The organism is Amycolatopsis sp. MJM2582 (assembly GCF_000754115.1).
Classification (GTDB): Bacteria; Actinomycetota; Actinomycetes; order Mycobacteriales; family Pseudonocardiaceae; genus Amycolatopsis; species Amycolatopsis japonica.
This window is the reverse complement of the sequence record NZ_JPLW01000002.1, coordinates 1,224,292-1,337,804: the sequence shown is the minus strand read 5'-3', so window position 1 is coordinate 1,337,804 and position 113,513 is coordinate 1,224,292. Positions and strand designations below refer to the sequence as shown.

Here is a 113,513-nt window from a genome sequence, read left to right as displayed (position 1 = left end):
TCGTGGACACCATCAAGCGCCTGGAGGAGACCGGCTCCCCGGTCATCACCGACGGGGAACAGGGCAAGCCGAGCTTCGCCACGTATCCCTTGGCGGGCCTCACTTCGCTGGCGCCGGACGGCGTCGTGATCCCGTTCGCCGACGGGCACACCCGGCAGCTGCCGAGACTCACCGCCGGGCCGTTCCGCTATCAGGCGTACGCCGACGCTTATCTGCGTGAGGCGAAAAAGTATGCGACCAAACCGGTGAAGCAGGCGGTGATCGCGGCTTCGGCGATCAGTCTCGTCTATCCCGGTGAGGAATTGTCGGGATATGACAAAGAACAGTTCATCGCCGACCTGGTGAACGAAGCGGAGGCCGATATCCGCCGCAGTCTCGACGCGGGCGCGAACAGCGTGCAGATCGACTTCACCGAGGGCAGGTTGTCGCTGAAGCTTGATCCGTCGGGCGGCCTGCTCCAGTCCTTTGTGGACCTGAACAACGCGGTGTTGGACCGGTTCTCGGACGAGGAGCGGAAGAAGATCGGCGTGCACACCTGCCCCGGTGGGGACCAGGACTCCGTGCACAGCCTCGACGTCGATTACGCCGGACTGCTGCCGACGCTGTTCCAGCTGAAGGTCGGCAACGTCTACGTCCAGCTCGCCAGTGAGGCGGATCCCGAACGGGCGTTGCGCGTGATCGCCGAGCACGCGGGGCCGGACCAGCGGGTCTTCGTCGGCGTGACCGACCCGATCGACCCGAGGGTCGAAACCGCCGAGGAGGTCCGGGACCGGGTTCTGCAGGCGGCGCGATACCTCCCGCCGGAGCGGCTGGGCACCTGTGACGACTGCGGGTTCTCCCCGTTCGCCGACGACACCTCGACGTCACGGGACATCGCGTTCGCCAAGATCGCCGCCCGCGTCGAAGGGACGCGCCTCGCCGCCGAAGCGCTCTGACGCCGCGTGATGGGCGCCTTCGTCAGTTCTGGACCGCGACCCGGATGCCGAGTCCGACCAGGAAGGTGCCCATCACCGCGTCCATCATGCGCCGGACACGGCCGGAGCTGAAGAACCTCCGCAGCGAACCGACCAGCGTCGCGAGGACGAACGTCCAGACGACGGCCACCGTGGTGGCGAGGACGGCGAGCTGCAGGGTCTGCGCGGTCGAGGCCGAATGCGGGAGGAACTGGGGGATGAGCGCGAGGAAGAACATCGCGACCTTCGGGTTGAGCAGGTTGGTGAGCAGTCCCTGCCGGAACGCCTCCTTGGGCGCGATGACCGGGGCGACCTTGTCCTTGAGTTCGCTGTAGTCGCCGCGGCGTACCGCCAGCCAAGCCTTGACGCCGAGGAAGATCAGGTACGCGGCGCCGATCAGCTTCACCACGGTGAACGCGATCGCCGAAGCGGTGAGGATCGCCGCGACCCCGAGCGCGATCGCGACCACCCAGACGAAGACGCCGAGCGCGATGCCGAGTCCGGCGGAGATGCCTGCCTTACGCCCGCCGAGGATCGCGCTGCGGGTCACCACCAGGAAATCCGGGCCCGGTGCCATCGCGCCGAGCAGGCAGATCAGGACGAACGAGAGTGCGGTGGCCCCGGAGATCATGCTTCGATGCTATCCGGCTCGTCGATGTCCCTGGCCATCACGGCGCCCGGCACGTCCACGCCGTCGGGCGTCGTCACCGTCACCCGTTCGACCTCGGTGAAGCCGAACGCGAGGTACAGCGGGACGCCGGGCAGCGTCGCCGTGAGGGTGAGCGAGCTGAAGCCCTCCGCCTTCGCCGCGAGACGGCAGGACTCGAGGATCGCGCGCCCGAGCCCGCGCCGGGTCCAGTCGGCGCGGACGAACATGGCGCGCACCCGCGCCGGTTCGGTGGCCGGATCGAGGGGGCGGTCGTCGTCCGCCGCGTCACCCGCGCCGGCGTGCGTTCGGTTGCGCCTGCTCCAGCCCCCGCAGGCGACGATCTCGCCGTCGGCCTCGTGGACGAAGTAGGTGCCGTCTTCGATCAACCGCAGATCGAGGCTCGCGATATGTTCGGCCGCGCTCAAGGTCTGCCGCTCGTCGTAGAACCGGGGGAACAACTCCAGCACCGAGGCCCGCATCAGCGCCGAGATGGCGGGCGCGTCGGCGAGGGTGGCCGCCCGTTGTGGTGGCGTGTACGTCGTCATCCCGCGGAAGATAGCCAACGAAGGCGTCGTCGCCTATCGGATAATCCCGTGATGATCACCGACGACGGATGTGAGCTGTGGACCTCGGCGACCGGCCGGGGCGAACCGATCCTGTGCTGTCACGGCGGTCCCGGCCTGTGGGACATGTTCGGCACCCTCGACCTCGGTCCGCGATTCCGGTTGATCCGATGGGATCAGCGCGGTGCCGGGCGTTCGGAAGCGCGCGGCCCGTACACACTCCGACGGATGGTCGCCGACGTCGACGCCGTCCGGGAAGGGCATGGCCTCGACCGTGTCCCGGTGCTCGGGCATTCGTGGGGTGCGCACCTCGCTCTCCTGTACGCGCTCGCGCACCCGGAACGAGTGAGCGCGCTCGTTTACGTGTCGGGGGTCGGCCTCGGGCACGAATGGCACGCGGAGTTCCAGCGGAATTTCGAGCGAGTGCTGGGGGAGGAGCTCCGCGGGGAAGGCCGTGAACGCGCGGTACGGCAATGGGCCGCCGATTTCGTCACCGACGGCGAGCGCCATGCCGAAGCGATGGCGACGCCTTGGTTCCCGGTCAACTACGAGGCGAACGCGGCCTTGAGCGAGGAGATGCGGACGGTGCCGGAGACGGAACTCGTCTCGGCCTGCCGGTCGCTGCGGGTGCCGACGCTGATCGTGGACGGGATGGCGGACAACCGGCCACGGTGGGCCGTCGACTCGCTGGAGCAGGCGCTGCCTTCGGTGACCCGGGTGCGGTTCGACGGGGTCGGGCACGTGCCTTGGCTGGAGGCGCCTGCCGAGTTCCGGGCCGCCGTGACCGATTTCCTCGCAGACCTCGTGAGTGGTAAGGGCGGTTAGAACCGTCCTTACCACTCACGAGACGCGGGCAATTCCCGTCCTGGTCAGGCCTTGGTGATCGGCTGCTGCAGTTCGGTGACCCACTGGTCCCCGTCGTCCGGGCACTCGAGGTAGAACTCCCGCGCCGGGCCGTTCGCGCGGTAGCCGTGCGCGTCGACCCATTTCGCCAGTGCCTGGTAGCTGGAAAGCACGGTCTCCATCGAGCCGCGGTGCAAAATCGTCGCCGCGGTTTCGACCGCGGCGAGGCGGACGGTCGAGAATCCTTCGGTGCCGTCGGTTTCGGCCGAGATCGGGACGGCGGCGTGGATCAGCACCCGCTCGCCGTCGGCGTCGTCTTCGTAGTAGGCGATGAGCGGTCCGGACGGCGTGATCGGGCCGAGTGCGCCGAACAGGTCCTTGTAGAGCCCTTGCACGATAGGCCCGATCTCGTCGTTCACGTATCCGCCCGCCGTCCCGGTGAGCTCGGCGACGCGCACCGCGGGGAGGCTTTTGACGACGACGTCTTCGGAAGGCATGGTTCCCTCGCTTTCGATCGACCGGAGCCTCGCTTCGACGGCCTTGAGCCGCGCCTCGTCGGCCGCGATGGCCGCTTCGAGGTCGGCACGCCGCAGCCGCAGCATTCCGCGCAACTCTTCGACGCCGATCTCCGCGTCGAGGATCTCCTGCACCTGGGTGAGCGTGAAGCCGAGGTCCTTGAGCGCGATCACCCGGTTGAGCCGGGCCAGCTGGTCGCCGGTGTAGGACCGGTAGCCGCTGAACGGGTCGACGTGGGCGGGCCGCAGCAGCCCGATGGCGTCGTAGTGACGCAGCATCCGGACCGACACCCGGCCGTGCTTGGCGAAGTCTCCGATACTGAACATGGTCCTCCCACCAGACAGCCTGACACGGTGTCACAGTCAACGGTCACCGCACGAGCCGGAAGAACGAACGCACCTCCTCGGTGAACACGCCCGGCTGCTCGAACGCCCCGAAGTGGCCGCCCCGGTCCAGTTCGTTCCAGTACCGGATGTCGGTGAACCGGCGTTCGGCCCACCGGCGCGACGGACGCGGGATCTCGCGCGGGAAGACCGAACAGCCCGTCGGCACGGCGATCGTGTCCATAGTGGATTCGGAGAACCAGCCCGACACCTCGGCGAAACTCTCCCAGTACAGGCGGGCGGACGACGCGCCGGTGCCGGTCAGCCAATACAGCGTGATGTCGTCGAGCATCGCGTCCCGGCTCAGCGCGTTCTCCGGATGGCCGTCGCAATCGGTCCACGCCTGGAACTTCTCGACGATCCACGCGCACAACGCCACTGGCGAGTCGGTCAGGGCGTAACCGATCGTCTGCGGCCTCGTCGCCTGCTGGATCGCGTAACCCGAACCGTCCGCCTTGGCGCCCTCGAGGTCGTCGAGCGATTTCCGTTCCGACTCCGTCAGGTCGTCGAACGTCGCCGGATCCGGCGCGGCCAGCGGCGGGGTGAGGTGGATTCCCGCCAGCCGTTCCGGCGCCTTCCGCCCCATGAGCGTGGTGATGCTGGTGCCCCAATCGCCGCCCTGGGCGCCGAAGCGCTCGTAGCCCAGGCCGTCCATGAGGTGGATCCACGCGTCGGCGATGCGCTGGATCGACCAGCCGGCGCGGGCGGGTTTGTCGCTGAAACCGTACCCGGGCAGCGAAGGGACGACGACGTGGAAGGCGTCCGCCGCGTTCCCGCCGTGGGCGACCGGATCGGTGAGCGGGCCGAGCACGTCGAGGAATTCGAAGACCGAACCCGGCCAGCCGTGGGTGAGGATCAGCGGCAGCGCGCCGGGATGCGGGGAGCGGACGTGCAGACAGTGGATGCCGAGTCCGTCGATCTCGGTTCGGAACTGGGGGAACGCGTTGAGCCGGGACTCCGCGGCCCGCCAGTCGTACGTATCGGCCCAGTACGAGCACAGCTCGCGCAGGTACGCGGCGGGAACGCCTTGAGACCAGTCGTCGACGGTCTCGTCCTCGGGCCAGCGGGCGCGACGGAGCCGGTCGCGGAGGTCTTCGAGATCGGCCTCCGGGATCCGGGCTCGGAAGGGCGTGGTGTCCATGTCGGCCGACGCTAACGAGGGGGTCCGACAGTTCGTGGACTTCCGGCGGGACGAGTAACCCCGAACGACCACCTGCCCGCTGCCGGTATACCGCCCGTTGACCTGGACAGGTCAGCGGGCTATTCTCGATATACGAAAGAAAGTTTCCGCAGAGCGAAATTGCAGAGGTTTCGATGGCTGATCTTGCCGGTTCGCGTCACGCACTGCACTACGTGCTGAACCTGTCGCTCGTCTTCACCGAGTTGCCGCTGCTCGACCGTGCGGAGGCGGCGCGCGCCGCGGGCTTCACCGCGGTCGAGTACTGGTGGCCGTTCGAGACGCCGGAGCCGGCCGCCGCCGAGGTCGACGCGTTCGTGGCGTCGGTCGAGCGGGCGGGTGTCGCGGTGACCGGGCTGAACTTCTTTCCCGGCGACATGGCGGGTGGTGATCGTGGCCTGGTCACCTGGCCCGGTCGCGAGGACGAGTTCGCCCGCGGCATCGCCTCCGCGATCGACCTCGGCGAGCGGCTCGGCTGCCGCCGGTTCAACGCGCTCTACGGCAACCGGATCGACGGCGCGGATCCGGCCGCCCAGGACAAGCTCGGCTTGTCGAATCTGGCGCTCGCGTCGGACGCGGCCGCGCGGATCGGCGCGGAGATCGTCCTCGAGCCGTTGTCGGGAGCGGAGAAGTACCCGCTCAAGACCGCGGACGACGTACTGAAGGTGCTCGACGAACTCGGGCGGGACAACGTGAAGCTGCTGGCCGACCTCTACCACCTGGCGGTCAACGGTGACGACCTCGACACGGTCACGACCGTCCACACCGGACGGATCGGCCATGTGCAGATCGCCGATGCCCCAGGGCGCCACCAGCCGGGGACCGGAACGCTGGACATCGAGGGATACCTGGAAAAGCTGCAGACGGCGGGCTACCGCGGGCAGGTCGGCGTGGAGTACAAACCCGACGGGCCGAGCGCGGATTCGCTGTCGTGGCTGCCTTTCGAACGAAGGGGACTGGCATGACCAAGCTGGGATTCATCGGCCTGGGGATCATGGGCGGGCCGATGGCGGGACATCTCGTCGCCGCCGGCCACGAGGTGAGCGGATTCGACACGAACGCCGACGCGCTCGCGAGGCTGGAGGCCGCGGGCGGCCGGGCCGCGAACGGGGTGACCGACGCCGTGGCGGACGCGGAAGTCGTCATCACCATGCTGCCGAACCACCCGCAGGTCGAGGCGGTCGTGCTGGCGGCGGGCGGGGTGCTGGAATCGGCGAAACCGGGCACGCTGCTGATCGACATGAGCACCATCCGCCCGGAGACCTCCATCGAGGTGGCCGAGCGGGCCGGGGAACGCGGGATCCGGGTGCTCGACGCGCCCGTTTCCGGCGGCCAGGCCGGGGCCGAGCAGGCTTCACTGTCCATTATGGTCGGTGGCGAGCGCGACGACTTCGCCGCCGGGCTCCCGATCCTGGAGGCGGTCGGCAAGACGATCGTGCACGTCGGGCCACACGGTGCCGGTCAGGTCGTGAAGGCCGCGAACCAGCTGGTCGTCGGCGGCACGTACGCGCTGATCGCCGAAGCCATCGTGCTGCTCGAAGCCTCGGGCGTGGACGCCGGTGTCGGCCTGGACGTCCTCGCGGGCGGCCTGGCGGGCAGCCGGATCCTCGAACTCAAGCGGAAGTCCATGGTGGCGCGGGAATTCGCGCCGGGCTTCCGGATCGATCTGCACCACAAGGACATGGGCATCGCGCTCGCCGCCGCCAGGCAGGCCGACGTCGCGCTGCCGCTCACCGGGCTGGTCGCCCAGCTCGTCGCCGCCGGACGGGCGATGGGCCACGGCTCGCTCGATCACTCCGCCCTGCTGAAGGTCGTCGAATCGCTGTCCGGCGCGGAAAACAAGGAGTGAGGAATGCCCAGAATCCCCGCCATGCAGGCCGTCGTCGACGTCCTGGTCAGTGAGGGCGTCGACACCGCTTTCGGGTGTCCGGGCGCCGCGATCCTCCCGCTGTACCACGCGATGCAGGACAGCGGCATCGAGCATCTGATCGTGCGCCACGAGGAGGGCGCGACCCATATGGCCGACGGCTGGGCGAGGACCACCGGCAACGTCGGCGTCGCGATCGGCACCTCCGGGCCCGCCGGGACGAACATGATCACCGGCCTCTACACCGCGCAGGCCGACTCGATCCCGATCCTGTGCATCACCGGGCAGGCCGACTCGCGGAAGCTGCACACCGAGGCGTTCCAGGCCGTCGACATCGTCGAGATCGCCAAGCCGGTGACCAAATGGGCGGTTCAGGTCAAGGAAGCGGCCCAGCTGCCGTGGGTGTTCCGGGAGGCGTTCCGCATCGCGCGGTCCGGCCGTCCCGGACCGGTGCTGATCGACCTGCCGATCGACGTCCAGCGGCAGGAGATCGAATGGGACTCCAGCATCGACTCGCCGCTCCCGGTCATCAGGGCGACGCCGTCCCCGGCCAGGGTCGAGCGGGCGCTGGACCTGCTCCTGGCCGCCGAGCGGCCGCTGATCCTCGCGGGCGGCGGCGTCGTGCTCGGCGACGCGAGCGACCGGCTGCGGACCGCGGCGGAACTACTCGGCGTCCCGGTCGGCGTGACGTTGATGGGCAAGGGGAGTTTCCCCGAGGACCACGAACTGTTCGCCGGCATGGCGGGTATCCAGACCTCGCAGCGCTGGGCGAACGCGGCCTTCCTCGAGGCGGATCTGGTGCTGGCGCTCGGTGCGCGGTTCGGTGACCGGCACACCGGTGACCTCGACGTCTACCGGGGGAACCGGAAGTTCATCCACGTCGACATCGAGCCGACCCAGCTGGGCAAGGTGTTCGGACCGGACCTCGGCATCGTGTCGGACACGGGTGCCTTCCTGGACGCGCTGATCGAGGCGGCGTCGAAGCGTTCCCCGGCACGGGATCGCGCGTGGCCGCGGCGCATCGGCGAACTCAGGCAGAGCCTGCCGCGGCGCGAGGACTTCGAGGACACGCCGATCAAGGCGCCCCGGGTGTTCAAGGAGATCAACGAGTTCTACGGCGAGGACGCCTACTTCGTCACCGCGATCGGGCTCTACCAGATCTGGTCAGGGCAGTTCCAGCGCGCGCACAAGCCGCGGCACTACCAGGTGTGCGGCCAGGCCGGCCCGCTCGGCTGGGAGATCCCGGCGGCGATCGGTGTCAAGAAGGCGAAACCGGAGGCCGAGGTCGTCGGCGTCGTCGGGGACTACTCGTTCCAGTTCCTGGTCGAGGAGCTGGCGGTGGCCGCGCAGTACGACGTCGGGTTCGTGCTGATCATGTTGAACAACGAGTACCTCGGGCTCATCCGGCAGGCCGAAACCGGCTACGAGATGAACTTCGAGGTCGACATCCACTACGACAAGATCGGCACGGACAACGTGAAGGTCATGGAGGCCTACGGCTGCTCCGGCACTCGCGTCACCGAGCCGGGCGAGATCCGGGCTTCGCTGGAGTGGGCGCGCAAGGAGGCCGAGCGGACCTCGCGGCCGGTGCTGGTGGAGATCATGATCGAACGCGAAGGGAACGCCGCGATGGGCAAGGCGCTCGACAGCGTCGTCGAGTTCGAGCCGATCGCGGGCTGAACGACGGTGTCCCGGCGGCTCGTCCGCCGGGACACCGTCGTGCGGTCAGGCCTTGCCCTGGTCGTTGCTCAGCCACTTCTCCGGCCGGACACGGACCAGTACGGAGTTGTCGCTGAGCGCGCCGTCGACGTACTTCGTGCCCTCGTCCTCCGGCAGGTAGCGCTGCGCGATCTTCAGCGCCTGCTCCCTGGTCGGCGGCGTGTCGTTCGCGATGACCGGACCCTCGGCCGTCACGTATTTGTACGGCAGCGTCTCCGACTGCGCGACCAGGCTCAGCCTGCCCGCCTTCTTGATCGCCTTGTCCTTGACCGAACCGCCGTCCATCCAGATCAGCAGTTCGCCGCCGGGCTCGTAGTCGTACCAGACCGGCACGGCCAGCGGGGCCCGCCCTTCCCGCTCCACGGCCAGGACCCCGATGTGGACCTCGCTCAGAAAGGCTTCGCGTTCCTCGGCGGTCATGACGAAAGACGACATCCGTGTCTCGCTTCTCTCGTAGGTGGGCTACGAGAAGCGACAACGCGGCCCGACTTCAGGGCATTCCGGGCTACGGACCGGGCCTGGCATCAAGCCGCAGTCGGAAGCCGCGTCACGGGGTCGGCGAGGTGCTGCTGGTCGGGGACGTCTCGCCGGTGTTCCCCGCCGGGGTCGAGGACGGCGCCGCGGAGGACGTGCTGGACGGCGGAGGCGTCGTCGAGGACGGAGGGGTGCTCGAAGGCGGTGTGGAGGAAGGCGGGGTCGACGAGGGAGGCGTCGACGAAGGCGGCGTGCTGGTCGGCTTCGACGGCGAAGAGCTGCTCGGCGGTGTGCTGCTGCTCGGCGGGACGGACGTGCCGGGCAACGGGGTCGGTCCCGGCGTGGTCGTGCCGGGCGGGGGAGTGCCGGGCAGGGTCGGCACCGGGACCTGGCCGTCGGGCGTACCGGCGGCGACGTCCTGGGAGTCCGGCGCGCCGACGGGGACCTGGCTGTCCGGCATCGTCGCGACACCGCCGCGGTACGCGACCGCCCAGCGGATCACGGTGTCCACATAGGACAGCGAGTGGTTGTAGCGGTACACGGCCACGCGCTGGGTCTGCTCCGACGTCAGATCGACCCCGCCGGAGCAGAGGTAGCGGCCCGAGCCGAGCGTCGCGTCGTAGATGTTGTTCGGGTTCGACTCGCCGTCGCCGTTGCCGTCGGAGGCGTAGCCCTTCCACGTGGACGGGATGAACTGCGTCGGGCCGACGGCGCGGTCCCAGACCGTGTCGCCGTCGTACTTGCCGCCGTCGGTGTCCGGGATGGCCGCGAACGGCCCGGCGCCGTTGAGCTGCGGGCCGAGGATCGGCTCCAGCGTGTTGCCCTTGGCGTCCACGTAACCACCGCGCGCGTGATTCGATTCGATCCGGCCGATGCTGGCGATCAGTGCCCAGTCGATGTGGCAGCCGGGCAGTTCCTTCGCGAGGATGTCGGCGGCGTTCTTGTACGCCTTCATCATGCTGGCGGGGATGCCGAGCGCGCCCGACGGCGCGAACGCGCCGCCGATGTTGCCGGAATGCCCGGGGACGGTCAGCGGATCCGGGGTGGGCGGCTCGGGGAGGCTGCCGTCGACGGCGATCTCCGGGACCGTGCCCGCCGGCGGCTGCCAGGCCGCGGCCCGGTTCTGCGGCACGGGCGGCTTCGGCGCGGCGATCGGGGCGTCGGGGCCCGCGGACGCGGTGACTGCGGGCAGCACGGCGAGCGCGCCGCCGGCGAGCGCGAAGGCCGTCCGGTGCCGGGCGGACAACTTGTCCGTCTGTCGAGGGCGGTGCTTCGGCATGTTCTCTCCCGCAAGGTCGACTCCGCGCAAAACTATCCGATAGAGCCGGTTTTCGGGGACGACGCAACGAAAAACCCGCGATCCTGTCGAGTTTTCGTCCTGGCGGCACAAGACCTTCGTAGTGAAGTTGTCAATTTCACGCTGAGTTCACCGAATCGTCAGCAGAATCCGCGGCCGCCGCGTGGAGTGGTCTGAACCGCGTGCAAAGAGGCCTTTGCACAATCTCCTTTGCACGGCTACCTTGGTGTCATGACCGGTCCGCCGCCACCCGAAGAGATCGCCGACGCCGCCGTGCTGAAGGCGGTGATGCACCCGTTGCGCCGCCGCATCATGGAGGCGTTGGGCCGCGGCCCCGCGACGGCGACGAAGCTGGCCAAGGAGCTGGGGGAGAGTTCGGGCGCGACCAGCTATCACCTGCGGGAACTGGCGAAATACGACTTCGTCGACGAGGCGCCGGAGCTCGCGCACGGCAAGGAGCGCTGGTGGCGCGCCCGCCAGCGCGACATCCGCTGGCCGCGGCACAGCGAGCAGAACGACGAGATGCGCGCCGTGTTCGACGAGGCGCAGCGGGCGGCGTTCACCGAAGACCTCGAACAGCTGGCGACCTTCCTAGAGCGTCGCGGTGAGCTGGGCGAATGGGGTGACGCGCTGGTGTTCTCGCGCGGCTCGGTCTACGTGAACCTCGAAGAGCTCAAGGAGTTCTTCGACGAATACCTGGAGCTGTTACGCCGCTATTGGCGGCCGGAGCCGGGCCCGGACGCGCGGAAGGTGCTCGTGCGGTGGACGGCGTTCCCGGACGCGGACGGGGAGGTGCGGGAAGGGAACTGAAAAACCGGTGGGAGAGCGGCCACTCGACCACCGGAATCGCGTCACCACGCCGGACGGCGTGTCTTCACGAACAACTCCACACACAAAGGGGGAGCAGCATGCTGCTCTGGAAGAGAATCGCGGCCATCTGCGCCGCGGCGAGCCTGCTCGCGGCGGGGACCGCGGCGGCCGCGCAACCGCCGGATGGGCGATCCCGGTCGGACGCCACCATCCGCTACACCGAATACGGCATCCCGCATATCGTCGCGAACGACTGGGCGAGCCTGGGCTTCGGACAGGGATTCGCCGCGGCCAAGGACAACATCTGCGCGATCGCGGACGTCGCGGTCACGACGCGGGCCGAGCGTTCCCGCTGGCTGGGGCCGGACGCGCCGCCGACGAGCGGGGTGAGCCAGGCGAGCACGAACCTCGCGAGCGACCTGTACTTCCAAGGTCTCAACGAAAGCGGCGCCGTCGAGCGGCTCCTGTCGGCGCCCGCGCCGCGCGGGCCGTACCGCGAGGTCCGCGAACTGATCCGCGGTTACGTCGAGGGGGTCAACAAGTACCTGCGCACCGGCGAGATCACCGACCCGGCCTGCCGCGGTGCGGGCTGGCTGAAGCCGCTCACCGAACTCGACGTCCACCGGCACGCCCACGCGATCGGCATGATCTTCGGCCAGGGCGGCGTCGCCGACTCGATCACCGCGTCGCTGCCGGGGGCCCCGCCCGCGGGACGCGGTACCGAACAGATGCTCGGGGAGACCGGAATCGGCAGCAACGCGATCTCGATCGGCTCTGCCGCGTCGGCGAACGGACGCGGTGTCTCGCTGGCCAACCCGCATCTGCCGTGGCAGCTGAGCGGGACCAGGCTTTGGCAGTCGCAGGTGACGTTGCCCGGCAAGCTCGACGTCAGCGGTGCGGGCATCCCCGGGATTCCGCTGATGTGGCTGGGGCACAACGAAACCGCGGCCTGGAGCGGAACCGCCACCGACACCACGCGCACGTACACGCTGTTCGAGCTCAAGCTCGTGCCCGGCTCGCCGACGACGTATCTGGTCGACGGGAAGCCCGAGCGGATGCGCCGTTCCGACGTGAGTGTGCTGTCGCGTAAGGCGGACGGCAGCCTGGAGAGAGTCGTGCGTCCACAGTGGACGACGAGGTACGGCCCGGTGACGACCCGGCTCGGGCAGCGCGAGCTACCGTGGACGGCGTCGAGCGCGTTCGCCATCGCGGACGCCAACGCCACGAACCTCGGCATGACGAACTCGATGTTCTCGATCGCCCGCGCCAGGACGGCGGGGGAGATGATCGGCGCGGTCCGTGAGACCCAAGGGTTGCCGTGGATGAACATCCTCGCCACCGACGACCGGGGCCGGGTGGAGTTCAGCCAGATCCACGGGGTTCCGCACGTCACCGACGAGAAGGCCGCGCGCTGCAACACACCGCTGGGCAAGGAACTGTTCGACGCCAACGGGGTCGCGGTGCTCGACGGCTCCAAGACGGCGTGCGCCTGGGGCCGGGACCGGGACGCGCTGCGGCCGGGTACTTTCGGGCCGTCCAGCCTGCCGAGCCTGAGCCGGTCGGACTACGTGGCGAACTCGAACGACAGCTCTTGGCTGGTCAACCCCGCCGAGCCGAAGACCGGTCACCCCAGGATCGTGGGCCCGGTCCGTTACGAGCAGAACATGCGGACGCGCGCCGGTCTCGTCGAGATCGCCGACCAGCTGAAGAAGGGCGGCTTCACGGGGCAAGCGATGCGGGAGCTGATGTTCTCGAACCGGGACCACGCCGCCGAACTCGTGCGGGCCGACGTCGTCGCGATGTGCCGCACGATGCCGGGGCTGGACGACGCTTGCGCGGCGCTGGCGGGCTGGGACGGTCGTTCGGACGCCGGCAGCCGGGGCGCGTTGCTCTTCGACCGGTTCTGGGCCGCGGTGGACCGGATGGGGCCGGAGATCTGGAAGAACCCGTTCGACGTCAAGGATCCGGTCCACACGCCGAACACGCTCGACACGGGGAACGCGGCGATCCGCAAGGCGCTTTCCAACGCCGTTTCGGAGCTGCGGGCGGCGAAGATCCCGCTCGACGCGCCGTACGGTGACAACCACTACGTCGTCCGCGACGGCCGGAAGATCCCGCTGGGCGGCGGAACCGCGGGGCGCGGGGTCTACAACACCGTCGGCGGGCCTTGGGATCCGGCCCGCGGGTACACCGAGTTCACGCACGGCGGGACGTATCTGCACGTCGTGGCGTTCAACGGGACCGGATGCCCGGACACGACGACGTTGATGACCTACTCGCAGTCCGCGAACCCGAAGTCGGCGCATCACAGCGACCAGACGGAGCTGTATTCGCGCAAGCAGTGGGTCACCGAACGGTACTGCGAGAAGGACATCCTCGCGTCGCCGTCGCTCGAGGTGATCCGGGTGAGCAGGCGATGATCGCGGCCATGCTCGCGGCCGTCGTGGCGGTCTCGTCACCGCTGCCTGCGGCGGCTCCGGACGGTGAAGTCTCGTTCACCAGCCACGGGGTCACCCTGAGGGGAACGGTGGTCGCACCGGAGGGTGGCGGTCCGGCGCCGGGCATCGTCATGGTGCACGGGTCCGGCGAACACGACCGGGACGATTACCGTGCCGAGGCGGAAGCCTTCGCCAAGGCGGGAATCGCGACCCTGATCTACGACAAGCGGACCGAGGGCTATTCGCTGTTCGAGCGGGACTACTCGGTCTTGGCCGACGACGCGCTCGCCGCCGTGCAGGCCCTGCGCTCGCGTCCCGGCGTGGATCCGTCCCGCGTCGGGGTGTGGGGCTTGAGCGAAGGGGGCTGGGTCGCGCCCTTGGCTGCGTCGAAGTCGAAGGACGTCGCGTTCGCGGTCACCGTCGGCGCCAACGGGGTCTCGCCCGATCGTCAGCAGGCGTGGGCGCTCGAGACCTATCTACGGCGGGGCGGGGTCACCGGCTCGATGGTGGACATGGTGGCTTCGACGAACATGCGGACCCTCGCGGGTGCGGGCGCCTTCCCGGAGGCCGGGTACGACCCGGTGCCGGTGCTGGAGAAGGTGCGGCAGCCGGTGCTCGGTCTGTGGGGTGAACTGGACCGGCTCACCCCGCCCGGCGAGGCCGTCCGGATCTTCCGGGAAACGCTGGACCGGGCGGGGAACCGGCAGTACACGCTGAAGGTGTTCCCCCAGGCCCAGCACGGGCTCCGGCGGACCACCGACGGTTTCGACAAGCTCGACGGTTTCGCGCCCGGTTACCTCGAACTCGTGGCGAACTGGGTGAACGGGACAAAGGGCGGGCCGTCGGCCGACCCGCCTCCGGTCCAGGCGAGCCAGAGCGTCGCCCTCGCACCGCTCGCCTGGTACGAGGCGCCGTGGGTGCAGATCGGGGTCTGGGCGCTGGCTTTGCTCGCGTTCGCGGTTTATCCGGTGACGGCGTTGTTCCGCCGCAGGGAAGGCGTTCCGCTCGCCGGGCCCGCACGCTGGCTCGCGTCGACCGGGACGCTCGCCACGGCGGGGTTCCTCGCCTATTACATCGCCCTGTCGACGGGGGCAGCGATGGCGCCGGGTCCGGTCCTTTTCGGACGGACGTTGCCCTGGCTCGCATTGCAGCTGATCGCGGTCGGTGTCGTCGCCGCCGGTGCGGTGACCGCGGTTTCGTGGTGGCGCGGCAAGGAACGCGGGGGAGTCCGGGTCGGCCTGCTGCTGGCGGGCGCGGCGTTGTTCGTCCCGTGGGCCGTCCACTGGGGACTGTTGGTGCCGTGAAATGAGCCTGGGTGCCGGGCGGCCACCCGGCACCCAGGCGTACGGAAGCCGCGTCACCACGCCCGAGGGCGTGTCTTCACGAACGGACCTCCGGGTCAGAAGATACTCAGGACTTCGGGGTGACGGCGAACCGGCGCAGTTCCAGTGCCGGGTTCTTGGCGCGTACCTCGGAGATCCGCTCGGCCGAGACCTCGCCGGTCGCCGTCCCCGTGCGTTCGCCGAGCGAGGCGACGACCACGCCCATCGGGTCGACGATCATGCTGTGCCCCGAACCGGCGGGCGCGGCCTGTCCCGCCGCGACGAGGTAGATCGTGTTCTCGATCGCCCTGGCCCGGACCAGCGTGGTCCAGTGGTCCTCCTTGAGCGGTCCGGGCATCCACTCCGCGGGCAGGAGCACCGCGTCCGCGCCGGCGTCGACCAGGCGGCGGGTGACCTCCGGGAACCTGAGGTCGTAGCAGGTCTGGAGACCGAAGGTGATCCCGTCGACCTCCAACGTCTCCGGCGCTTCGATGTCGCCGGGCCGGACCAGCTCCGATTCGCGGAAACCGAAGGCGTCGTAAAGGTGCAGCTTGCGGTAGAGCGCGGCGATGGCCCCGTCGGGACCGGCCGCGACGAGGGTGTTCGAGATCCGCTCGCCGCCGGGGAGCGCCTCGTTGATGCCCGCGACGACGGTGATCTGCCGGTCTTTCGCCAGCCCGCGCAGTTCGGTGACGAACGGGCCGTCGAGTTCTTCGGCCGAGGTCACGAATTCCCGGCTCATCGTCGGTACGGTGAACAACGAGTACTCGGGCAGCACGACCACTCGCGCCCCGCGATCGGCCGCTTCGCCGACGAGGGCGGCGACGCGGGCGAGGTTGGCCTCTTTGTCGTTGCCGGGCGCGAACTGCGCCACCGCGACGTGCACCATGGGACCCCTTCCGATAAGTGGAACTCTTGTATACATGATGGATACTTGGCTGGTCCAGGTGTAGGCTCAGTCGCGGAAAGTGACGGCATAGAGGGGGAACGAGATGACTGTGACCGCCGAAGGGGGCGGCCCGGCGCGTGAGCGGGTCTACACGTGGCTACGCGACGGAATCATCTCGGGTGAGCTGGAAGGCGGCCGCTTCCTCGACGAGATGTGGGTTTCCGGTGTCGTCGGCGTGTCGAGGACGCCGGTGCGCGAGGCGTTCCACCGGCTGGCCGCGGAGCGGTTCATCAGCCTGTTGCCGCGCAAGGGCGCGCAGGTGCGCACCGTCACCGCCAGGGAGCTCGAAGAGGTCTACCAGAGCAGGCGCCTGATCGAAGGGCACGCGATCGCGACGCTCTGCGCGAACCGGGCGGGGGCGCCGGCCGAACTGCCGGAACTCATCGAGGCGATGGCGAACTCCGGCGCCGAACGCGACTGGTTCGCCGTCTCGGGCTTCGACCGCCGCTTCCACCGCGCCATCGTGAACGCCGCGGGCAACACCGTCCTGACCGAGCTGTACGACACCCTGCGTTCGCGGCAACAACGCGTCACGGTCCGCGCGCTTGAGGCGCGGCCGGAACGGCTGACCGTGATCAACGAGGAACACAGGGCGCTCGTCGCCGCCCTGAACGACCACGACGCCAAGGAAGCATCGCGGTTGCTGGAGGAGCATCTGCGCCCGGTGTCCGAAGTGATGTCGGTGCTGCCTCAGGAAGGCTGACCCGGCTGGTCGTGCGTCGAGCAGTGGATCCCGCCGCCGCCCGAGGCGATGGTCGGGATCTTCACCGGCACGATCTCGCGGCCGGGGAAGTGCTCGCGCAAGACCTGCTGGGCACGCTCGTCCGCCTCGGCGTCGCCGAACTTCGGCACGAAGACCGACTTGTTCGCGACGTAGAAGTCGGCATACGAGATCACGCTGTCTTCGCCGTACCCCTCGACCTTGTCCGGATCCGGCTGGACGAGGTCGACCACCTTGAAGGGTTTGCCGTCGGCGTCGGTGGCGCTCGCGAGTACCGACCTCGCCTGATCGGCCGCGCGGGACCACGAATCGGGCGGGGTGCCGGGCGCCGCCTTGTCCAAGAGGACGACGCCGGGCGCGGTGAACCGGGCCAGGCAATCGACGTGCGCGTCGGTGATGTCCTCGCCGCGTACACCGGCGAACCAGATGACCTTCCGGGCGCCGAGCAGTTTCTTCAGTTCGTCTTCGATCTCCTGGCGGGTCCTTCCCTTGTTGCGGTTGTCGTTGACGAGTGAGCTTTCGGTGACCATCAACGTGCCGGCCCCGTCGGTCTCGAACGAGCCGCCCTCGGCGGTGATCCAGGTTTCCGTGCGGGCCAGGCCGTATTTGCCCAGCACGGACCTCGCGACGGCGTTGTCCTTGTCGTGCGGCTTCTGTTTGCCGCCCCAGCCGTTGAAGTTGAAGTCGACCCCGGCGACCTTGCCGCCCTCCTCGACGAACACCGGGACCGTGTCGCGTGCCCACAGGTCGTCGACCGGGATCGGGACGACCTCGACGGTGTCCCCGCAAGCCTGTTGAGCGGCGTCGGCGTGCTCGGGCCGGGCGAGGAGCACCACCGGTTCGTAGTCGGCGATCGCCTTGGCCAGACCGGCGATCTCCTCGCGGACGGCGGGCAGATCCTCCGCCCAGATGGACTTCGACGCGGGCCACGACAGGTAGGTGCGCGCGTGACTCTCCCATTCGGCGCCCAGCCTGCGAGCCGCCGCGGCGGCGGGCTCGGGCGAGCCGGCCGCCGCGGCGGGCGCGGCCGGGTTATCCGAACATCCCGCGCTCCCGACGGCGACCGCGCCGACCGCTGTCAGGGCGCGCAGGATCGTGCGACGGGGAAGGGACGAAGCGAACACTCTGCACTCCTTGGTCGGACCGGTGTGGACACGATAGCATCCTGACTGAAAATTCAGTCAGGATGAAACCGCTAGGGTGATCACCCGTGGTCGAACGTCAGCAGAAGATCTTGGAAGCGGCCGTGCGGGTGATCGCGCGCAGCGGTGTGCGGGGCCTGCGGGTCGAGAAGATCGCGGCCGAGGCCGGGATCTCGACGTCGCTGATCTATTACCACTTCACCAACCGCGCCGGGCTGCTGCGCAAGACGCTGGAATTCGTCAGCGACCGCGCCGCGGCGTACACCGAAGAGGCCGCGGCCGAGGCGGCGGATCCCCGGGCCGAGCTCGAACTCCTGCTGTTCGGGGAACTTCAGGACACGCAGGCGGTGCGGGAGAACAGCACCGCCTGGGGCGAGCTGCGGGCCAGTGCCGTGTTCACCCCGGAGCTGCGCGAACCGCTGGCCGAGTCGACCCGGATCTGGGTGGACGAGGTCGCCGAAGTGATCCGGAGTGTCGACGGCGCCGGTGTCCTGGCCGAAGACGCCGCCGAACGGCTCACCGGCCTGGTCGAAGGGCTCAGCGAGCGATGGCTTTCTGGTTCGATGGAGCTGGACCGGGCGCGGGAGCTCCTGCGGGGCGCGATCGCGCTGGAACTGGACAGGGCGGGGACCTGATGGGACTCGAGAAGATCGTCGGTGTCATGCGTGACAACCTCACCGTCCGGCGTGTCTACGGCGAACCGGTGGAGAAGGACGGCGTCGTGATCATCCCGGCCGCGAGTGTCATCGGCGGTGGCGGCGGCGGGCACGGCAGCGAGCAGGGCAAGGAAGGTGAGGGTGGCGGGTTCATCCTCGCCGCGCGTCCCGTCGGGGCCTACGTGGTCAAGGGCGGTGACGTGCGCTGGGTGCCTTCGGTGGACGTGACCTTCCTCGGCGCGGTGTTCGCGGTCATGGTCGCCGCGATCCACCGGTCATCCCGGCGAGGATCAGCTCGATCCCGGTGAGGAACTGCTCCCGGTCGTCGTGCTCGCGGACCTCGTCGGCGATGGACCGGAGGAAGGGGAACTCGGCGGGGTCGAGGTCTTCCCACGCGTTCGCCGCGGCACGGAGGAATTCGGCGCGGTCCACCCCGGGCCCGAGCACCCGGGAGTTCGCCGCGTTCTGGCCCGCGGCGCCGAAGACGTAGTGCACCAGCGCCGAGGTTGCCGTGAACCAGGTGGTTTCGGGGATGCCCAGCGCGCTGACCCGCTGTCCGATGGCTTCGAAGATTCGCGGCGTCACCGAGCCCCGAGGGCTGCGGGAAAGCTGGAGGGCGAGTTGCGGGGAAAGCCAAGGGTGGCGCTCGATGGCCTCGAACAGACTCAGGCCGATGGCCCGGATCTCGTCCTGGGGTGAGCGTCCGGCGTCGACGGTCAGGGCGGCGGCGATGACGGACGCGGTCGCGGCGTCGAGCAGAGCGCCTTTGTTCGGCACGTGCCAGTAGATCGCCCCGGGACCGGTGGCGAGGCGCTCGGTCAACGTCCGGAAGGTGAGCCCGCGTTCGCCATCCGCGTCGAGCAGTTCGACGGCCGCCTCGACGATGCGCTCGCGGGACAAAGCCTCCGCGCGGGTCCGTGGTGCCATGCCGTTCATCCTGGCAGAGCGCGGATCGGTGACTTTCGGGCTAGTTTCCCCGTATGGCGAAAAGCTCGGCGGTGGAGATCGAGGTCGGCGACCGGACGGTGCGCGTCTCGAACCCGGATCGTGTCTATTTCCCGGCGCGGGGCGAGACGAAGCTCGACCTCGTCGAGTACTACCTCGCGGTCGGCGACGGGATCGTGCGGGCGCTGCGGGAACGGCCGTGCATGCTGCACCGGTTCCCGTCCGGGGTGTCGGGGGACAAGGTCCACCAGAAACGGGTCCCGAACGGTGCCCCCGACTGGCTGCAGACCGTCCGGGTCGACTTCCCGTCCGGCAGGCACGCCTACGAACTGTGCGTCACCCATCCCGCCGACGTGATCTGGGCGGTGCAGATGTCGACCGTGGAGTTCCATCCGTGGAACTCCCGCCGCGCCGACACCGAACGCCCCGACGAGTGGCGGATCGACCTCGACCCCATGCCCGACTGCCCGTTCTCCACCGTGCGGAAGGTCGCCGGCACCGTCCGCGAGATCCTGGACGAACTCGGCATCACCGGCTTCCCGAAGACCTCCGGCGGACACGGCATGCACGTCTACGTCCGGATCGAACCGCGGTGGGGTTTCCAGGAGGTGCGCCGGGCGGCGCTCGCCTTCGCGCACGAGGTCGAGCGGCGGATGCCCGACGAGGTCACCACGACCTGGTGGCGCAAGGACCGTGACCCCTCGAAGCTGTTCGTGGACTACAACCAGAACGCCCGCGACCACACCATCGCGAGCGCGTACTCGGTCCGTGGCGTGCCCGAAGCCGTCGTCTCGACCCCGATCCGCTGGGACGAGGTGGACGACGTTGAACCCCGCGACTTCACGATCGCCACCGTGCCCGCGCGCTTCGCCGAACTCGGCGACCTGCACGCGGGCATCGACGACACGGCGTACTCGCTCGACACCCTGCTCGAATGGGCCGATCGCGACGGCCTCGATACCGAGGGCGAGTGACCCCCTTCTCGCATTTAGAGGACTAAATGCGGGCAGGGGAGAGCATCACTTGCCGACGTAGGCCGCCAGGTGCTCACCGGTGAGCGTCGAAGCGCTCGCGACGAGATCGGACGGCGTGCCCTCGAAGACGATCTTGCCGCCGTCGTGCCCGGCGCCGGGGCCGAGGTCGATGATCCAGTCGGCGTGCGCCATGACCGCCTGGTGGTGCTCGATGACGATCACCGACTTGCCCGCGTCGACGAGCCGGTCCAGCAGGCCGAGCAGGTTCTCGACGTCGGCGAGGTGGAGACCGGTGGTCGGCTCGTCGAGGATGTAGACGCCGCCCTTGTCGCCCATGTGCGTCGCGAGCTTCAGCCGCTGCCGCTCGCCGCCGGAAAGCGTGGTGAGCGGCTGGCCGAGGCTGAGGTAGCCGAGCCCGACGTCGTCGAGCCTGCTGAGGATGGCGTGCGCGGCGGGGATGCGCCCTTCGCCCTCGCCGAAGAACTTCACGGCCTCGGACACCGGCATCTCCAGTGCCTCGCTGATGTTCTTGCCGCCGAAGGTGTACTCCAGCACCGAAGCCTGGAACCGCTTGCCTTCGCATTCCTCGCAGGTGGTCGCGGTGCCCGCCATGATGCCGAGGTCGGTGTAGATGACCCCCGCGCCGTTGCAGGTCGGGCAGGCGCCCTCGGAGTTGGCGCTGAACAGCGCCGGTTTCACGCCGTTGGCCTTGGCGAACGCCTTGCGGATCGGTTCGAGCAGCCCGGTGTAGGTGGCGGGGTTGCTCCGCCGCGAGCCGCGGATGGGGGTCTGATCGACCGAGACCACGCCCTCGTCGGCCGGGATCGATCCGTGGAGCAGGGAGCTCTTGCCGGAGCCCGCGACGCCGGTGACGACGCACAGAACGCCCAGCGGGACGTCGACGTCCACGTTCCGGAGGTTGTGCCGGTCCGCGCCGCGGATCTCCAGTTTGCCGGTGGGCTTGCGGACGCTGTCCTTGAGCGACGCCCGGTCGTCGAGGTGCCTGCCGGTGCTCGTGTCGCTGGCGCGCAGACCGTCGACGGTGCCCTCGAAGCAGATCGTCCCGCCCGCGGTCCCCGCGCCAGGCCCGAGGTCGACGACGTGGTCGGCGATGGCGATGGTCTCCGGCTTGTGCTCGACGACCAGTACCGTGTTGCCCTTGTCCCGCAACTGCTGGAGCAGGTTGTTCATTCGCTGGATGTCGTGCGGGTGCAGCCCGATGGTGGGCTCGTCGAACACGTAGGTGACGTCGGTGAGCGAAGACCCGAGGTGCCGGATCATCTTCGTGCGCTGCGCCTCGCCACCCGAAAGCGTGCCGGAGGGCCGGTCGAGGGAGAGGTAGCCGAGTCCGATGTCGACGAAGGAGTCGAGCGTGTGCTGGAGCTTCTCCAGCAGCGGCGCCACCGACGGCTCCTTGAGCTTGCGGACCCAGTCAGCCAGGTCGCTGATCTGCATCCGGCAGGCGTCGGCGATGTTGATCCGCTTGATCTTCGACGACCGTGCGAGCTCGCTCAGCCTGCTCCCGTCGCATTCCGGGCAGACCGCGAAGGTGACCGCCCGGTCCACGAACGTGCGGATATGCGGCTGCATCGCCTCGCGGTCCTTGGACAGGAACGACTTCTGGATCGTGGGGATCAGCCCCGAATAGGTCAGGTTGATGCCGTCGATCTTGAGTTTGACCGGCTCCTTGTAGAGCAGATCGTCCAGCTGCCGCTTGGTGTACTTCTTGATCGGCTTGTCCGGGTCGAAGAAACCGCAGCCGCGCAGGATGCGGCCGTACCAGCCCTCCATGGAGAAACCGGGGATCGTCAGCGCGCCCTCGTTGAGCGATTTGGTGTCGTCGTACAGGGCGGTGAGGTCGATGTCGTTGACCTTGCCCCGGCCTTCGCACCGGGCGCACATCCCGCCGGTGATGCTGAACTCGCGGCGTTCCTTGGTGGTCCGGCCGCTCTTCTCGACGGTCACGGCACCCGCGCCGGAGATCGAGGCGACGTTGAACGAGAACGCCTGCGGCGAACCGATGTGCGGTTTCCCGATCCGGCTGAAGAGGATGCGGAGCATCGCGTACGCGTCGGTGGCGGTGCCGACCGTGGAACGAGGGTCGGAGCCCATCCGCTGCTGGTCGACGATGATCGCGGTGGTCAGGCCGTCGAGCACGTCGACCTCGGGCCGGGCCAGCGTCGGCATGAAGCCCTGCACGAAGGTGCTGTACGTCTCGTTGATCAGCCGCTGCGACTCGGCCGCGATCGTGTCGAAGACCAGCGAGCTCTTGCCCGATCCGGAGACGCCGGTGAACACCGTCAGCCGTCGCTTCGGCAGCTCGACGGCGACGTTCTTGAGGTTGTTCTCGTTCGCCCCCACGACGCGGATCAGGTCGTGACTGTCGGCGGGGTGTCCCTCGGGCACCTGCGGCCGGGAGGTCTTGCGCATCGTTTCTCCATCCTCATGGGGGCCGCGTGACGTTCCGTCAGCCTCACCGGGCTCGATCTAACCAGCTTCGAGCCGTTCTTCCTCGACGACGATCACGCTAGGTGAGTTCGGGGGACTTCCGCTTCTCGATTCCTGATCCGTCTTCCCGGAGCAGGGGAGCGACGAGCTGCTCGCCCTCGGACCGCGAGCCAGTGCAGCACGGTCAGGCAGCCGAGACCGTGCGCCACCAGCACCGGAGGTTCGGCCGCTTCCGCGAGCGCCTCGTCCAGCCGGGTGACCCGGTCGTGGGCTCGGTATTCAGACGCTCCAGCCCTCGCTCTTGGTCGCCTTCAGGTAGTCCTCGACCGGCGGCCCGACCGGCCTGCCCTCGTACTGCGTCGACAGCACCACCGACGACCTGATCTCGCCGTGCTTGCCCAGCCGTTCGAAGAGGCCTTCGAGGTGTTCGAGCGATACGGCCCGCACCTTCAGCATGGTGCAGCGGTCGCCGCTGAGCCGGTGCAGTTCGACCACCTCGGGGTAGTCCTCCGACTTGCTGGTGCGCAGCAGGCAGCTGCCCAGCGAGCAGCGCATCTCGACGAACGCCTGCAGGCCGTATCCGGCGCGGTGCGCGTCGACCTGGGCGCGATATCCGGTGATGACGCCCGCCTCCTCCAGCCGCCGGACCCGTTCGGCGACGGCGGGTGCCGAGAGGTTCACGCGGCGGCCCAGCTCCTTGAACGAGAGCCGTCCGTCGGCCTGGAGCGTTTCGAGGAGCCGCCAGTCGAGGTCGTCCAGCGCCCTTTCCGATCGTAAGGTCATCGCGCCCGGATTCCTTCCATGATGCGCCTCGCACCCCCGCGAGGCCTTCGTCAGCCTATTCGCCGCGGCGCCGGGAATCCCTAGGTTTGAATCATGAAACCGATGTTCGCGCTCTTCATGGGCGTCGCCTGTCTCAGCACCGCGGTCGTCGGCCTGTCCACCACGGCCGCGCTGATCATGGTCGAGCACGCCGGCGCGGCGTGGAGCGGATTGCCGAGCGCCGTACTGGTACTCGGTTCCGCCGTGGGTTCGCTGTCTTCCGGCACGCTGGTCGCGCGGTTCGGCAGGCGCTTCGTTTTGGTGCTGCTGTACGGCGCGGCGGTGACGGGCGCGCTGATCTCGTTCGCCGGTGTGCTCGGCGGATCCGTGCTCGCGCTGGTGGCGGGGATGCCCCTGATCGGCTTCGGCAACAGCGGGGCGCAGCTCTCCCGGTACACCGCGGCCGACCTGTCGCCCGAGCACCGCAAGGGTTTCGCACTGTCCACAATGGTCTGGGCGGGGACGGTCGGCGCGGTCGCGGGGCCCGCCCTGATCGCGCCCGCCGCGGCGAGGGCGGAAGCCGCCGATCTTCCCGCTTTGTCCGGTCCGATCGCGGCGGGGGCGATCGTGGTGGCCATCGCCGTGGTCGCCGTCGCCACCCTGCCGCGGGGCCTCGCCGCCCCGGAGGAAGGGGTGCCGAAGCAGCAGCGGATGTCCGTGCGGAACCCGGTGGTACTCGGACCGCTCGTGGCGATGGTCGGCGCGCAACTGGCGATGGTGGCGGTGATGACGATGACCCCCGTCCAGTTGCACGAGCACGGCCAAGGTCTCGACGTCGTCGGCTGGGTGCTGAGCGCCCATCTGGTCGGGATGTTCGCGCTGGCGCCGTTGTCCGGCTGGATCGCCGACCGCTGGGGCGGCCGCGCGACCATCTTCGGCGGGATCGGGACGATCACCGTCGCGGCGGTCACCGTGATCGGCGCCCCCGATTCGCATCACGTGGGGATCCCGGTCGCACTCTTCCTGCTGGGCTACGGCTGGAACCTGGTGTTCGTCGGCGGCAGCAGCATGCTCAGCCGCGATCTCCCGGCCGCCCAGCGGACGAGGGCGCAGGGCACGGTCGACGCCTTCGTCTGGGGCACTTCGGCCGGGGCGAGCCTGCTCGCCGGACAGCTGTTCGGCCTGGGTGGCTACGTCCTGGTCGGCGTCGCGGGTGGTCTGTGCGCCCTCGTCCCGCTCGCGGTACTCGCCCGGCGGCCGGTGGTGCGCGAGGCCGGTGAAAAAGCCGGGCTCCGCTGATCTGCGAAACCCCGGCGCAGCCGTCATACTGCTTCACTCCGACGCGAACGAACCCGTGATGACGCAGATCACGTGGGTGACCGATTCGGAGGGTCCTAGGGTGAAAGCACACAAGGTGCGGGAGATCGGGGGTGCACGATGAGCGAGTTCGCGGTGAATCTGCGGGACCGGGTACGGCAGGCGAGGGAGGACGTTCAGATCGCCAAGCAGGCCTCTGACGAGGACCGGGCCTCGGCCGTCGGCGCCGATCTGGCCAACCTGGAGCGACTGGCCGCCGAACACGGGGTCGACCTGCCGGAGCAGGCCTCGGGGGACAACCGGGCGTGACCCGGGTTCCAGGCCGGTGATCGGCCTTTGACACCCTGGGGCGTGTGACCGAAAGCCTGAACCGGATCCGCGCCTTCCTGGCGGATCGTGAGCCGCCGACGCCGTGCCTGGTCGTCGACACCGATCTGGTCGCGGAGCGTGCGGCCGCGGTCTCGGCGGCTTTCCCGGGTGCGCTGATCCGTTACGCGGTCAAGGCGAACCCGGCTCCCGAGGTACTCGACGCGGTGGCGTCGACCGGCGCGGGATTCGACGTGGCGGGGACGGCGGAGATCGAGCTGTGCCTGTCCCGGGGCGCGCGGCCGGCGGAACTGGCGTACGGCAACACGATCAAGAAACCGGCGGACATCGCCTTCGCCTACGCGCGCGGAGTCCGTGAATTCACCACGGACTCCGCCGGTGATCTGGCGAATCTGGCCGAGCACGCGCCCGGTTCGCTGGTCTCGGTCCGCCTGCTCACCGGCGGCCCGGATTCGGTCACGCCGTTCGGCCACAAGTTCGGCTGCGAACCGGCGGTCGCCGCGGCCCTGCTCCGCCAGGCCGTGGATGCCGGGCTGCGCCCGGGAATCGCGTTCCACGTCGGCTCGCAGCAGCCGGATCCGGCTGCCTGGGAGATCGGGATCGCGACCGCGGCCAAGGTCGCCGCGGAGGCGGGTGTCGTACTGGAGCGGCTGAACATCGGAGGCGGTTTCGCCACCGAGCACCGGGAACCCGTGCCGTCGCTGACGGACTACGCGACGGCGATCCACGCCGCCCTCCGCGAGCACCTCCCGGAGCCGGAACTGCTGCTGGAGCCGGGCCGGGTGATCGTCGCCGACGCCGGACTGATCAGGACCGAAGTCGTCCTGGTGACCACTCGCGCCGCCGCCGACGAACGCCGCTGGGTCTATCTCGACGTCGGCAGGTACAACGGAATGGCCGAGTGCGAGAACGAAGCCGTCGCGTATCGGCTGGAGCCCGTCGGCGTCAAGGGACCGCAAGGACCGGTGGTCCTCGCGGGGCCGACCTGCGATGGTGACGACGTGTTGTACCAGCGGACGCCGTGCGCGCTGCCGAGGTCGTTGAAGGCGGGCGACCGGTTGGACATCCCGGGCACCGGGGCGTACACCGCCAGCTATTCTTCCGTCGCTTTCAACGGAATCGAGCCGTTGCGCACCTATTGTGTGGGGAGGTTCGCCGATGCCGGGTGAAGAACCACTCGTCGGCCGGTTCGCCGGCCGCCACGTACTCGCGGAGTTCGAGGGGATCGAGCCGTCGTTGCTCGACGACGCCGTACTCCTCAAGAAGACCCTCGCCGAAGCGGTGACCGAGGCGGGGGCGACGGTCTGCGAGGTCGTGTCGCATTCCTTCGCCCCGCAAGGGGTCACGGTGCTCGCGCTGCTGGCCGAATCCCACGCGTCGGTGCACACCTATCCGGAGATCGGCTCGGTGTTCGTCGACGTGTTCACCTGCGGGGACCGGGCCGATCCGGAACGCGCGGTCGCGTTGCTGGCGAAGATGCTGGGCGCCGGCACCGTCCGGATGTCCACTGTGGAACGAGGAGAGAACTGATGGCGCAGCGAGTGATCGTCGAGCCGATGGGCGCGGGGCTCACCCGGAACTGGGACGTCGAGGAGGTCCTGTTCGAGGGCCGCACCGCCTTCCAGAACGTCCTCATCGGACGGACCGCGCAGGGGATCTCGCTCTTCTGCGACGACGAACGGCAGAGCACCGAGCTCAGCCAGCTCGTCTACCACGAGGCCCTGATGGTGCCGACGCTGCTGCTCGCCGAACGCGTCGAGCGGGTGCTGATCATCGGGTCCAGCGAAGGGGTCGCCTCCCAGCTCGCCGTCGCGGCCGGGGCCGAGGTGGTCGACCACGTCGACATCGACGCCGAAGCGGTGCGTGTCTGCGCCGAACATCTTCCGTACGGCTACACCCTCGACGAGCTCGCCCGCGCCGAACGCGGGGAGGGGAAGATCCGTGTCCACTACCGCGACGGCTGGGAGTTCCTCGCCGAAGCCCGGGAGCGCGGCGACTCCTACGACGTGGTCGTGATCGACCTGCCGGACGAGAACGACGACCCGGCGGCGCAGCACAATCGGTTGTACGGAACCGACTTCCTCGCCCGGTGCACGGCGCTGCTCACCGACGGGGGAGTGGTCGGCTGTCAGGCCGGCTGCCCGACGCTGTGGCGCAACCGGACACTGATCACGTCCTGGCGCCGGTTCACCGAGTCGTTCGGGACCGTGCTCTACTACGGTTCGGACGAGCACGAGTGGGCCTTCCTGACCGGCAGGGCCGACACGATCGCCGACCCCGGCGCCCTCGTCGCGGAAAAGATCGGCAAGGCGGGGATCGGGGAGTCCACTATGGACGAAGACGCGCTGAGGGCGAACACGGTGCCGCCGTTTTCCCTGCGGAGCCACTGAGAGCCCGGCGACCTTCATCCCGTCGAGATCACCGGTCGTCGCTGTGCGTGGCGCTCGGTCACAGGATCCTCCATCTGGTCGTTGCCGGGTGTCGCGGTGCGGGCCAGAATCCCTCTAGTGGGTAGCTGGGACGCGGAAATCGCCGCCAGGGCGGACAGGGAGCCCGCGGTCTGTGCCGCCTTCACGAGTTTGACCGCGAGTGTCACGGAAGACCTCGGACCGGATCGGGTCGTGGACACCTTGTCCAGCGAATGCGCACGGCTGCTGCCGATCGACTCCACCGAGGTCTTCCTGCCCGGCGTGGAACTCGAACGCCATTCCGCGGTCGCGGAGGACGGGCCCGCGCTCGAATCCTTCGAAACCGGGAAGGACATCGCCGTGCACGACCTTTCCGCCGAGGTCTCGCGCTGGCCGGGTTACGTCGCCAGGATGGCAGGGCAAGGCTTCGCCGCGGTTTCCGCGCTTCCGTTGCGGGCGATGGATGAAACCGTCGGTTCGATCGCCTTCCTCAGTGCCGAAACCGTCGTGCTGAGCGCCGAAGACCACCGGCTCGGCCGCGCGCTCGCCGACGTCGCGACGCTGTGTCTCCTGCAGCAGCGGGAATTGCGGCACTACCGGACGCTGTCGGAGCAGTTGCAGAAGGCGCTCGACAGCAGGGTCGTCATCGAGCAGGCGAAGGGTATGCTCGCCGAACGCGCCGGTATCGACCTCGGCACCGCATTCAACCGCATGCGTTCCTTCGCCCGTAGTTCGAACAAGAAGCTGTCGGACGTCGCACGCTGCGTCGTCGAAGGAACACTGGACACCCGGAAACTCCTCCGGTCGCGAAACCGGTGAAATCCGACGGAAAATGCCGGTCGATCGCTGGTAGGGCCGTTGGTCACCGGAACCGATGACTTGTCCCCGTCGATGCGCGACCGAGCGGCCCTAGGGCGCGAGGACGTAATCGGAAAGGCTTCACCCAGACGAAAGGTGCGGTGGAGTCATGGCGTTGTTGGGAAGCCTTCTCGGGAAGAGCCGGTCGGTGCGGCCGAGCCTGCTTCCGTTGCTGGAATTGAGGTCGGCGGTGCTGACGCTGCGGTCCGGTCACGCGCTCGCGCCGACCGGTTCGGGGACGGTCTGCTTCGTCGCGGAGGGACGTCCCGGTGCGGGGACGGAGGCGGAGATCATCGCCGGTCTCGCCGGGGATTCCGCCCGCCGCAACGTGGTCACCCACGACGCGCACGGCAGGACGATCGTCCGCTGCTGGCGGGAGAACGGGGACCTCGGCTGGCTGCTCGACGACCTCGTCGACGTCAACGAGAGGCTGGCGCAGGCCGGGTTCGCGTCGTGGCTGCTGCACACGACGGTCGACTTCGCCGAGCTGCGGGACATGCGTCACCCGCGGCTGACGATGGTGTACCGCCGTGAACGCGGCACCTTCTACCCGTACGCGCCGCGCGGAACCCGCGGCCGGGACAGGGCGATTGAGCTGAAGATCCGCTCGTCGCTGACCCGGATCGTGCCGATGGAGTCCGACATCGGCCGGTGGCGCCCGGTATGACCGACGCAACTCGCGTGCTTGGAGCCGTCACACGCGTGATTGGAGCCGGAACTCGAGAGTTCCGGCTCCAATCACGCGAGTTCCGCCCTCGATCACGCGAATGACGGGTCAGCCGGGGACGCCGCTGAGCCAGCCGCGCAGGCGCTGGACGCGCCGGTCCTGCGGGCTCCATCGCGGGAAGCGGCGCCGCGACCGGGTGGCGAGGGCCGCGCCGTCGAGATGCCGGATCGCGGTCAGGACGTCGTCGAGCAGCGAGCCGTGTGTCTCCGGTTTCGCCACGACCCGCGGCAACCGCTCGAGTTCGGCGGCGAGCGGCACCCGGCGGCCGGAGGCGTGCGTGCCGGGACGGCGGCGGGTCTCGCAGATTCTCGTGGTCACGTCCCGGTCACCCTCTTCCCGTGGTCACGGCCGTCGAATTCGTCCCTTACGACGATGCGGTACCGAAGGCCGTTCCGGTCAGCGCCGAAGGTTGTGCCATCGAGGGCACAAAGACCCCACTCGGTCGCCGGACGGGTACGGCGGGTCACGGGTTGGCGTCGAAAGGACGGCCGGGGCGGCGGCGGTGGGACAATGCGCCGGCGCGCCGATCGCGAATCCGCACGCGGGTGAATACGGCCGTGGGCAGGATTGATTTCCGGGAATCTGCCGGACAATGGTCCGGCGAGACCACGATCGACGGAGAAGGTGCATGCCGAACCCGAACTCCCCGCAGCCCATGCCCCCGGCCGCGGCCCCGATCCGGGTGCTGCTCGTCGAGGACCACAAAATGGTGGCCGAAGCCCTCGGCGCGGCCTTCGAGGAGTTCCCGGAGATCGACCTGGTGGCGTCCGTGGAGTCCCTGGCCCACGGGATGATCGCGGCGGAGGAACACCGGCCCGACATCGTGCTCCTCGATCGGCGGCTCCCGGACGGCGACGGGATCGAGGCGATCGCCGGGCTCCGCGCGGTCTCCCCGTCGAGCCGGGTACTGGTGCTGACCGGCGACGCGAACAGTGCGATCGTCGCCAGGATCCTGGAGGTCGGCGGGGCCGGGCTGCTGCTGAAATCCGGTCTCCTCGACGAGCTGATCACCGCGATCAGGACCATCGCGGCGGGCGACATGGTCATCGACCCGGAATTGCTCAGTGGCGCGCTGGCCATGCTGGGCGGCGGTTCGGGCCGGATCGGCCCGGTGCTGACCCTGCGGGAACGGCAGGTGCTGGGTTTGATCGCCGAAGGCGCCGGGACCGACCGGATCGCCGAAGAACTGCGGCTGGCGCGGAATACCGTGCGGAATCACGTGCAGCGGATCCTGGTGAAGACCGGGACCCATTCGAAACTCGAAGCAGTGGTGCACGCACGGAAGAATGGCCTCCTCGAACGGCCGTAGCGGGAAGACGTATCCGAGTGCCAAGCTGCACTATGGCCATGCTGCCATCGGAACAGACGCCTGATCACCGCAGCGCTGTGCTCTTCGAGTTGTTCATGCACAGCGTGGCCGACTACGCCATTTACCTGCTGGACGCAGACGGGCGGGTGATCAGCTGGAACCCGGGGGCGGAACGGATCAAGGGATACTCCCAGGACGAGATCCTCGGCCGCCATTTCTCCGTTTTCTACACCGAGGCGGACGTCGCAGACGGCAAACCCGCGGCGGAACTGCTGGTCGCCGCGGAGATGGGGAGCCACGAGGACGAGGGCTGGCGTGTCCGCCGTGACGGGTCGCGGTTCTGGGCCAACACCGTGATCACCGCGTTGCGGGACGAACAGGGCGGTCTCGTCGGTTTCGGAAAGGTCACCCGTGATCTCACCGAACGCCGGAAAACACTGGAGGAAAGGACCGAACGGCGACAGGCGTTCGCGCATTTGGTCCGCGCACAGGAAACCGAACGTCGCCGTATCGCGTGGGATGTTCACGACGATTCCATTCAGTCGATGATCGCGGTGAGCATGCGGTTGCAGATGCTCGCCGCACAACGGCGTGATCCGGCTTTGATGCAACTCGACGAAGCGATTCAGGGGGCCATCCGACGATTACGGATCCTCGTCGCCCAATTGCGCCCGCCCGCGCTGAACGACGAAGACCTGATCGCTTCCGTCCGCGACTATCTCGACGAGGTCGTCGCCGGCTGGGGCCTCGACTGCACCCTGCGGCACGATCTCGCCGTCACCCCGCCGCCCGACCTCGTCGTCACCGCCTTCCGGATTCTTCAGGAGGCGCTGGTGAACGTGCGCAAACACGCGAACGCCCGCACTGTCCTGGTCTCGCTGACCGGACAGGACGACGGTCTGCTGGTGGAGGTCGCGGACGACGGCGACGGGCTGAAACCGGACGGCGAGAACCCGCACGGGACCTTGTCGGGCGAGCACATCGGAATGGCGTCGATGCGTGAACGTGCGGAAGCGGCGCAAGGCTGGTTCCGGATCTCCAGCAGGCCGGGCGAAGGTACTTCGGTGACCTTCTGGATTCCGCTGGGCCCTCCCGGACCCGTGCGGACATGAACGAAGGAGGCACTTCGATGCCGGAACCGGGAAGCAAGCGCGGGACGAGAGAAGTGGTCCGGGTGGGCGGGGCGATCGACGACCAAGGCCTGCAGCGGCTGCTGGAGGGGCTGAAAGCCGTTCGCGACGGCGATTTCAGCACCCGACTGCCCCAGGTGGACGACGTACTGATGGACGAGATGGCGGTCGTCTTCAACGGGATGGTCGATCAGCTGGCGCTGTTCACCTCCGAGGTCACCCGGGTCGCGCGCGAGGTGGGGACCGACGGGAAGCTCGGCGGCCAGGCGGCGGTGCCCTCGGTTTCGGGAACGTGGAAGGACCTCACCGATTCGGTGAACGCGATGGCGGGCAACCTCACGGGCCAGGTCCGTGACATCGCCGAGGTCGCGACCGCGGTGGCGAAGGGCGATCTCTCGCAGAAGATCACCGTCGACGTCAAAGGCGAGATGCTCGAACTGAAGAACACGATCAACACGATGGTGGATCAGTTGTCGTCGTTCGCCGACGAGGTCACGCGAGTCGCTCGCGAGGTCGGCAGTGAGGGACGGCTGGGCGGTCAGGCGGAAGTCCCCGGGGTCGCCGGGACGTGGCGGGATCTGACGACGTCGGTGAACTTCATGGCGGGGAACCTGACCGATCAGGTGCGGTCCATCGCCGAGGTCACCACGGCGGTGGCGAAGGGTGATCTCTCGCAGAAGATCACCGTGGACGCGCGGGGCGAGATCCTGGAGTTGAAGAACACGATCAACACGATGGTGGATCAGTTGTCGTCGTTCGCCGACGAGGTCACCCGTGTCGCGCGCGAGGTCGGCACCGAGGGCGCGCTCGGCGGGCAGGCCCAGGTGCCCGGAGTGGCGGGGACGTGGCGGGATCTGACCACGTCGGTGAACTTCATGGCCGGCAACCTCACCGCGCAGGTGCGCTCCATCGCCCAGGTGGCCACGGCGGTGGCGAAGGGTGATCTCTCGCAGAAGATCACCGTGGACGCGAGGGGCGAGATCCTGGAGTTGAAGAACACGATCAACACGATGGTGGATCAGTTGTCGTCGTTCGCCGACGAGGTCACCCGCGTGGCCCGCGAGGTCGGCACCGAAGGACGGCTGGGTGGTCAGGCGGACGTCAAGGGTGTGTCGGGTACCTGGAAGGGACTGACCGAGTCCGTGAACGTCATGGCCGACAACCTCACCGACCAGGTGCGGTCGATCGCTGAAGTCACCACCGCGGTCGCGAAGGGCGATCTCTCGCAGAAGATCCGCGTCGACGCGCGCGGCGAGATCCTGGAGCTCAAGGACACCATCAACACGATGGTCGGCCAGTTGTCGTCGTTCGCCGACGAGGTCACCCGTGTCGCCCGTGAGGTGGGTACGGAGGGGCGGCTGGGTGGTCAGGCGGACGTCAAGGGTGTGTCGGGCACGTGGAAGGGCCTGACCGAGTCGGTCAACGTCATGGCCGACAACCTCACGGATCAGGTGCGCTCCATCGCCCAGGTGGCGACCGCGGTCGCGAGGGGTGACCTGTCCCAGAAGATCACCGTCGAGGCCAAGGGCGAGGTCGCCGCGCTCGCGCAGACGATCAACACGATGGTCGACACGCTGTCGGCCTTCGCGGACGAGGTCACCCGCGTGGCGCGGGAAGTCGGCACTGAGGGCATCCTCGGCGGGCAGGCCAGGGTGCCGAACGTCGCCGGCACCTGGAAAGACCTCACCGACAACGTCAACTCGATGGCGAACAACCTCACCGGCCAGGTCCGCAACATCGCCCAGGTGACCACCGCGGTCGCGCAGGGAGACCTGTCCCGCAAGATCGACGTCGACGCGCGCGGCGAGATCCTGGAGCTCAAGACCACCATCAACACGATGGTCGACCAGCTTTCCGCGTTCGCCGCGGAGGTCACACGCGTCGCCCGTGAGGTCGGCAGCGAAGGACGGCTCGGCGGTCAGGCCGAGGTCGAAGGCGTTTCGGGTACCTGGAAGCGGCTGACGGAGAACGTCAACGAGCTCGCCGGGAACCTGACCCGGCAGGTCCGGGCGATCGCCGAGGTGACCAGCGCGGTGGCGACCGGCGACCTGACGCGGTCGATCTCCGTCGAGGCGCAGGGCGAGGTCGCGGAGCTGAAGGACAACATCAACGCGATGGTCCAGTCGCTGCGCGAGACCACGCGGGCGAACGAGGAACAGGACTGGCTCAACACCAACCTGGCCCGGATCTCGGGCCTCATGCAGGGCCACCGGGACCTGCGGGTGGTGGCCACGCTGATCATGAACGAGCTGACCCCGCTGGTCGGCGCCCAGCACGGCACGTTGTTCCTCACCGAACCGGGGGAGAGCGGCACGCGGCTGCGGCTGATCACCAGCTACGGGCACAGCGAGGCCCCGGACGCGCCCTCGGATTTCGCGATGGGGCAGTCGCTGATCGGGCAGGCCGCGCAGACCAAGAAACCGATCGTGGTCGACCGGACGCCACCGGGGTTCGTGAAGATCTCGTCGAGTCTCGGCTCGGCCCCGCCGGTCACCCTGATCGTGCTGCCGATCGTCTTCGAGGACCAGGTGCTCGGCGTCATCGAACTGGCGTCGTTCGGCGAATTCACCGCCGTCCGCAAGGACTTCCTCGAACAGCTGATGGAGACCATCGGGGTCAACGTCAACACGATCATCGCCAACGCGCGGACCGACTCGCTGCTGGAGGAATCCCAGCGGCTCGCCGAGGAACTGCAGGCCCGCTCCGAGGAGCTGCAAGCGCAGCAGGCGAAACTGCAGGTGTCCAACGCGGAGCTGGAGGAGAAGGCCGAACTGCTCGCCCGGCAGAACCGCGACATCGAGGTGAAGAACTTCGAAATCGAGCAGGCTCGCCAGGAGATCGAGGAACGCGCGCAGCAGCTCGCGCTGGCGTCGAAGTACAAGTCGGAGTTCCTGGCCAACATGTCGCACGAACTCCGGACCCCGTTGACCAGTCTGCTGATCCTCGCCGGGGTGCTCTCGCAGAACTCCACCCAGAACCTGACGCCCAAACAGGTCGAGTTCGCGAAGGTCATCCAATCCGCGGGCACCGACCTGCTGCAGCTGATCAACGACATCCTCGACCTGTCGAAGGTCGAGGCGGGCAAGATGGACATCCACCACGAGCCGTTCCCGCTGCGCCAGCTGCTCGACTACGTCGGCACGACGTTCCGGCCGCTGACCGCCGAGAAGGGGCTCGACTTCCAGGTCACCGTCGAACCCAACGTTCCGGAGCTGCTGTTCACCGACGAGCAGCGGCTGCGGCAGGTGCTGCGGAACCTGCTGTCGAACGCGGTCAAGTTCACCGAAGACGGCAGCGTCGAGCTCCGGGTCAAACTCGTCGACACCATCGTTTCGCCGTCCGGAGGACCCTCGCACGAGTCCCTGGTGGCCTTCAGCGTCACCGACACCGGGATCGGGATCGCCGAGGAGAACCTCGATTCGATCTTCGGCGCCTTCCAGCAGGCCGACGGCACCACCAGCCGCAAGTACGGCGGCACCGGACTCGGCCTGTCGATCAGCCGCGAGGTCGCCTATCTGCTCGGCGGTGAGATCCGGGCGGACAGTGTCCTGGGGACCGGCAGCACGTTCACCCTCTACCTGCCGGTCGCCAGGTTCACCGCACCCGTGAGCCTCGAAGAGTCCACTGTGGACAACTCCGCCGCGGAACGGCGGGTGCTGGTGGTGGAGAGCGAGCAGAACAGTCTGCTGACCCTGCTCGCCCGCGGGGTCGCGGCCGACATCGCGGACAGCCACGGCTCGGTCCAGGTCCGTGCCGTGTCGGACCCGGCGGAGGCGTTCGAGGAACTGAAACGCGACAGCTACCGCTGCGTCGTGCTCGACACCAGCATCCCCGGGACGAGCGCCTTGACGTTCCTCAAACGGCTCGTCGACGGTCCGGATCCGGTCGAAGTCCCGGTGCTGGCGTACGCGACCCGCAAGCTCAGCGCCGCACAGGACCGCTTGCTGCACGGACACGCGCGGGTGCATCCCGTCGAACTCCTGCCTTCGCTGGACATGCTGCGGGAGCGGATCATGTTGCACATCTCGGCCAGCGAACTCGAAGGCATCCTGCCGCTGATGCGCCAGCCCGAGGTGAGTCCGGTGGAGACCGTGCCCGCCTCGGACCAGCCGTCCGATCCGCCCGCCGGGCCGGCGAGGCTCCAGGGACGCAAGGTGCTGCTCGTCGACGACGACGCCCGCAACGTCTACGCCATCTCGGGAATGCTCGAACTGCACGGACTTTCGGTCGTGCACGCGCCCAACGGCCGCAAGGGTATCGAGGAACTGCTGGCCGACGACGGGATCGACCTGATCCTGATGGACGTGATGATGCCGGAGATGGACGGCCACGCGACGACGGCGGCGATCCGCGAGATGCCGAAGTTCGCCGGACTGCCGATCATCACCGTCACCGCGAAGGCGATGGAAGGGGACCGCGAGAAGAGCCTCGCCGCCGGGGCGAGCGACTACGTGACCAAACCCGTGAACGCGGAGGAACTCCTGGCTTGTATGGAACGCTGGCTCACGGACTGAAGTCCTGGCTACTCGGTCCCGTTGGCGCTGTTCGCGCAGATGCGGCGGATGGCCGCGACGATCTCGGTGTTGGGACTGCCCTTCACGAGGTACTCGGTGACGCCCGCGGACGCCATCTGGGCGATGGAGCGGGTGTCGCTGTGCGCGGAGAACGCCATCAACCGCGTATGGGGCACCCGGCGCCGGATCTCCCGCGCCATCCACGCGCCACCACCACCGGGGATCCGGACGTCCAGCACGGCGACCTCGGGGGACAGCAGCTCGGCGAGCGCGACCGCTTCGCCGGCGTCCAGCGCGACGGCGACCACCTCGATGTCCGGCTCGGAGTCCAGGAGGGCGCGCAGGGCGTCGCCGATGACCGGGTTGTCGTCCGCGACGAGCACCCGAAGTCTGGGGAGTGGCGTTCGGTTCATCACCCAGTCCGTGCCCGCGCGGTCTGCGGCGCCGGTGGTGGTCGCGGGCCCCCCGCCGAACATGGCGTGACTCAGCAAGAGATCCGGCGGTCGCCCTCGCTCGGCTGCTCGATGAGCGTCCTGGCGACGTCGTGGATCTTCATGTTGTTGTTGCGGCAGAACGAACGCAGCAGTTCGAACGCGGCGTCGATGTCGATCTGGTAGCGCTCGGCGAGGATACCCTTCGCCTGCTCGATGGGAAGCCGGTGATCCAGCGCGTACTGGAGTTGCTCGGCGCGGGCGCGGTAGAAGCGGATTCGGTTGCGCATCGCCACGAGGTCGTCGGCCGGGTCGGGAGAGCCGGGCGACGGGGTAGGCGAAAGCGTGGTCTCGGACATGAAGCGATCGTCGCAGCGGCGTGACTGCTCCGGGAAGAACAGAACGTCCTGACTCGAATGATGCAAATGAACCTGGTCCGGTCGGCGGCAGCCACTCGAACGGGCGCCGAACAGGGCCCTTTGGCCTGTCGCAGTGACCGGCCGTGCACCGTACGCTCAGCCGAGGAGGGGGAACCGTGGAGGTCGGAATGCTCCGGGTGTTTCTGGTCGACGACCACGAGGTGGTCCGTCGAGGGGTCGCGGACATGCTCGAGGAGGAGGCCGATCTGTGCGTCGTCGGGCAGGCCGCGACCTTTTCCCAAGCGCTGGCGAGGATCCCGGCGCTGCGGCCGGACGTCGCGGTGCTCGACGTGCGGCTGCCGGACGGCAACGGCGTCGAACTCGCGCGGGAACTGAGATCCCGGATGCCGGAACTCAAATGCCTGATGCTCACGTCGTACACCGACGAACAGGCGATGCTTGACGCGATCATGGCGGGCGCGAGCGGGTACGTCATCAAGGACATCCGCGGGATGGACCTGGTGGCGGCGGTCAAGGAGGTCGGCCTCGGCCGGTCGCTGCTGGACGCGAGGGCCGCCGCGACGCTGATGGCGAAGTTCCGCGACGACGCCGCCAAGAAGGGCCCGCTGGCGGGCCTCTCCGATCAGGAACGCACGTTGCTGGAGCTGATCGGCGAGGGGTTGACCAACCGGCAGATCGCCGAACGGATGTTCCTCGCCGAGAAGACCGTGAAGAACTACGTGTCGCGGTTGCTGACGAAACTCGGGATGCAGCGGCGGACCCAGGCGGCGGTGCTGGCGACGGAACTGCGGCGGCAGTGACGCTTTCGAGGCGCGATCCTCGCTCGGCCCCGAATGTCAGGAAAGGGTCGTTCAGGACGAAAAATGTCATGAACGACCCTTTCCTGACATGCGCGAGGTGCGGGATGTCCTGAAAGGGTCGTTCATGACACAGGGCGGGGTCGCGCGGGTCAAGCGGAAATGAGCGTATCGAGCAGCACGTCGTCCAGCGGCCGGCGCGGCGTCCACGGCAGCGGAGAGCCGTAGCCGACCCGCAACAGCACCTGCGGCCACACCCCGCAGCCGAGGATCCGCCGCAGTTCGGCACGGGCCTCGCGGACCATGATCGGCGGCGAGATGAACGACGCGTCGAGTCCCGTGGCGGTCGCGGTGAGCAGCACCCGTTGCAGGGCCTGGCCGGCCTGCAGCCGGTCGAGCCGGTCGTCGGTCAGCGATCCGATCGCCACCACGAGCGGGGCGGGCCGCGGATCACCGGTCGCTTCGCCGAATTCGTCGAGGAGCCAGCTTTCGTCGGCGGGGCTGCCTTCCATCGCGTAGGACGGCACACCGTCGCGGGTGTTCGCGCCCAGCCCGGTCCAGCGGCCGAGTTCGGCGAGGAAGGCGGGGTCGGCGAGTTGCTCCCGGCGGGCGCGGGCGGTGAGGTCGTGCAGGAGACGGCATTGTTCGGCGTCGAGGTTCGGCATCCACGCGTGTTCGAGTTCGGTGGCGTGGCGGAGCGCGGTGAGCGTCGGTTTCGGGACGACGCTGGAAAGGAACGGCCGCCGGTTGGTCCGACGACGGGGGATCGCCCGGGCCAGCCGCACGACCTTCTGATCGGGCATGCGTTCGGCGAGCGGGCGGACGACGGCCAGCAGATCGGGCTCGGCGCGGCTGGGCATCAGGGTCGTCGCCGGATGGAAGCCCAGTGCGTGAATCGCCGTCCGGAGGGTGAACAGGGCGGCGCCGCACGAGAGCACGAGTTCGCGTCCGTCCGGATCCGTGACGGGTAAAATACGGCGCGGATCGGCGTGCACCTCGATCCCGGTGCCGGTGCACCGGAAAAGCCACGGCTGGGTGTTGTGCGTCGACGGGGCCAACATGGCCGACCGGAGCACGGAATTCACCTGTTCGGAGTTCAAACGTCCGACCCTGGTGACTTGTATGGTCATGGTTTCCCCCGCCGCTGCGCCACGGGCAATACGGTTGTCTGATGAGACGGTCCCGCCCGCGGTGCGGGGCCGAAAGAGGAGAAAGTCACCACGGCCGGGAGTCGTCCCGATCTTCGGAGGCGGAGCAGGATGTCGGCTCATGACCGGCTGGGCGGAAGCGACGACCGGATCACCGGCGCGCTGTCCCAGCTGAAGGTTCGTGAGGTGCTGCGGGATCTCCAGGACCGCATCGAACGGCTCATCGGCACCCGCGACAAGATGGACGGCCTGCTCGAAGCGGTGCTCGCGGTCGCGTCGGGGCTGGAGCTGGACACGACGCTGCACCGGATCGTGCAGGCGGCGATCGATCTCGGCGAAGCGACTTACGGCGCGCTCGGGGTGATCGCGGACGACGGTTCGCTCGCCGAATTCGTCTATCACGGTATCGACGGCGAAACGAAGGAACAGATCGGGCATCTCCCGAAAGGCCACGGACTGCTGGGTTTCGTCATCGACGAGGCGAAACCGGTGCGCCTGGCCGACATCTCCCGGCATCCCGCGTCGGTCGGGTTCCCGCCGTGCCATCCGCCGATGCGTTCGTTCCTCGGCGTGCCGATCCGGGTTCGCGACGAGGTGTTCGGGAATCTCTACCTGACCGAGAAACGCGGGGAAAGTTTCACCGACGACGACGAGGTGGTCGTCCAGGCGCTCGCCGCGGCGGCCGGGATAGCGATCGAGAACGCCCACCTGTACGAGCAGACGCGGATCCGCCAGCGGTGGCAGGCGGCCACCAGCGAGGTGACCACGGAACTGCTGGGCGGCACCGACCCCGTCGACGCGCTCAACCTGATCGCCGGCCGGGCGCTCGAACTCACCGGTTCCGATCTCACTTTGCTGGCACTGCCCGGTTCCGGCAGGCTCGACGTCAGCCCGGACGGTGAGGACGAGGCCGACGAGCTGACCATCGCCGTGTGCGCGGGCGCGCGGGCGGCGGAGCTGACCGGGGTGCGGATCAGCGTCGCCACGTCGTTGCCGGGGGCGGTCTACCGCGACCGGACCCCGCGCAGCGTGCCGGAACTGGTACTCGGTCCCGACGGGGAGATCGGCCTCGGCCCGACGCTCGTCGTGCCGCTCCGCGCGCGGGAACGGACGTCCGGGGTGCTGATGGCGGTGCGGAATCCGGGCGCGGTCCCGTTCGAGCTCGCCCAGCTGCCGGTGGTGGCCTCGTTCGCCGACCAGGCCGCGCTCGCGCTCCAGCTGGCCGCGCGGCAGCGCACCGCCAGGGAGCTCGACGTGCTCGCCGACCGCGACCGGATCGCCAGGGATCTGCACGACCACGTCATCCAGCGGCTGTTCGCGGTCGGTCTCGCCATGCAGAGCACCCACCGCCGCGCGGATTCGCCGGAACTGCGGCGGCGGATCGGGGAGAGCATCGACCAGATGCACGAGATCGTGCACGAGATCCGCACGGCGATCTTCGACCTCCACGGCGGCGAGGCGGGTCAGCAGGGGGTGCGGCTGCGGCATCGCCTCTACGACTCGATCACCGAACTGACCGACGACACCCCACTGCATCCGACGGTCAGCCTGTCCGGGCCGCTCGACTCGATCCCGCTCCCGTTCGCCGAACACGCCGAGGCGGTGGTGCGCGAGACGGTCGGCAACGTGGTCCGGCACGCGCGGGCGAGCGGCGTTTCGGTGAGCGTCGCGGTGAAGGACGACGTCCTGCGGATCGTGGTCACCGACGACGGCACCGGGATCGGCGAGTCCGGCGGATTCGGCGGGCTGCGGAATCTTCGTGATCGCGCGGAGAAGGCCGGCGGGACGTTCCGGGCGGAGACGCGCGAAGGGGGCGGAACCAGGATCGACTGGTCCGCCCCCTTGCGCTGACCGGGGTTCAGTTCGTCGACTGCGTGGCGAGGAGCCCGTCGACTTCGACCGAGCGGGCGACGTCGGAGGCGACGGTCTCCAGCAGTTCCGCGGTGAGGTCCGAAAGCGCCCGCGTCACGGCGAGATAGGAACCGATCTGGGACGACGCACCGTTTCTCAGCCCGGCCTCCGCGATTCCGACGCCGACGAACTCGCCGCCGTCCTCGAGACGGAGCAATGCTTCCGCGCGTACCCGGTACGGCTCGTGCTGCAGGGACACGTCGATGGTCCATTTGTCCGTCATCGTGGGCTCCGTTCCGGTCATAGAGACTCTCATCGGGGCCGTCCGTGGCACAGGGTCCTTGGTCCTCGCTCTCCGCTAATCGGGGGCGAAAGTCCTCGGAACTCGTGACCGGCGGCCGCTGCGGTCGCCGGGTACCCCGGCCGATGGTGGATCAACCCCTTTCTTCGGGAGCACACGATGAAGATCCCGTTACCGACCCATGTCGACCAGGCGGTGGCGGCGGCCGTCCGTGCGCCGTCCCCGCTCAACACCCAGCCGTGGCGGTTCGTCGTCGACCGAGGGCGGATCGAAGTGTGGCTCGATCGCGCCAGGGTGCTCCGGATCGCCGACCCGGACGCCCGCGAGGCGCGGCTTTCGTGCGGCGCCGCGTTGTTCAACCTGATCGTTTCGTTGCGGTCCAACGGCAAGACCGTCTCGCTGCGGCTGGTCCCGAAGCCGGAGGAGCCGGACCTGCTCGCCGAACTCGTGATCGGCGGCGACCGGTTTTCGTCGCCGGAGGAACGGAAGCTGGCCGAGGTCGTCTTCCGCCGTCACACGAACCGCCGTCCGTTCGCGGACCGGCCGGTGCCGGTCTGGGCGCGGACGACGTTGCGCGCTGCCGCACTGGTGGAAGGCGGGCTGCTGGAACTGTTCGGCCGCGGCGACCGGGCGAACGCGGTCGCGCGAGTGCTGCACCGGGCCGAGGCCGCGCAGGCCCGCAACGGCGCGTTCCAGGCGGAGGTCGCGCTGTGGACGCGGCGGACGGCCCACGCGCCGGACGGTGTCCAGGCACCGACCAGACCGCCGTCACCGCACGGCATCCCCGCGCAGGAGTCCTTCATCGCCGCCGAACCCGAAGGCGGTGAGCCGGTGCTCGGCGCGGTCCTCACCGCCGGTGGCGGCCCCGCCGCGGATCTGCGGGCGGGAATGGTGCTGCAGCGGGTACTGCTGACCGCGACGGCCGCCGGTCTCGCGACGTCGTTCGTCGGCAGGCCGTTCGAAACCCCGGAGACCCGGGCGGCGATGGACCGGGTCTTCGCCGATCTCGGCCGCCCGCACGCGGTGTTGCGCTTCGGGTACGGCCGCCCGGCTGCGATGACGGCCCGCCGTCCGATCGGTGAAGTGCTGTTCCGGCGGTCCGAGGCGAGCCTCTGATCCCGGGGTCACCTCGCCGACATCCACGTTTCCGATCGCCGCCACCCACCCGTCATCCCGGACGGGTTCGGTCTGGGTATGAAGATCATGCGGAAATCCTTGGTGGCGCTGGCCATCGCCGGCCTATCGGTCGCGGCGTCCGCGCCGGCGGTGGCGGACGCGGACGCAGCCGGGCGCGATCGCGGCTCGATCGTCATCACCGAGCAGGCGTCCAAGCGCATCCTGGTCCTGCCCGCCGACCGGACGTCCTGGCGGGAGAGGAAGGTGAGCTGGGCGTGGGCGCCGAACGCCGCCAACGGGCTGGCGGACCTGGCCGGCTCCTGGAGCAACCCGAGCGACGCGAAGCTCGCCGAACGAGGCGGCGAGAAGTACCTGCTGACGTCGGCGTCGGGTGGTTTCGCGGCCGTCGTGCCGTATCCGGCGGGCGACCGGGCGTACTGGGCCGCGAACGTGGGCGGCCCCGCCAATCCGCACAGCATCGAACTGCTGCCGGACGGGAACGTCGCGGTGGCGGCCAGCACCGGCGGCTGGGTGCGGGTCTACACCGCCTCGCAGGGGCAGCGTTCGACGACCTACGCCGAGTACCGGCTGGTGGGGGCGCACGGTGTGGTGTGGGACGCCGGACGGAACGTGTTGTGGGCCCTGGGCACCGACGCGCTCGTCGCGTTGAGCGTCGGCGGGACGCCCGCCGCTCCGGTGCTCACCGAGCAGCGGTCCGTCCCGGTGCCGACCAAGGGCGGGCACGACCTCCAGCCGGTCCCGAACCGGCCGGATCTGCTGTGGGTGACGACGGAAGCAGGGGTGTACCAGTTCTCGAAGACGGGTGTCGCGTTCACCCAGCGCTACGCGGGCGCTCGCGAGATCGACCGGCCGCATGTGAAGAGCGTTTCGACGAACCCGCGGACCGGCCAGATCGTGACGGCCTCGGTCCAGGAAGGTCACCTGTGCACCTGGTGCACGGACACCGTCCGGCTGGCCTTTCCACGCGCCGAGCTGGCGCTGCACGGCGCGTGGATCTACAAGGCCCGCTGGTGGATCGGTTGAGCTGAACTTCCATGTCGGTACCGGCCGTTCGGGGGGCTGCCCGGCCGGTACCGACACACCAGAGAAGAGGGGCCCTCGCCGCGAGAATGACGCCTCGCCGCGTCTTTCACCTGACCGAGTGAATTGGGTCGTTCGGCGCGCGGCGTTGACCCATTCGGGGTATATGCCTCACCCGAGGAAGGTCCGCAATTCGTCGATGACGGTCCGCGGCTGCTCCTCGGCGACGAAGTGCCCGGAACCGGAGACCTTCCGCACCCGGACGTCGGCCGCCTTCGACGGCAGGACAGCGGCGAGGTAGTCGTAGTTGAACTCCGAGCCCAGCCCCAGCATCGGCGCGGTGATCTTCCCGTACGCCTTCTGATCCTCGATGTCCTGGCCGAATGCCTGGTACCAGCCGTTCCCGGCGCGAATGGCGTCCGGGCGGTCGTACGCGGCGGCGTAGATCGCCCGGTCCCGCCTCCCGATCGAGGCCGGGTCGGCCGCCAGGTGGTCGAACATCCAGTCCACGAGGAACCGCGACCGGCCGGTCAGCAGCTGCTCGGGCAGCGTCGCGACCTGGTTGAAGGCGAACCACCAGACGTTCACCGGTTGCCCGGGCGGGGCCAGCATCGGGAGCTGGTACAGGCTTTCGTCGGGGTGCGAGACGTCCATGAGCGTGACGGTCTTCGTGGCGTCGGCGTGGTTGGCGGCGAAGGCGAACGCGACCATGGCGCCGATGTCGTGCCCGGCGATATGCGCCTGCCGGTGGCCCAGCGCGCGGACGAGCTCGAAGATGTCGCGGGCCATCGTCTTCTTGTCGTACCCGCCCTGCGGCTTGTCCGAACCGCCCATTCCCCGCAGGTCGACGGCGATCACGCGATACCGCTTCGCCAGCTCCGGCATGACCTTGCGGTACTGCCACCAGGTCTCCGGCCAGCCCGGCAGCAGGATCAGCGGCTCACCCCGGCCACCGGCGACGTAATGCAGCCGGACCCCGTTGACCTGGGCGTACTCGCTGCGGAAGCCGCCGGGCAGCGACCGCGCGAGTTCGGCGTCGGTCGCGGCGGGCCGGCTCGCCTCGGCGACGCCACCCGAGGCCACCAGCGCGGCCGCGGCCCCCGCGCCGAGGGTGAGCATGGACCGGCGGTTGAGGAAGGAACGGCTGTTTTCGGTCATGTCCCGATCGTGGCCCGGTCGCGGCGCCCGCCGTGAGTGGTGTTTTCGCCAACCAGGATCAGTTTCAAGACAGCATGGGTTCCGGCACGCCCAGCCTGGTCCCGAACGTCTCCCGATACGACACCGGCGTGACCCCGACCTGGCGGCGGAAATGCGGCCGGAGCGCGGCCGACGAGGAGAACCCGCAGTACCTGGCGATCTCGTCGACCGGGAGATCGGTGGATTCGAGCAACTGCTGTGCCCGGATGACGCGCTGATGCGTGAGCCATGTCCCGGGTGCGGCGCCGGTGATCTCGCGGAACCGGCGGTCGTAGTTGCGCCTGCTCATATGCGCCCGCCTGGCGAGTTCGTCGACCGGGAGCGCGGTGTCCAGCCTGGTCAGCGCCCAGGCCATCGTCTCCGACACCGGGTCGCCCTCGTCGAGTTCCGGCATCGGCGATTCGATGTACTGCGCCTGCCCACCCGGCCGATGCGGCGGAACGACCATGCCCTTCGCCAGCCGGTTCGCCACCTCCGCGCCGCACCAGGAGCGGATCAGGTGCAGGCCGAGGTCCATCCCCGCCGCGCCACCACCCGCGGTCAGGATGTCGCCGTCGTCGATGTAGAGCACCGACTCGTCGAGCCGGACGGCGGGGAACCGGGCCGCGAGCAGCGGCGCCATCGCCCAGTGCGTGGTCGCGGGGCGGCCGTCGAGCAGCCCGGCGGCGGCCAGCACGAAGGCGCCGCTGCACAGTCCGGCGACCCGGGCACCACGGTCGTGCGCCGAGCGGAGAGCCGCCAGCGCCGCTTCCGGTGGATCCTCCATCGGCGACCGCCAGTTGGGGACCAGTACCAAGTCCGCGTCCCGGACCGCGTCGAGATCTTCGGGGACCGGGACGGTCAGGCCGCCGCCTCGCAAGGCGGTGCCGGGTTCACCGCCGACGACCCTGAGGTCGAGGTCGGGTAGCTCCCCGAAGGCCGAAGCCATCTCGAACACCCCGAACGCGAAGGACATCGCGCCGAGCGACGCCCCGTTGAAGACCACCACGGCCAGCCGTCTCATGGGGCGATTGTAGGGAGACCGGACCTGCGGTGGAGCCGGTTTTCGACTGTCCGAAGGGGACGGTAGATTCCTCGCGCACCAGGTTGGCCGGGGGAAGGAACCGTCGATGTCGTATCCGCAGGGACCGCAAGGGCCGCAGTGGCATCCGCAGCAGTACCCCCAGCAGCAGTACCCCCAGCAGCAATATCCCCAGCAGCAATATCCGCAACAGCAGTACCCGCAGCAGGGATACCCGCCGCCGAAGAAGGGCAACGGGCTGCTGATCGGCTTGATCGCCGGAGGTGGCGCGCTCGTCGTGGTCGTCTTCGTGATCCTCGCGTTCGTCGCGCCCGGGTTCCTGCTGAGCGACAGCAAGTCTTCGAGTTCCGCGACGCAGACCCCGCTGCAGCTCGACTGGGGCCCGGTGCTGGCGGGCAAGTTCATGCTCGCGGTGTTCGGTGACGAGCCCGACAAGGCCGCCGAGTCCGCCTGCGCGGATGCCAAGGACAAGGTCCGCCAGGCGGCGAAGGAGTACGGCGACCGCAATGCCTCGCTCCGCGCGAAAGACCCGCGTGCGGTGAGCCCGGACCTGATCCTGGTGACGACGACCGGCACCCTGGATCACAGCGAGCCCTACAACGGGACGATGGAGGTCCGGCGAGAGGCGGGCGACAAGTACTGCATCTCCTCGGTTTCGCCGGTTCCCGCGGGTTGAGTCAGGGGAGCAGACCCGCCCGGCGCGCATGCGTGACGGCCTGCAGCCGCGAGGTCGCGTCGAGTTTGCGCATCGCGTCCCGCAGGTAGCTCTTGACCGTCTCCGCGGTCAGGCCGAGCCGGTGTGCGATCTCGGCGTTCGTCAGCCCGAGCGCGACGAGCGAGACCGTGTCGAGCTCCCGCGGCGCCAGGTGTAGCGCAGGGGAAACGGCGCCCGTGAGGTTCTCGCACACCGCGTCGAGGCGGTCGCGGAGAACACTGTCGTCGAGCTGGCCGGAGAGCGCCCGTAACTCCGCGTAGACCTCACGAAGGCGTTCGCGCGGGGCTGCCTCCTCACGGTGTTCGGCCAGCGGTCGCGCCTCGGCCAGCCGCTGCTCGATCTCGTCCTCGACGGCCAGCGTCTGTTCGAGATCGCGCGCGGCGTGGAGGGCGGCGGTGATCGTCCGGTCGGAAAGGGTCGCCTCGTCGCGCAGGCCGCCGTAGAGCACTGCGCGGACGCGACGGCGTACGACGACCGGGATGGCGACCACCGAGTGGATCCCCTCGTCCCGGACCGGCTCGTCGTAGTCGTGACTGATCGTGGTGGCGCGGTGGTAGTCGTTGGCGACCACCGGCCTCGTCAGCGCGAGCGCCTTGCCGCCGAGACCGCAACCCGCGCGGACGGACAGGCCGTTCAGCGCGGTGCCCCGGTTGCCGAGGAACGCGGTCAGCCGCATCCGCGGTGAGGTGCCGGCGATCCCGGCGAAACCGACCGGCAGGCCGGTGTCCCGGCGCAGGTCCGAGACCGCGCCGAGCAGCTGGGCGTCGTCGACCGGCATCGGCTCACCCTCCTCGGTGATCCCCCTCGATCGGGGGTGGTGGGCGGGTCGGGCCCGCCCGCACGATTTCCGGAACTGTACGCCTTCGCCACGTCCCGGGAGAAACGATGACCGAAGCTCACGTCCGGCGGTTGCTCGAGGTCTACGACGACGAGCGGGCCAGTGCGGCGACGCTGTTGTGCGACCGGCATCCGGCGGAGGCGGTCGCGTTCACCGTGGTCGAGGCGGATCTGACCAGTGTGGACCTCACCTACGGCGAGCTGCGTGAGCAGTCCGAACGCTTCGCCGGGGCGCTGCTCGGTCTAGGTGTCGGACCGGGGGACCGGGTGGCGACGCTGATGGGCAAGTCGGCGGAGCTCGTGGTGGCGCTGCTCGCGATCTGGCGGCTGGGCGCGGTGCACGTCCCGCTGTTCACCGCGTTCGCGCCGCCCGCCATCGCGTTGCGTATCACGGGCAACGGCACGAAGGTCGTCATCGCCGACGCCGGTCAGCGCTCGAAGCTGACGCCGTCCGCCGATCTTCCCGCCGACCCGTCGCGGCGGATCGTGGTGGTCGGAGACGGCGAGGACGGCGACCTGTCGTTCCGCGAGATGCTGGCCGACGCCGCGCCGCTGCCGGGGTCCGCGGAGACCGGTGGGGACGGCGTCTTGGTGGAGCTGTTCACCTCCGGGACCACAGGTACACCCAAAGCCGTCCCGATTCCCCTCCGCGCGCTCGCGGGTTTCCAGGCGTACCAAGACTTCGCGCTCGACGTCCGCGCCGACGACGTCTTCTGGAACGCCGCAGACCCAGGCTGGGCCTACGGTCTGTACTACGCGATCATGACGCCGATGGCGACCGGCAGGCGGAGTCTGTTGCTGCACGCGGGTTTCTCGGCCGAACTGACCTGGGCGGTGCTGGAGAAGTTCGGCGTCACCAACTTCGCCGCCGCGCCGACGGTGTACCGCGCGCTCCGGAACTCGGCCGCCCCGGTGCCGGACGGCCTCCGGCTGCGGCACTGTTCGTCGGCGGGTGAACCGCTGACCCCGGATGTCCTGGAGTGGGCGTCAGCCAAGCTCGGCGTCGGCGTTTACGACCACTATGGACAGACGGAACTCGGCATGGTGGTCGGCAACGCTTGGCATCCGGACCTCCGCTCGGAGGTCAAACCCGGATCGATGGGGCGCGTCCTGCCGGGCTTCACCGTCGAGGTCCTCCGAGAAGACGCCGACGTGATCGCCGAGCCGGGAGAACGCGGACGCGTCGCCCTGGACCTCTCGGCGAGTCCGCTGGTGTGGTTCCGGGGCTACCGCGACGCCCCCGAGCGCACTGCCGCGCGGTTCAGCCCCGACGGACGTTGGTACTACACCGGCGATGTGGCCGCCAAGGACGCCTCCGGTTACCTGACCTTCGCGTCACGGGACGACGACGTCATCCTGATGGCGGGTTACCGCATCGGCCCGTTCGACGTGGAAAGCGTTCTGCAGCAACACTTCGCGGTGGCCGAATGCGCCGTGATCGGTGTCCCGGACGAACTGCGCGGCGAGGTGGTCGTGGCGTACGTGGTGGCGCGAGACGGCGTTTCCGCTGATGCCGGCCTGGTTTCCGAACTGCAGCAGTTGGTGAAGACCCGGTTCGCCGCGCACGCCTACCCGCGTGAGGTGCGCTTCGTGCCGGAGCTGCCCAAGACACCCAGCGGGAAGATCCAGCGCTTCCTCCTGCGGCAGAAGCATTCGAGCTACTGATCGATCGGCCAGGTTTCGTCTCGTAGCAACCGCTTGAGTACCTTCCCGGTCGCGTTCCGGGGCAGCTCCTCGACGAAGTACACGTCCCGCGGGACCGCGAAACGGGCCAGGCGGTGGTGGATGTAGGCGCGGACGTCGTCCGCGCTCATCCGCGCGCCGCGTTTCGGGACGATGTACGCCGCGAATCGTTGCCCGAACTCGCGATCCGGCACACCGATCACGGCGGCCTCGTGGACGCCGGGCAGGGCGACGATGGCCTCCTCCACCGGGCGCGGGGACACGTTCTCCCCACCGGACACGATCATCTCGTCCGCCCGGCCGGTGACGAAGAGCCGGCCGGCGGCGTCTTGATAACCGACGTCGCCGGTCGCCATCAGGTTCTCCGCGCGGGGCACGCTGGCGCCGTCGGTGTAGCCCTCGAACAGCATGTCGTTGCCGACGAAGATCTGTCCCTCCCAGCCCGGCGGGACCCGCTTGTGGTCGTCGTCGAGGATGGCGACGCGGGTGCCGGGCGGGCAGCGGCCGGCGGTGGTCGGCGCGGCGCGCAAGTCCTCGGGGGTGGCGATGCTGGCCCACGAAACCTCTGTGGAGCCGTAGAAGTTGTAGAGCACGTCGCCGAAGGTGTCCATGAACTCGGTGACGATCGTGCCCGGCAGCGCGGATCCGCTGCTGGCGACGATCCGCAGCGAAGACAGGTCGTAGCGGCTGCGGATCCGTTCGGGCAGGTCGAGGATGCGCTGCAACATGATGGGGACGGCGAACAGCACACCGCACCGATGTTCCGCGATGGTCCGCAGGATCTCTTCGGCGTCGAACCGGCGGATCAGCGACAGCGAAGCCCGTACGGCCATCCCGATCTGCATTCCGGCGAGCCCCCAGCTGTGGAACAGCGGCGCGGCCACGACGAAGCGGTCTCCGGAGTGGAGCGGAATCCGGTCGAGCATGGCGGCCGACGTCGACAGTCCCTTCGGCGTCGGCCGTCGTGCGCCTTTCGGGGTGCCCGTGGTGCCCGAGGTGAGGACGACGAGTCTGCCGATCCGGTCCACCGGTTTGAGTTTGGTGGCGGGCACCCCGGCGATGAACTGGTCGATCGTCGGGTAGCCGTTCTCGGTCTCCGGCCAGGTGGACAGCCGGAGGAAATCGCCGGGTATGTCGGCGATGATCCGCGAGAACTCGTCGTCGGCGAGCACCGCGACCGGTTTGTGCAGCCCGATCACGTCCGCGACCGCGCCGGCGGACAGGCCGGTGTTGAGCAGGATCGCGTCCACGCCGAGTTTGCTGCACGCGATCAGCGACTCGACCATCGTCGCGTGATTGCGGCACAGCAAGGCGATCCGGTCACGGGCGCGGACACCGCGGGCCGCCAGCGCGTTCGCGAGCTGATTGCTGCGATCGGCCGTCTGCTTGAACGTCCGGACGTTGCGTTCATCGTGCAGCGCGACTTCATCGGGGACGCGCGCGGCGTTGGCCGAGTAGCCGCCGGCGACGGTGGCGCCCCATTGCGAGAGCGAGGTGAGTTGCCGCGCGATCTTGTCGGGGCGCGCGGCCGCGAGCACCCCGGCCTTGATCAGCGTGCTCGCGGTGTGCAGCGTGGTCGCCTTGGTGTGCGCGGGTTCGTCCTGGGGTGACGCCGCCCGGCCCGAAAGGTGCAGATCGATCCGCCGGGCCGCCGCGCGGACGGTGCGTTTGAAGGACGCGGCGGACACGAGCGGGGAGTGCGGCGCCGGAAGCATCAGCTGCGCGAGGAGTTCCGTGCCACCGTCGGGGGACTGTCGCAGCTCAACCGAGACCCAGATGCCGTCGTTCTCGACGCCGCACCAAACGACGTGCTCGCCCGGCCGCCAGACCCGCGCCTCGATCTCGCCGACGACGAGTGTTCCCGGCCGCGGTTCCAGCCGGACAAGGCATTTCGGGCCGCGCCCGCGTTCGGCGGGGCGCTGGAGCTCGCACCAGCTGATCTCCGCGACGAACCTCGAGTAGGACTCGGGATCGCCGATCACTTCCCAAACCTGGCCGGGGGAATGCCCGAGAATCGAGCTCGCCTGGACCACATCGTCTCGCATGCGATTCGCCTCACCACGCGCGTTCGGGTGTTGACCGGGCCGCTGCCGGCGCCTCCTTCGTCGTTCAAGTTCGGCGAACCTACCAGCAATCGGCCGAACGCAATACTCCGAACGACCGCGGGTTCGCGTCCGCCCAAGGGAACCGTCTCGGACGAGGGTAAGTGTTCGGACGGCGCGACGCCCTCCGCCGACGGTGTTGATCGCGACGTCCGATTCTCGCCAGCCTCAGGCAGGTGAGGCGGCGAAGCTGACGAACGTGACAGTTTCCACGACGGCGGCCGAGGCCGCGCACACCCGTATCGAGCCCGGAATCCTCTACTTCGGCACCCCGGTGGTGCTCCTCTCGACGGTCGACCAGGCCGGTACCGTGAACCTGGCCCCGATGTCGTCGGCGTTCTGGCTCGGCTGGCGGGGCATGCTCGGGCTGGGCGCGAAATCCAAGACCGCGCAGAATCTCATGCGCAACCGTGAATGTGTTCTGAATCTCCCTTCCGACGCGCTGGCGGCCGCCGTCGACCGGCTGGCGCTGACCACCGGATCGGATCCGGTCCCAGCCCGCAAGTACGAGCGCGGCTACCGGCACGAACCGGACAAGTTCGCCCGCGCCGGGCTCACCCCGGTCGCTTCGGAGACGGTCCGGCCGCCGCGTGTCGCGGAATGCCCGGTGACGATGGAGGCCGTCGTCGAGGCCGTGCATCCCCTCGCCGAGGACGATCCGAAACAACGCGGTGGCGTGCTCGTGTTCGAAGTGCGCGTTCAGCGTGTCCACGTCCACGACGACGTGCGGATGCCGGGTACCGAAGACCGGATCGACCCCGACCGGTGGCGGCCGCTGATCATGAGCTTCCAGAAGCTCTACGGCCTCGGCCCGCAGGTCCATCCGTCGACGTTGGCGAAAATCCCGGAGCGGCTCTACCGCGGTCCCGACATCGAGCGGTCGCGAGTGAACGAGAACCGGTTCACCAACGGCAGCCAGCGCTGATAGGACCCGGCCAGCAGTGGCCACGCTTCGCCGGAGAGGCCACGTTCGAGCTTCGGCCGCAGTTCGTGGTCGTTCATCGAGGACACGATCTCGACGGCCTTGTCGCCGGGGTCGGTCCCCTCGATGGAGGCGAACCACCGGACGGCGTCCGGATGTCCGACGTGGACCGCGAGCAGCACCAGCACCGCGCGGAACGGTGCCTCACGGTCACCGTCGGAGAGGAACTCCGCGAGGTCTTCTCCGGCGAACCGTGCGCGCAGCAGGCGATACAGGTTCAAGAGCCGTTTCGCGGCCCGAGGGGACCGGACGAGCGGGGCCAGTGTCGGCAGGAAGTCCAGCTCCTGCGCCGAGATCACCAGCCGAGGAGGTCGTAGGTCTATTGTGGACTGTTCGGGCGACGGTCGCGGTGCTTCCGCGCGAGGACGAGAACCGGTCGCGACCGCAGAGTGGTCACCGGTGGCCTGATCCGTTTCGGCGGGTGCGGGCGCCGGGCTGGAGTCCTGGACCTCGGTGTCGGCGAGCCCGCGCACGAGCCCCGCGAACCCTGGATCGTCCATGGGGGACAACGTGAACGGCACCTGGAAGATCTTTTCGAGGTAGCTCTCGGCGAAGGTTTCCGGATCGTCGCCGAGCATCTCCTCGTAGTGCTGCTCGACGGCCTTCTTGAGCCAGCGGGAGTCGACGCCCACCACGACGACGAACACGGGCAGGGCCAGCAGGAGATGGATGGCTTCGAGGACCTGGACGACGACCTTGGGCGGGCAACGGTCGAGGTCGTCGATGTAGAGAACGGTCCGTTCGATCTTGCCGGAACCGTGCGGGACTTCGGAGAGCATCGTCGCGAACGTTTCGAGATCCTTGCGCAGCAAGGAGACCACGCCCAGATGCTCGACGTAGTCCGAGACCCGGGATTCGGCGAAGGACACGAGGTCCAGCCCTGGCGCTAGTTCGGTGACCGCCTTTTCGAGCCGGTCGGATTCCGCGTCCAGTTCGGCCAGGCGCCGCTCGGTCTCTTCGTCCTCTTCGGACGGGCCGCCGAGTTTGTCGAGCGCCTGGCGGATCCGGTCCGCGCTGGCGCGCATCCGCAGGACGACGGTCAGCGCGGAACTCACCACCGTGAGCCCGCCGAGCACTCCGGAGACCTGTGACCGGCCGACGAGCAAGGTGACCACCAGGACCGTCACCAGTCCGCCGATCAGGACCAGCAGCGGCACCGGATCCTGGCGCAGGCGTCGCCAGAATTCGGCGACGTCGGAACGCAGGCCGCCGGTCTCCTGCGCGAGGCGTTCGAGATCCTCGGCGGTCGGCTGGTCGACGCCGATCCTGGACGCGATCCATGCCTTGTCCGCCTCGGTGAGGCTGTCGAACACCGCGAGGACGTATTCGCGCGGCTTCCGTCGCCTTCGCTTCGCTTGTTTCTGCTGGGCCGTCAGGGTTCTGCGTTCGAGCCGGACCGCGCTGAGCCTGCCGAGCAGGGTCTTCTCGGTCTTGCGGCGTTCGGCGAGCAGATCGGCCTGGCGCTGAAGGTCGTTCTCGGCGCCGCTCGCGGCGAGGTTGTCGAAGATATGCGTGGCGAGGCTGGCGAGGAGGTTCGCTTCGCTGTAGTGCCAGGCGTTGAAGCTGATCTGGCGGACACTCGAACAGTAGGAGGACACGGACTTCCCGTGCGCGCCCGCCTCGGTTTCGGCCGTCCGCGCGGAATCGGCGAGCTCACGGACGCGCAGCTGCATCTGCCGCATAAAGAAGCTTTTGCCCGAACCCCAGCTGCCGAACAGGCCGATCGACAGGGGAGGGGTGATCATCCGAGAGACCACCAAGTCGGCGAGCATGCGCACGTCGGTGCCGATGCCGAGGCGGTCGACGCCGTCTTCGGTGTCGGGCCGGTAGTCGGCGACGTGGGCGGCGAACGGGTCGGGGGACACGATCGGCTTGGGCGGCTGCGTTTCGGCGGGCAGGCCGGCGAGCTGCCCGGCTCTACGGACCGGTGCGGATTCGGGGAACATCTGGTCGGCGACGAGGCGCTCGCCGCCGGAGAGACCTGCGGCGAGCCTCACGATGGTGGGGCGAAGCGGGTCGAGGGCCTCTCGCAGCTCCGGGTTCTCATACCGGTCCTCCCGGATGACCCCGAGCGCCCGGCGGGCGGTGCTGTGCCGAAGCCAGGTAGCCAGGGGGAGCGAGAGACCGGTCTTCACATCCAGCTCGCCGTCCAGCCAGACGACGGCGGCCGCCGCACCCCGCTGGAGAGCGAGGTCGGTGCTCTGCGGCTTGATGATCAGTTCGTAGTCGGGGTACGACGCCAGCAAAGCCTCGTACGCGGTCCGCCGGACCCCCGAGTTGTGCTCGTAGACGATCAGCGTGAACGGGGCGGCCGACAGCGCGGCCCGGACGTCCTGGTCGACATCCCGCGGCAGATATGGGCGCAGCTCCCCGCCGATGGGCGAGTTCTTCAGCAGGATCGCCGGATCGACGTTGCGTACCAGCACCATTCGAGGTCCCCTCCCAAGGCCGAACGGAAGGGCAGTCTAGAGGGCGGATACTCAGCTGTGGGTGAAACTCCGCATCCGTTCGGTCACCACTCGCTACGTTGGATCTCATGACGGGGGAGCGGCTCGACGGCAGGTACGCGAAGCTCTGGGCGGCGAGTACGACGTCCGCGCTGGGCAGTGGTCTCGCGACGGTGGCGGCGCCGCTGCTGATCGCTTCCCGCACGGACGAACCTCTCGTGGTCTCGGGCGGATTCGCGGTGGCGTGGTTGCCTTGGCTGCTCTTCTCGCTGCCGGGCGGGGTGCTGGCCGACAGGGTGGACCGGCGGAAGCTGATGATCACCCTGGACTGGATCCGCGTACCCGCCGTCGCGCTGCTGGCCGTCGCGATCACGGCGGGAAACGTCGGCATCGCCCTGCTGTACTCCGTCCTCTTCGTGATCAACGCGAGCGAGGTCGTGTTCCGGACGGCGAGCGGGGCGATGCTGCCCGCGATCGTCCCGAAGTCGTTGTTGGAACGGGCGAACGGGCGGCTGTACGCCGGGACGACACTGGCCCACGGCATGCTTTCCGGTCCGCTGAGCGGATTCCTGTTCGGCGTCGCGGCTAGCATCCCGTTCTACGTCAACGCCGGCACGTACGCGGTCAGCGCCCTGCTGCTCGGGCTCATCGCCGGTGCCTATCGCTCGCGGCCCGGCGACGAACCCGGCGAGCCCGTGGTGCGTCGCTCGATGCGGGCGGAGGTGGCCGAGGGATTCCGGTGGCTGGCCGGTCAGCGTCTGCTGCGGACCATGGTCGGGCTGATCGGCATGCTGAACCTGACGCTCGTCGCTGCCACGTCCGTGTTGGTGTTGCTGGCGAAGGAGCGGCTCCAGCTGGGTTCCGTCGGCTACGGCCTGCTGTTCACCTGTATGGCGGTGGGCAGGCTGTTCGGCTCGGTCACCGGAGACCGGCTGATCGCGTGGTGCACGCCGACCTGGACGTTGCGGATCGGGCTGCTGATCGAAGCCGCGACCCATCTCGTGCTGGCGACGAGCACGAACGCGCCGGTCGTCGGGGTGACCTTGTTCCTGTTCGGGGTGCACGGCGCGTTGTGGGGCATCGTCGCCAGCTCCCTGCGTCAGCGGCTCACCCCGCCGGACATGCTCGGCCGGGTCGGCAGCACCAGCCTGTTCGTCATCGCGGGCGGCAATTGCGTCGGCGCGTTGCTCGGCGGTGCGGTGGCGTCGAAATTCGGGCTGACGACGCCGTACTGGGCCGGTTTCGTGGTGGCGGTGCTCGTTTCCGCGCTCACCTGGCGGGTGTTCGACCGCGCGGTCGTCTCCGCGGCCTACGCGGAAGAACCCGCGGTCAGCCGTTGATACCGGTGAGAGCGAAGAATTCCTGCCGCGAGCGGGCGTCTTCGCGGAGCGTGCCGAGCAGGGTGGAGGTGACGGTGCTCGACCCGACGGCTTGGACGCCACGCAACGTCATGCAGGAGTGCTCCGCTTCGATCACCACGCCGACGCCGCGGGGTTCGAGCTGCTCTTCGAGCCAGTCGGCGACCTGCTTCGTCAGGCGCTCCTGAACCTGCGGACGGCAGGCGAAATGCTCGACGATCCTCGCCAGTTTGGACAGGCCGAGGATCCGGTCGCCGGGCAGGTAACCCACGTGCGCGACGCCGACGAACGGCAGCAGGTGGTGTTCGCAGACGGACCGGACCGGGATTCCCCTGGCGAGGACGAGTTCGTCGTAACTCTCGTCGTTGGGGAAGGTCGTGAGGTCGAACGGACGCGGGGTGAAGAGTTCGGCGTACGCGCGCGCCATCCGGCCCGGCGTGCCGCGGAGGCTCTCGGAGTCCAGTGAGATGCCCAGTGCGGTGAGGAGATCGGCAGCCGCGGCTTCGGCGGCCGCCAGGTCCGGCCCCGGCCCGGTTTCGTGCACGACGCGCAACGCGGGAGTGGACATTGGGCCTCCTAGGCTGGACACGGTCCCCAGTGGTTATTTAACCAAGACTTTTGGGTGTTTTGCCACCCGCGGGCTCATCGTACATGGTAGATCTCTGCTCCAGAGTGTTCCGTCGGTTGAGATAGGCGATATCGTGGTGTACGTGACAGTGCCCGATCCGGACGGCCTCGACGTCCCCGCCATCGCCGCGGTGGCGGCTCTCGACGACGACCTTCGCCGGGGTATGTACGCCTACGCGCGGCGCGCGCGGCGCCCGGTCACGCGGGACGAGGCGGCGGCCGCGGTGGGGATCTCCCGCAAGCTCGCCGCCTTCCATCTCGACAAACTCGTGGACGCCGGGCTGCTCAGATTCGGCTTCGCGGCGGGCCCGGTGGTGAAGGTGGGACGCAGGCCGAAGGTCTACGAACCCGTCGACGACACCATCCAGGTGCAGCTTCCCGCCCGGCGGCACGAGGTGCTCGCGGGGATCCTCGCCGAAGCCGTGCTCGCCGAAGGGAGCGGTGAGACGGCGAGGGAGGCCGTCCGCCGCGTCGCGGGGGAGCGGGGCTTCGCGGCGGGTGAGGAGGAACGCGCGCGGACGCGGCCCGGCAGGCTCGGCGCCGAGCGCGCGCTCACCGTGGCCGAAGGGATGCTTCGCCGCTATGGCTTCGAGCCGAGCCGGGACAGCCGGACGTGCGTCCGGTTGCGGAACTGCCCGTTCCATCCGCTGGCCGAGAAGGCCCCGGACCTGGTCTGCGGGATCAACCAGGCGTTCTTGGCCGGTTTCCTGGACGGCGTGCGCGCCGGGAACGTGGAAGCGGCCCTCGTTCCCGGCGCCGCCGAGTGCTGTGTGGAGCTACGGCAGGCCGAATAGCCCGGTCAGGAGGCGCCGGCGAGCTGCCGTGTGGCGACGTTGAGCCGGTTCCAGGTGTTGATGGCGGCGATCGAGAGGACCAGGCTGGAGAGCTGCTTCTCGTCGTAGTGACGAGCGGCCTCGTTCCAGACCGCGTCGTCGACCGGGTCGGCCCGGTCCGCGATCCGGGTGAGGGCCTCGGCCAGCGCGAGTGCCGCGCGTTCGGCGTCGGTGTAGTAGGCGGTGTCGCGCCACGCCGCCACGGTGAAGATCCGTTCGTCGGACTCGCCGGCCTTGCGCATTTCCTTGGTGTGCATGTCCAGGCAGCCGCTGCAGCCGTTGATCTGGCTCGCGCGGACGTGCATGAGGTAGTGCGTGGTCTTCGGGACGCCGGTGTCGCCGGCCGATTCCGACAACGCGATCAAGGCTTTCAGGGTGGCGGGGTTCGACAGGGCGGGATTCGGGATGCGGGTTTCCATACCGGTCTGACGGATCCCGAAGCGGGGATGTGACCTACCAGGGCACGGTTTCGCCGTAGAGATCCAAGAACTGCAGACCGGGCGCGCCCGCCTGCGCTTCGAGGACGTCGACGACGGCAGGCATGCTCTCCGCGGCGGTGAGAGGGGCGCCGGAGCCGCCGAGCGGCGTTTGGTTGTGGCCGGGGTGGATGAGGAGTTTGGTGTGCCCGTCCTCGGCGTACCGGGTGGAGTAGCTGCGCATCAACTGGTTGAGCGCGGCCTTGCTGGCCTTGTAGGCCTCGAATCCCGGCCTGGTGTTCAGCGAAATGCTGCCCTGCCTGGACGACATGACCGCGACGGTGCCACCCGGTACGACCAGATCGCGAAGGGCTTCCAGGGTGCGCAGTGGGCGCAACGCGTTGGTGATCATGACTTCGGCGAAGGTCTCGGTGGAGACCTCGGTGATCGGCAGATTCCCGCGGTCGATCGCGGCGTTGACGAAGAGCAGGTCGAGCTTGGTGCCGTCGAGCCGCTCGCGCAGGGCGGCGAGCTGCTCGTCGCTGGTCATCTCCAGTGATTCGACCCGCAGCCGCCCGTCCGAGGCGTCGGCCTTCTCCTGAAGATCTCCTCCGCTCTGGCGCGTGGTGGCGACGACCTGCCAGTCGCGCCGGGTGAGCTCCTCGGCCAGGGCCAGTCCCAGGCCGCGCGAAGCGCCGATGACGAGAGCCCGGCGCTCGGTTGTTCGAGACACGAAAACTCCTTGGTGAAGAGGTTTGTCTAGACGAGACGTTGCGTCTCGACAATAGCGCGGTAGGGTGGCCGCATGCCAGCGGTGAATTCGCAGCCCCGCAGGGCGCGCTCCGGCAACCAGCGCGACGAGGCCGCCCGCCTGGCCGTGCTCCATGCGGCGGACGACCTGCTCGTCGAGCACGGCTTCGCGCGGTTGACCATCGAGGCGATCGCGCGGCAGGCGGGGGTCGCCAAGCAGACGATCTACCGCTGGTGGCCGTCGAAGGTCGAGATCCTGCTCGACACGCTCATCGAGGACAGTGAAAAGCGCTTCGCGGTCCCGGTGGACAAGCCGGCCGATCTCCGCGGCTACTTCCGCGGCTACGCGCGGTTCGTCACCCGCGACCCGGCGGGCAAGGTCCTGCTCGCGCTCATCGCCGAGGCCCAGCACAGCCCCGAAACCGCCAAGAGCCTGCACGACCGCTATCTCGGTCCGCGCCGGGAGCTGGAGCGCGAACTCCTCGCGCGCGGGATCGAGGCGGGGGAGGTCTCGACCGCGCTGGACCTCGACGCCGCGCTCGACGCCGTCGTCGGCCCGATCGTCTACCGGGCGATGACCGGAGCGAGCGTCCCCCGTGCCCTGGTGGACGCCCTGGTCGACGGACTGCTCAAGGCTTAGGCGGCCACCGACGCGCGATCGCGGAGCGAGACCTCTAGCTTGAAGCCCTCCGGCTTGAGGGTCAGCAATTCCTGCACCTTCAGCCGGTAGGACGGGTCGCTCCGCAGGTCGTACCGGCTAAGCAGCATACCGAGCACCAGCGTCGCCTCGTGCAGGGCGAACTGCCGGCCGATGCAGGCGCGCTCGCCGGTGCCGAAGGGCTTGTAGACATGCGCCGGCCGGGCGCGGTTGCGTTCGGGGGAGAAGCGATCCGGGTCGAACGACTCGGGATTGTCTCCCCAGACGGGATCGCGGTGCAGCGCCGGGATGAGGACCAGCGCCCACTGCCCCTTCCGCATCGGGTACTCGCCGCCGACGACGGTGTCCACCTGGGCTTGGCGTGCGAACGCGGGCGCCGTCGGCCAGAGCCGGAGCGCTTCGTCGAGCACTCGCCGGACGTAGCGGAGTTTGGCGACCTCTTCGTAGGACGGATCCGGGTTCTCGCCCCAGACCTTGTCCACTTCGGACCGCGCACGGGCCAGGACGTCCGGGTTGCGGGCGAGGTAGTACAGGGCGAACGACAGCGCGCCCGACGTGGTTTCGTGGCCTGCCACCAGGAAGGTGATGATCTGGTGCCGGATGTTGTCCTCGTCCAGTGCCGCGCCGGTGCTCGGTTGCGTGGTGTTCAGCATGAGCCCGAGCAGGTCTTCGGTGCTCGGATCGTTCCGGCGTGCCTCGATCACGTCGGCGACGACGGAGTGCAGGAACGCGAGGTCGGCTTCGTTGCGCTGGTTCGCTTTCCGGCTCAGGAGCGGGCCGATGACCGGCGGCTGGATGGCCGTCCGCTGCGCGTGCCGCAGCGTGCGGACCATCGCGGCGACGAACGGATGCGGTTCGGCGCGTTCGAACGACGAGAAGCTGTAGCCGAAACCCGTCCGGCCGATGGTCTCCAGCGTCAGCTTGGTCATGTCGTCCGCGACGTCGACTTCGCCGCCCCTGTCCCACGTGTCCAGCAGTTCGCGGGTGATCGCCAGCATCGTGGGGTGGTAGCGCTGCATGGCGTTGCGGCTGAACGCGGGCGCGAGGATCTCGTGCGCACGCCGCCAGTTCGGCTCCTCGTTGTGCGCGGTGAACAGCCCGTCGCCGCCGAGCGGACGGAGGTTCGAGATCGCGGGTGTGACGTGCTTCGCGAACCGCTTCTCGTCGGAAAGGTCGGCGACCATCTCAGCGCCGTGCACGAACACGATGCTCCGGCCGAACACCTTGCGCTCGAAGACCGGGCCCAGCTCGGCCGCGTGCCGCATCGAGTCCTGCACCGGCGTCTTCGGCGAGACGCCGAGCACGTCGCCGATCAGCGGGATCCGTCGCGGGGGATGGGGGAGAGCGGTGGCCATCGAGCCCCTCCAGGGTGAGCGCTGTTGAACCGGCATCCAATAGCGAGCGTGGCCTGTTACTGAACCCGTGTCAAGTAAGTACGATGCCCGGATGGCGCCGAGTACTTCCGGGAAGCCCCGCAGCAGGCTGTCCACCGCCGAGCGGCGGGAACAGCTGCTGCGGATCGGTGCCCGCCTGTTCGCGGAGCGGCCGTACGACGACGTGTGGATCGAGCAGGTCGCGGACATCGCCGAGGTGTCCCGAGGGCTGCTGTACCACTACTTCCCGACCAAACGGGACTTCGTCACCGAGGTCATCAGGGCACAGGGCGAGCGGCTGCTCGAGATGACCAAGTCCGATCCCACACTGCCGGTCGAGGAGCAGCTGACGGCCGGCCTCGACGCGTACCTCCGTTATGTCGAAGCCAACGAGGACGGGTACCGGGCACTGCATTCGGGCACGTCCATCGCCGTCGACGGCGTCCGCGAGGTCCTGGACAACAACTTCGCCGAACAGGGCCGCCGCATCCTCGAAGTGCTGTGCCCGGAGAGCGAGCCGCCGGAGGCCCTGCGTGTGCTCGTGCGCGGCTGGCTGGCCTTCGTCGTGGCGGTCTGCCTCGACTGGCTCAAGTACCGGAGGCTGAGCCGGGACGAGGTCCGGGATCTGTGCGCGAAGGCGTTGCTCGACCTCGTCGACCTGCCAACATGACCTCGGCGCGTTCCTCGATCAGCCTCATCCGCGCGAGCCGCTCGCCGTCGTCGTTGTGCGCCGCGGATTTGGTGACCTGTCCGGGCCACTTCCGGTAGAACATGCCGCACGTGGCGATGAAGTAGCCGTCCGAGCAGGCGTTGGCGGCGAGGATCAGCCCGGTGTCCTCCGATGCGGGCAGCGCCATCCAGCCGCCCAGGTCCAGCAGCAGTTCGCGGCGGATGCACAAGGTCCCGGCCACCACCGAAGACACGTAGCCGTTGCGCTGCCAGTGCCGCAGGATCGCGCCGCGCTCGATCGGCCCCTCGTCGGGGTCGCTGTCGAAGCCGGCCGTGGTCCCGTCCGGGAAGAGGTCGAGGACCCGGCAAGTGGTCCAGCCGATCGCGGGATCCGCGAGCGCGGCGATGTCCCGCGAGAGCGCGCCGGGGGTGAGGAGGTCGTCCGCGTCGAGGGCTTTGATCAGCTCCCCGGAGGCGCGGGAGAGGGCCATCATCCGCGCGACCCCGGGACCACCTCGGCGGCCCGAGCCGGGCAGCACTCGCGCGTCCGCAGGGAGGGCGCCGTCGAGCAGGCCGGTCTCGCCGTCCTCCTGTACCAGCCATTCCCAGCTCCAGCCGGGCGGGAGTTCCTGCGCGACGAGGGATTCGTACGCCTCGGTCAAGAACGGCAGACTCGGCGGGTGGACCGGCGTGATCACGCTGATGGTCGGCATGATCAGCCCGGGCGCCGAGCGGTGATCAGGAGATGCTCCTCCGGCGGGGTCCCCGGCTCGTCCGCGGTGAAGATCTCCGAGTGGGTGCCGGTGACCTCCAGCCCGGCCGCCTCGACCCGCCGGACGAGGTCGTCCGGCGCGAAACTGGTCTCGAGAAAGGTGCGGCCGAAGAATTCCGCCGGCACGTCTTCGGCGTCCCGCGGCACGGTGACCAGCGCGAAAAGGCCACCCGGCACCAGCCAGCGCGCGATGTCGGCGAGCACGGCTTCGGTGTCCTTGCGTGGCATCTGGAGGAACGGGAAGAAAGCGCAGACCGCTTCCCAGGTCTCGGGCGGCGAGGCCCATTCGCGCACGTCGGCGTGGACGAAGGTGGCGGCCGGAACCTGCTCGCGCGCGATGTCGATCATCACCGACGACACGTCGAGCCCGGTCACCCGGTGGCCCGCGGCGGACAGCTCCTCGGCGACCGGCTTGCCGGTACCGCTGCCGATGTCGAGCACCCTCGACGACGGCGGCAGGGTGTCCAGCAGATGCCGCACCGCCTTGTCGACCGCCGGAGCCCGCCCGAAGACGTCTTCGTAGTCGGACCCGATGGCGTCGAACAGCTCCGCCGCGGTGACGGGTCGGTCCATTGCGCAACTCCCCGGATCGAGTGGATCTCCCTCGGGCGAATCTACCGTTCCGCCGTCTCGCGTTCTCGACGGAAGTGGCTGTTTAGACTGGGGCGGACGGAGTTCCTGGGGTTTGGGGTACAGATGAGCGTGTCGAGTGACGAGTTCCACCGGATGCTGAAGACGCTCGCCGACGTCGAGCGCTCCGACGCGAAGGAGTGGGAGTCGTTCAGCGTGCGCGGGAAGCGGTTCGGCTACTACTGGCCGCGGACCCAGACCGTCGGACTGAAGCAGACCCTCTCGGAACAGGAAGCCCTCGTGGCCGAGCGACCCGACGTCTTCGAGGTGCAGTTCACCGCCGGGGGATTCGGCTGGGTGGTGGTCTACCTCGACGGGATCGAAGCCGACGAGCTCACCGAATTGGTCTACGAGGCGTGGCGGCTTTCCGCGCCCGAGGAACTCGTCGCCCAGGTTCCGCCGCCGTGCTGAGCGTTAGCGCATTCGTGTGTTGACGCGCGTCACTCTTTTCTTGGGGAACGTTTTCGGGGGACGTGGCGTTGTAGAGGGTGTCGGTACGGATGGTGCCCCCGGGCCTCACCCTTCGCCTTCATGGAATACCGGTTCGGCCGGAGCCATGTCGTGCCTTTCGCCGAGAGGCGGCCCACCGTATCGGCCTTTGCTCCCGCTTCCGCTCGCAGGTAACCCCCAGGCCTTCGCTGAGCGGGAGCGGGTCTTTTTATTCCGTCCGTCGACGTGGGTCACTCTTTTTCGTGTAGACGCGGGTCACATCGATTCGGGCTCGCCGCCGGGGAACATTTCCGGTGGTGATGCGTTGTAGAGAGTGTCGGTACGGATGGTGCCCCCGGGCCTCACCCTTCGCCTTCGCGGAATACCGGTTCGGCCGGAGCCGCGTCGAGCCACTCGCCGAGAGGCGGCCCCCGTACCGGCCACAAACTCCCGCTTCCTGCTCGCAGGAACCCCCAGCCTTCGCTGAGCGGAAGCGGGACCTTTTCTTTCGCATTTAGCCGACTAAATGCGAAAGAGGCGCCCCGAAGCACCGGATCAGGACTCCACCAGAGCTCCATCGGCCAACCGAACCCGCCGATCCACCTTGATCTCCTTCAGGAACCGCTCATCGTGGCTCACCACCACGAAAGCCCCCTGATAAGCACCCAGCGCACTCTCCAGCTGCCCGACGCTGACCAGGTCCAGATTGTTCGTCGGCTCGTCCAGTAGAAGCAGTTGCGGCGCGGGCTCGGCGAACAGGACGCATGCCAGGGTCGCTCGAAGGCGCTCGCCGCCGGAGAGAACTCCGACGGGAAGCTGGCTTCGCGCGCCTCGGAACAGAAAGCGGGCGAGGAGGGTCATTCGCTGCGACTCGGGGAGGCTCGGGGCGAACGTCGCGAAGTTCTCGGCGATGGTTCGGTCGAGGTCCAGGAGATCGAGCCGTTGCGACAGGTACGCGATCCGGCCCTCCGCCCGCTTCAGCACGCCGCTGTCCGGCGTGAGGTCGCCGTTGAGCACCCGCAGGAGCGTCGACTTCCCCGTGCCGTTCCCGCCGGTCAGCGCGATCCGTTCGGGGCCGCGGATCGTCAGGTCGACGCCGTCGCCCGCGAAGACGTTCCGGTCGCCGTAGCGGACCTGGATGTGCTCGCCGTGGAACATCGTGCGTCCGGCGGGGACGTTGGTGCCCGGCAGGATCAGGGCGATCTTCTGATCGTCGCGAAGTGAGCGTTCGGCCTCGTCGAGGCGGTTCTTCGCGTCGCTGACGCGGGCCGCGTGCGTCTCGTTCGCCTTGCCGGCCGACTCCTGGGCGTTGCGTTTCATGGTGCCGGCGAAGATCTTCGGCAGACCGGCGTTGCCGAGGTTGCGGGCCGCGTTGCCCGCACGCCGCGCCGCCCGTTCGCGCGCCTGCTGCATCTCCCGCTTCTCGCGTTTGACCTCTTGCTCGGCGCTGCGGACGTTGCGTTCGGCGACCTCCTGTTCGGCCTTGACCGCCGCTTCGTACTGGGTGAAATTCCCGCCGTGGTACCGGAGATCGCCGCGGTCGAGTTCGGCGATCCGGTCCATCCGATCGAGTAGTTCGCGGTCGTGACTCACCAGCAGCAGGCAGCCGGACCAGTCCTCGAGGACGCCGTAGAGCTTGCGGCGCGCGTCGAGGTCGAGGTTGTTGGTCGGTTCGTCCAGCAGCAGGATGTCCGGCCGTTTCAGCAACTGCGCGGCGAGGCCGAGGGAGATGATCTGCCCGCCGCTCAACGTCCGCAGGCTCCGGTCCAGCGAGATGCCGTCGAGGCCGAGCCGGTCGAGCTGCGCGCGGGTGCGCTCCTCGATGTCCCAGTCGTTCCCGATGGTGGTGAAGTGCTCGTCGCTCGCATCACCGGACTCGATGGCGCTCAGCGCCGCGAGCTGCGGGGCGATGCCCAGTACCTCGGCCACGTTGAGGTCGGCGGTGAGCGGCAGCGACTGCGGCAGGTAGCCGAGGACACCCTGCGCGGAGACGGACCCGGACACCGGCCGCAGTTCGCCGGCGATCAGTTTCAGCAGCGTGCTCTTGCCCGCCCCGTTCGGCGCGACCAGGCCGGTGCGGCCTCCGGGCACGGTGAAGGAAAGGTCGTCGAAGACCGGGGTGTCGTCTGGCCAGGCGAACGACAGGGCGGACACGACGACGAAGGCGTCTGACATGGAAATGACCTCGTGAAAGACAGCGGGCGCCGCAAGGCGGCACCGCGATGGACGTGGCTGTGAAGGGACGACAAAGTGGCCACGTCGGCGTCAACGCCGGTGGCCTGCCAACTCCGGCTCACCCGGAGATGTCGTCTTCACCTGCCACGTCTGGTCTCCCTGTTTCTCGATCAGGTCCGCTCCACGATAACAAGACCCGCCGGGACGCGGCCACCGCAATCCCGGCGGGGTGACGGCGACGCCGTCAGCTCAGTCCGTTCCGGCTGATCGTTCGGGCGTACCAGAGCGCACTCCGCTTCGGTGTCCGCCGCTGGGTCGCGTAGTCGACGTGCACCAGGCCGAACCGTTTGGCGTATCCCTCGGCCCACTCGAAGTTGTCGAGCAGCGACCAGTAGAAGTAGCCGCGCAGGTCGACGCCCGCCTCGATCGCCTCGTACGCGGCGCGCAGATGCGAGTCGAGGAAGGCGATCCTGTCGGTGTCCGCGATGTCCCCGCCGATCAGCGCGTCGGGATACGATGCGCCGTTTTCGGTGATGTACAACGGGATCGGCCGATAGTCGCGGTGCACCTGAAGCAGGCATTCGGTGAGCCGCGACGGCTGGACCTCCCAGCCCGAGTCGGTGCGTGGCGCCGTCTCGTCGGGGACGAAATGGACGTCGGGGGAGCCGAGCCAGTCGGCGCCCGCCGGTTCGCTGCCGGGCAGGGGAGTGCCCGCGACCTGGTAGCCGCGGTAGTAGTTGATGCCCAGCCAATCGATCGGCGCGGCGATGGTCGCGAGATCACCGTCCCGCACGAGCTCCTCGATGCCGAGCGGCGCCAGGTCGGCCCGCAGATCCGCCGGATAGGAGCCACGAAGCACCGGATCCAGGAACAGCCGGTTCTGCAGGCCGTCGATCCGGCGCGCGGCCTCGACGTCCACAGTGGACGAAGGGTCGGCCGCCGACACCGGATACAGGTTCAGTGTCACGCCCGACGACGCGGCGGGCGCGTGCCGCCGCAGGACGTCCATCGCGAGCCCGTGCCCCAGCAGCAGATGGTGCGCGGCCGCGACGGCGGCGCGGGGCTCCTGCCTGCCGGGCGCGTGGATCCCGCGCGCGTAGCCCAGCATCGCGGCGCACCACGGCTCGTTCAGCGTGGACCAGCGCGGCACACGGTCGCCCAGATGCGCGACGACCGTTTCGGCGTATTCGGCGAACCGGAAGGCGGTCTCGCGTGCCGCCCAGCCGCCCTGGTCCTCCAAGGACTGGGGGAGATCCCAGTGATACAGCGTCGCCCAGGGCTCCACTCCGGCTTCGAGCAGCTTGTCGACGAGCCGGTCGTAGAACGCGAGCCCCCGGGGATTCGGCGCGCCGCCGTCGGGCCGGATCCGCGGCCACGACAGGGAAAACCGGTACGCGCCGAGCCCGAGCCGCCGCATCAGGTCGACGTCCTCGGCGTAGCGCCGGTAATGATCGGCGCCCGGTTCACCGGTGTCTCCGCCGACGACGGCGCCGGGACGGCGGGCGAAGACGTCCCAGATCGAGTCCGTCCGGCCGTCGGCGGTCGTCGCCCCTTCGACCTGGAAGGCCGCGGTGGCGGCGCCCCACACGAATCCGGGCGGGAACAGCAGTGCGGTCTTCGCCCGGACACTGTCGGGATGAGCGGACATGGTCACCCTTTCACGGCACCTTGCATGATCCCGGCCACGATCTGGCGGCCGAGGAGGAGGAAGACGATGAGGATCGGAATGGTGGCCAGGGTGGTTCCGGCCAGCACCAGCGAATAGTCGACGTAGTAGCCGCTCTGCAGCTTCTCCAGTGCCAGCTGGACGGTGGGGTTTCCGGCGTCCAGCACCACGAGCGGCCACAGGAAGTCGTTCCACGACGTCATGAACGTGAACATCGCCAGGATCGCCGCCGCCGGGCGGACCGCGGGCAGGCAGACGTTCCAGAAGATCCGGATCATGCTGCAGCCGTCGACCCGCGCCGCCTCGATCAGTTCGTACGGCACCGCGTCCAGCGTGTACTGCCGCATCCAGAAGACCCCGAACGCGGTCACCAGGTTCGGCACGATCACCGACTGCAACCCGCCCGCCCAGCCGAACTCCGACATGGCCATGAACAGCGGGATGATGCCGAGCTGGGTCGGCACGGCGAGGGTGATGACGATGAACACGAACAGCCCGTTCCGGCCGCGGAACCGCAGTTTGGCGAACGCGAACCCGGCGAGCGCCGAGAACAGCACCGTGGTGAGGGTGACCGTGCCGGACACGATCAGGCTGTTCCCGAGTGCCTTCCAGAACGGCACCGTGTCGAAGACCCTCGCCGCGTTGGCGAAGAAGTTCCCGCCCGGCAGGAAGGGCGGCACCCGTTCGGTGAGCATCCCGCTGTCCCGGCTGGCCACCAGGAACGACCAGTAGAACGGGAAAAGCGAGCCCAGCACGAAGATCGTGAGTACGACATAGGTCGTCCGGCGCGGTTTGCCCAGCGCCGAGACGCCACGCTTGAGTCCATTGTGGATCGTGGTCATTTCTTCTTCACCGCCGTGAGCCTGCCGGTGAGGAAGAAGTTCACCAGCGCGATCAGCACGATGATCACGAACAGCACCCACGCGATCGCCGAGGCATAGCCGAGTTCGTAGTTCTCGAAGGCCGTTTGGTAGAGGTACAACGTCACGGTCTGGAACTGGTTGGACGAGCCGCCGTTGTTCGAGCCCGGCATGGCGTCGAACAGCTTGGGTTCGGTGAAGATCTGCAGGCCGCCGATCGTCGAAGTGATCGTGACGAAGATCAGCGTCGGCTTCAGCAAGGGCAGCGTGATGCTGAAGAACCGGCGTGCGGTCCCCGCACCGTCGATGAGGGCGGCCTCGTGCAGTTCCTTCGGGACGGCCTGCATCGCCGCCAGGACGATGAGCGCGTTGTACCCGGTCCAGCGCCAGTTCACCATGATCGCGATCGCGACATGGCTGCTGAACCGGCCGGCCTGCCAGTCGACCGGGTCCAGCCCGATCGTCTGCAGCAGACCGTTGACCAGCCCGTACTTCGGCCCGAACAGGTTCGCGAAGATGATGCCGAGTGCCACCAGGCTGGCGGCGTACGGGAGCAGGACGCCGACGCGCCAGCCGGTCGCCCCGCGGATCCTGGCGCTGAGCAGCGCCGCCAGGAGCACCGCGATGATCAGCTGCGGAACGCTGGAGAGCAGGAAGATGCTGACGGTGTTCTCGAGCGCGTTCCAGAACTGCGTGTCGGCGAAGAGTTCCTTGAAGTTGTCCAGCCCGATGAAGGTGGGATCGTCATCGCCCGCTTCCCAGCTGAACAGGGACACGTACGCCGTGTAGAGCAGCGGGAACAGCCCGACGATCCCGAACACCACGAAGAACGGGGCGATGTAGAGGTACGGCGAGACCTTGACGTCCCACCGGCTCAGCCGATGGCGGAGGGTGGGCCGGGGCTGCGTGCGCGCCCCGGCCTTCGTCTCGTCCGGCGCGATCTTGTCGACGACGGTCATCGGTCAGCGCGTGATCTTCTTCGCGGCGTCGAGCAGTTGCGTCCAGCCCTCGGCCGCGGACTTGCCCTGTTCGACGGCCTGCAGCGCCGGGCTCGACGCGTTCTCCTGGATCTGGCCGTCGCCGGGGCCCTTGTACTGCGGCTTCGCGACCTTCTTGGCCTGCTCGGCGAACAGCTGCCCGATCTTGGCGCCACCGAAGTAGGCGTCGGTCTCGCTCACCAGTGCCGGGTCCTCCAAAGCCTTGACCTGGCTGGGGAAGGTGCCCTTCGCCTTGAACGCCTTGATCTGCTGCTCGGGCGCGGTCAGCCAGGCGGCGAGTTCGGCTGCCTCCTTCGGGTGCTTCGACTGCGTGGGCACGGTGAGGTACGAACCGCCCCAGTTCCCGCCGCCACCGGGGAAGGCCGCGGTGACCGCCCACTTGCCGGCGTTCTCCGGGCCGGAGTGCTCCTCGATCACGCCGAGCATCCAGGCAGGGCAGACCTTCGTGGCGAAGGCGCCCTGCTTGAATCCGGAGTTCCACTCGTTGCTGAACGCGGTCAGTTTCGCCGACTGTCCTTTCGCGACGGCGCCGGTGACCTTGGCCCAGGCGTCCTTGATGCCCTGATTGGATTCGACCGCGAGCTTGTCGTCACTGCCGATGTAGCCGGTCGGGAGCTGGTTGACCATCGCGTTGAAGTTCTGCGCGGCGGAGTCGAACCACGCCTTCCCGCCGGACTTGGCGACGTACTGCTCGCCCGCCGCGAAGTAGCTGTCCCAGGTCGCGAACAGCGGTTTGACCGCTTCGGGGTCGGACGGCATCCCCGCCGCTTCGAGCATGTCCTTGCGGTAGCACATGGCCAGCGGGCCGATATCCGTCCCGTAGCCGATGACCTTGCCGTCCTTGGTCTTCGCCGCGTCGTACTTCCAGCCGAGCCAGCGGTCGGGTGACGCCTCCGCCGGGCCGATCTTGGTCAGGTCGTTGAACTTCGAGCCCTTGTCGAGGACGTTCGACAGATGCCCTTCCTCGACGGCGGTGACGTCGGCGAGGCCGGACCCGGCGGCCAGTTTCGTGATCAGGTCCTGGTGGTACGGCCCGCCCTGGCCGGTCTTGCGGTGGGTGATCTTGATGTTCGGGTGCAGCCGCTCGTACTCGGGGATGAGCTCCTCGTAGCCGAACTCGGTGAACGTCGCCAGTGACAGCTCGACCTTCGCGTTCGGGTCGGACGCGGCGGGCGCCCCGCCGTCGTCACCGCCGCACGCCGCCAGTCCGAACGTCGTCATCGTGATACCCAGTGCCAGCACCAGGCCGTTCCGGATGCTTCTCACGTCAATGCCCCTTGCAGGTGGGTGGGAAGAAAATGGGAGCGCTCCCAGGATGCGCCGAGTCTGTCGCCAAGGTTTGGCCGTGTCAATAGCTTGTAATGAGAGTGTTTCCGGCAGGGGAGCGCTCTCAGTGCGATGACCCGCCGGACACTAAGCTGTCGGTGTCCGGATGGAGCTGAAGAGTGAAGGTGGCGCTGGTGGGGCCTCGACCAGGGGAAGACGGCAGGCCGACGCTGGAAGACGTCGCCGCGTCCGCCGGGGTCAGCCGGTCGACGGCGTCCCGTGCGCTGAACGACGACGGCTACGTCAGCGCGCGCTCCCGCGAGAAGGTCCAGGCCGCGGCCCGCGAACTCGGGTACTCCCCGAACCAGGCGGCGAGATCCCTGGTCACCAAGCGGACCGGCGCGGTCGCGGTCGTGCTGTCGGAGCCGGAGGCGCGGCTGCTCGACGACCCGTACCGCACCGCGGTCATGCGCGCGGGCTATCGCGAGCTCGCCGACATCGGCTGCCAGATGGTCTTGATCTTCAGCGACACCCGCGAAGACCTCGACCGCACGGTCCGGTTCCTCGACGGCGGGCACGTCGACGGCGTGCTCGTGTTCGCGCCGCATCGCACGGATCCGCTGCCCAAGGCGTTGCGGCAGTTGAGGATCCCGGTGGTGTACGGCGGGCAGGCCGCCGGGCTCAAACGCGGGGTCCACGTCGTCGACTTCGACAACGAGGGCGGCGCGAAGCTCGCCGTCGCGCATCTGGTCGAGGCCGGCCACCGGCGGATCGCCACGATCGCGGGCCCGCAGGACCAGAGCGCGGCGATCGACCGGCTTTCCGGTTGGCGCAAGACCCTTCTCGACGCAGGGCTCGACCCCGCGGATCTGATGGAGGAGGGCGACTTCACCCTGACCGGTGGGGCGAAGGCGATGTCGAACCTGCTCGCCCGGCGCCCCGATCTCGACGCCGTCTTCGTAGCCAGCGACATGATGGCACTCGGCGCGCTCCGTACGTTGCATTCGGCCGGACGGCGGATTCCCTCGGACGTCGCCGTCGTCAGCTTCGACGACAACGCCACCCTCGCGCCGGAGATGGACCCGCCGCTGACGTCGGTGCACCAGGATCCTCGGGAACAGGTCCACGCGATGGTGGAGACCCTGCTCGCGGTGATGGACGACCGGGATCTCAAGCCCCGCCAGCGGATCTTGCCGGTCTCGCTCACCCGTCGCGCCTCCAGCTGAGCCGGGGGTGGTCGTGAGTGGCGTTTCGGGTTCTAACCCGAATTGCCACTCACGAGGCTCCTTGTGCGGAGCCGGCCGTGTCGCGTGACTGGACGGACGACACGCGTGATCCGACGGACGACACGCGTGACTGGTTGGACGACATGGCGAGTCGTCCCTCTGGACACATGTGTCGTCCCGCCAGTCACGCGTGTCGTCCATCCGCGCACGGCGGCAGGTGCCGAAGGCGACCTCGGCATGCCAACCCTGGCTCAGGGAACCGGTCCGTGACCCGACTGTGACTCGGGGAGCGCTTGACCCGGCTCGTGTTATCGCTAACACTTGCGGCACTCGTCACACGGTACCGGGATTGGGAGACAGGCGATGGCGCGCGAAACCACCGAGAGCAAGCAGGCCAGTCTCACCGACGTGGCCGCGCTCGCGGGTGTTTCGCATATGACGGTCTCGCGGGTCATCAACGGCACCGGCCCGGTCCGCGCCGAGACGCGGGTCCGCGTCAACGCGGCGATCGAGCAGCTGGACTACCGGCCGAACTCGGTCGCCCGCGCGCTGGTCACCGGCCGTTCGGGCACGCTCGGCGTGGTCGCGCTGGAGGCCAACCTCTACGGTCCGGCCAGCACGTTGAGCGGCATCGAGCACGCCGCCCGCGAGGCCGGCTACGCGACGACCATAACCAGCATCAGCCGTCCGGGCCGGTCGTCCATCACCGACGCCGTGGAGCGCCTTCGTCGCCAGGCCGTCGAGGGCATCGTCGTGATCGCGCCGCACGTCACCGCGGCCCGCGCGCTGGAGGCGGCGCCGAACGACGTACCGCTCGTCGCGGTCGGTGGCGGCGAGAAGGCGCCGGTCCCGGTGATCTCGGTCGACCAGTTCGACGGCGCGCGCCGCGCCACCGAACACCTTCTCGGCCTCGGACACGAGACCGTCTGGCATGTGGCCGGACCCGAGGATTGGCTGGAGGCGCTGGACCGCGAACGCGGCTGGCGCGAGACCCTGCAACGGCACGGCGCGCCGATCCCGCCCGTCATCCGCGGTGACTGGAGTGCGCGCTCCGGGTACGCGGCGGGGCGATCCCTCGTCGGGGAAAAGGGCCTGGACGCGGTGTTCGTGGCCAACGACCAGATGGCCCTCGGCTTCCTTCGCGCCTGCACCGAGGCGGGCGTGAACGTGCCGGGGGAGATGCGGATCGTCGGCTTCGACGACGTTCCCGAGGCGGCGTACTACACGCCGCCGCTGACGACGGTGCGCCAGGACTTCGTCGAAGTCGGCAGGCGCACGTTCGACCTGCTCCGCCGCCGGATGAACGGCGGTGAGGACCGAGATCGCGACCTGGTGGTCCCCGAACTGATCGTGCGGGAGAGCACCGGTCTTTCGTAGCTCCGAGAGCAGTCCCTGCGGCTCAAGGCGCGAATGTTAACGCTAACTCAACTGATCAGTGCGGATCTAGGAGTCGATGTGGCAAGAAAACCGTGGACGGCGATCGTGGCCGGAGTGGCCGGGCTGCTCCTGCTCTCCGCTTGTGGCGGTGGCGGCGGGACGGGTGGCGGCGGCGCGCTCACCCTCGGATTCGCCCAGGTGGGCGCGGAAAGCGGCTGGCGCACAGCGAACACGAAGTCGATCCAGGAGTCCGCGAAGGCGGCCGGGATCGAACTGAAGTTCTCCGACGCGCAGCAGAAGCAGGAGAACCAGATCGCCGCGATCCGGTCCTACATCCAGCAGAAGGTCAAGGTGATCGCCTTCTCGCCGGTCGTGGAATCCGGCTGGGACACCGTGCTCAAGGAGGCGAAGACGGCGAACATCCCGGTGATCCTCACCGACCGGGCCGTCGACTCGGCGGACAAGTCGCTGTACAAGACCTTCCTCGGCTCGGACTTCGTCGCCGAGGGCAAGAAGGCGGGCGAGTGGCTGGCCAAGGAGTTCGGCTCGGCGGCGGGCGACGTCAGCATCGTGGAACTGCAGGGCACCACCGGTTCCGCGCCGGCGAACGACCGCAAGAAGGGCTTCGCCGACGTCATCGCGTCGAACCCGAAGTTCAAGGTCGTCGCGTCGCAGACCGGTGAGTTCACCCGGGCGAAGGGCAAGGAGGTCATGGAGGCCTTCCTGAAGTCCCAGCCCAAGATCGACGTGCTGTACGCGCACAACGACGACATGGCCCTCGGTGCCATCGAAGCGATCGAGGCGGCGGGCAAGGTGCCCGGCAAGGACATCAAGATCGTCTCGGTCGACGGCGTCCGCGACGCCCTGCAGGCGCTGGCCGACGGCAAGATCAACCACGTCGTCGAATGCAACCCGTTGCTCGGCCCGCAGCTGATGGATCTGGTGAAGAAGGTCGCCGCCGGAGAGCAGGTTCCGCCGCGCATCGAGACCACCGAGACCGAGTTCGACCAGGCCGCGGCCAAGGCCGCGCTGCCGCAACGCCAGTACTGAGCCGATGACGGAAACCCCTGCGATGCTGCGGATGAGCCATATCCGGAAGGAATTCCCCGGCGTGGTCGCCCTCGACGACGTCTCCTTCCGGATGTTCCCCGGTGAGGTGCACGCCCTGATGGGCGAGAACGGTGCCGGCAAGTCCACTTTGATCAAGGTGCTCACCGGCGTCTACGGGGTGGACGCGGGCACCATCGAACTCGACGGCGCCCGGGTCGCGTTCAGCGGCCCGGGTGAGGCACAGCGCTCCGGCGTGAGCACCGTCTACCAGGAAGTGAACCTCTGCCCGAACCTGTCGGTGGCGGAGAACATCTGCCTCGGCAAGGAGCCGCGACGGCGCGGCCGCATCGACTGGCGCGAGACACGCCGCCGGGCGGCCGCGCTGCTGGCCAGGCTGGACGTCGAAGTGGACGTCTCGGCCGAGCTGGGCGGCTGCTCGATCGCGGTGCAGCAACTGGTCGCGATCGCCAGGGCGCTCGACGTCGAGGCGCGGGTGCTCGTGCTCGACGAGCCGACGTCCAGTTTGGACGCCGGCGAGGTCGAGCAACTGCTGAACGTGGTGCGTTCGCTGCGGGACCAGGGGATGGCGATCCTGTTCGTCTCGCATTTCATCGAACAGGTCTTCGCCGTCGCGGACCGGATGACCGTGCTGCGCAACGGGAAGCTGATCGGGGAGTACCGCACCGAGGAGATCACCCCGGTCGACCTGGTGACCAGGATGATCGGCAAGGAACTCGCGGCGCTCGAAGACATCGAGGACGCGGGGCACAGCCGGTCGGACGTCGCCGATGCGCCCGTCTTCCTCGAAGCGGGCGATGTCGGCCGCAAGGGCGGTGTCGCGCCGTTCTCGCTCGACATCCGGTCCGGCGAGGTCGTCGGGCTCGCCGGGCTGCTCGGTTCGGGCCGCACCGAACTGGCGCGGCTGCTGTTCGGCGCCGATCACGCGGACAGCGGTACGGTGCGGATCGACGGCGAGCCGGTGTCGCTGAAGACACCGCGGACCGGTCTCGACCACCGCATCGCGTTCTGCTCGGAGAACCGCAAGACCGAAGGCCTCGTCGAGGAACTGACCGTGCGCGAGAACATCGTGCTCGCGCTGCAGGCCTCGCGTGGTTGGGCCCGGCCGATCCCTCGACGGCGGCAGGACGAGATCGCCGAGCGCTACATCAAGGCGCTCGACATCCGGCCGGCCAACGCCGAGGCGAAGGTCGGCGACCTGAGCGGCGGCAACCAGCAGAAGGTGTTGCTCGCGCGGTGGCTGATCACCGAACCGCGGCTGCTGATCCTCGACGAGCCGACGCGCGGGATCGACATCGGTGCCAAAACGGAGATCCAGCGACTGGTCGCGCGGCTTTCGGGCGAGGGGATGGCCGTGGTGTTCATCTCCGCCGAACTCGAGGAAGTGCTCCGGCTGAGCCACCGGGTCGTCGTGCTGCGCGACCGCGCGGTGGTCGCCGTGCTGGACAACGAAACGCTGACCGCGGACCAGGTGATGGCGACGATGGCCGAAGGAGTCGCACGATGACCAAACATCGGTTGTTCTGGCCGTTCGTCGCGCTGCTGGCGCTGCTGCTCGGCGACCTCATCGCGCATCCGGCGTTCTTCGCGATCGAATTCCGCGACGGGCATCTGTACGGGAACCTGATCGACATCCTCAAGAACGGCGCCCCGCTGATCCTCATCGCGATCGGCATGACGCTGGTGGTGGCGACGCGGGGGATCGACCTCTCCGTCGGCGCGGTCGTCGCGATCAGCGGCGCGCTCGCGTGCCTGCACCTGAGTGGACTCGGCGATCAGAACAGTGTCGGCGGGACGCTCGCGGCGGTCGGGATGGCGCTGGGGCTCGCCCTCGTGCTCGGTCTGTGGAACGGCTGGCTCGTGGCGGTGCTCGGCATCCAGCCGATCATCGCGACGCTGATCCTGATGGTCGCCGGCCGCGGCATCGCCCAGCTGATCACCGGCGGCCAGATCATCACCGTCAACTCGCATCCGTACGAGTGGATCGGCAGCGGGTTCACCTTCGGCCTGCCCAGCGCGATCCTCATCGCGCTGGCGGTGTTCGCCATCGCCGCCGTGCTGGTCCGCCGGTCGGCGCTGGGGCTGCTGGTCGAATCGGTGGGCGGCAACCCGGAGGCGGGCAGGCTCGCCGGGCTCCGGTCGGCGCGGCTGATCTGGCTCACCTACGTCTTCTGCGCGCTCTGCGCCGGTATCGCCGGCCTGATGATCAGCGCGAACGTGCACAGCGCCGACGGCAACAACGCCGGGCAGTTCATCGAACTGGACGCGATCCTCGCCGTCGTCATCGGCGGGACGCAGCTGACCGGTGGCCGGTTCTCGCTCACCGGCTCGGTGATCGGCGCGCTGCTCATCCAGACGTTGACGACGACGGTCTACGCGCTCGGCATCGCGCCGCAGGCGATCATGCTGTTCAAGGCCGTGGTCGTGCTGGCGGTCTGCCTGCTGCAGTCGCCGGTGTTCCGCAGGAAGCTCGCCCGGCGGCGGAAAACGGCCCCGCCGTCGCCCGCCGTCCTGCCGGAGAAGGTGGAGGCCGGGGTATGACGACACTCGACCGCATCAAGGGTTATCGGCCGCGGCAACGGCATCTGCCGATCCTGGCGACGATGGCGATGCTCATCGGCGCCTACGTCTACGGGGCTTCGAGCTACACGACGTTCGGCTCCGGGCAGGTCGTGCTCGACCTGTTCATCAACAACGCCTTCCTGCTGGTCGTCGCCGTCGGGATGACGTTCGTGATCCTCACCGGCGGGATCGACCTGTCGGTGGGCTCGGTGGTGGCACTGTCCACTGTGGTCTCGGCGGACCTGCTGCAGAACCAGGGCTGGCCGGTGCTCGCGGTGATCCCGGCGGTGCTGGCGATCGGCGCGGCGCTCGGCTTCGGTATGGGCGTGCTGGTCCAGGTGTTCGAGATCCAGCCGTTCATCGCCACGCTGATCGGGATGTTCTTCGCCAGGGGGCTCTGCTACACGATCAGCACCCAGGCGTACTCGATCGACGATCCGACGGTCGCGAGTCTCGCGCAGACGCAGATCCCGCTCGGCGGGGAACTGCACATCTCGATCGGTGTGGTGGTCGCGCTCGTGGTGGTCGCCGCGGCGGCGTACGTCCTGTACGGAACGAGGTTCGGGCGGACGGTGTACGCGATCGGCGGGAACCCGAAGTCCGCGCTGCTGATGGGCCTGAACGTCGGCCGTACGCGGATCACGGTCTACACGCTCAGCGGGTTCTGCTCGGCGCTCGGCGGACTGCTCCTGGTGCTGTACAAGTCCTCCGGCGATCCGCTCAACGGTGTCGGGCTGGAGCTCACCGCGATCGCGGCCGTCGTCATCGGCGGCACGCTGCTCACCGGCGGCTCCGGCTACGTCCTCGGGACGGTGCTCGGGATCATGGTGCTGGGCATCATCCAGACCCTGATCACCTTCGACGGCACCTTGAACTCCTGGTGGACCTCGATCATCACCGGTGCGCTGCTGTTCGCCTTCATCGTGCTGCAACGCCTCGTCGGGAGACGGGCCACGTAAGACGGAACACGCGTGATCAAGGCCGTGACTCGCGTGATTGGAGCCGGACCGGCTTGAAACACGCGAGTTACGGCTCCAAACACGGGTGATCGCGGTTTTCGACCAGAAATGTGAACGCTAACAGTTGGAGAAGAAGTGAGTACAAGGGAGCCGCTGGTCGTCGGCGTCGACTTCGGGACGCTGTCCGGCCGGGCCGTCGTGGTCCGCGTCCGCGACGGCGCGGAACTGGGCAGCGCGGTTTCGGAGTACCGGCACGGCGTGATCGACCGGATCCTGCCGCGGACCGGCCACGGGCTGCCGCCGGACTGGGCGCTCCAGATGCCGTCGGACTACGTCGACGTCCTCCGCACCGCCGTGCCGGAGGCCGTCCGTGCCGCCGGGGCGGATCCCGCCGACGTGATCGGCATCGGTACCGATTTCACCGCGTGCACCATGGTGCCGACGACGGCCGACGGCACGCCGCTGTGCGAATTGCCCGAGTTCGCCGACGATCCGCACGCTTACGTGAAGCTGTGGCGTCACCATTCCGCCCAGCCGCAGGCCGACCGGATCAACGCGCTGGCGCGGAAGCGCGGTGAATCTTGGCTGCCGCGCTATGGCGGGCTGATCTCTTCCGAGTGGGAGTTCGCCAAGGCACTGGAGGTCTACGAAGAGGCGCCCGAGGTCTACGCCCGGATGCGCCACTGGGTCGAACTCGCCGACTGGATCGTCTGGCAGCTCACCGGAACCTACGTCCGCAACGCCTGCACCGCCGGCTACAAGGGCATCCTGCAGGACGGCCGCTACCCGAGCACGGAGTTCCTGGAGGAGCTGGCTCCCGGCTTCGGGTCCTTTGTGGACGACAAGCTCGTGCATCCGCTGGGAGCCCTCGGTGCCAAGGCGGGGAGCCTGAGCGCTCAAGCGGCGGAATGGACCGGGTTGCCCGAGGGGATCGCGGTCGCGGTCGGCAACGTCGACGCGCACGTCACCGCCCCCGCCGTCCAGGCGGTCGAGCCGGGACAGATGGTCGCGATCATGGGCACCTCCACCTGCCACGTGATGAACGGCGCCGAACTGCGCGAGGTACCGGGCATGTGCGGCGTCGTCGACGGCGGGATCGTGTCCGGGAAATGGGGCTACGAGGCCGGCCAGAGCGGCGTCGGCGACATCTTCGCGTGGTTCGTCGAACACGGCACGCCCGCGTCCTATGTGGACGACGCCAGGGAAGCGGGGATCTCCGTCCACGAACTGCTCACGCGGCTCGCTTCGGTGCAGGAGATCGGCGAGCACGGACTGGTCGCGCTCGACTGGCACAGCGGGAACCGGTCGGTACTGGTCGACCACGAACTGTCCGGCGTCGTCGTCGGCCAGACCCTCGCGACGCGGCCCGAGGACACCTACCGCGCGCTCCTGGAGGCGACGGCGTTCGGGACCAGGACGATCATCGAGACCTTCGAACGCGCCGGGGTGCCGGTCACCGAACTGATCGTCGCCGGTGGCCTGGTCAAGAACCCGCTCCTGATGCAGATCTACGCCGACGTCACGAACTTGCCGCTTTCCGTCGCCGGCTCGGCCCAGAGTCCCGCGCTGGGCTCGGCGATCCACGCCGCCGTCGCCGCCGGGGCACACGCCGACGTCCCGGCCGCCGCGCTGGCGATGGGCTCGGTCCGCCGGGCGGTCCACCGGCCGATCGCCGAAAACGTCAAGGCCTACAACGACCTCTACGCCGAGTACGCCACGTTGCACGACTACTTCGGCCGTGGGGCCAACGACGTCATGCACCGGCTCGCCGCCCGGCGCCGTTCCGTCCGGAAAGGACCGCACCGATGAGCCTCGCCGTGGAGATCACGGACACCTTCGAAGAGCTGCGCGACACCGTCGCCCGCTTGCACAGCGAGCTGACCCGCTACGAGCTGGTCATCTGGACCGCGGGCAACGTGTCGGCGCGGGTCCCCGGACACGACCTGATGGTGATCAAGCCGTCCGGGGTGTCCTACGACGAGCTGAGTGCCGACACGATGGTCGTCACCGACCTGTACGGCGAGGTCGTCCACGGCGACCTCGCGCCGTCCTCGGACACGGCGGCACACGCCTACGTCTACCGGCACATGCCGGAGGTCGGCGGGGTCGTGCACACGCATTCGACGTACGCGACCGCGTGGGCCGCGGTCGGGGAACCCATCCCGTGCGTGCTCACGATGATCGCGGACGAGTTCGGCGGCGAGATCCCGGTCGGGCCGTTCGCGATGATCGGTGACGACTCGATCGGCCGGGGCATCGTCGAGACGCTGCGGTCCAGCCGGTCGCCCGCGGTGCTGATGCGCAACCACGGCCCGTTCACTGTCGGCCGCACCGCACGCGACGCGGTCAAGGCCGCCGTCATGGTCGAGGACGTCGCGAAGACCGTCCACCTCGCTTCCGCGCTGGGCAGGCCGAAACCACTGTCCGAACAGGACGTGGACCGGCTCCACGCGCGCTACCAGAACGTCTACGGCCAGCAGGGAGAGAAGTGAGCACACAACGCAAGACCGAGGTCTGGTTCCTCACCGGGAGCCAGGCGCTGTACGGCGAGGAGACCCTCGAACAGGTCGCGGGCCAGTCGTTGCAGATCCAGCGGATGCTGGCCGACACCGGCCGGATCTCGGCCGAGATCGTCGCGAAGCCGGTGCTGACGGAACCGTCGGCGATCCGGCGCGTGATGCTGGAGGCGAACGCGGACGACGCGTGTGTCGGGGTGATCGCCTGGATGCACACGTTCTCGCCGGCGAAGATGTGGATCACCGGCCTTGACGCGCTGCGGAAACCCTTGCTGCATCTGCACACCCAGCTCAACGAGGCGCTGCCGTGGCAGTCCATCGACATGGACTTCATGAACCTGAACCAGGCCGCGCACGGCGACCGCGAGTTCGGCTACATCCAGACCCGGCTCGGGGTCCCGCGCAAGACCATCGCCGGGCACGCCGCGGATCCGTCGGTCGCCGACCGGATCGACGCCTGGGTCCGCGCGGCGGTCGGGCGCCAGACCATCGGCTCGCTCAAGCTCGCGCGGTTCGGCGACAACATGCGCGACGTCGCGGTCACCGACGGGGACAAGGTCGAGGCGGAGCTGAAGTTCGGCGTCTCGGTGAACACCTACGGCGTCAATGAACTCGTCGCCCTGGTCGACGCGGTGCCCGACACCGAGGTCGACACTCTCGTCGACGAGTACGCCGAGACGTACGCGCTCGCGCCGGAACTCGCCAAGACCGGGGAGCGACACGAATCGCTGCGTTACGGGGCCCGGATCGAGCAAGGGCTTCGCACGTTCCTGACGAGCGGCGGTTTCGGCGCGTTCACCACGAACTTCGAGGATCTCGGCGGACTGCGGCAGCTCCCCGGTCTCGCCGTGCAGCGGCTGATGGCCGACGGCTACGGCTTCGGCGGCGAGGGCGACTGGAAGACGTCCGCGCTGCTGACCGCGGTGAAGGCGATGGGCCGCGACTCCGAGCGCGGGACGTCCTTCATGGAGGACTACACCTACCACTTCGGCCCCGGCGAACCGAAGATCCTCGGCGCGCACATGCTCGAGGTCTGCCCGAGCATCGCCGCCGCGAAGCCTTCGTGCGAGATCCACCCGCTCGGCATCGGCGGCCGCGAGGATCCCGTCCGGCTGGTCTTCGACGCCGCCGCCGGCGACGCGGTCGTGATCGGCCTCGCCGACCTCGGCGACCGGTTCCGCTTGGTGGCCAACGAGGTCGAGGTCGTCGCGCCGGATGAACCGCTGCCGAACCTGCCGGTGGCGCGCGCGGTGTGGAAGCCGGCGCCGTCGCTGGCGACGTCCGCCGAGGCCTGGATCACCGCGGGCGGGCCGCACCACACGGTGCTCACCCAGGCCGTCGGCGCCGAAACGATCCGGGATTTCGCCACCATGCTCGACGTCGAACTGCTGGTGATCGACCAGGCCACGACGCCCGCCGCGATCGCCGACCGGATGCGCTGGAACCAGGCCTACTACCGGCTCGCACAAGGATTCTGATCGGTCCCCACCGGAGAGAAGGAACAATGAAGTTCACGAAACTGGCCACACTGGCCGTGGCGGTCGGCCTCGGTGCCGCGCTCACGGCCTGCGGTTCGAGTGAGAAGACCGTCGATCAGCAGGCGGCCGCGGGAGGCGCGGCCGGCGGCCTCGTCGGCGTCACCATGCCGACCAAATCGTCGGAGCGCTGGATCCACGACGGCGACAACATCAAGGCGGCGCTGGAGAAGCTGGGCTACCAGGTCGACCTGCAGTACGCCGAGGACGACATCCCCACCCAGGTGAACCAGATCGAGAACCAGATCACCAAGGGCGCGAAACTGCTCGTGATCGCCTCGATCGACGGCACCGCGATCACCACCCAGCTGCAGGAGGCCGCGGACAAGAAGATCCCGGTCGTCGCCTACGACCGGCTGATCCGCAACACGCCGAACGTCGACTACTACGCGACCTTCGACAACTTCAAGGTCGGCGTGCAGCAGGCGACGTCGCTGCTCACCGGTCTCAAGGTGCTCAAAGAGGACGGTTCTCCCGGCGAGGGCAAGGGCCCGTTCAGCATCGAGCTCTTCGCGGGTTCTCCGGACGACAACAACGCGACGTTCTTCTTCAACGGCGCCATGTCCGTGCTGAAGCCGTACCTCGAAAACGGGACTTTGGTCGTCAAGAGCGGCCAGACCGCGTTCAACGTCGCGGCGATCCTGCGCTGGCAGGCGGCGACCGCGCAGCGGCGGATGGAAGACCTGCTGACCAAGACCTACAGCTCCGGCGACAAGGTGCAGGGCGTGCTCTCGCCGTACGACGGGCTCTCCATCGGGATCCTGTCGGCGCTCAAGAGCAACGGCTACGGAACGCCCGGCCAGCCGTATCCGGTGGTCACCGGCCAGGACGCCGAGGTCGCGTCGGTGAAATCGATCATCGCGAACGAGCAGTACTCGACGATCTTCAAGGACACCCGCAAGCTCGCCGAGACCACGGTCAAGATGGCCGACGCGGTGCTCAAGGGCGGCAAGGCCGAGACCAACAACACGACGGACTACAACAACGGGCAGAAGGTCGTCCCGGCGTTCCTGCTGGAGTCGGTGATCCTCAACAAGGGCAACTACCAGAAGGAACTCATCGACTCGGGCTACTACAAAGCGGAACAGCTGAGGTAGCGACGTGACCGACGAAATCCTTCGGATGCGGGGGATCACCAAGACCTTCCCCGGGGTCAAGGCGCTGCAGGACGTCAACCTGTCGGTGCGCCGGGGAGAGATCCACGCGATCTGCGGCGAGAACGGCGCGGGCAAATCCACGCTGATGAAGGTGCTCTCGGGCGTCTACGCGCACGGCTCGTACGACGGTGAGATCGTCTTCGACGGCGAGCCGTGCGCGTTCTCCGCGATCCGCGACAGCGAACGCCGCGGCATCGTGATCATCCACCAGGAACTCGCGCTGTGCCAGCAACTGTCCATCGCGGAGAACATCTTCCTCGGCAACGAGAAGGCCCGCGGCGGGCTGATCGACTGGAACCGGACCAACGCCGAGGCGGGCGAGCTGCTGCGGCGCGTCGGCCTGCGGGAGAACCCGGTGACGTCGGTGCTGGACATCGGCGTCGGCAAGCAACAGCTGGTGGAGATCGCCAAGGCACTGTCCAAAGAGGTCAAACTGCTGATCTTGGACGAGCCGACGGCGGCGCTGAACGACGACGATTCGGCGCATCTGCTCGACCTGCTGCGCGGCCTGCGCGAGGACGGCGTCACCTGCGTCTTGATCTCGCACAAGCTCAACGAGATCGCCGCGATCGCCGACTCGATCACCATCCTGCGCGACGGCAGGACGATCGAGACGCTGGACGCGGGCACGGTGACCGAAGACCGGATCATCGCCGGGATGGTCGGGCGGAAACTCGAGAACCGGTTCCCGCCGAGGGAACCGCGGATCGGCGACGAGGTCCTCCGGATCGAGGACTGGACCGTGCACAGCCCGACGCAACACGGCAGGGTCGTCGTGGACGGCGCGAGCCTGACGTTGCGGCGCGGCGAGATCGTCGGGCTGGCCGGCCTGATGGGCGCCGGGCGCACCGAACTCGCGATGAGCGTGTTCGGCCGTTCGTACGGCAAGGACATCTCCGGCCGCCTGATCAAGGACGGCAAGGAGATCGAGGTGCGCACGGTCGGCGACGCCGTCGCGAACGGGATCGCCTACGCCACCGAGGACCGCAAACGCTACGGGCTGAACCTTATCGAGGACATCCAGCGCAACGTCTCCGGTGCGGCGCTGGGCAAACTCGCGCGCCGCGGCTGGGTGGACGAGAACGAAGAACACCGTGTCGCCGAAGAATTTCGCAAGAGCATGAACATCAAGGCACCGGACGTGCGCAGCGTGACCGGCACGCTTTCCGGCGGCAACCAGCAGAAGGTCGTGCTGTCCAAATGGATCCTCACCGATCCGGACGTGCTGATCCTCGACGAGCCGACCCGCGGCATCGACGTCGGCGCGAAGTACGAGATCTACACGATCGTCAACCGGCTCGCCGAGGAGGGGAAGGCCGTGCTGGTCATCTCGTCCGAGCTGCCGGAACTGCTCGGGCTGTGCGACCGGATCTACACGTTGTCGGCGGGCCGGATCACCGGTGAGGTCGACCGGGCCGAGGCCACCCAAGAGGTCCTCATGCGGGCGATGACCAGGGAACAGGAGTAAGACATGAGCACCGCCTCCGCCGACACCATCACCGGTGCCGGTGACCAGCAGGGAGCCGCGCCGGCCAGGGCGCCGCGCCGGATCTCGTTCAACCCGCGCGAAAGCGGCATCTACGTGGCGTTCGCGCTGATCGTCGTGTTGTTCTCGATCCTCACCGGCGGCGCGCTGCTGGAACCGCAGAACATCTCGAACCTGATCGTGCAGAACTCGTACGTGCTGATCCTCGCGATCGGCATGATCCTGATCATCATCGCCGGGCACATCGACCTGTCGGTTGGCTCCGTGGTGGCGCTGACCGGCGCGATCTCGGCCGTGCTGATGGTGAACCTCGGCGTGGCGTGGCCGATCGCGCTGCTCATCACGCTGGCCGTCGGCGCGGTGATCGGGGCGTGGCAGGGGTATTGGGTCGCCTACTTCGGCATTCCAGCGTTCATCGTGACGCTGGCCGGGATGCTGATCTTCCGGGCCTTGACGCTCACCGTGCTCGGCAACCAGGGCATCGGCCCGTTCCCGGACGAGGTGCGCACGCTGGCGAACGGGTTCACCGGCGGCTATCTCGGCAACATCGGGCTCGGCCCGCTCGGCGGTGCCGACGTGGTCAGCCTGCTCGTGGGTGCCCTGGCCATCGCGGGAGCGATCGTTTCGCGGTGGCGCAAGCGGACGGCCCGGCTGAACTACCTGCAAGAGGTCGACCCGCTGCCGATGTTCCTGCTGAAGATCGCCGCGGCGGCCGCCGTCGTGCTGTTCGTGGTGGTCCAGCTGGCGCGGTACAAGAACCTGCCTTGGGTGCTGATCCTGCTTTCGGTACTGGTGATCGGCTACTCGCTGGTGACGACGCGGGCCGTGTTCGGCCGCCACATCTACGCCATCGGCGGGAACCTGCAGGCGGCGACGCTTTCCGGCGTGAAGGTCAAAAGCGTGACGTTCTGGATCTTCGTCAACATGGGCGTGCTCTCCGCGCTCGCCGGGATCATCGTGGCCGGACGGCTCAACCAGGCCGGGCCGACCGCGGGCAACATGTTCGAACTCGACGCGATCGCCGCGGCGTTCATCGGCGGCGCCGCGGTGCAGGGCGGGGTCGGCAAGGTGGTCGGCGCGATCACCGGCGGGCTCATCATGGGCGTGATCAACAACGGCATGTCCCTGATCGGCGCGCCGACCGAGAGCGTGAACCTGGTGAAGGGGTTCGTGCTGCTCGCCGCCGTCGCCTACGACATCTGGACCAAACGGCGGGCCCGTACCGCCGCCTGATGGTCGTGAGTGGCGTTTCGGGTTCTAACCCGAAACGCCACTCACGACCAACTCGACCGACTCCTCACCCTCGGCTCTCCTCGCAACGTCGCGAAAGGAAGTGCTGTGCGCAGCAGATCAGTCCGGCTCGGTGTGCTGTCCCTGACCATCGCCGCCGGTGTCCTCGTGCCCGTCCAGACCGCTTCGGGCCAGACACCGACGACCGACTACAGCCTCGCCGTGGACGCGGCGGGACGCGGTGCCACGATCGACCGTTCGATGTACGGCGTCTTCTTCGAGGACATCAACCGCGCCGCGGACGGCGGGCTGTACGCGGAACTCGTGCAGAACCGCTCCTTCGAATACGACAAGGCCGACAACGCGTCGTACACCCCGCTGACCTCGTGGGCGCCCACGGCGCTCGACGGGGGAACAGGCACGGCGACGGTGGCCGACGACGACCGGCGGCTCAACGAACGGAACCGGCGCTATCTCAAGCTCGAACTCACCCGTGGCGAGTTCGGCGTCGCGAATTCGGGCTACAACTCGGGGATCCGGGTCGAGAGAGGCAAGCAGTACGACTTCTCGGTGTTCGCCCGGACGGATCGCGCGGCGGGCACCCCGCTCACGGTGGCCGTCACCGATCCGGCGGGGAAGGCGCTCGCCGATCCGCTGCGGGTCCAGGTCCGCGGCGACGGCTGGGTGCGCTACACCGGCACCGTCCGGGCGCGGGAGTCGAGCGCGCTGGGCAGGCTCGCGCTCACCGCGTCCGGCGGTGGCACGCTGCGGCTGGACATGGTGTCGCTCTTCCCGCGCGACACCTACAAGAACCGCCCCAACGGCATGCGGGCCGACCTCGCGGGGAAGATCGCCGCGCTCAAGCCCGGTTTCGTCCGCTTCCCCGGCGGCTGCCTGGTCAACACCGGCAGCCACCAGGGTTACGAGGCGCCGAACTGGGAGCGGAAGCGCTCGTACCAGTGGAAGGACACGATCGGCCCGGTCGAGCAACGGGCCACGAACGCGAACTTCTGGGGTTACAACCAGTCCTACGGCATCGGCTACTACGAATACTTCCAGTTCTCCGAGGACATCGGAGCGATGCCGTTGCCGGTGGTGCCGGCGCTGGTCACCGGCTGCGGGCAGAACAAGGTGACCGACGATCCGGCGCTGCTGCGGCGGCATGTCCAGGACACCCTCGACCTGATCGAGTTCGCCAACGGCCCGGTCACCTCGACGTGGGGCAGGAAGCGGGCCGAGATGGGACATCCGGCGCCGTTCAACCTGACGCATGTCGGCGTCGGCAACGAGGAGAACCTGCCCGACGAGTTCTTCGCCCGGTTCACCGAGTTCCGCAAGGCGATCGCGGCGAAGTACCCGGGGATCACCGTGATCAGCAATTCGGGACCGGACGACACCGGCACGACGTTCGACCGGCTGTGGGACCTGAACCGGAACGCGAAGGTCTCGATGGTCGACGAGCATTACTACAACAGTCCACAATGGTTCTTGCAGAACAACCAGCGGTACGACGCCTACGACCGCAACGGCCCGAAGGTGTTCCTCGGCGAGTACGCGTCGCTGGACAACAAGTTCGGCAACGCGCTGGCCGAGGCAGCGTACATGACCGGGCTGGAACGCAACGCCGACGTCGTCAAGCTCGCGTCATACGCGCCACTGCTGGCGAACACCGACTACGTGCAGTGGAAGCCGGACATGATCTGGTTCGACAACCAGCGCTCGTGGGCCTCGGCCAGCTACGAGACGCAGAAGCTGTTCATGACCAACGTCGGTGATCACGTGGTCCCGAGCAGGGCGTCGGCCACGCCTGCCACGGTCGCTCCCATCTCGGGCGCGATCGGACTCTCCACCTGGGCGACGAGTGCGGCGTACGACGACGTCAAGGTCACCTCGGCCGACGGCGCACAGCTGTTCGCGGACGACTTCTCCGGCGACGACTCGCGCTGGTCGAAGGCGGCCGGGCGGGGATCGTGGGCGGTGTCGAACGGGGCCTACGTCCAGTCGGATCAGGCGGCCGAGAACACCCTCGTGACCGCGGGCGATCCCTCGTGGAGCAACTACGACTTCTCCGTGAAGGCGACCAAGACGGGTGGCAAGGAAGGCTTCCTGGTCGCGTTCGGCGTCAAGGACACCGGCGACAACTACTGGTGGAACCTCGGCGGCTGGAACAACACCGTCTCGGCCGTGGAGAAGACCGAAGGCGGCGGCAAGCAGACCCTCATCCAGAACGACACGAAGATCGAGACCGGCAGGCAGTACGACCTGCGGGTCGAGGTCAGGGGCCGTCAGGTGACGCTCTTCCTCGACGGGCAGAAGTGGGGCTCGTTCACCGACGACAAGGTCGCCGAGCCGTTCCGCCAGGTCGTCACCCGCGACGTCAAGACCGGGGAACTGGTGGTCAAAGTGGTCAACGCGCAGGCTTCCGCGGCCCGGACCCGCGTCGACCTCGGCTCTCGCGTCCAGCCTGGCGCGACCGCCCGCGTGACGACGTTGCAGGGCTCGCCGGACGACGTCAACACCGCCTTCACCACGCCGATCGCGCCGCGCGAATCGCGGTTCTCCGGCGTCTCGAACGCCTTCACGTACACCTTCCCGCCGAACTCCGTGACCTTCCTGCGGTTCCCGGCCCGAGTGAGGGGATGACCATGACCATCGACCGTCGTGACCTGTTCAAAGCGGGAGGCGGACTGCTGGCCGCCACCGCCGTCGGAAGCCTGGCACCGGGCACGGCCCAAGCCGCCGAAGCCGCTCCCGTGCCGCTGACCACCCGGAACCCGTTGGTCGAGCAGCGGGCCGATCCGTTCATCACCCGGCCGGTGAACGGGATGTACTACCTGACCGGTTCGGTGCCCGAGTACGACCGCATCGTCGTCCGCGGCGCCGCCACGCTCGACGGCCTGGCCACCGCCAGGGAGACGACGATCTGGCGCCGTCCGTCGTCCGGGAAGATGGGCGGCCACATCTGGGCGCCGGAACTGCACCGGATCGACGGGCGCTGGTACGTCTACTTCGCCGCAGGCGACTCCGACGACGTGTTCCGCATCAGGACGTACGTGCTGGAGTCCACTTCGGACGATCCGCGGGCGGGCACCTGGGTGCTGCGCGGACAGATGGTGACGAAGTGGGACACCTTCACCCTGGACTCGACGACGTTCGAGCATCGCGGCAAGCGGTACTTCGCCTGGGCGCAGAGCGAACCGGGGATCGCGACCAACAGCAATCTGTACCTCGCCGAGATGGCGTCACCGCTAGCGCTCAAGGGTGACCCCGTCCGGCTCGCGGTGCCGACGCTGCCCTGGGAGATCCAGGGGTTCAAGGTCAACGAAGGGCCGGCGGTGCTCGTCCGCAACGGGCGGGTGTTCATGACCTACTCGGCCAGTGCCACCGACGCCCGTTACTGCATGGGGCTGCTCACCGCCGACGAACGTTCGGATCTGCTGGACCCGCGCTCGTGGACGAAGTCACCGCAGCCGGTGTTCACCACGAACGAGGCGACCCGGCAGTACGGTCCAGGGCACAACTCGTTCACCGTCGCCGAGGACGGCTCGGACGTCCTCGTGTACCACGCCCGCGACTACCGCGACATCACCGGCGACCCGCTGTACGACCCGAATCGGCACACCCGGGTGCAACGGCTGTACTGGAACGACGACGGGACGCCGAGTTTCGGTGTGCCGGTCGGCAAAGGCGGCCCGTGCGTACGACTGTCCCCGTTGGACGATCCCGCGTTGTACGTGCGGCATTACGAGTACCGGCTGACCGCCGACGGCAATGTTCGAGAGCTGGCCGATTCGCAGTTCCGCATCGTCGCTGGGTTCCGCGGCGCGGGCACCGTCGCCCTGCAGTCGGTGAACTTCCCGGACCGGTACGTCCGGGTGGTGGACGCGACGACCGTGCGGATCGATCCGTACGACGAAAGCGACGCCTACGGCCGGGCGGCGAGTTTCACCCAGGTGCCGGGGCTTTCCGACCGGCTGGCGGTGTCGTTCCGCCTCCCGGGTGAACCTGCCACCTATTTGGCCCACGACAAGGGAAGGATCTTGGTCTTCCGTCCGGGTGCCACGGTGCGGGATCGTCAACGGGTCAGCTTCCGGCTCGGCTGAACTCCCTGGGAGGTTGAACGCAGTGCTGCGAACACGCCCCATCGTCCTGGTCCTGGCGATGCTCGCCGGGACCCTCGTCGCGACCGGCTCTCCGGCGGCCGCCGACGTCCAGTCCTATCTCGACGATCCACGAAAAGTCTCCGAAGGACAGGAGCCACCGCACGCCCACCTTCGTCCGTACGCGGACGTTTCCTCCGCCGCCCGCCACGACGAACGCAGTCCCTACACGATGTCGCTCGACGGCAAATGGCGGATCGCCATGGCGGACAACCCCTCTCAGGTGCCGAAGGGTTTCCACGACGACGGATACGACGCGTCGCGCTGGCGTGAGGTGTCCGTGCCGCACACCTGGCAGACGGACGGTCTGGACCACCCGATCTTCCGCAACATCGCCACCGAGATCCAGCCCGACGACCCGCCGCGCGTTCCCCGTGACGTGAATCCGACCGGCGCCTACGTCCGCGATTTCACCCTGCCCGCCCAGTGGGCGGAACGCGAGACCTTCCTGCGCTTCGAGGGGGTCACGTCGGCGTACTTCGTCTGGGTGAACGGGACGTACATCGGCTACGACCAGGGCGGCTACACGCCGGCGGAATTCGACATCTCGTCCGCGCTGCGGCCGGGGCCGAACCGGATCGCCGTGCAGGTGCACCGCTGGAGTGCCGGCGCCTACCTGGAGGATGTCGACCAGTGGCGGTACTCGGGCATCTTCCGCTCGGTGAACCTGTATTCGACACCGGGCACGTTCGTCCAGGACGTCGGGCTGACGACCGACCTCGACGCGACCTACACCGACGCCACCCTCAAGGCCGCGGTCGAGGTCGCCACCAAACCCGGTGGAACCGCGGGCAAGCACCGGGTCGGGCTCAGCCTGCGTGACGCGGCGGGCAAGGAGGTCGGGACCACGAGCGGGGAGGTCGACGCGGGCGGCAAGACCACGTTGAGCCTGCCCGTCCGCAACCCGGCGAAGTGGACGGACGAGACGCCGAACCTGTACACGGCCGTCCTCACGCTGACCGCGCCCGACGGCCGCGTCACACACATCACCAGTGAGACGACCGGGTTCCGCGAGATCGAGATCCGCGACAAGCAGCTGCTGGTCAACGGGAAGAGGGTGCTGTTCAAAGGCGTCAACCGCGCCGAGACCGACCCCGACCACGGCAGGCACGTGCCCCGGCGCGCACAGGAACGCGACGTCGCGCTGATGAAACAGCTCAACGTCAACGCGGTCCGCACGTCGCACTACCCGTCGGATCCCTATTTCTACGAACTGGCCGACCGGCACGGGCTCTGGATCGACGACGAGATCGACATCGAGACCCACAACCACGAGAACTGCGCCAGGTATTGCCAGGCGAACGACCCGGCCTGGCGGGACGCCTTCTTCGACCGCATGATCGGCATGGTCGAACGGGACAAGAACCATCCGAGCGTCTTCCTGTGGGACACCGGTAACGAGGCCGGTCTCGGCGCGCACCACTTCGCGCTGGCGGAATGGCTGGACGCGAACGAGCCGACCCGGCCGATCTACCACCAGTCGAACAGCCCGGACGGCGACGCGCCGTTCGCCGACGTCTGGGGGCCGCGGTATCCGTCGCCGGAGAAGTTCGCCGAGCAGGCGAAGAACACCACCAAACCGCTGATCTTCGGCGAGTACGCGCACGCGATGGGCAACAGTCTCGGCAACTTCCGCGAGTTCTGGGACACCATCCGGGCGAATCCGCAGACCCAGGGCGGGTTCATCTGGGACTGGGCGGAGCAGAACATCCGGCAGCCGATCCGGCTCACGCCCGATTCGTCGGGCAACGCCATCTCCGCGCATCTCAGCGGAAAGCCGGAGCTGGTCGAAGGTCATCGAGGCAAGGCGCTGGCGTTGTCGGGCCTTGACGACTTCGTCGAGGTCTACCGCGACCGGAAACTCGACATCACCGGGAAGGCGCTCACGCTCGACGCCTGGGTGAAACCGGGGAAGTGGACCGGTGACTTCCGCATCCTCGGCAAGGGCGACCACCAGTACGCGCTGAAGATGAAGACGGAAGACACACTGGAGTTCTTCATCCACAGTGGAACGTGGCAGGCGGTGCAGGCGAAGGTGCCCGCCGACTTCTACGGGAACTGGCACCGGGTGAGCGGTACGTACGATGGCACGGCCCTGCGGCTGTACCTCGACGGCAAGGAGATCGGGAGCAAACCGTTCACCGGCGCGATCGACTCGTCCTCGGCGGAGGTCAACATCGGCCGCGACTTCGAGACGTCGTGGAACGACCCGTCGACCATCGGCTGGATGGGCCGCGGAGCCGTCGACGACGTCCGCATCTACGACAAGCCGTTGTCCGCCGCGGAGTTGTCCGGCACGGCTCCCGCGGACGGGGCCGTGCTGGCGCTGGACTTCGACACTGTCACGGAACGGGGGAGTCACCTGTCGTACGGCTCCAGTCTGTCCGGTGTGGACGGTCTGATCGGGTCGGACCGTTCGGTGCAGCCGGAAACCGCGCAGATGGCCTGGGCGCATCAGCCGCTGCGGTTCGCCTACTCGGGCGGCACGGTCTCGGTGACCAACGAGCGGCAGTTCAAGGGCACCGACGAGCTGAACCTGCGGTGGCGGATCCAGGAAGGCTCGCGGGTCGTCGCGCACGGGGAACAGCCGTTGCGGGTCGCCGCGGCATCGACCGGAAAGGTCGCCGTTCCGGTGCCGCCGAATCCCGCGGACCGCGAACGGTTCCTCATCGTCGAAGCGGTGACGACCCAAGGCGAGCCGATGCTGGCGCAAGGACATGTCCTGGCGCACGATCAGTTCTCCCTGGGCGGCAAGCGGGTTCCCGGCCTCGACAGGACGCCGCTCGACGGGAAGTCCGTTGGAGTCGTCGAGGACGGTGCTTCGGTGACGGCGTCGGCGGCAGGCGTCACGTATCGGGTCGACAAGGCCGGCGGCACGCTGACGTCCATCCGGTATCAGGGCAAGGAACTGCTGAGCGGCGGGCCGAAGCTCGACGCGTGGCGGGCACCGATCAGCAACGAGACCTTCGCCTGGGGCAGGGCCGAAGGCGAGGACTGGCGCAAGGCCGGGCTCGATCGGCTGAAGACCACGGTCACGGGCGTCCGGGTCGAGCAGGACGGCTCGCGCGGCGTTCGGGTGATCGTCGACAGCCGGGTCGCGGCGCCGGACGTCGCCGGGGCGTGGTTCGACCAGACGATGACCTACGCTGTCGACCGGACCGGGACGCTGAGCCTCGGCAATCGGGTGATTCCGCAGGGGAGTGTGCGCACTCTGCCGTATCTGCCGCGGATCGGTGTCTCGCTGGCGGTGCCGGACCGATATGACCGGTTCGCCTGGTACGGACGGAAAGCCGAGAGCTACGTCGACCGCAAGGACGGGACCCCGATCGGCGTGCAGTCGAGCACGGTGGACGAACAGTACGTCGAGTACCACCGGCCGCAGGACCACGGCAATCACACCGACAGCCGGTGGGCGTTGCTCACCGACGGCCGGACCGGTGGCCTGCTGGTCGGGGGCGCGAACGACGTCAGCGTGACCCCGTTCGACGATCTCGACCGGGCGGCGTACCCGTTCCAGTTGCAGCGCAACAAGGGCTGGTTCACGCTCCACGCCAGTCACGCGGTGACCGGGGTCGGGGACACGCCCAATCCGGTGCGCGAACGCAGCCAGGTCCAGCCGGACAGCACGTACGAGTACACGCTGTCGTTGCGTCCGTTGACGTCGCAGGAGGCGCGGGCGGGGCTGCCGACCGGCGGCTGACTCGGCGGGCCTCGTAAATGGGTGGTGAAGGCCTCCTTGCCTACTCTGAAGGTAGGGAAGGAGGCCTTCACGGCTGCCCGGCTAACGGAACAACTTGTAATTGAGGACGATGTAGCCGGAATTCGCGGCGATCTTGACATCGTTCACGCTGAGCCATCCAACCGTTCCCTGGGATGTCCTCAGACAATGTTGACCACCGGCGAATATCACCTCGGGTCCGGGGACCGGTCCCTTTCCCTCCGAAACGATCTTCGGGCACTGCGTCGCGGCTTCCTGCTCGGTTCCGTAGTAATAGAACAGGCCTGATCGATTGGAGGACAGATTGCTTCCGTCGAAGTGGAGGTCCATGTCGCCATTGGGGCCTGTCGCGGATGCCGCGGTGGCGCCGGGCTTGTCGAGGTCGACCGCCGTATCCGCGTCGAGTTTCACCTGCTCTGGGACGGCTTCGGCGGGTTTGTTCTCCTGGTGCTGTGTGCCGGTGGCACTCTGCGACGACGGCGTGGACGGCGTGCTCCGGTCGTCGGCGCCTTTCGCCGGCTGCGCACTGGTGTTGATGAGTGCCACGAGCACCGCGCTCACCAGGCCCACCACCGCGGTTATGAGGGCCGCCAGAATTACTCCACGTCGGCTGACAAATGCCGCGGTCACCGCCGGATCCGAAGTTTTGACATTTCCCGGCCGGTTGGTTTTCTTCCGGTCGCGATCATTGTTCGTCAAGTGGTCTCCCCTGCCAAAAGATGCTGAAGGAGGCTACAACAAGATCAAGGACCAACCGGTGTCGAGACACGTACGGGCGGCCGCTGTCCGGGTGATGTCAGGCATGGGTCGGACTCTTCGCCCTTGCAGCCGCTAGTCTTGATCTTCGACTGCGAGGGAGACTGAATTCATGGCGGAATGGGCCGATCTGGTCGCGTTCGTACGACACGAATATCGGGTGGTGAAGGACGAACCGGACGAAATTCGCATCCGATTGTCCTACGGTGACGACGACTACGAAGAGCGGGCCCAAACCGTGGTCATCGCGCGGGAGATCTTCGACCGTCGCGAGGACTGGGTGCAGATCGCGACGCCTTTCGCCCGGGTCGACGAGGTCGACCTGGCGACCGTGCTGACCGAGATCGGCAACACCATCGTCGTCGGGGGATTGGTGGTCATGGGAGAGCATCTGGTGCTGCGCCATTCCCTGCCGCTGGTGAATCTCGACATCAACGAGTTCACCGACCCGCTCGAACTCGTCGCGGGTTCGGCGGAGCTGCTGGAGCAGCAGTTCACCGGACGCGACGACTACTGATCCCCGGGATCTCCTCGAAGGAGGTCACGCGTTCGCATTCCTCTTCGGAGAGCTTGTCGATGGCTGCCCGGTACGCCTGCGCTTGAGCCGTGCCGGGCAGCTGTCCGCCGAGGAGAAGCGGAAGCCCGAGCTCGAAACCACAGCGGGCCCGTGTCCCGTGGCGGTGCCGGGCGCGGGCGACCGCGGTGGCGACGCGGAGCCCGTGCTCGGTGCCCGGCGGTGTCGCGGGACGGTCGGTTTCGATGGCCGCGAACCGGAATCCGTCGGCCTGGTCGCATTTGTCGCAGCCGACGGGCCCCGAGCCGAGACGGCTGCCGCAGTCGGTGCAGGTCAGCCTGTCGTAAGCGGCGTCAACGACCCGCCACTCGAACAGGGAAGTGTCGACGACCACCGATTCGGCGAGGTCGGTTTCCTCCGTGGTCCCAGCGGAGACACCGTATTCCGCGAGGAACAGCCGCCAGCGGTCTTCGATGCCCGCCTCGACGGCCGCCAAGGCCTCGGCGGGGCGCCCGCCGCGTGGAAGAGCGGTCATGGACAGGATTCTATTTCGCGCGGATGAGGGTGTCCGCGTCGATGCAGAGGCGACCGTCGTGCGGGACGACCGTCAGCTCATGCGTTTCCGTGGGGGAAGGGCGGCCGTCGCGATAATGCAGGGTGATCCGGACCCGGACGGTGGTCGCGGAGGTGGCCGACGCACTGTGCACGTCCACCGCGCTGATCCTGCCCCAATGGGCTTCGTAATCGCTCTGACCGCGGCGCTGGAGGTTCGGGCCGATCAACGGCCAGCCGGCCCGGGTGTCGGGCATCAGGCGGTAATAGGCGGTGACGAACTGGGCGATGTCCTCGTTCGTCGCGGGCTGGGGCACGGTGGACGTCGTACTGGTCGTGGTGCTGGTCGTCGGGCTCGGGGCGATCACGGCGGGAATCGGTGTCCCGGCCGTCTGGAACGACCCCGCGAAATGGACGCCCACGAAAATGGCCGCCAGCAACGAACCCGAGACCCCGAGGATCAGGAACACCAGCCAGGCGTTGACCTGTGAGTGCCGCACGTTGTAGACGTTCGTCGTTCCGGTGGTGCTCGGACTGGCGCCGTCACGGCGGACGAGTACCTGCGAGATACCGCTGATCAGCCCGGTCGCGAGGGTGAACGCGACCACCAGGCCCCAGGCCAGGAAGTTGGTCTTGAGGTCGGTCGCGAAATTGATCGCGGTGCCGAGGGCGGCCGCGATGCAGGCGCCGAGCAAGGACCAGAACCATGTCGAACCCGCCCGGTTCAAGATCTTCTCCTCTGCCGAAGCCGTCGGCTTACAACTCGTGAGGCGGCGAGGCCTTGTTACGACAGGCGTCATCCGTGGCCCTATCGTGATCGGCTTAGGCGGTTTGGGGGAGCGAATGACATCTTCGCGCTGGGGTGGTCTCGCGGCTCTGCTGGCGGGATTCTTCGTGCTCCTGCTGGACACGACGATCGTCGCCGTGGCGAGCCCGAGCATCCAAGCCGACCTCGGCGGGGATGTCGCCGCGTTGTTCTGGGTGACGGCGGGCTACCTGCTCGCGTTCTCGGTCCCGTTGCTGGTGGCCGGCAGGCTCGGCGATCTCTTCGACCCCAAGCGGGTCTACCTCGTCGGCATGGGAGGCTTCGCCGTCGCCTCCGCGCTGTGCGGGATCGCGCCGTCGATCGGCTGGCTCATCGCCTTCCGGATCCTGCAAGGCCTGGCCGCGGCCGCGATGTCGCCTCAACCGCTCACGCTGATCCGTCGGCTCTTCGCCGACGATGAGCGAGGTCGCGCTTTCGGTATCTGGGGCTCGGTGGCGGCGGCCGCCACCCTGCTCGGTCCGGTGCTGGGCGGACTGCTGACCGCGAGCTTGGATTGGCGCTGGATCTTCTGGGTGAACGTGCCGCTCTGCGCCGTGGCCGTCGTCATGGGTGTTCGCCTGATTCCGGGAAGCCGGGGAGGCACCGCCCGTTTCGACCTGCTCGGCGCCGCGCTGAGTACGGCCGGCCTGAGCCTTCTCGTCTGGGCGCTGCTGTCGTGGAGCCCGCTCTCGCCGCCTGCCGCCGCCCTTGCCGTCGTGCTGTTGGCTGGCTTTTGGTTCCAAGAACGCAGACAAGGCGCGGACGCGCTCGCGCCTTTGCGCCTCTATCGTTCGTCCGGGTACTTGTCCGCGAGCCTCGCGATGGCATCGCTCGGCGCGACCGTGCTCGCGATGGCGCTTCCCACAATGCTGTACATCCAGGAAATGCGAGGCTTCGGCCCGATCGAGGCGGCGCTGGTCCTCGCACCGGACGCCGTCGTCGCGATCCTGCTGTCGCCACCGGCCGGCCGCTGGGTCGACCGGGTGGGCGGGCGCCGACCGGCGATCCTCGGCATGAGCCTGCTCGCGACGAGCCTGCTGCTCATTGGGCTAGTGGTGGTGCTGAACCTGAATCCGTGGTGGATCTCCGTGGGCGCCGCGCTGCTCGGTGCCGCCAACGCGATGGCGTGGTCGCCGCTTTCCGCCATCGCGATGGCGTCCGTCGATCCGGAGGCTGCGGGTGGCGCTTCGGGTCTGTTCAACACGGTGAGGCAGGTGGGTGCGGTGGGCGGGGTCGCGGTGACCGGGGCGATTCTGGCTGGGTTGGATTCTCGGCCGGGGTTGGGTTTTGGTGTTGTGTTCGGGTTCGTGGGGGTTGTTGCTGTGAGTGGGGTTGTGGCGGCGTTTCGGTTGCCGGGGGTTGTGCGGGTCGAGGTTGGTTGATTCGGTTTCTGTTGGGTTTTGCAGGGGCTTAACCAAATCACTCTTCAGTGTTGTTTGGGCGTTTTGTTGGTTGCTTAAAATTACGAACACAAGTTCGATTTTTCGGGTATTATGGAGGGGTGCCCGAGACCTTCCTTCCCGAACTGCCGCAAGAACTGTGGCGCGCCGGCAAGCTGGAGCTTGCCCATGGCGTGCAGCAGTCGTTGCAGGTGATCCGGATAGCGACCGCCTGTCTAGGGCGGTTCCTGGCGGAGATCGAGTCTCGTGGCGTCAAAGACTTGTATGGGCACGGGAGTACGGCGAGCTGGTTCGCCGAAATCGCGGGACTATCACGCGGCGAAGCGGGCCCGATCGTCAAGCGGGCCATCGCGTTGAATCCCACCCGGGCTCTGGATGGCACGGAGGTTCCGCCTGTCGCTCCCGCCACTGCCGCGGTGGCGGCTCAGGGGTTGGTCGGGGATGAGCGGATCGATCAGATCCTGGAGATCTTGAAGAACCTTCCCGTCGATATTTCGGCTGAGGAGCGGGCGGGTGCGGAGCAGATCCTGGCGAACCTTGCTCCGAGTGCTGGTCCTCGGCAGCTCGCCAAGGCTGAGGCGAGCCTGCAGGGCTTGCTGAACCCTGACGGCAAGGAACCCAAGGATCCCGAGCCGAAGGAACCGCGCCGCGAGATCACCCTGGAACGCCGCAAAGACGGCTTCTGGAAACTCACCGGCCTCCTCGACGACGAGACCGGTGCCCGCACCGCCGCCGCGCTGGATGCCCATGCCCAGCCGCGGCCGGTGGACGAGTTCGGGCAGGCGGATCTGCGGATGAAGTGCGAGCGCATGGGAGACGCCTGGGCCGAACTGCTCGACCTGGCGATCGCGTGCCCCGACCAACCGGGCACCAGCGGCTACCGGACCTTGGTGCACGTCACCATCGGACTCGAGGAACTGAAGTCCGGCCTCGGCACCGCCTGCCTCGACTTCGTCGGAACCATGACCGCCCGCGAAGCCCGGCTAGCCGCTTGCGATTGCCTGATGGTGCCGGTGGTCATGGGGGCCTCAGGTGAACCTCTGGATATGGGACGCTTGAGACGGTTCGTCACTCCAGGGCAGAGACGTGCACTCAACATCCGAGACGGCGGCTGCGCCTTCCCCGGCTGCCACCGGAAACCCAAGAACTGCCACGCCCACCACATTCATCACTGGGCGGACGGCGGGCCGACCGATCTTCGGAACCTGGTCCTGTTGTGCGGGTTCCATCATCGCCTGATTCACCACGGCGATTGGGAAGTACGGATGGCCGCCGATGGGTTACCGGAGTTCATCCCACCCCAATACCGGGACCCGCTTCGAAAACCTCGGCGCAACACCCTGCACCACGTCTGACCACCGAGGAGCCCGCCAGCCACCCAGGCGACGGGCCCCTCGGCATGCCCGCAGTCGGTGACTGTGTGGATTTCGGGACATCTGACGTCCCAAAATCCACACAGTCCATCGCCACGGCGGCGAAGACCTCCAGCTTCAGGAAGAACTACCACCACGCGACCGACTTCGTCTTCCCGGGACGTCATCGAGGGGCCGCCAAGCCCGAGCAGGCACTTGAGCGAGTTCGGCCTCGAATGCACGGACGAATGTTCAGAACCCGAGACCCATTCCGCAGTTCCAGCCACCGTCAGGTTGCTGGTGTTCCGAGAACTACGAGGCGAGTGGGGCGACGTTGGCGCCGAGCCACAGGCCGTTCGCGAGGGGCCACGCGTTGATGCGGCAGCCGACCTCGCCACCCCAGTACGGGGAGATCGTCGCACTCCCACCGGCTGTTCTCAGCGATGAGTTCGGCGGACCCCCGCAGCGCGCCAGCGTCCATACCCTATTCCCGCAAACGCGCCGCCGCACACTCGGGGCCTGGTGGGCGAGTCGAGCATGCCTATGACCTCAGGCCTGATGCCGCCGCGCGAGTGCCTCCGAACCTTGGGCCAGCAGCGTGACGTCAGCCCCGACCAGGACGAACGAGGCACCGGCGTCGAGGTAGCGCTGCGCCTGCGCCGGGTCGAACGCGTTGACGCCGACCGGCTTTCCCCGAGCAAGAACGGCCTCGAACGTGCGCAAGACGGCCGCGGTGACATCGGGGTGCGTCTGCTTCCCGAGCAGGCCCATCGAGGCGGCCAGATCGGACGGTCCGACGAACACCCCGTCGACGCCGTCGACCGCGGCGATCTCGGCGGCGGCCGCGACCCCCGTCGTCGACTCGATCTGGACGAACAGTGACGTGAACTCCTCGGCCTTCGCGAGGTAGTCGTCGACCCGGTTCCAGCGCGCGGACCGGGAGAGGGCGCTGCCGACACCGCGAACGCCTCGCGGCGGATAGCGGACGGCCCGCACGACGGCTTCCGCCTCCTCGGCGCTGTCGACCATGGGCACCAACAGATTCTGGGCGCCCAGGTCGAGGAGCTGCTTCAGCGCGACCGCGTCGCCGGACGGAGCACGCACCACCGGCGTGATCGGATACGCGGCGATCGTCTGCAGCAACGACTGCACGGTCTCCAGTCCGGCGGGGGAGTGCTCGGTGTCGACGAGCAGCCAGTCGAGCCCGGAGCCCGCGCAGATCTCGGCGACGACCGGACTGCCCGACGTGACCCACATGCCGATCCGCGGCCGCTCGCCCAACCGATCCCGGAACGGCGGGTCTAGACGAAGCGGCATGTGATCGCCCCCAGATCCCGGTAATCGGCGGTCACGGTGTCGCCGGGGTGCACCCACATCGGCCGTGTGAAGGACCCGGCCAGCACGATGTCGCCCGGATCGAGCTTGTCACCGTGTTGAGCGAGTTTGTTCGCCAGCCAGGCGACACCGTTCGCGGGGTGGTTCAGCACCGCGGCGGCGACACCGGATTCCTCGATGGTCTCGTTGCGGTACAGCAGCGCCGAAACCCACCGCAGATCGACGGCGCCCACGGCGACCGGGTTGCCGCCGTAGACCATGCCGCCCATGGCCGCGTTGTCGCTGATCGTGTCCACGATGGTCCGGCCGGCCATCTCGATGCGCGACGACAGGATCTCCAGCGCGGGCACCACGTACTCGGTCGCCCGCAGCACGTCGAACACCGTGGTGTCCGGTCCGGCGAGGGAGTCACGGAGCACGAAGGCCAGTTCGACCTCGATGCGCACGTTCGAGAACCGGCTGTGTTCGATCACGGAACCGTTCTCGAACACCATGTCCGCGAAAATGGCGCCGTAGTCGGGTTCGGTGATTCCGGTCGCGGCCTGCATGACCTTCGACGTCAGCCCGATCTTGCGGCCGACCGGACGACGACCCGCCGCGATGCCCCGCCGCCGCCATTCGTTCTGCACGGCGTACGAGTCCTCGACGGTCATGTCCGGATAGCGCGCCGTCAGCAGCGGGATCGTCTCCCGTGCCTCCTCCGCGGCCGCCAGTTCGTCGGCGATCGCGGTGATCGTTTCCTGTTCGAGCATCTCTCCCGCCTCAGAGCTGGTTGCCGAGTTTGTACTCGCCCTGTTTCCACGCCGGCAGTTCGCCTTCGTCGTCACCCTTTCGCGTGTACGAGAAGCCGTCGGCGCCGATGGTGACCTCCAGCTCGCTGTCATCGGTCCGCGCGACGACCGGCTGCGGCTTGCCGTCGAGGTCGAGCACCAGCGAGGCGTCGGTGTACCAGGACGGGACCACCGGCGTGCCCCACCAGTCGCGGCGCTGGTTGTCGTGCACGTCCCAGGTGACGACCGGGTTGTCCGGGTCGCCGGTGTAGTAGTCCTGCGTGTAGATCTCGACGCGGTGCCCGTCGGGGTCACGAAGGTACAGGTAGAACGCGTTCGACACGCCGTGCCTGCCCGGTCCGCGTTCGATGTGGTCCGACATCCGCAGCGAACCGAGTTTGTCGCAAATGGACAGGATGTTGTGCTTCTCGTGCGTGGCGAAGGCGACGTGGTGCATCCGCGGCCCGTCTCCGCCGGTCATCGCGGTGTCGTGCACGGTGGGCTTGCGGCGCATCCAGGCCGCGTAGGTCGTGCCCTGATCGTCCTGGATGTCTTCGGTGACCCGGAAGTTGAGGTCTTCCATGTGCTTCACCGCGAGCGGGACGTCCGGCGTGACCTGGTTGAAGTGGTCGAGCCGCACCAGCGCACCCGGCAGGTGCAGGTCGTAGCGCCAGCCGAGGCGCTCCACGTGCTGGACGTCGTGGAAGAACTCGATGGGGAAGCCGAGCGGGTCTTGGACGCGCACCGAGTCGCCGATGCCCTTGGTGTAGCCGTCCGCGCGGCGTTCGACCCGGCAGCCCAGTTCCGTGTAGAACGCGACTGCCTTGTCCAGGTCCTCGGGCGACCGCACCCGGTACGAGAAGGCCGCGACCGCCGCGACCGGTCCCTGGCGCAGCACGAGGTTGTGGTGGATGAACTCGTCGATCGTGCGGAGGCTGACCGTCGTCTCGTCTTCTTCGGTCACCGTCAGACCGAGGACATCGGCGTAGAACGCGCGCGAGCGCGCCAGATCAGTGACGACGAGTTCCATGTACGCGCAGCGCAGGACGTCCGGCGGCGGCGATTTCGGGGTGGGGATCGGCTTCATTGCGTCATCCTTTGTGGACAGTGGAGGTGGGCTCAGCCCTTGCCGAAGGCGGGGTTGTGCACCTCGCCGAGATTGATGTGCACCGCCTGCTGGTCGGTGTAGAAGTCGATCGAGCGGTAGCCGCCCTCGTGCCCCAGCCCGGACGCCTTCACCCCGCCGAAGGGTGTGCGGAGATCGCGGACGTTGTTCGAGTTGAGCCACACCATGCCCGCCTCGACGGACTGCGCGAAGTTGTGCGCCCGCTTGAGGTCGTTGGTCCAGACGTAGGCCGCGAGCCCGTACTTCGTGTTGTTCGCGAGTTCGAGCGCCTCTTCCTCGCTGTCGAACGGCGTGATCGCGACGACCGGGCCGAAGATCTCCTCCTGGAAGATCCGGGCGTCCGGTTTGACGTCGGCGAACACCGTCGGCGCCACGTAGTTCCCGGTCGGGAAGCCGTCCGGACGGCCGCCGCCGGCGACCAGCCTGCCCTCGGTCTTGCCGATCTCGATGTACTTCATGACCTTGTCGTAGTGCTCGGGGTGCACCAGGGCACCGACTTCGGTCTTGGGGTCGCTCGGGTCGCCGACCACGACGCGTTTGGCCTGCGCGGCGTAGCGCTCGACGAACTCGTCGTAGATCGCGCGCTCGACCAGGATGCGGCTGCCCGCGGTGCAGCGTTCGCCGTTGAGCGAGAACACGCCGAAGATCGTCGCGTCGATCGCGGTCTCCAGATCGGCGTCGGCGAAGACGATGGCGGGCGACTTGCCGCCCAGTTCCATCGACAGTCCTTTGAGGAACGGCGCCGCGTTGCCGAAGATCAGGCTGCCGGTGCCGCTCTCGCCGGTGAACGAGATCAGCGGGACGTCCGGATGCTTCACCAGCGCGTCACCGGCGTCCTCACCGAAGCCGTTGACGAGGTTGAAGACCCCCGCCGGCAGTCCGGCCTCCTCGAAGATCTCCGCCCACAGCGACGCGGAAAGCGGCGTGAACTCCGCGGGTTTGAGCACGACGGTGTTGCCGGTCGCCAGCGCGGGCGCGAGTTTCCACGACTCCAGCATGAACGGCGTGTTCCACGGCGTGATCAGCCCGGCGACACCGATCGGCTTGCGGTTGACGTAGTTCACCTGGCGGCCGGGCACCTTGTAGGTGTCGTCGGCCTGCGCGACGATCAGGTCGGCGAAGAACCGGAAGTTCTCCGCGGCCCGCCGTGCCTGGCCCAGCGCCTGCGAAATCGGCAAGCCGGAGTCGAAACTCTCCAGCGCCGCCAGCCGCTTGTCCCGCGACTCGACGAGATCGGCGATGCGGTTGAGCACCCGCGAGCGCTCGCGCGGCAGCAGCTTCGGCCAGGGGCCCTCGGTGAACGCCTTTCGCGCGGCGGCGACGGCGCGGTCGATGTCGGCCTTCTTGCCCGCGGCGGCCTGGACGTAGACCTCGTTGGTGACGGGGTCGATCACGTCGAAGACGGCGCCGTCGGCCGAATCGACGAGTTCGCCGCCGATGTAGTGCCGGATCCGCTCCGGGACACCGTCCGGGATCGGCCGGGGAGTCGTGCTGGTCAAGATTCCTCCTCAGTCAGCGCTTGGCGCGCTCTCGAGCGTCCAAAAAGGCCTGCATGGTGGCCCAGCGGTGATTGCGCGCGGCGAATTCGATGTCGAGCGGGTCGGCTTTCGCGGAGATCAGCCGGAGGATCTCTTCGTGCTCCTCGACCGACCGGTGAGCGCGGTCGGGGACGAACGCGAACGTGGAGTCGCGCAGCCCGGACAGCCGGGTCCAGCCCTGGTGCACGAGGTCGAGGATCTGCGGGTTGGGGCAGCATTCGAAGAGCAGCGAGTGGAACTGCTGGTTCAGCGCGGTGAATTCATGCGCGTCGAAATGGTCCAGCAGCGCGATCATGCGCTCGTTCACCCGCCGCGCCCGCGCGATGTTCTCTTCGGACAGCTGCGGCGCGGACAGCGCGGTGGCGACGCCTTCGACGACGCCGAGCGTCTGCATCGCGTGGACGTACTCGTTCTGGTCCACCATCGCCACACGCGCGCCGACGTTGCGTTCGAAGGTCACCAGCCGTTCGGCCTCCAGCCGCCGGATCGCCTCGCGCACCGGGACGACGCTCATGTCGAGCGCGCCGGCGATCTCGGCGAGCACCAGCCGGTAGCCGGGTCCGTACTCGTGCCGGGCGATCCGCTCACGCAGCCACTCGTAGGCGAGTTCGGATTTGCTGGTCGTCTTCACTGCTTCTTCTGCCATGCCTCATACCTTTCCCGCCACAACGGGTTCAGCGGGAAGAGCCCCTCGATCGGGCGGCCCTGTCCGACCTGCTCGGCGATCCAGGAGTCTTCGTCCTCCTGGACGAGCGCCGCGTCGGCGATCTCTTCGGCCAGCGACGGCGGGATGACCACCACGCCGTCGTCGTCGCCGACGATGATGTCCCCGGGCAGGACGGTCGCCCCGCCGCAGGCGACCGCGACGTCGGTGTCCCACGGCACGTGTTTGCGCCCGAGTACCGCCGGATGCGCGCCCTGGGAGAACACCGGCAGCCCGGTCGCGGCGACGGCTTCGAAGTCGCGGACCCCGCCGTCGGTGATCACGCCGGCGGCGCCGAGGTACCGCGCCCGCAACGCCAGGATGTCGCCGAGCGTGCCGGAACCCTTGTCACCGCGGGCTTCGATGACGATCACCTCGCCGACGCCGACCGAGTCGAAGAGCCGCTTTTGGGCGTTGTAGCCGCCACCGTGGGTTTTGAAGAGGTCCTCGCGGTTCGGGACGAAACGCAGGGTCCGTGCCGTGCCGACGACCTTCGACCCAGGCAGATTCGGGCGCACACCGTCGATCGCGACGTTGTTCAGCCCTCGCTTGCGCAGCTGGGCGGACAGACCCGCGACGGGCGCACGCAGCAACTTGGCGCGCAGTTCCTCGCTCAGCGCGGGAGCGTCCTCCTCGACAGGTGTTTCGACGGGCGTGCCCCAGGCTTCGGCGCGCTGCTTGTCGTCGACCTCGGGCAGGCTGCCGATGTCCGAAAAGGACCGGATGCCTTGGGAAACGGTGGTGTGGAGCCGTCCGCTGCTCAGCGAGGTGCCGGGAACGTCCACTTCGACCACGACGACGTCGCCGGGGGAGACCACGGTCGAGCCGGCCGGGGTTCCGGTGAGGATGACGTCGCCCGGTTCGAGCGTGAAGTGCTGGGAGAGATCGGAAACGAACTGCCGCAAGGGGAACAGCAGCCCGGCGGTGGTGTCCTCCTGCACCAGGTCGCCGTTCACCCAGGTGCGGACGCGCAGCGACGACGGGTCGACGTCGCGCGCGTCGATGAGGCCGGGGCCGAGTGGGGTGTAGCCGTCGCCGCCCTTGGACCGGACGTTGGAGCCCTTGTCCGCGGCGCGCAGGTCGTAGAGACCGAAGTCGTTCGCGGCGGTCACCGCGGCGACGTGGTTCCACGCCTGGTCCGGTTTGACCCAGCGGGCCGTGGTGCCGATGACCAGCGCGATCTCGCCTTCGAAGGCCAGCAGTTCGGTGCCCGCCGGGCGTTCGACCGTGCCGCCGGACGTGCCGATCGAGCTCGACGGCTTGAAGAAGTACGACGGGTTCGCCGGACGCCGTCCACGCTGCTCCGCGCGGGAGGCGTAACTGAGATGGACGGCGATGATCTTGCCCGGCCGGGTCTCCAACGGACCGGACGGCGATGTTGCCTCGTAAGTGCCCATGTTCCCCTGAATCCTCGACCCTTGCTTCGTATCTAATAACGTATATGATTCCGTGCCACAGTGGCAAGGTGGCCGACGACAAAGGAGTCCACGTGTCGAACCCAGCCCAGGATGAACGCCTATCCGGCCGGACCGCCCCACCCTCCTCCGACCGGCGCCGGGTCGCCTTCGCGACCGTCGTCGGTACCACCGTCGAGTGGTACGACTTCTTCGTTTACGCGTCCGCGGCCGGTCTCGTCTTCGGCAAACTGTTCTTCTCCGGCCTCGGGGCGAACAGCACGCTCGTTTCCTTCGCCACCGTGGGCGTGAGCTTCCTGTTCCGTCCGCTCGGCGCGTTCCTCGCCGGGCATTTCGGCGACAAGTACGGCCGCCGCGTGGTCCTGGTGCTCACCCTGATCCTGATGGGCGCCGCGACCACGCTGATCGGGGTGCTCCCGACGTTCGACCAGATCGGGGTCCTCGCGCCGGTACTGCTGATCCTGCTGCGGATCCTGCAGGGGATTTCGGCGGGCGGGGAATGGGGTGGCGCCGTCCTGATGGCGGTCGAACACGCGCCGTCGAAGCGACGAGGGCTCTTCGGCGCCTCACCGCAGATCGGCGTCCCGCTCGGGCTGCTGCTGGCGTCCGGTGTGCTGGCGCTGACCAGCCTGCTCGTCCCCGGGCAGGCGTTCCTCGACTGGGGCTGGCGGATCCCGTTCCTGCTCAGCGTCGGGCTGATCCTGGTCGGTCACTACGTGCGGCGCCGAGTCGAGGAGAGCCCGGTCTTCCGCGAGATCGCCGAACGCCGTGAGCGGACCCGGACGCCGATCATCCAGCTGTTCCGCAAACACGCCGTGCTCGTCGTGGTGGCCGCGCTGGTGTTCGCGGGCAACAACGCGGTCGGCTACATGACCACCGGCGGCTACATCCAGAACTACGCGACCAACCCGAAGGGCCCGATCGGGCTCGACCGCGGCCCGGTGCTCTGGGCGGTGACGGCGTCCGCGGCGACCTGGCTGATCTCGACGTGGGCGGCGGGCGCGGTCTCCGACCGCATCGGCAGGCGCCGCACCTACGTCGTCGGGTGGATCGCCCAGCTCGCCGGTATCGCGGTGCTGTTCCCCTTGGTGGACACCGGGAACATCGCCCTGCTGGCGCTGGGGTTGATCATCCTCAGCGTCGGGCTCGGGTTCACCTACGGTCAGCAGGCGGCGTTCTACGCGGAGCTGTTCCCCGCCTCGATCCGGTTCTCCGGCGTGTCGATCTCGTATGCGCTGGGCGCGATCCTCGGTGGCGCGTTCGCGCCGACGATCGCCACGGCACTGGTAGACGCGACCGGTACTTCGGTGTCCGTCGCCGTCTATCTGGGCGGGATGACCGTCGTCGGTCTCATCGCCACGTTGTTGTTGCGTGACCGGTCGGGAATCCCGCTCGGGCCCGACCACGAAGCCGAGCAGGCGGTCAGCCCGCTCCGCTTCGCCAAGTGATCCCGCCGTCCGTGACGCTCACCCGCCGAGAGCGTCACGGACGGCCTTCGCCGCCGCCTTGAGCCGCTCCGCGAGCTCGGCGGGGGTTCGTGTGCTGGACAGGTAGACGACCGCGAGCGCGGCCGGAGCGTGCCCGCGCAGGGGGAGTGGCACGGCCACCGAGCTGAGGTTCTCGATCACCTCGCCGTGGCTGTCCGCGTAGCCGCGGTCGGCGACTTCCCGGACATCGGCCGGCCGGTCCTCTTCCGGAAGCTGCGACAGGATCGCGCGCCCCGGGGCGCCCGCGGTGAACGGATGCCTGGAACCCGGGCGCTGCGCGACGGACGCGACGGCGTGCCGGGGTTCCACGCTGACCAGGGTCACGCATTCCTCACGGTCCATCACCGCGACGAAACACGTCATGCCGAGTTCGTTCGCGACCGCGGTCAGCTCGGGCAGCGCCGCGGCCTGCAGATCGTGTTTGATCCCCGCCGCCAGCGCGGCCAACCGCGCGCCGAGTTCGTATTTCCCGGCGGGTTCCCGCGTGAGAAGCCCGTGCTCTTCGAGGGTGCGGATGAGCCGGTACGCGATCGACCGGTGCACCTCCAGTCGTTCGGCGATCCGGTCGACGCTGAGCGGTTCTTGGGCGTCGGCAAGGACTTCGAGGACGCGGATGCCGCGGCTGAGTGTCTGGGACGTGCTCGCGGTCTTGCGGGAGTCCGAAACCATCGTATACGATCCATTTCGATAGTTGAACTGGCTGTTCGATTATAGAACAGGAATCGGACGATGATGTCACGCAAAACCAGTTTTCCGCCGGGATCGAGCCTCTATCGCCCGCCCGCGCAGTTCTTCCGAGGCTGTCTGGGCCGGTTCGCGACGGGTGTCGCGGTGGTGACCTTCGACGCCGCGACGAAACGACACGGTCTGACGGTGAACTCCTTCACCGCGGTCTCGATGGATCCGCCGCTCGTCCTCGTTTCGATCCAGCGCACCGTGAAAAGCCACGATCTGCTCAAGGACCGCCCGTTCGCGGTCAACGTCCTCGGCGCCGAGCAGGAGGCGCTCGCGATGAACTTCGCCGGCCGTCCGACTCCGGAAGGCGCGCCGACGTGGGTCGAGGGCGGGCACGCGCCGAGGCTCGGCGGCGTCCTGAGCTGGTTCGACTGCACGCCGTGGGCCACCTACGACGGTGGTGACCACACCTTGTTCCTCGGTGAGGTGCGGGAGTTCGACTACCGCTCCGGTGACGCGCTCGGTTTCGTCGACGGGCGGTTCTCGACGATCCACGAATCCGCGCAAGGTCACGAATCCCTGTTCTGACAACGACGTCCACCCGAGAAGGAGCACGACATGGGAGCCCGTACCGGACAGCAGTACCTCGACAAGCTCAACGCGATGATGCCGGAGCTGTACGTCGACGGCGAGAAGGTGACCGCCAAGGTCGCCGAGCATCCGGCGTTCCGCAACAACGCGCTGACCTACGCGAAGCTGTTCGACCTCCAGCACGATCCGGCGCACCGTGACGTCCTGACCTACGCATCGCCGACCACGGGGGAGCGGGTCGGCATGTCGTTCCTGGTGCCGCGCAGCGAGGAAGACCTCAAGCGCCGCCGTGCCGCCTTCTCCGTCTGGGCCGAATACTCCAACGGTTTCCTGGGCCGCACCGGCGACTACATGAACTCGTCGCTCACCGCCCTCTCGACGGCGAAGAAGTTCTTCTCGCAGGCCGATCCCGTCTACGGCGAGCGCATCGAGAAGTACTACGAGATGGCGCGCGAGAACGACTTGCTCGCGACGCACACCTTGATCCCGCCGCAGGTCAACCGATCGGTTTCGGGCAGCCAGCAGGGTGGCGGGAACTTGTCGGCGAAGGTGGTGGAGGAACGGGAGGACGGCATCGTCGTCCGCGGTGCCCGGATGCTCGCCACGATCGCGCCGATCGCCGACGAACTCCTGGTCTTCCCCTCGACCGTCCTGCGCGGAACCCCCGAGGACGCCCCGTATTCCTACGCTTTCGCCGTCCCGAACGACGCGCCGGGGCTGAAGTACTTCTGCCGCGCCGGGCTCGACCACGGCCGCTCGACCTTCGATGAACCGCTCGCCTCCCGGTTCGAGGAGATGGACGCGGTCGTGGTGTTCGACGACGTCTTCGTCCCGAACGAGCGGGTCTTCCTGCTGGGGCACCCGGAACTGTGCAACGCCTGGTACTCAGAGACCGGCGCCGGCGCGCTCATGACCCACCAGGTCGTCACGCGCACGCTGGCCAAGACGGAGTTCTACCTCGGACTCGCCAGCGAGATCGCCGCCGCGATCGGCATCGGCGGCTTCCAGCACATCCAGCAGGACCTCTCGGAGCTGATCTCCTACGTCGAGATCGAGAAGGCCGTGCTGCGCGCGGCCGAGGCCGACGGGAAGCTCAGCGAGGACGGCGTCTTCCTGCCCAAGTGGGAAGTCCTCAACGCCGCTCGGAACTGGTACCCCACGAAGGTCTCGCCGCGGCTGACCGAGATCATCCGCAAATTCTCCGCGTCCGGCCTCATGGCGCTGCCGGGCGAGGCGGACTTCGAAGCGGAGGGCCGTCCCGACATCGACACCTACCTCCAGTCGGCCACCCTGCCTGCCAAGGACCGCGCGCGGCTGTTCAAGCTGGCCTTCGACGCGTCGGTCTCGAGCTTCGCCGGACGGGAATCGCTGTACGAGTACTTCTTCTTCGGCGACCCGGTGCGGATGGCCGGAGCGCAGGTGAACGCGTACCCGAGGGAGGCGCTGCAGGAACGGGTCCGGGAACTCTTGGCACGCGAAGGCCGGTGAGTGCGGATTTCGCCGAAATCGCCGTGAATTCGAACGGATAGCGACAGTCGGAAAGCGTCCGTCATCCATCGGGTGACGGACGCTTTTTCACGTCGTGCGGCGGACGAGTATGTATCGACCATGATGTGTCCTGCTTTTGTCCAAATTCCCGTCATCACGAATCCGTGAGCCGGTTACGACGTTCGAGTTAATCTCCGCATCGACCATTCAAGTCCGCCATGACCGTGCGCAAAAATCCAGGTGCTCTGCTCGGCGAAGGCCAGGACGAAGCGAGGCGGCGGGGGAGACATGATCGAAACCATGCAGTGCGCGGGCGCGGACTTCTGCGAAGAGCTTTCGGGTTCGGATGACACTTCCTTCACCCGTTTCTACGAGGGCGACCCACCGTCCCGGCTAATACATTCAACAGAAAACTTGACGCTGCTGGCCGATATGTCGCCGCTCGTACTCGGACATCTCCTTCTCCTGCCGTCGAACCATCACTTGTCGTTCGCGCAGGTGCTTTCGCGTCACCAGGACGAGGTGTGCGGCCTCGTCGACGACTTCGTGCCGCTGTACCGCGAGACCTTCGGCGAGCCACTGATCCTCGAACACGGGTCGAGCGCCGGACAGGAGAGCCACGCGTGCATCACGCACGCGCATCTGCACTTTCTCCCCGTCGACGGCGACGCCGTGGACGATCTCCTGATCGGAGACGGCCTGTTCCATCGGGATCTGGATTCACTCGGGGAACTCGCGCTCGCCCCGTGGCCGTCTTCCGCCTATTTTCTTCGCGTGTACCGGGAGAAAGTGCGGGTATACCTGCCGACCGGCGCGCAGAAAAGGCAGTATCTCCGCTCGATCGTCGGCGCCGTACTGGCGATCGAGGATCCGGAATGGGACTACGCGGTGGTGATGCGGAAAAGGGATCTTCGCGAGACCCTGCGAATGGTGGATTACTGGCCTGGGAAACTTCGTGGCGACGATCTGGAGCTGTCCTGTGGTGAGTGAGAAATTCTCGGACGAACCGACGAGACTGGCCACGACGATCGTGCCGTTGTTCGCCGGGCAGGCGCGCGAGTTCGTCCCGGTTTCGTCCCCGGACGGCGGCCGGGTGGAACTGACCGCGGGCGCCGACGCCCAAGACGACTGCGCGGTGTTCCGGCTGGCCGGGCAGCACGACCTCGTGGTGGGGACCGATTACGTCCGCGGCCCCAAGTTCAGGCTCTACGAGATGGGGCATCTGGACGAATACGACCTGGGGTACTACCTGGTCGCCGCGAATCTGAGCGACATCGCGGCGATGGGCGCGAAGCCGATCGGGCTGCTTTCCGTCGTGCGGTATCCGGCCGAAATGGACGACGCGCTGTTCGGTCTCGTCATGCGCGGTATCCGGGACGCGTGCGCCGCGTCCGGCTGTCTCAACGTGGGTGGCGACATCGGCGGCGCGGAACGCCTGATCCTCTCGGCGTCGGCGCTGGGGGTGTGCCCGGCGGGCCGGGCGCTGCTGCGATCCGGCGCGAAACCCGGCGACGTCGTCTGCCTCACGGCGCCGACCGGACCCGCCGCAGCGGCGATGGCGTATCTGCGTTCCGGTGCCCCGGACCTGGTCATCGACAGCCTGGTGCCGTCGCTGCTTTCCGCATGGAAGCGTCCGGTGGCCAGAGTGGACGAGGGACTCGCGCTCGGCGCCAGCGGGATGGTCACGAGTTGTCTGGACACCTCGGACGGGCTGAAGGCCGCTTTGCTGAGCATCGCCGAGTCGAGCGGGGTCGGGATCGACGTCGACGAGCGGTCCGTCCCCGTGCCCAAGGCGGTGGCCGCGGTGGCCGCACACGTGGGCGTGGAGCCGTTGAGCCTGGTCATGGGCGACTCGGTCGACTTCGAACTCGTCTTCACCGTGCCGTCCGCCAGGGTGGACGACCTCGCCGAAGCGGTGAGTTTCCACCGGATCGGTGTCGTCACCGAGCGGCCCGAGGTCGTCTTGACCGGATGCGACGGCGAACGGGCGGACCTGCCGGGCGAGGCATGGCGCCACCAGCGTGACGGAAAGGCATGAGCCGGAAGACGGCCAAGTTCGCGGACAAGGCGATTCTGCTGTCGGCGACGCTCTTCCTCGCGGGCAAGGCGTACAACGTACCGACGAAGGCCTTCTGGGACGACCTTCTGAACGACCGCTCGTACCTGCTGCTGGTCGCTCTCGTCACAGCCGGGATTTTCGGGGCGTTCGCACCGTTCGAGAGCTGGCAACGACGGGCCTTCGTGGACCGGAACGTCATGATGCGCAGGCGCGTGTTGTCCACGTTCGGCAGATTGCTCGAGATCAGCGCGAAGATCGATCCTCCACTCGACACCGGCGATCTGGCACTCCACGTGTGGCGGAAGACGCGCACGCTGAGGCATCCGATCCACGGTGTGCTGAAACGACTTTCCTCCTATCGGATGTCATCCTTTCCGGCGACGCGGAGTTTCGCCCCGGTGCGGGGTATCGGCGCGGTGGGACTCTGCTGGCAGCACGATCGTGAAGTGACATTCGACGTCGCACCGTTGGCGGCCCGCCTCACCGACGAGGCGAAGTTCGACGACCACGTGGCACGCTTCGGTGCGGAATCGGTGATGAACCTGACGTGGGAGGCGTTCCAGGCTCTCAAGCATCGGACCGCGCTGTTCGTCACGCCGATCAGAAGCGGGCGCAACAAGTTCGTCGGCTGCGTGAGCGTCGACGCCGGCCGCGGCTACGAGGTGCTCGACCGGAGGGAACTGCTGGAGGAGATGACCAATCTCGGGATGGCCATCGGTCGCGAGGATTTCGAATGCACCTGAACGACACGAACCTGCGCGGCTTGGTGTCGAGTACTCGACGAGCCTACGACGAGTGTGCCGAGGTGTACGTCCGGTCCACCGGCACGCTCGACCTGTTTCCCGGCCTCGACCAAGAACTGGACCGCTTCTTCGATGCCCTGCCCGGAAGCTCGGTGCTGGACCTCGGCTGCGGTGGGGGCCGGGACGCCGAATACCTGATCGGACGCGGCGCGAGCGTGGTGGCGGCCGACCTCAGCGAGGAGTTGCTCCGGTACACCCGATGTCGTTGTGCGGTGGCCGGCACGGTGCTCTGCGATCTCATGGCCTTACCGCTGGCAGCCGGAGTGTTCGACGGCGTCTGGGCTTGTGCCAGCGTCGTGCACTTGCCGAGCGAGACGCATCCGCACGTCTTCTCCGAAATCCATCGCGTGCTCGCGCCCGGCGGTGTCACGGCGATCAGCCTCAAGGAAGGGAACGGCGAAGGATGGGCGCGAAGCGTCCGAATGCCGTCCCCGAGGTGGTTTTCGTTGCGCAGCCCCGAAGCCGTGACGGAGGAATTGGCCGCCGTCGGGTTCGTCTCGGCCCAGGTGTGGCCGAGCGGACGCGGCAGCTGGTTCGTGGTGGAGGCGAGGAAAGGGCTATCGGCCGAGCCACTCGTCGGGATTGGTCCCCGGTAGTACATGACGGATACCGCCTCGCGGATCCGCCACATCGCCCTCGTACCGTGGGATCAGGTGGATGTGCAGGTGGTCGATCGTCCGGCCCGCCGCTTGCCCTTCGTTCACACCGATGGTGTAGCCGTCCGGCTGGAACTGGTCCTGGATCCGGCGCCATGCCCGCTTGATCAGCGCGTAGACTTCGGCGTGCTCGCTCGCCGTGAGCGAGAAGTAGGACTCGACGTGTCTTTTCGGGACGACCTCGACATGCCCCTTGGCGGCCGGGAAGTTGTCCCACCGCACATAGATCTCGTTTCCGGTGAACAGTACGTCATTCACCGAGGTGTCATCGAAATGACAAAAGAGGCAATCGGTGTTCGCCGGTTCGGCTTCGTTTTCCTTCGCCATCGCCGGTCTCATAACCGATACTCCTCGTCATTGATCGATCACCTGAAGTCATACCCATGGTCAACTTAGCTTCGTCGCAGACAAAGCAGAAGCGTACTCGCACTAACGGTTGATCTCTAAGCCTCTGTCTCGACACGCCGAAGTCATCAGCCGTAGTACCTGCTCGACGGTGAGCTCGGTGGTGTCGATTCTGATGGCGTCCTCGGCGGGGACCAACGGCGACGTCGTCCGGAACATATCGGCCTCGTCGCGGCGGATCATGTCGTCGAGAACGTGTTCGAAGGACGCCGCCCGCTCTTGCCGTACTCGCCGCATCGCCCGCACTTCGGGTTTGGCGGTCAAGTAGAACTTCACGGTCGCGGCCGGAAAGATGGTGGTGCCGATGTCCCGGCCTTCGATGACGCATCGTGGCTGTGCGCCGGCCCAAAGCCTGATGAGGC

103 protein-coding genes and 1 pseudogene (2 of these 104 only partly in view) are annotated in these 113,513 nt (G+C 68.2%); 59 read left to right on the top strand and 45 right to left on the bottom strand.

Annotation, left to right across the window (positions count from 1 at the left end):
* Positions 1–935, top strand: the 3' portion of a protein-coding gene (locus ED92_RS16400) for a cobalamin-independent methionine synthase II family protein (RefSeq protein WP_037338863.1). 124 nt of this gene lie to the left of the window's left edge; 935 of the gene's 1,059 nt are visible here — the last part of the coding sequence; its start codon lies off the left edge, out of view; its stop codon occupies positions 933–935.
* A 22-nt stretch (positions 936–957) separates the two neighbouring features.
* Here the strand turns inward: ED92_RS16400 and ED92_RS16395 are convergent, their stop codons facing one another.
* Positions 958–1,584, bottom strand: coding sequence for a LysE family translocator (locus tag ED92_RS16395; RefSeq protein WP_037338861.1), 627 nt, complete (start codon positions 1,582–1,584; stop codon positions 958–960).
* Positions 1,581–2,147: a GNAT family N-acetyltransferase gene (locus ED92_RS16390; protein WP_037338858.1), complete on the bottom strand. Its 567-nt coding sequence runs from the start codon at positions 2,145–2,147 to the stop codon at positions 1,581–1,583. The genes ED92_RS16395 and ED92_RS16390 overlap by 4 nt, the downstream gene beginning before the upstream one ends.
* A gap of 51 nt (positions 2,148–2,198) precedes the next feature.
* Between ED92_RS16390 and ED92_RS16385 the strand changes: the two genes are divergently transcribed.
* Entirely contained in the window at positions 2,199–2,990 is a 792-nt protein-coding gene (locus tag ED92_RS16385) for an alpha/beta fold hydrolase (protein WP_037338855.1), read from the top strand.
* A 44-nt stretch (positions 2,991–3,034) separates the two neighbouring features.
* Here the strand turns inward: ED92_RS16385 and ED92_RS16380 are convergent, their stop codons facing one another.
* Together ED92_RS16380 and ED92_RS16375 are read right to left on the bottom strand one after the other, a co-directional pair.
* Complete coding sequence (locus tag ED92_RS16380; RefSeq protein WP_037338852.1) at positions 3,035–3,850, bottom strand: MerR family transcriptional regulator; 816 nt, start codon at positions 3,848–3,850, stop codon at positions 3,035–3,037.
* Between the two features lie 43 nt (positions 3,851–3,893).
* A complete protein-coding gene (locus ED92_RS16375; RefSeq protein ID WP_037338849.1) occupies positions 3,894–5,048 on the bottom strand; it encodes an epoxide hydrolase family protein in 1,155 nt (384 codons plus the stop codon).
* Between the two features lie 173 nt (positions 5,049–5,221).
* Here ED92_RS16375 and ED92_RS16370 point away from each other — a divergent pair, with 173 nt between their 5' ends.
* Genes ED92_RS16370 through gcl form a run of 3 tightly spaced genes read left to right on the top strand, consistent with a single transcriptional unit; the run spans position 5,222 to position 8,631 of the window.
* A complete protein-coding gene (locus tag ED92_RS16370; RefSeq protein WP_037338845.1) occupies positions 5,222–6,049 on the top strand; it encodes a hydroxypyruvate isomerase family protein in 828 nt (275 codons plus the stop codon).
* Positions 6,046–6,933 (top strand): 2-hydroxy-3-oxopropionate reductase, encoded by an 888-nt coding sequence (locus tag ED92_RS16365; RefSeq protein ID WP_037338843.1) that lies wholly within the window; start codon positions 6,046–6,048, stop codon positions 6,931–6,933. The genes ED92_RS16370 and ED92_RS16365 overlap by 4 nt, the downstream gene beginning before the upstream one ends.
* A 3-nt stretch (positions 6,934–6,936) precedes the next feature.
* On the top strand, positions 6,937–8,631 hold the full coding sequence (gcl, locus tag ED92_RS16360) for a glyoxylate carboligase (protein ID WP_081975811.1): 1,695 nt from the start codon (positions 6,937–6,939) through the stop codon (positions 8,629–8,631).
* Between the two features lie 45 nt (positions 8,632–8,676).
* Here the strand turns inward: gcl and ED92_RS16355 are convergent, their stop codons facing one another.
* Together ED92_RS16355 and ED92_RS16350 are read right to left on the bottom strand one after the other, a co-directional pair.
* Complete coding sequence (locus tag ED92_RS16355; RefSeq protein ID WP_037338837.1) at positions 8,677–9,105, bottom strand: pyridoxamine 5'-phosphate oxidase family protein; 429 nt, start codon at positions 9,103–9,105, stop codon at positions 8,677–8,679.
* 112 nt (positions 9,106–9,217) lie between these two features.
* On the bottom strand, positions 9,218–10,423 hold the full coding sequence (locus ED92_RS16350; RefSeq protein ID WP_037338834.1) for a lytic transglycosylase domain-containing protein: 1,206 nt from the start codon (positions 10,421–10,423) through the stop codon (positions 9,218–9,220).
* Between the two features lie 249 nt (positions 10,424–10,672).
* Here ED92_RS16350 and ED92_RS16345 point away from each other — a divergent pair, with 249 nt between their 5' ends.
* The 3 genes from ED92_RS16345 to ED92_RS16335 all read left to right on the top strand — a co-directional run bounded on the left by ED92_RS16345 (position 10,673) and on the right by ED92_RS16335 (position 14,993).
* Positions 10,673–11,251 carry a helix-turn-helix transcriptional regulator gene (locus tag ED92_RS16345; RefSeq protein ID WP_037338831.1) on the top strand — a complete coding sequence of 193 codons (579 nt, stop codon included), beginning with the start codon at positions 10,673–10,675 and terminating at the stop codon, positions 11,249–11,251.
* A gap of 98 nt (positions 11,252–11,349) precedes the next feature.
* Positions 11,350–13,671 carry a penicillin acylase family protein gene (locus ED92_RS16340; protein WP_037338828.1) on the top strand — a complete coding sequence of 774 codons (2,322 nt, stop codon included), beginning with the start codon at positions 11,350–11,352 and terminating at the stop codon, positions 13,669–13,671.
* Positions 13,668–14,993, top strand: coding sequence for a S9 family peptidase (locus ED92_RS16335; RefSeq protein WP_152610935.1), 1,326 nt, complete (start codon positions 13,668–13,670; stop codon positions 14,991–14,993). Before ED92_RS16340 ends, ED92_RS16335 begins: the two co-directional genes overlap by 4 nt.
* 106 nt (positions 14,994–15,099) lie before the next feature.
* Here ED92_RS16335 and ED92_RS16330 read toward each other — a convergent pair whose 3' ends face one another.
* Positions 15,100–15,900 carry a carbon-nitrogen hydrolase family protein gene (locus tag ED92_RS16330; protein ID WP_037338825.1) on the bottom strand — a complete coding sequence of 267 codons (801 nt, stop codon included), beginning with the start codon at positions 15,898–15,900 and terminating at the stop codon, positions 15,100–15,102.
* 103 nt (positions 15,901–16,003) lie between these two features.
* On the opposite strand from ED92_RS16330, the gene ED92_RS16325 reads away from it, so the two are divergent.
* A complete protein-coding gene (locus ED92_RS16325; RefSeq protein WP_198941635.1) occupies positions 16,004–16,663 on the top strand; it encodes a GntR family transcriptional regulator in 660 nt (219 codons plus the stop codon).
* On the opposite strand, the gene ED92_RS16320 is transcribed toward ED92_RS16325, so the two are convergent.
* On the bottom strand, positions 16,651–17,805 hold the full coding sequence (locus tag ED92_RS16320; protein WP_037338819.1) for an agmatine/peptidylarginine deiminase: 1,155 nt from the start codon (positions 17,803–17,805) through the stop codon (positions 16,651–16,653). The two genes, ED92_RS16325 and ED92_RS16320, sit on opposite strands and share 13 nt — an antisense overlap.
* A gap of 86 nt (positions 17,806–17,891) precedes the next feature.
* On the opposite strand from ED92_RS16320, the gene ED92_RS16315 reads away from it, so the two are divergent.
* Positions 17,892–18,458 carry a TetR/AcrR family transcriptional regulator gene (locus ED92_RS16315; protein WP_037338817.1) on the top strand — a complete coding sequence of 189 codons (567 nt, stop codon included), beginning with the start codon at positions 17,892–17,894 and terminating at the stop codon, positions 18,456–18,458.
* Positions 18,458–18,787 (top strand): sporulation protein, encoded by a 330-nt coding sequence (locus ED92_RS16310; RefSeq protein ID WP_037338814.1) that lies wholly within the window; start codon positions 18,458–18,460, stop codon positions 18,785–18,787. The genes ED92_RS16315 and ED92_RS16310 overlap by 1 nt, the downstream gene beginning before the upstream one ends.
* Here the strand turns inward: ED92_RS16310 and ED92_RS16305 are convergent.
* The gene (locus tag ED92_RS16305) at positions 18,732–19,406 is read right to left on the bottom strand and encodes a TetR/AcrR family transcriptional regulator (RefSeq protein ID WP_037338812.1); all 675 of its coding nucleotides are present in this window, start codon (positions 19,404–19,406) and stop codon (positions 18,732–18,734) included. The two genes, ED92_RS16310 and ED92_RS16305, sit on opposite strands and share 56 nt — an antisense overlap.
* Before the next feature lie 53 nt (positions 19,407–19,459).
* On the opposite strand from ED92_RS16305, the gene ligD reads away from it, so the two are divergent.
* Positions 19,460–20,398: a non-homologous end-joining DNA ligase gene (gene ligD / locus ED92_RS16300; protein ID WP_200882709.1), complete on the top strand. Its 939-nt coding sequence runs from the start codon at positions 19,460–19,462 to the stop codon at positions 20,396–20,398.
* 45 nt (positions 20,399–20,443) lie between these two features.
* On the opposite strand, the gene ED92_RS16295 is transcribed toward ligD, so the two are convergent.
* The 3 genes and pseudogenes from ED92_RS16295 to ED92_RS16290 form a co-directional block, all read right to left on the bottom strand.
* Positions 20,444–22,828: an excinuclease ABC subunit UvrA gene (locus tag ED92_RS16295; RefSeq protein WP_037338809.1), complete on the bottom strand. Its 2,385-nt coding sequence runs from the start codon at positions 22,826–22,828 to the stop codon at positions 20,444–20,446.
* A gap of 92 nt (positions 22,829–22,920) precedes the next feature.
* Positions 22,921–23,106, bottom strand: a pseudogene (locus tag ED92_RS43790) (alpha/beta hydrolase); the annotation flags it as partial.
* A gap of 19 nt (positions 23,107–23,125) precedes the next feature.
* The gene (locus tag ED92_RS16290) at positions 23,126–23,629 is read right to left on the bottom strand and encodes an Lrp/AsnC family transcriptional regulator (protein ID WP_037338807.1); all 504 of its coding nucleotides are present in this window, start codon (positions 23,627–23,629) and stop codon (positions 23,126–23,128) included.
* A 93-nt stretch (positions 23,630–23,722) separates the two neighbouring features.
* On the opposite strand from ED92_RS16290, the gene ED92_RS16285 reads away from it, so the two are divergent.
* The 7 genes from ED92_RS16285 to ED92_RS16255 all read left to right on the top strand — a co-directional run bounded on the left by ED92_RS16285 (position 23,723) and on the right by ED92_RS16255 (position 29,185).
* Complete coding sequence (locus ED92_RS16285) at positions 23,723–24,907, top strand: MFS transporter (protein WP_037338804.1); 1,185 nt, start codon at positions 23,723–23,725, stop codon at positions 24,905–24,907.
* A 138-nt stretch (positions 24,908–25,045) separates the two neighbouring features.
* On the top strand, positions 25,046–25,234 hold the full coding sequence (locus ED92_RS16280) for a hypothetical protein (protein WP_037338802.1): 189 nt from the start codon (positions 25,046–25,048) through the stop codon (positions 25,232–25,234).
* 44 nt (positions 25,235–25,278) lie between these two features.
* Positions 25,279–26,421 carry a type III PLP-dependent enzyme gene (locus ED92_RS16275; RefSeq protein ID WP_037338798.1) on the top strand — a complete coding sequence of 381 codons (1,143 nt, stop codon included), beginning with the start codon at positions 25,279–25,281 and terminating at the stop codon, positions 26,419–26,421.
* Entirely contained in the window at positions 26,411–26,782 is a 372-nt protein-coding gene (speD, locus tag ED92_RS16270) for an adenosylmethionine decarboxylase (RefSeq protein WP_016334696.1), read from the top strand. Before ED92_RS16275 ends, speD begins: the two co-directional genes overlap by 11 nt.
* Positions 26,782–27,642 (top strand): spermidine synthase, encoded by an 861-nt coding sequence (locus ED92_RS16265; protein WP_037338795.1) that lies wholly within the window; start codon positions 26,782–26,784, stop codon positions 27,640–27,642. Before speD ends, ED92_RS16265 begins: the two co-directional genes overlap by 1 nt.
* Positions 27,643–27,759: 117 nt before the next feature.
* Positions 27,760–28,479 (top strand): GAF and ANTAR domain-containing protein, encoded by a 720-nt coding sequence (locus ED92_RS16260; RefSeq protein WP_235213293.1) that lies wholly within the window; start codon positions 27,760–27,762, stop codon positions 28,477–28,479.
* A gap of 148 nt (positions 28,480–28,627) precedes the next feature.
* A complete protein-coding gene (locus ED92_RS16255; RefSeq protein ID WP_037338790.1) occupies positions 28,628–29,185 on the top strand; it encodes a hypothetical protein in 558 nt (185 codons plus the stop codon).
* Between the two features lie 108 nt (positions 29,186–29,293).
* Here ED92_RS16255 and ED92_RS16250 read toward each other — a convergent pair whose 3' ends face one another.
* The gene (locus tag ED92_RS16250) at positions 29,294–29,563 is read right to left on the bottom strand and encodes a hypothetical protein (protein ID WP_037338787.1); all 270 of its coding nucleotides are present in this window, start codon (positions 29,561–29,563) and stop codon (positions 29,294–29,296) included.
* Positions 29,564–29,873: 310 nt separating this feature from the next.
* Here ED92_RS16250 and ED92_RS16245 point away from each other — a divergent pair, with 310 nt between their 5' ends.
* The 3 genes from ED92_RS16245 to ED92_RS16235 are packed head-to-tail and all read left to right on the top strand — an operon-like array spanning position 29,874 to position 36,198.
* A complete protein-coding gene (locus ED92_RS16245; RefSeq protein WP_037338785.1) occupies positions 29,874–30,554 on the top strand; it encodes a response regulator transcription factor in 681 nt (226 codons plus the stop codon).
* Between the two features lie 32 nt (positions 30,555–30,586).
* Positions 30,587–31,666: a PAS domain-containing sensor histidine kinase gene (locus ED92_RS16240; RefSeq protein WP_037338782.1), complete on the top strand. Its 1,080-nt coding sequence runs from the start codon at positions 30,587–30,589 to the stop codon at positions 31,664–31,666.
* A gap of 17 nt (positions 31,667–31,683) precedes the next feature.
* Positions 31,684–36,198, top strand: a complete 4,515-nt coding sequence (locus ED92_RS16235) for a HAMP domain-containing protein (RefSeq protein ID WP_037340137.1) — start codon at positions 31,684–31,686, stop codon at positions 36,196–36,198.
* Positions 36,199–36,206: 8 nt separating this feature from the next.
* Here the strand turns inward: ED92_RS16235 and ED92_RS16230 are convergent, their stop codons facing one another.
* Positions 36,207–36,581 (bottom strand): response regulator transcription factor, encoded by a 375-nt coding sequence (locus ED92_RS16230; protein ID WP_037340135.1) that lies wholly within the window; start codon positions 36,579–36,581, stop codon positions 36,207–36,209.
* A 101-nt stretch (positions 36,582–36,682) separates the two neighbouring features.
* Positions 36,683–36,988, bottom strand: a complete 306-nt coding sequence (locus ED92_RS16225; protein ID WP_037338780.1) for an ANTAR domain-containing protein — start codon at positions 36,986–36,988, stop codon at positions 36,683–36,685.
* Positions 36,989–37,176: 188 nt separating this feature from the next.
* On the opposite strand from ED92_RS16225, the gene ED92_RS16220 reads away from it, so the two are divergent.
* Positions 37,177–37,809 carry a response regulator transcription factor gene (locus tag ED92_RS16220; RefSeq protein WP_037340132.1) on the top strand — a complete coding sequence of 211 codons (633 nt, stop codon included), beginning with the start codon at positions 37,177–37,179 and terminating at the stop codon, positions 37,807–37,809.
* Positions 37,810–37,958: 149 nt separating this feature from the next.
* Here the strand turns inward: ED92_RS16220 and ED92_RS16215 are convergent, their stop codons facing one another.
* Positions 37,959–38,936, bottom strand: a complete 978-nt coding sequence (locus tag ED92_RS16215) for a nitroreductase family protein (protein WP_081975807.1) — start codon at positions 38,934–38,936, stop codon at positions 37,959–37,961.
* Between the two features lie 129 nt (positions 38,937–39,065).
* Here ED92_RS16215 and ED92_RS16210 point away from each other — a divergent pair, with 129 nt between their 5' ends.
* Positions 39,066–40,805: a GAF domain-containing sensor histidine kinase gene (locus tag ED92_RS16210; RefSeq protein WP_037338778.1), complete on the top strand. Its 1,740-nt coding sequence runs from the start codon at positions 39,066–39,068 to the stop codon at positions 40,803–40,805.
* Between the two features lie 7 nt (positions 40,806–40,812).
* On the opposite strand, the gene ED92_RS16205 is transcribed toward ED92_RS16210, so the two are convergent.
* Positions 40,813–41,088: a dsRBD fold-containing protein gene (locus ED92_RS16205; RefSeq protein ID WP_235213291.1), complete on the bottom strand. Its 276-nt coding sequence runs from the start codon at positions 41,086–41,088 to the stop codon at positions 40,813–40,815.
* Between the two features lie 177 nt (positions 41,089–41,265).
* Between ED92_RS16205 and ED92_RS16200 the strand changes: the two genes are divergently transcribed.
* Both ED92_RS16200 and ED92_RS16195 read left to right on the top strand, forming a co-directional pair.
* Complete coding sequence (locus ED92_RS16200) at positions 41,266–42,222, top strand: hypothetical protein (RefSeq protein WP_037338774.1); 957 nt, start codon at positions 41,266–41,268, stop codon at positions 42,220–42,222.
* A gap of 78 nt (positions 42,223–42,300) precedes the next feature.
* Positions 42,301–43,266, top strand: a complete 966-nt coding sequence (locus ED92_RS16195; protein ID WP_037338771.1) for a DUF6528 family protein — start codon at positions 42,301–42,303, stop codon at positions 43,264–43,266.
* 168 nt (positions 43,267–43,434) lie between these two features.
* Here ED92_RS16195 and ED92_RS16190 read toward each other — a convergent pair whose 3' ends face one another.
* Together ED92_RS16190 and ED92_RS16185 are read right to left on the bottom strand one after the other, a co-directional pair.
* Entirely contained in the window at positions 43,435–44,421 is a 987-nt protein-coding gene (locus ED92_RS16190) for an alpha/beta fold hydrolase (RefSeq protein ID WP_037338768.1), read from the bottom strand.
* Between the two features lie 64 nt (positions 44,422–44,485).
* Positions 44,486–45,463: a GlxA family transcriptional regulator gene (locus ED92_RS16185; RefSeq protein ID WP_037338763.1), complete on the bottom strand. Its 978-nt coding sequence runs from the start codon at positions 45,461–45,463 to the stop codon at positions 44,486–44,488.
* A 106-nt stretch (positions 45,464–45,569) separates the two neighbouring features.
* Between ED92_RS16185 and ED92_RS16180 the strand changes: the two genes are divergently transcribed.
* Complete coding sequence (locus tag ED92_RS16180; protein WP_037338761.1) at positions 45,570–46,157, top strand: hypothetical protein; 588 nt, start codon at positions 45,570–45,572, stop codon at positions 46,155–46,157.
* 1 nt (position 46,158) lies between these two features.
* On the opposite strand, the gene ED92_RS16175 is transcribed toward ED92_RS16180, so the two are convergent.
* On the bottom strand, positions 46,159–46,974 hold the full coding sequence (locus ED92_RS16175) for a helix-turn-helix transcriptional regulator (RefSeq protein WP_037338758.1): 816 nt from the start codon (positions 46,972–46,974) through the stop codon (positions 46,159–46,161).
* Positions 46,975–47,081: 107 nt separating this feature from the next.
* Between ED92_RS16175 and ED92_RS16170 the strand changes: the two genes are divergently transcribed.
* A complete protein-coding gene (locus tag ED92_RS16170; protein ID WP_037338755.1) occupies positions 47,082–48,698 on the top strand; it encodes an AMP-binding protein in 1,617 nt (538 codons plus the stop codon).
* Here ED92_RS16170 and ED92_RS16165 read toward each other — a convergent pair.
* On the bottom strand, positions 48,692–50,761 hold the full coding sequence (locus tag ED92_RS16165) for an AMP-binding protein (RefSeq protein WP_037338752.1): 2,070 nt from the start codon (positions 50,759–50,761) through the stop codon (positions 48,692–48,694). The two genes, ED92_RS16170 and ED92_RS16165, sit on opposite strands and share 7 nt — an antisense overlap.
* Before the next feature lie 256 nt (positions 50,762–51,017).
* On the opposite strand from ED92_RS16165, the gene ED92_RS16160 reads away from it, so the two are divergent.
* Positions 51,018–51,743 carry a flavin reductase family protein gene (locus ED92_RS16160; protein WP_037340128.1) on the top strand — a complete coding sequence of 242 codons (726 nt, stop codon included), beginning with the start codon at positions 51,018–51,020 and terminating at the stop codon, positions 51,741–51,743.
* Here ED92_RS16160 and ED92_RS16155 read toward each other — a convergent pair.
* Positions 51,674–54,229: a P-loop NTPase fold protein gene (locus ED92_RS16155; RefSeq protein WP_037338749.1), complete on the bottom strand. Its 2,556-nt coding sequence runs from the start codon at positions 54,227–54,229 to the stop codon at positions 51,674–51,676. The two genes, ED92_RS16160 and ED92_RS16155, sit on opposite strands and share 70 nt — an antisense overlap.
* 107 nt (positions 54,230–54,336) lie before the next feature.
* Here ED92_RS16155 and ED92_RS16150 point away from each other — a divergent pair, with 107 nt between their 5' ends.
* The gene (locus ED92_RS16150; RefSeq protein ID WP_037338746.1) at positions 54,337–55,587 is read left to right on the top strand and encodes an MFS transporter; all 1,251 of its coding nucleotides are present in this window, start codon (positions 54,337–54,339) and stop codon (positions 55,585–55,587) included.
* Here ED92_RS16150 and folE read toward each other — a convergent pair.
* A complete protein-coding gene (gene folE / locus ED92_RS16145; RefSeq protein WP_037338743.1) occupies positions 55,577–56,173 on the bottom strand; it encodes a GTP cyclohydrolase I FolE in 597 nt (198 codons plus the stop codon). The two genes, ED92_RS16150 and folE, sit on opposite strands and share 11 nt — an antisense overlap.
* Positions 56,174–56,309: 136 nt before the next feature.
* On the opposite strand from folE, the gene ED92_RS16140 reads away from it, so the two are divergent.
* Positions 56,310–57,026 (top strand): metalloregulator ArsR/SmtB family transcription factor, encoded by a 717-nt coding sequence (locus ED92_RS16140; RefSeq protein ID WP_081975806.1) that lies wholly within the window; start codon positions 56,310–56,312, stop codon positions 57,024–57,026.
* A 5-nt stretch (positions 57,027–57,031) separates the two neighbouring features.
* On the opposite strand, the gene ED92_RS16135 is transcribed toward ED92_RS16140, so the two are convergent.
* Together ED92_RS16135 and ED92_RS16130 are read right to left on the bottom strand one after the other, a co-directional pair.
* Positions 57,032–57,484: a carboxymuconolactone decarboxylase family protein gene (locus ED92_RS16135; protein WP_037338741.1), complete on the bottom strand. Its 453-nt coding sequence runs from the start codon at positions 57,482–57,484 to the stop codon at positions 57,032–57,034.
* Between the two features lie 34 nt (positions 57,485–57,518).
* Entirely contained in the window at positions 57,519–58,214 is a 696-nt protein-coding gene (locus ED92_RS16130) for an SDR family NAD(P)-dependent oxidoreductase (RefSeq protein ID WP_037338738.1), read from the bottom strand.
* A gap of 72 nt (positions 58,215–58,286) precedes the next feature.
* Here ED92_RS16130 and ED92_RS16125 point away from each other — a divergent pair, with 72 nt between their 5' ends.
* A complete protein-coding gene (locus ED92_RS16125; protein ID WP_037338736.1) occupies positions 58,287–58,871 on the top strand; it encodes a TetR/AcrR family transcriptional regulator in 585 nt (194 codons plus the stop codon).
* On the opposite strand, the gene ED92_RS16120 is transcribed toward ED92_RS16125, so the two are convergent.
* Positions 58,868–60,244: a cytochrome P450 gene (locus tag ED92_RS16120; RefSeq protein WP_037338734.1), complete on the bottom strand. Its 1,377-nt coding sequence runs from the start codon at positions 60,242–60,244 to the stop codon at positions 58,868–58,870. The genes ED92_RS16125 and ED92_RS16120 overlap by 4 nt on opposite strands.
* Before the next feature lie 91 nt (positions 60,245–60,335).
* On the opposite strand from ED92_RS16120, the gene ED92_RS16115 reads away from it, so the two are divergent.
* Positions 60,336–60,932: a TetR/AcrR family transcriptional regulator gene (locus ED92_RS16115; RefSeq protein ID WP_037338730.1), complete on the top strand. Its 597-nt coding sequence runs from the start codon at positions 60,336–60,338 to the stop codon at positions 60,930–60,932.
* Here ED92_RS16115 and ED92_RS16110 read toward each other — a convergent pair.
* Both ED92_RS16110 and ED92_RS16105 read right to left on the bottom strand, forming a co-directional pair.
* Positions 60,850–61,644, bottom strand: coding sequence for a glycosyltransferase (locus ED92_RS16110; RefSeq protein WP_037338728.1), 795 nt, complete (start codon positions 61,642–61,644; stop codon positions 60,850–60,852). The genes ED92_RS16115 and ED92_RS16110 overlap by 83 nt on opposite strands.
* Before the next feature lie 2 nt (positions 61,645–61,646).
* The gene (locus tag ED92_RS16105; RefSeq protein ID WP_037338725.1) at positions 61,647–62,276 is read right to left on the bottom strand and encodes a class I SAM-dependent methyltransferase; all 630 of its coding nucleotides are present in this window, start codon (positions 62,274–62,276) and stop codon (positions 61,647–61,649) included.
* 123 nt (positions 62,277–62,399) lie between these two features.
* On the opposite strand from ED92_RS16105, the gene ED92_RS16100 reads away from it, so the two are divergent.
* Complete coding sequence (locus ED92_RS16100; protein ID WP_037338722.1) at positions 62,400–62,744, top strand: MmcQ/YjbR family DNA-binding protein; 345 nt, start codon at positions 62,400–62,402, stop codon at positions 62,742–62,744.
* Between the two features lie 573 nt (positions 62,745–63,317).
* Here the strand turns inward: ED92_RS16100 and abc-f are convergent.
* From abc-f to ED92_RS16075, 5 genes are all read right to left on the bottom strand, one after another.
* Positions 63,318–64,937, bottom strand: a complete 1,620-nt coding sequence (abc-f, locus tag ED92_RS16095) for a ribosomal protection-like ABC-F family protein (protein ID WP_037338718.1) — start codon at positions 64,935–64,937, stop codon at positions 63,318–63,320.
* A gap of 244 nt (positions 64,938–65,181) precedes the next feature.
* Complete coding sequence (locus tag ED92_RS16090) at positions 65,182–66,591, bottom strand: GH1 family beta-glucosidase (protein ID WP_037338715.1); 1,410 nt, start codon at positions 66,589–66,591, stop codon at positions 65,182–65,184.
* On the bottom strand, positions 66,588–67,445 hold the full coding sequence (locus ED92_RS16085) for a carbohydrate ABC transporter permease (protein ID WP_037338712.1): 858 nt from the start codon (positions 67,443–67,445) through the stop codon (positions 66,588–66,590). Before ED92_RS16085 ends, ED92_RS16090 begins: the two co-directional genes overlap by 4 nt.
* Complete coding sequence (locus tag ED92_RS16080; protein ID WP_037338709.1) at positions 67,442–68,422, bottom strand: carbohydrate ABC transporter permease; 981 nt, start codon at positions 68,420–68,422, stop codon at positions 67,442–67,444. Before ED92_RS16080 ends, ED92_RS16085 begins: the two co-directional genes overlap by 4 nt.
* Before the next feature lie 3 nt (positions 68,423–68,425).
* Positions 68,426–69,727 carry an ABC transporter substrate-binding protein gene (locus tag ED92_RS16075; protein WP_037338706.1) on the bottom strand — a complete coding sequence of 434 codons (1,302 nt, stop codon included), beginning with the start codon at positions 69,725–69,727 and terminating at the stop codon, positions 68,426–68,428.
* Positions 69,728–69,906: 179 nt separating this feature from the next.
* On the opposite strand from ED92_RS16075, the gene ED92_RS16070 reads away from it, so the two are divergent.
* The 15 genes from ED92_RS16070 to ED92_RS16000 all read left to right on the top strand — a co-directional run bounded on the left by ED92_RS16070 (position 69,907) and on the right by ED92_RS16000 (position 92,703).
* Entirely contained in the window at positions 69,907–70,953 is a 1,047-nt protein-coding gene (locus ED92_RS16070; protein WP_037338704.1) for a LacI family DNA-binding transcriptional regulator, read from the top strand.
* A 363-nt stretch (positions 70,954–71,316) separates the two neighbouring features.
* Positions 71,317–72,330, top strand: a complete 1,014-nt coding sequence (locus ED92_RS16065; RefSeq protein ID WP_037338703.1) for a LacI family DNA-binding transcriptional regulator — start codon at positions 71,317–71,319, stop codon at positions 72,328–72,330.
* A 78-nt stretch (positions 72,331–72,408) separates the two neighbouring features.
* Entirely contained in the window at positions 72,409–73,380 is a 972-nt protein-coding gene (locus tag ED92_RS16060; protein WP_037338701.1) for an ABC transporter substrate-binding protein, read from the top strand.
* A gap of 22 nt (positions 73,381–73,402) precedes the next feature.
* Positions 73,403–74,905: a sugar ABC transporter ATP-binding protein gene (locus ED92_RS16055; protein WP_037338700.1), complete on the top strand. Its 1,503-nt coding sequence runs from the start codon at positions 73,403–73,405 to the stop codon at positions 74,903–74,905.
* Complete coding sequence (locus tag ED92_RS16050) at positions 74,902–75,939, top strand: ABC transporter permease (RefSeq protein WP_037338698.1); 1,038 nt, start codon at positions 74,902–74,904, stop codon at positions 75,937–75,939. Before ED92_RS16055 ends, ED92_RS16050 begins: the two co-directional genes overlap by 4 nt.
* Positions 75,936–76,919 carry a galactofuranose ABC transporter, permease protein YjfF gene (gene yjfF, locus ED92_RS16045; protein WP_037338697.1) on the top strand — a complete coding sequence of 328 codons (984 nt, stop codon included), beginning with the start codon at positions 75,936–75,938 and terminating at the stop codon, positions 76,917–76,919. The genes ED92_RS16050 and yjfF overlap by 4 nt, the downstream gene beginning before the upstream one ends.
* 135 nt (positions 76,920–77,054) lie before the next feature.
* Complete coding sequence (gene araB / locus ED92_RS16040) at positions 77,055–78,728, top strand: ribulokinase (protein ID WP_037338695.1); 1,674 nt, start codon at positions 77,055–77,057, stop codon at positions 78,726–78,728.
* Positions 78,725–79,411 (top strand): L-ribulose-5-phosphate 4-epimerase, encoded by a 687-nt coding sequence (locus ED92_RS16035; protein WP_037338692.1) that lies wholly within the window; start codon positions 78,725–78,727, stop codon positions 79,409–79,411. The genes araB and ED92_RS16035 overlap by 4 nt, the downstream gene beginning before the upstream one ends.
* Positions 79,408–80,913: an L-arabinose isomerase gene (gene araA / locus ED92_RS16030; RefSeq protein ID WP_037338689.1), complete on the top strand. Its 1,506-nt coding sequence runs from the start codon at positions 79,408–79,410 to the stop codon at positions 80,911–80,913. Before ED92_RS16035 ends, araA begins: the two co-directional genes overlap by 4 nt.
* Before the next feature lie 26 nt (positions 80,914–80,939).
* The gene (chvE, locus tag ED92_RS16025; RefSeq protein ID WP_037338687.1) at positions 80,940–82,067 is read left to right on the top strand and encodes a multiple monosaccharide ABC transporter substrate-binding protein; all 1,128 of its coding nucleotides are present in this window, start codon (positions 80,940–80,942) and stop codon (positions 82,065–82,067) included.
* A 4-nt stretch (positions 82,068–82,071) separates the two neighbouring features.
* Complete coding sequence (gene mmsA, locus ED92_RS16020; protein ID WP_200882708.1) at positions 82,072–83,595, top strand: multiple monosaccharide ABC transporter ATP-binding protein; 1,524 nt, start codon at positions 82,072–82,074, stop codon at positions 83,593–83,595.
* Positions 83,596–83,598: 3 nt separating this feature from the next.
* Positions 83,599–84,846, top strand: a complete 1,248-nt coding sequence (gene mmsB, locus ED92_RS16015) for a multiple monosaccharide ABC transporter permease (RefSeq protein WP_037338685.1) — start codon at positions 83,599–83,601, stop codon at positions 84,844–84,846.
* A 105-nt stretch (positions 84,847–84,951) separates the two neighbouring features.
* Positions 84,952–87,486, top strand: a complete 2,535-nt coding sequence (locus ED92_RS16010; protein WP_037338683.1) for an alpha-L-arabinofuranosidase C-terminal domain-containing protein — start codon at positions 84,952–84,954, stop codon at positions 87,484–87,486.
* 2 nt (positions 87,487–87,488) lie between these two features.
* Positions 87,489–88,946, top strand: a complete 1,458-nt coding sequence (locus ED92_RS16005) for a family 43 glycosylhydrolase (RefSeq protein ID WP_235213290.1) — start codon at positions 87,489–87,491, stop codon at positions 88,944–88,946.
* Between the two features lie 22 nt (positions 88,947–88,968).
* On the top strand, positions 88,969–92,703 hold the full coding sequence (locus ED92_RS16000; protein ID WP_037338679.1) for a glycoside hydrolase family 2 TIM barrel-domain containing protein: 3,735 nt from the start codon (positions 88,969–88,971) through the stop codon (positions 92,701–92,703).
* An 81-nt stretch (positions 92,704–92,784) separates the two neighbouring features.
* On the opposite strand, the gene ED92_RS15995 is transcribed toward ED92_RS16000, so the two are convergent.
* Complete coding sequence (locus tag ED92_RS15995) at positions 92,785–93,420, bottom strand: hypothetical protein (protein WP_235213289.1); 636 nt, start codon at positions 93,418–93,420, stop codon at positions 92,785–92,787.
* A 169-nt stretch (positions 93,421–93,589) separates the two neighbouring features.
* On the opposite strand from ED92_RS15995, the gene ED92_RS15990 reads away from it, so the two are divergent.
* Positions 93,590–93,994 carry a hypothetical protein gene (locus tag ED92_RS15990; protein ID WP_037338675.1) on the top strand — a complete coding sequence of 135 codons (405 nt, stop codon included), beginning with the start codon at positions 93,590–93,592 and terminating at the stop codon, positions 93,992–93,994.
* Here the strand turns inward: ED92_RS15990 and ED92_RS15985 are convergent.
* Positions 93,972–94,526: a hypothetical protein gene (locus ED92_RS15985; RefSeq protein ID WP_037338673.1), complete on the bottom strand. Its 555-nt coding sequence runs from the start codon at positions 94,524–94,526 to the stop codon at positions 93,972–93,974. The two genes, ED92_RS15990 and ED92_RS15985, sit on opposite strands and share 23 nt — an antisense overlap.
* Before the next feature lie 10 nt (positions 94,527–94,536).
* Entirely contained in the window at positions 94,537–95,271 is a 735-nt protein-coding gene (locus ED92_RS15980) for a hypothetical protein (protein WP_037338671.1), read from the bottom strand.
* A gap of 115 nt (positions 95,272–95,386) precedes the next feature.
* Between ED92_RS15980 and ED92_RS15975 the strand changes: the two genes are divergently transcribed.
* Together ED92_RS15975 and ED92_RS15970 are read left to right on the top strand one after the other, a co-directional pair.
* Positions 95,387–96,730, top strand: coding sequence for an MFS transporter (locus ED92_RS15975; protein ID WP_037340120.1), 1,344 nt, complete (start codon positions 95,387–95,389; stop codon positions 96,728–96,730).
* A 119-nt stretch (positions 96,731–96,849) separates the two neighbouring features.
* Positions 96,850–98,103: an HNH endonuclease signature motif containing protein gene (locus ED92_RS15970; RefSeq protein ID WP_037338669.1), complete on the top strand. Its 1,254-nt coding sequence runs from the start codon at positions 96,850–96,852 to the stop codon at positions 98,101–98,103.
* A 546-nt stretch (positions 98,104–98,649) separates the two neighbouring features.
* Here ED92_RS15970 and ED92_RS15965 read toward each other — a convergent pair.
* Genes ED92_RS15965 through ED92_RS15940 form a run of 6 tightly spaced genes read right to left on the bottom strand, consistent with a single transcriptional unit; the run spans position 98,650 to position 104,969 of the window.
* Positions 98,650–99,417 carry an HpcH/HpaI aldolase/citrate lyase family protein gene (locus ED92_RS15965; RefSeq protein ID WP_037338667.1) on the bottom strand — a complete coding sequence of 256 codons (768 nt, stop codon included), beginning with the start codon at positions 99,415–99,417 and terminating at the stop codon, positions 98,650–98,652.
* Positions 99,402–100,187: a 2-oxo-hept-4-ene-1,7-dioate hydratase gene (gene hpaH, locus ED92_RS15960; RefSeq protein WP_037338665.1), complete on the bottom strand. Its 786-nt coding sequence runs from the start codon at positions 100,185–100,187 to the stop codon at positions 99,402–99,404. The genes ED92_RS15965 and hpaH overlap by 16 nt, the downstream gene beginning before the upstream one ends.
* A 10-nt stretch (positions 100,188–100,197) precedes the next feature.
* Positions 100,198–101,292 (bottom strand): 3,4-dihydroxyphenylacetate 2,3-dioxygenase, encoded by a 1,095-nt coding sequence (gene hpaD / locus ED92_RS15955; RefSeq protein ID WP_037338663.1) that lies wholly within the window; start codon positions 101,290–101,292, stop codon positions 100,198–100,200.
* Between the two features lie 32 nt (positions 101,293–101,324).
* Positions 101,325–102,830, bottom strand: a complete 1,506-nt coding sequence (hpaE, locus tag ED92_RS15950) for a 5-carboxymethyl-2-hydroxymuconate semialdehyde dehydrogenase (protein ID WP_037338660.1) — start codon at positions 102,828–102,830, stop codon at positions 101,325–101,327.
* A gap of 13 nt (positions 102,831–102,843) precedes the next feature.
* Positions 102,844–103,515, bottom strand: a complete 672-nt coding sequence (locus ED92_RS15945; protein ID WP_037338657.1) for a GntR family transcriptional regulator — start codon at positions 103,513–103,515, stop codon at positions 102,844–102,846.
* Positions 103,497–104,969, bottom strand: a complete 1,473-nt coding sequence (locus tag ED92_RS15940; protein ID WP_037338653.1) for a fumarylacetoacetate hydrolase family protein — start codon at positions 104,967–104,969, stop codon at positions 103,497–103,499. Before ED92_RS15940 ends, ED92_RS15945 begins: the two co-directional genes overlap by 19 nt.
* 92 nt (positions 104,970–105,061) lie before the next feature.
* On the opposite strand from ED92_RS15940, the gene ED92_RS15935 reads away from it, so the two are divergent.
* The gene (locus tag ED92_RS15935) at positions 105,062–106,435 is read left to right on the top strand and encodes an MFS transporter (RefSeq protein ID WP_037338649.1); all 1,374 of its coding nucleotides are present in this window, start codon (positions 105,062–105,064) and stop codon (positions 106,433–106,435) included.
* An 18-nt stretch (positions 106,436–106,453) separates the two neighbouring features.
* Here ED92_RS15935 and ED92_RS15930 read toward each other — a convergent pair whose 3' ends face one another.
* Entirely contained in the window at positions 106,454–107,143 is a 690-nt protein-coding gene (locus ED92_RS15930; protein WP_037338646.1) for an IclR family transcriptional regulator, read from the bottom strand.
* A 60-nt stretch (positions 107,144–107,203) separates the two neighbouring features.
* On the opposite strand from ED92_RS15930, the gene ED92_RS15925 reads away from it, so the two are divergent.
* The 6 genes from ED92_RS15925 to ED92_RS41370 all read left to right on the top strand — a co-directional run bounded on the left by ED92_RS15925 (position 107,204) and on the right by ED92_RS41370 (position 112,686).
* Positions 107,204–107,737, top strand: coding sequence for a flavin reductase family protein (locus tag ED92_RS15925; RefSeq protein ID WP_037338641.1), 534 nt, complete (start codon positions 107,204–107,206; stop codon positions 107,735–107,737).
* 30 nt (positions 107,738–107,767) lie between these two features.
* Positions 107,768–109,228: a 4-hydroxyphenylacetate 3-monooxygenase, oxygenase component gene (gene hpaB / locus ED92_RS15920; RefSeq protein ID WP_037338637.1), complete on the top strand. Its 1,461-nt coding sequence runs from the start codon at positions 107,768–107,770 to the stop codon at positions 109,226–109,228.
* Positions 109,229–109,516: 288 nt separating this feature from the next.
* Positions 109,517–110,218 (top strand): HIT domain-containing protein, encoded by a 702-nt coding sequence (locus tag ED92_RS15915; RefSeq protein ID WP_037338636.1) that lies wholly within the window; start codon positions 109,517–109,519, stop codon positions 110,216–110,218.
* On the top strand, positions 110,211–111,266 hold the full coding sequence (gene thiL, locus ED92_RS15910; protein WP_235213287.1) for a thiamine-phosphate kinase: 1,056 nt from the start codon (positions 110,211–110,213) through the stop codon (positions 111,264–111,266). The genes ED92_RS15915 and thiL overlap by 8 nt, the downstream gene beginning before the upstream one ends.
* Positions 111,263–112,030 (top strand): hypothetical protein, encoded by a 768-nt coding sequence (locus tag ED92_RS15905; protein ID WP_037338629.1) that lies wholly within the window; start codon positions 111,263–111,265, stop codon positions 112,028–112,030. The genes thiL and ED92_RS15905 overlap by 4 nt, the downstream gene beginning before the upstream one ends.
* Complete coding sequence (locus ED92_RS41370; protein ID WP_052120595.1) at positions 112,021–112,686, top strand: class I SAM-dependent methyltransferase; 666 nt, start codon at positions 112,021–112,023, stop codon at positions 112,684–112,686. The genes ED92_RS15905 and ED92_RS41370 overlap by 10 nt, the downstream gene beginning before the upstream one ends.
* Here ED92_RS41370 and ED92_RS15895 read toward each other — a convergent pair.
* Entirely contained in the window at positions 112,648–113,073 is a 426-nt protein-coding gene (locus ED92_RS15895) for an HIT family protein (RefSeq protein ID WP_255355333.1), read from the bottom strand. The genes ED92_RS41370 and ED92_RS15895 overlap by 39 nt on opposite strands.
* Before the next feature lie 102 nt (positions 113,074–113,175).
* Positions 113,176–113,513: the 3' portion of a (d)CMP kinase gene (gene cmk, locus ED92_RS15890; protein ID WP_037338623.1), read on the bottom strand. The gene runs 337 nt beyond the window's last position; only the last 338 of its 675 coding nucleotides appear in the window; its start codon lies beyond the right edge, outside the window; the stop codon is at positions 113,176–113,178.

Excerpts from the sequence above, each read along its gene's own strand:
- ED92_RS16210 (WP_037338778.1), top strand. The coding sequence starts at position 39,066 with ATGTCGGCTCATGACCGGCTGGGCGGAAGCGACGACCGGATCACCGGC.
- ED92_RS16340 (WP_037338828.1), top strand. The coding sequence starts at position 11,350 with ATGCTGCTCTGGAAGAGAATCGCGGCCATCTGCGCCGCGGCGAGCCTG.
- hpaD (WP_037338663.1), bottom strand. The coding sequence starts at position 101,292 with ATGAAGCCGATCCCCACCCCGAAATCGCCGCCGCCGGACGTCCTGCGC.
- ED92_RS16220 (WP_037340132.1), top strand. The coding sequence starts at position 37,177 with ATGCTCCGGGTGTTTCTGGTCGACGACCACGAGGTGGTCCGTCGAGGG.
- ED92_RS16150 (WP_037338746.1), top strand. The coding sequence starts at position 54,337 with ATGACGGGGGAGCGGCTCGACGGCAGGTACGCGAAGCTCTGGGCGGCG.
- ED92_RS16385 (WP_037338855.1), top strand. The coding sequence starts at position 2,199 with ATGATCACCGACGACGGATGTGAGCTGTGGACCTCGGCGACCGGCCGG.
- ED92_RS16050 (WP_037338698.1), top strand. The coding sequence starts at position 74,902 with ATGACCAAACATCGGTTGTTCTGGCCGTTCGTCGCGCTGCTGGCGCTG.
- ED92_RS15895 (WP_255355333.1), bottom strand. The coding sequence starts at position 113,073 with ATGGCGAAGGAAAACGAAGCCGAACCGGCGAACACCGATTGCCTCTTT.
- ED92_RS16205 (WP_235213291.1), bottom strand. The coding sequence starts at position 41,088 with ATGACGGACAAATGGACCATCGACGTGTCCCTGCAGCACGAGCCGTAC.
- ED92_RS16195 (WP_037338771.1), top strand. The coding sequence starts at position 42,301 with ATGAAGATCATGCGGAAATCCTTGGTGGCGCTGGCCATCGCCGGCCTA.
- ED92_RS16365 (WP_037338843.1), top strand. The coding sequence starts at position 6,046 with ATGACCAAGCTGGGATTCATCGGCCTGGGGATCATGGGCGGGCCGATG.
- ED92_RS16335 (WP_152610935.1), top strand. The coding sequence starts at position 13,668 with ATGATCGCGGCCATGCTCGCGGCCGTCGTGGCGGTCTCGTCACCGCTG.
- ED92_RS16035 (WP_037338692.1), top strand. The coding sequence starts at position 78,725 with ATGAGCCTCGCCGTGGAGATCACGGACACCTTCGAAGAGCTGCGCGAC.
- ED92_RS15915 (WP_037338636.1), top strand. The coding sequence starts at position 109,517 with ATGATCGAAACCATGCAGTGCGCGGGCGCGGACTTCTGCGAAGAGCTT.
- ED92_RS16120 (WP_037338734.1), bottom strand. The coding sequence starts at position 60,244 with ATGGCCACCGCTCTCCCCCATCCCCCGCGACGGATCCCGCTGATCGGC.
- ED92_RS41370 (WP_052120595.1), top strand. The coding sequence starts at position 112,021 with ATGCACCTGAACGACACGAACCTGCGCGGCTTGGTGTCGAGTACTCGA.
- ED92_RS16395 (WP_037338861.1), bottom strand. The coding sequence starts at position 1,584 with ATGATCTCCGGGGCCACCGCACTCTCGTTCGTCCTGATCTGCCTGCTC.
- ED92_RS16325 (WP_198941635.1), top strand. The coding sequence starts at position 16,004 with ATGACTGTGACCGCCGAAGGGGGCGGCCCGGCGCGTGAGCGGGTCTAC.
- ED92_RS16255 (WP_037338790.1), top strand. The coding sequence starts at position 28,628 with ATGGCGTTGTTGGGAAGCCTTCTCGGGAAGAGCCGGTCGGTGCGGCCG.
- abc-f (WP_037338718.1), bottom strand. The coding sequence starts at position 64,937 with ATGTCAGACGCCTTCGTCGTCGTGTCCGCCCTGTCGTTCGCCTGGCCA.
- ED92_RS16065 (WP_037338703.1), top strand. The coding sequence starts at position 71,317 with ATGGCGCGCGAAACCACCGAGAGCAAGCAGGCCAGTCTCACCGACGTG.
- ED92_RS16370 (WP_037338845.1), top strand. The coding sequence starts at position 5,222 with ATGGCTGATCTTGCCGGTTCGCGTCACGCACTGCACTACGTGCTGAAC.
- ED92_RS16295 (WP_037338809.1), bottom strand. The coding sequence starts at position 22,828 with ATGCGCAAGACCTCCCGGCCGCAGGTGCCCGAGGGACACCCCGCCGAC.
- ED92_RS16265 (WP_037338795.1), top strand. The coding sequence starts at position 26,782 with ATGGCGCAGCGAGTGATCGTCGAGCCGATGGGCGCGGGGCTCACCCGG.
- ED92_RS16105 (WP_037338725.1), bottom strand. The coding sequence starts at position 62,276 with ATGGACCGACCCGTCACCGCGGCGGAGCTGTTCGACGCCATCGGGTCC.
- gcl (WP_081975811.1), top strand. The coding sequence starts at position 6,937 with ATGCCCAGAATCCCCGCCATGCAGGCCGTCGTCGACGTCCTGGTCAGT.
- folE (WP_037338743.1), bottom strand. The coding sequence starts at position 56,173 with ATGTCCACTCCCGCGTTGCGCGTCGTGCACGAAACCGGGCCGGGGCCG.
- ED92_RS15965 (WP_037338667.1), bottom strand. The coding sequence starts at position 99,417 with ATGCCGCTTCGTCTAGACCCGCCGTTCCGGGATCGGTTGGGCGAGCGG.
- yjfF (WP_037338697.1), top strand. The coding sequence starts at position 75,936 with ATGACGACACTCGACCGCATCAAGGGTTATCGGCCGCGGCAACGGCAT.
- ED92_RS16175 (WP_037338758.1), bottom strand. The coding sequence starts at position 46,974 with ATGCCGGTCGACGACGCCCAGCTGCTCGGCGCGGTCTCGGACCTGCGC.
- ED92_RS16380 (WP_037338852.1), bottom strand. The coding sequence starts at position 3,850 with ATGTTCAGTATCGGAGACTTCGCCAAGCACGGCCGGGTGTCGGTCCGG.
- chvE (WP_037338687.1), top strand. The coding sequence starts at position 80,940 with ATGAAGTTCACGAAACTGGCCACACTGGCCGTGGCGGTCGGCCTCGGT.
- ED92_RS16290 (WP_037338807.1), bottom strand. The coding sequence starts at position 23,629 with ATGACCTTACGATCGGAAAGGGCGCTGGACGACCTCGACTGGCGGCTC.
- ED92_RS16080 (WP_037338709.1), bottom strand. The coding sequence starts at position 68,422 with ATGACCGTCGTCGACAAGATCGCGCCGGACGAGACGAAGGCCGGGGCG.
- ED92_RS16235 (WP_037340137.1), top strand. The coding sequence starts at position 31,684 with ATGCCGGAACCGGGAAGCAAGCGCGGGACGAGAGAAGTGGTCCGGGTG.
- ED92_RS16055 (WP_037338700.1), top strand. The coding sequence starts at position 73,403 with ATGCTGCGGATGAGCCATATCCGGAAGGAATTCCCCGGCGTGGTCGCC.
- mmsB (WP_037338685.1), top strand. The coding sequence starts at position 83,599 with ATGAGCACCGCCTCCGCCGACACCATCACCGGTGCCGGTGACCAGCAG.
- ED92_RS16240 (WP_037338782.1), top strand. The coding sequence starts at position 30,587 with ATGGCCATGCTGCCATCGGAACAGACGCCTGATCACCGCAGCGCTGTG.
- ED92_RS16285 (WP_037338804.1), top strand. The coding sequence starts at position 23,723 with ATGAAACCGATGTTCGCGCTCTTCATGGGCGTCGCCTGTCTCAGCACC.
- ED92_RS16390 (WP_037338858.1), bottom strand. The coding sequence starts at position 2,147 with ATGACGACGTACACGCCACCACAACGGGCGGCCACCCTCGCCGACGCG.
- ED92_RS16330 (WP_037338825.1), bottom strand. The coding sequence starts at position 15,900 with ATGGTGCACGTCGCGGTGGCGCAGTTCGCGCCCGGCAACGACAAAGAG.
- ED92_RS16135 (WP_037338741.1), bottom strand. The coding sequence starts at position 57,484 with ATGGAAACCCGCATCCCGAATCCCGCCCTGTCGAACCCCGCCACCCTG.
- ED92_RS16185 (WP_037338763.1), bottom strand. The coding sequence starts at position 45,463 with ATGAGACGGCTGGCCGTGGTGGTCTTCAACGGGGCGTCGCTCGGCGCG.
- ED92_RS15925 (WP_037338641.1), top strand. The coding sequence starts at position 107,204 with ATGATGTCACGCAAAACCAGTTTTCCGCCGGGATCGAGCCTCTATCGC.
- ED92_RS15945 (WP_037338657.1), bottom strand. The coding sequence starts at position 103,515 with ATGGCAGAAGAAGCAGTGAAGACGACCAGCAAATCCGAACTCGCCTAC.
- hpaH (WP_037338665.1), bottom strand. The coding sequence starts at position 100,187 with ATGCTCGAACAGGAAACGATCACCGCGATCGCCGACGAACTGGCGGCC.
- ED92_RS16085 (WP_037338712.1), bottom strand. The coding sequence starts at position 67,445 with ATGACCACGATCCACAATGGACTCAAGCGTGGCGTCTCGGCGCTGGGC.
- ED92_RS16125 (WP_037338736.1), top strand. The coding sequence starts at position 58,287 with ATGCCAGCGGTGAATTCGCAGCCCCGCAGGGCGCGCTCCGGCAACCAG.
- ED92_RS16280 (WP_037338802.1), top strand. The coding sequence starts at position 25,046 with ATGAGCGAGTTCGCGGTGAATCTGCGGGACCGGGTACGGCAGGCGAGG.
- ED92_RS16245 (WP_037338785.1), top strand. The coding sequence starts at position 29,874 with ATGCCGAACCCGAACTCCCCGCAGCCCATGCCCCCGGCCGCGGCCCCG.
- ligD (WP_200882709.1), top strand. The coding sequence starts at position 19,460 with ATGGCGAAAAGCTCGGCGGTGGAGATCGAGGTCGGCGACCGGACGGTG.
- ED92_RS16165 (WP_037338752.1), bottom strand. The coding sequence starts at position 50,761 with ATGCGAGACGATGTGGTCCAGGCGAGCTCGATTCTCGGGCATTCCCCC.
- ED92_RS15940 (WP_037338653.1), bottom strand. The coding sequence starts at position 104,969 with ATGGGCACTTACGAGGCAACATCGCCGTCCGGTCCGTTGGAGACCCGG.
- ED92_RS16100 (WP_037338722.1), top strand. The coding sequence starts at position 62,400 with ATGAGCGTGTCGAGTGACGAGTTCCACCGGATGCTGAAGACGCTCGCC.
- ED92_RS15905 (WP_037338629.1), top strand. The coding sequence starts at position 111,263 with ATGAGCCGGAAGACGGCCAAGTTCGCGGACAAGGCGATTCTGCTGTCG.
- ED92_RS16200 (WP_037338774.1), top strand. The coding sequence starts at position 41,266 with ATGAAGATCCCGTTACCGACCCATGTCGACCAGGCGGTGGCGGCGGCC.
- ED92_RS16310 (WP_037338814.1), top strand. The coding sequence starts at position 18,458 with ATGGGACTCGAGAAGATCGTCGGTGTCATGCGTGACAACCTCACCGTC.
- hpaB (WP_037338637.1), top strand. The coding sequence starts at position 107,768 with ATGGGAGCCCGTACCGGACAGCAGTACCTCGACAAGCTCAACGCGATG.
- ED92_RS15985 (WP_037338673.1), bottom strand. The coding sequence starts at position 94,526 with ATGACCGCTCTTCCACGCGGCGGGCGCCCCGCCGAGGCCTTGGCGGCC.
- speD (WP_016334696.1), top strand. The coding sequence starts at position 26,411 with ATGCCGGGTGAAGAACCACTCGTCGGCCGGTTCGCCGGCCGCCACGTA.
- ED92_RS16005 (WP_235213290.1), top strand. The coding sequence starts at position 87,489 with ATGACCATCGACCGTCGTGACCTGTTCAAAGCGGGAGGCGGACTGCTG.
- ED92_RS16225 (WP_037338780.1), bottom strand. The coding sequence starts at position 36,988 with ATGTCCGAGACCACGCTTTCGCCTACCCCGTCGCCCGGCTCTCCCGAC.
- ED92_RS16180 (WP_037338761.1), top strand. The coding sequence starts at position 45,570 with ATGTCGTATCCGCAGGGACCGCAAGGGCCGCAGTGGCATCCGCAGCAG.
- ED92_RS16170 (WP_037338755.1), top strand. The coding sequence starts at position 47,082 with ATGACCGAAGCTCACGTCCGGCGGTTGCTCGAGGTCTACGACGACGAG.
- ED92_RS16355 (WP_037338837.1), bottom strand. The coding sequence starts at position 9,105 with ATGTCGTCTTTCGTCATGACCGCCGAGGAACGCGAAGCCTTTCTGAGC.
- ED92_RS15930 (WP_037338646.1), bottom strand. The coding sequence starts at position 107,143 with ATGGTTTCGGACTCCCGCAAGACCGCGAGCACGTCCCAGACACTCAGC.
- ED92_RS16215 (WP_081975807.1), bottom strand. The coding sequence starts at position 38,936 with ATGACCATACAAGTCACCAGGGTCGGACGTTTGAACTCCGAACAGGTG.
- ED92_RS16305 (WP_037338812.1), bottom strand. The coding sequence starts at position 19,406 with ATGGCACCACGGACCCGCGCGGAGGCTTTGTCCCGCGAGCGCATCGTC.
- ED92_RS16110 (WP_037338728.1), bottom strand. The coding sequence starts at position 61,644 with ATGCCGACCATCAGCGTGATCACGCCGGTCCACCCGCCGAGTCTGCCG.
- ED92_RS16375 (WP_037338849.1), bottom strand. The coding sequence starts at position 5,048 with ATGGACACCACGCCCTTCCGAGCCCGGATCCCGGAGGCCGATCTCGAA.
- ED92_RS16345 (WP_037338831.1), top strand. The coding sequence starts at position 10,673 with ATGACCGGTCCGCCGCCACCCGAAGAGATCGCCGACGCCGCCGTGCTG.
- ED92_RS16190 (WP_037338768.1), bottom strand. The coding sequence starts at position 44,421 with ATGACCGAAAACAGCCGTTCCTTCCTCAACCGCCGGTCCATGCTCACC.
- ED92_RS16115 (WP_037338730.1), top strand. The coding sequence starts at position 60,336 with ATGGCGCCGAGTACTTCCGGGAAGCCCCGCAGCAGGCTGTCCACCGCC.
- ED92_RS16155 (WP_037338749.1), bottom strand. The coding sequence starts at position 54,229 with ATGGTGCTGGTACGCAACGTCGATCCGGCGATCCTGCTGAAGAACTCG.
- ED92_RS15975 (WP_037340120.1), top strand. The coding sequence starts at position 95,387 with ATGACATCTTCGCGCTGGGGTGGTCTCGCGGCTCTGCTGGCGGGATTC.
- ED92_RS16350 (WP_037338834.1), bottom strand. The coding sequence starts at position 10,423 with ATGCCGAAGCACCGCCCTCGACAGACGGACAAGTTGTCCGCCCGGCAC.
- ED92_RS15990 (WP_037338675.1), top strand. The coding sequence starts at position 93,590 with ATGGCGGAATGGGCCGATCTGGTCGCGTTCGTACGACACGAATATCGG.